The sequence below is a fragment of the Pedobacter sp. ISL-64 genome, from assembly GCF_018613605.1.
Lineage (GTDB): Bacteria > Bacteroidota > Bacteroidia > Sphingobacteriales > Sphingobacteriaceae > Pedobacter.
This window is the reverse complement of sequence record NZ_JAGGPU010000004.1, coordinates 346,028-460,808: the sequence shown is the minus strand read 5'-3', so window position 1 is coordinate 460,808 and position 114,781 is coordinate 346,028. Positions and strand designations below refer to the sequence as shown.

The following is a 114,781-nucleotide window of genomic DNA, read 5'->3' as shown; positions in this document are numbered from 1 at the left end:
GAATACCGGAAACAAGTCTTAAATAATTAATAAGTTTGTCCAACTTTTTGGGGGCAGTCCATTCTTCGTTTACGGGCTTTCCATTTTAATCGGGTTTAGGAACAAAGGTGGGTACACTATACAACCCTAAAAATGAAATACTGTTTAGGCCATCTAGCCCCGGGTGCAGCGTTACCCCAATGTCATTAAGTTAAGCGTTTTTAACCACACATGAGCACAGATAAACACGGATTTTCATATCTGTGTGCATCCTTCCTATCCGTGGTTAAATTATTTATTCTATCGGTTGGTGTCTCACCGACCGAAATAGAAAACTATTTAGTAGGTTTTGGAATTAGGAAATGAGCGGTCTGTGGCTCTTGGAGGTTCTCAGTCCCGCCATTCGCTATAGCTCCGATGAAAAAAATCGGAGGCTGCCGCTACTGTCGGGTTTAGAAACCAGGGGTTGTGCACCCTGCAACCCTAAAAATGAAACACTGTCTTAACTGCTTAGCCCCGGGTGCAGCGTTACCCTGCAGCAAGGAGGTATCCCGAACTTTCGGGAAAGCGTAAAGCGAAACACGGGAACAAAGTAAACTATGATTACTGCAATTGCGCTCCAATAATAAAAAAATCTTTTCATTTAAAATAAAGCTGAGTGTTGCATGGTAACATCCAACACCACGATAAACTACAACAAAACGGCTCCAGTAGTCTTTATTTGCACATTTCTATCCGATTGCACGCCCTAAAATAAAGCTGAGTGTCAGATGGTAACATCTAACACCACGGATATCAGAAAAAAATATTTAAAAAAATTCAAATAAAATTCTTTGGAATATTAAAAATATGTTAGGTTTGTATTAAATACTACTAATACCATAGACTATGTCGAATAAAACAAACATGTTTTATTTTCCTCCAGTACCGAACCACTCGCCAATGCGAATGTGCTGTTGCTGCGCATAACGCTATCTCCAATTTATCCTTTTCCTAAATCTTTTAATTTTTTACACATGGCCACATCGTATCCAACCTTTGCCTTATCTGAACAATTAACACAAGAACAGCTTGATTTTTTTAACACACATGGGTTTATCCATTTCAAGAATTTCATCAAACCAGAAACGGTTTCTTCCATTATCGATGCTTCTAAACAGGTTGAACAAAAATGGATCGAACAAGATATTAAAAAAATAAACGGTGTACCCATTAAATATGGGAAAGATCTTGATGGCTCGGCAATTGTACAGCGTTTTGCCTTTATAAACCAACAGCATCAAACACTAAGCGGTCTCCTATTAGATCCACGCTTTAACGCATTGCTTCAATTGGCGGGCGATGGCGCGCGTTTAGGTACTGAAGAGAAAGATGGCATGGTGTTTAACCACTACATTAACGGACCAGAAAGCAAATTCAGTAAAATGGGCTGGCATACGGATGGTTTAAGGGATATTTTTTATGGCGCTAAACTAAACCCGATGCTGAATGTTGGCATCCACTTGAGTACCTTAAAACCTGAAAATGGCGGATTAAAAATTATCCCTGGCACCCATAAACAAAGTATTTACCAGATGCTCTTTCGCAAAAAATATTTCCTTGATAATAAACCTGATGCTGAAGAAGTATCGATATTACCCGAAGCAGGAGATTTAACCATCCACGATGGAAGACTGTGGCACAGGGTGGCAGAATCGGTCATACGTGGCGAGGAAAGCAGGAGGCGTGTAATTTACGTACCCATCATCGCAGGTAAATACGCGCCAAAAAATGAGAATAGTCCAACAGTATTTTATCAGCGCTTCGCCGGAATTGTAAAATAAATTTATGTTATTTGCCCTATTGTTTACTTACCTGGTCAGATCGGGGAAGCTAAAGCGAATGGCTGATTATTCTAAAGGTATTCCGAGGAAGATCAGTTTAAAATTTTACCGACCAGAAACAGCCATTCTCTTTGGCGTAATTTTGGCTGGCACTTAAATTGGAGGCTATTATTAAACTAAAAGAAGACCATTTAGATGGCAAAAGGGTATTTGCAGACCGTGAAAGGACAAATATTTTAAGAAAAGGCGAACAAGGGCTGATCCTTTTTTTGCTTCAAAGGGTTCCTAAGTGGATTACGCCCAATATGATGACAGGGATTGGCATGTTTGGATCGCTGATTGTGTTTTTAAGCTTTATTTTGGCTGGTTTTTATGCAAAAAGCTATTTGTTGATCGGAATTTTAGGTTTTATGATCAACTGGCTTGGCGATTCGCTCGATGGCCGATTGGCGTACTTTCGCAAAATCCCGCGCAAGTGGTATGGCTTTGCACTCGATATTGTGATGGATTGGCTCAGCATTATCCTGATCGGTTTGGGCTATTATTATTACGCTGATGGTGGCACACAGATTTTCGCATTTCTTTTTGTGGTATTGTACGGTTGGTCTATGATTATTTCTCAACTGCGTTATAAAATTACAGGCTTCTACCAAATTGATTCTGGCTATTTAGGCCCGACGGAATTACGCGTAATTATTTCGCTTATCTTAATTGTCGAAGCCTTATTTACAGGTGCCATTACTTATTTCGCAATTGCTATGGTATCGCTGTTATTGGTTATCAATATTATCGATACGTTTAAACTTTTGAAAGCGGGCGACGCTAAAGATGAGGAGGAGAAGGCATAATGACCTGGGCATCTGTTAAACTTTTTCTCAAAGCACAGGTATCTGCTTTTTCTGGAGGCGTTACTGATTATGGTTTAATGATTTTGCTAACAGAATGGTTGCATATTTATTTTACCATTTCGATCTTGATTTCTGGTACCATAGGTGGGATTGTTAATTTTTGCATTAACCGTTTCTGGGCATTTAAAAGCAACGATGGTTATTGCAGTTCTACAAGCGGACAGCTAATCAGGTTTTTTACTGTGGTTTTGGGGAGTATTTCATTAAAATCAGCTGGTACCTACTTATTGCACCGAAGTTTAAATCTGGATTATAAACTTGGCAGGCTTTTAATTGATAGTATTGTTTCTTACGGCTTTAACTATCCGCTGATGAAGTATTGGGTATTTAAAATCAATAAATTAGGCACTTCTGAAGCAGAAGAAGAAGATTATTTTGAAACACTTGGGGAAGAACAAAGAGCTTAATGGCATGCTTCTACCCTCTCGGTATATGCAGTATAATTTTCTATACCAAAATATATTAACAAACGTTTGCGCTTTATTTGTTAAAAAAGCAATTTCTAACAGTAAGTTTTTAATAAAATGGTGAAAAGATTTCTCTCCCGAAAGTTCGGGACTGCGCTCCAGTCGAAATGACGACCAATCATTACAACCTGCCATTGGTACTTAACTATAGGTAAAAAGGATGTCCAGCCCAAACGATGAAGCATAAAAACTGAACACCTTGCCTTTACCTTATTAGTTTAATATTATTTTAGCGTCATTTATTCTATTTTGATTAATTTTCTTAATAATCTCTTCAAATTTCGATTCTTTGGCGATGTACTTATTCAATAAATCGATCTGATTTAAGCCCCTCACCAAGTTGTGCTTAGCATAACTTGTTTTATAGTAAATATCGCCGTTTAAGAAATCTGCTATAAACCTTACCGCTTGCATGTAAATCATAAATTTACCCGAATAAATAAAGAACTGTTTTTCGGTAAAGGCCAAAACCTGGTCCATTTCTTCCATATAACCTTTATGTATTGCGGCGAAAACGTCTTCTCTAATGGCTATTTTACTAAAATCCTTTTCCTCTTCATTGGCTTCTGAGAGATAAGTACGCATCATATCGCCCACATCGCTGATAAAGTATCCCGGCATTACGGTATCTAAATCGATTACACATAAACCCACGCCAGTTTCGGCCTGTAGCAGTACATTGCTAATTTTGGTATCGTGGTGTACAACACGTAAATTAAGTGCACCGCTATCTACCATGTGTACATACTGCTCTTCTATATTGTAATGTCTGATAATCTCTTCTATAGCAAATTTTGCCTCGTTAATCCTTTCATCGCTAGCTTGTTCTAAAGCTTTTTTAAACTGCTCTACACGTAAAGGCAGGTTATGAAAATCTTCGATAGTGGGCTTTAATTTTTGTACGTTGAAGGCACAAAGCATCCTGGTAAATTTACCAAACTGCTTAGCAGCGTGATAAGCCTGCTCGGGATCATGTACAAAATCAACAGAGCAAGAATTTTCTACAAATGGAAAAATTCTGTAAAAATGATCGTCAATAACCACGAAATCATCTCCATTTGTAGCCGTAATTGGTGCAACAAATAAATATTTAGGGGCTGTTTGATCAAGATATTTTTTTATTGTCTCAATATTTTGAGCAATATTTTGAGGTTGGCGAAAAACCTCCGTATTCACCTCTTGCAAGATATAGGCTAATTTTTCACTGTAAACTTTCCAGGTATGGTTAATTAAGCCCGAGCCGAAAGGTTCAATTTTAAATTTTTCTGCGTTAAGTCCATAAGCACCTAATACTGCTTGAAACATAAGATGGTAATATATATTTGAATAAAAATTGTTCCAGGCAAACCATTTGATCAACCTGAATAAAGTTGCTTATTAAATTATGCGGGTAAGCCATATGGCATTACCCGCAAACGAGACTAAAAACCGCTATCGTCTAAAGCGAAAGTATTTTTCCGATCTTTCCACTTTCCTTTTGTAAAATCAGGGAATTTTTGCGGCATATTTCCTTCTTTTAAAGATTTAGTAGAAAGTGGCATAATTACACTCATTGTAACCGAATCATAAACGTCAATAGGGGTTTGTTTTTTCTGTTTTACCGCCTGGATAAAGCCATTAAATACAAACCAATCCATACCACCGTGACCAGCGCCTACAGCTTCTGTTTCATATTTTTTCCAAAGCGGGTGATCGTATTTAGCAAACCATTCTTGAGCCGGATCCCATACATCATCTTTCTTCGATTTATGATCGATGTATACTGATTTGTTTACATCCATCCAAAGACCTTTTGTTCCCTGTACCCTGAAACCGATAGAATATGGCCTGGGTAAGTGGGTATCGTGGCTTAACAATACAGTTTCGCCGTTTGCACAGTTGATCATTGTAGTGGTAACATCACCATTTTTATAGTTAATTTTAGCGTTAGGGTGGCCAGGAGAAACTTCTTCTACGTAAGCGGCCAAACCTCTTGCTTTAGAACTGAACGATACCAGGCTGGTAAAGCTGTTTCCTCTGTTAATGTTAGCATATTGCATTAAAGGGCCAACACCATGGGTTGGATATAAATCGCCATCCTGATCGATGTTGAACTGCGTACGCCATTGTGCCTCACTTAATGCTTTTGGCCCGTACTCTACCCCACCGCCGTAATAATCTTTACCGTTGTTAAAAAGTACGTTTCTTAAGTTATGCTGGTAACCACCTTCAAGATGCACCAATTCGCCAAAAAGGCCTTGTCTAACCATGTTTAATGCCGCCATTACATCTCTACGGTAACAAACGTTTTCTAAGGTCATGTAAGGCATGCCTGTTTTTTCAGAAGTATTTACAATATCCCAGTGATCTTGTACACTTAAACCTGCAATTACTTCGCAACCAACGTATTTTCCAGCTTTCATGGCATCAACTGCCTGGTCGCGGTGAAACTGCCATGGTGTTGCAATAATTACGGCATCAATATCTTTACGGTCTAAAAGTTTTTTATAAGCATCTAAGCCACCGGTGTACTCTGTTGCTGCAGGTCTACCTTTTTTGGCAATAAAATTACGACAGATTTTAAGTGAGCTTTCCTGGGTATCGCAAATTGCAACAATTTCTACATCGTCTCTTAAGGCACCTTCAGAAATATGGCTCATACCCCGTGCACCCACACCGATATAACCTACTCTTACTTTTCCACTGTCTGATGATGCAAATAAACTTCCGGTTGGCAGGATGGTTAAACCAGCAGCCGTAAATGCACCATTTTTGATAAAATCTCTACGTTCCATTTGTGTTATTTAATATTTATTGTTTAGTTTTTTAATTGATCCGGTTAATACTGAACAAACGTTTTACTTGCTATTCTTTCGCACTTTTACACCCCAAAACCCATTTACTTACAGTAATTTAATGAGCTAAAGGTTTTTAAAAAGTTTTTGGCTCTGGTAAACTGATCGGGTTGCTTTTCGTGCATATTCCAAAATAAGTAAGCGCAAACCGTATTAAACCCATTGCTTTAGCCATTTGCAAACGTTGTTTCCACTCGGCTTTTGGTATATGGGCAAAATGCATTTCACCACAGCCTATTACATACGGCTTGCCATTAAGCTCAAAAGACCCGTTACCTATTGCAAAGGTGTTTTCTTTTTGGGCCCAGCTATTAATAGATAAGCTTATTAATAGCCCTAAAACAAGTGTTTTTGTAAGCAAATGGATACGCATTTGTGCTGGCTTTTTTCGGTTTTGTTGATTTGTATTCTTTAAAAGTAGAACAAGCAAATGAGCATTACAACATAAATAACAGCGCAAACGATTGACTAATTTTTACGTTACCAATTATTTAAGCCCAAAGCAAATGATCTATTTAAATTGTTATGTAAGCTGTGCTGCAATGCCTCTACAATAATTGCCTATTGCCTGGCAAATGGTAATTAAAGCTTTTCGCCTTAGCCCTTTTACCACTATTTTGAAGGCTTTACATTTTAACAAAAGCCATACTGTAGAAATAATAAAAAATATGAGGAAGTATTTCCACAAAGGCCGCGCAAAATGGGGAAATACGGCAAAAACCTCTACAGTTTTATTCGCACACATACAATGCGCAGAAAGTTATTTTTTCACCTACGCATTAAAGCTTAAATCAGGGTTTTCGAATCATTTGAAAGGGTTTCAATCGAAAATTTGATGGTAGGCATACTTGCTTTCCTATTTAAGATTACCAAATGAGAAAATTTGGACAAGGTTTTGTCCACTACATTTTTGGAGGATGATTTTAAATTTAAATATTCTCTACAGTTAAGTAAAAACCTACCTAAATTAGAAAAGCTTATGGCGAATTCAGAAAGCGGCTACGCAAAAAAAGCAGCCAATTTAAAAGATTTAATTATTCGTTTAAAAACCCTTGGGGATGATTATAATCCCCCTAAACCCAAACTCTCAGTAGAAGCCTTAGAAATCTTATCTAAAAATGCAGACGATGCCACTCGTGTCCTAAGTTTGGTTTTGCCAGTTTATAGTAAAGCTGTTGATGAACAAGAGCTCATTTTCAAATCTTTAAATGCATTAATTACCAGAAGTTATAATTATTTAAAGGCAGCTATTGATAATCCTGCCGAGCTACAAACTGCTAAAACTCTTGCTGATCGTTTAAGAGGAATTGGGAAAAATAGCATATCCGCTGATGGCGCCACTGGCCCGTCTAAATCGCGGGTATCATACGACAATAGAGTGGAGAATCTTAAACAATACATTGATGTGCTAACCACGAGTAAAGTTTACGAACCTACTCAAGAGGATATCAGTATTGCCTCTTTCCAAACCCTACTAGCTAGTATAGAGAGCAATATAACAGCTGTTGCGATTGCTAAGACACCTGTTGATGATGCACGTAAGAACCGATTTAATATCTTTCATACAGAACAAATCGGCTTGGTCGATACAGTATTAGGCGTTAAAAGTTATATTAAAGCATCTTTAAATATTGATCACCCTCAGCGTAAACATATTTTAGCGCTAACTTTTACAAGAATGAAATTGTAAATATATTTTTAATACTTCCCTATAATTGTTTAATTAAGGCTATCTTTTTAAGATAGCCTTTTTTCATTTTAATCATTAAGGCATTTCTTCCTATAACTCAAATATGTTTTCGGGTTACAAATTATATAATCTATAATATCAATCTTCACTTTTTCACAGGTATTAAAACAAGTGCTTACAAAGAGTTCATCAACAGAATCTATAAAAAGAGACCTCTCGTCATTGTATTTCAAAATGACTATACCATAAGCATTACACGCTAGAGCTAAACCTATTACTTGTTGTATATAGTTACCCGTTTTCCCAAAATCTTGAAATTTGTACCAAGAAAAAACATGGTGTTCTTCGTTTACAAATAAAACATATCGTTCGTTTTCATGATTGGGCAAAGGCTTACCGCTGATACGTTTTAAAAATTTAAAAGAAAACTTAGCCTTACTTACATCTAAAGGCCGTTTGAGCGCTTGATAACTGAACTTAAGCTCAGCTAAAGCAATTTGATTTTTCGTTGGTTGCATTTTGAAAAAAGTTAAATAAGCGCCCAGGTCACTGCAACCAACGTCGGAAAACCGAAGTGATGCTAGACTTTCACCAGTATGCCTGGGCTTATAATAAATAATTAAAATTGCTGGATTTCTCCAACGTTGGTTGCACTATAAAGATAAGAAAATAGTTAATTAATATCTAATAAAAAACAATATAACAGAGATTAATTTTAAATATATGTCCTAAATAAAATTCATTCGCATGACAATAACCTTCTGGAATTGTTGCAGCTAATTTAGCCTATGCTTGACTATAGTTTATACATAGCATTTGAATTATTCAATTACCAGTTGCACTAGTTGTAATTATATTACATATATTCGTTATGCTAACCTAATTGTCTGTAAACGCTTTCACATTGTTCTACGTATCTTATGGTTGCTATTAAAATTACTTAAGAACTAAACCATTTATTACAGAACTATGGATATAATTTTCAATTACCTCTTCAAAATAGATATTGAAGGTAATCAAATCACTCAGCTACCGATGCCGGATGGACAAACTGATTTAAAAAACTACATTGTTACTTTACTTGACAAAATATTAGTTGATCCAGACAAAAAAGGATTTGAATTTCAAAGTGAAACAGCCGAGATTAGAACACTAATTGGAAATATCCTCGCTGTCCAAGATCAGAATCAGCATGAATATGCAATTCATTCAACTGCTGTGGCAGAGCGATTATTAAGGAAAGAGATAGAATCACAACAAAAAACAAATCTCAAAGTAGCACTGCTTAAAGGAATCGTAGTTGTTTCATTTGTCAAGTTTGATAATGGAAGCCAAAAGATAATTATCTCTAAGGCAGATTATGATGAATTTCTGGATGCCTTAACTTATGTAAACAGAACCGGATTTCCATTAAAAAAGAGAATTTACAAAGCCTTTCTTGCTGAAATTGATGACCAGAACACCGTTAATAAAGTAGCTGTCTTCGATACAAATTCAACATTCACAGTTTATTGGTGGCGGGACTTCTTGGAATTACAAGAAATTTATACTGATGAGTATAACACAGAGAATGTATTTGATACTATTGAAATGAAAGTGCTTGACCCGCTGAAGAAGAAATTCAAAGCTGATCATGTTAGTTTATGGAATGCTACAGTACACTATTTTAGAGTAAAACCTGAGTTTACTATGGAGGGTTATATTTCTGATATACTAACCGGGTATAAGCCATTTAATGATGACCTAGACATGCTAGAATTAGGTATTAAGGCGAAGAAGGCCCTCGAAACTGGGAAGTTCGACAGTAAATTCGCTATAGTTACTAAAATTATTAGTAAACGATTTAAAAAATCAATACCTTTGACTCCACAGATTGATCTTAATCTTAAGAGTGATATACAAAATTTGAAATCTACTATTAAGCGTTTTCAGGAACCAAATGGAGATAAATGGGTTATGATTAAATCTCCAGAAGGATATGAATATTTCAGTGATACAGATGTCATGCCATGATTAATTCTTCTCTACTTCCTTTAGTTTCGTTGTTTAATTATGGGAGCTGTAATATTGAAGAATCTATTGAGGAGGTAACTATTTGCCTTTTATCTGACAGTTACAAAGCCCTTGTAATTGGGCCCTTTATAAGTACAGTTAACTTAATTAATAAAAGGGATCAATTACTTATTTCGTTCTTTATAGGCGATGGAGATCCTAAAGAATTTTCAACTGGATCAGATGCTTCTGAATTTATTAAGGATGTCGATAGATTAAATGCAATTAGACAGGATGAAGAGATTAAAGTAGTTATTAAGATTTTTAAGAATCAGTCGGAGGGCATTATCTCTGTTTATGATTACGCTGCTCTATTAACTTTCTTGGAAAAACTATCTATACAAGCCATATTACTTGAATTTAATCGACTTATTAAAAAAGTTAATCTTCTGATATTCGAACACCAATCAGATGAAAAAGTTTCTAAAAGCAAATCTATTTGGTTTGTAAATAAAGATTTTTCTGGGCAACCTGATCAAATTGAACGTAACATCTTTATCAACAAAGCCAAAACATCATGCCATTATAATTTTTTAGCTGAGTTTGTGCTTGTCCCGCAAGACTTCTTTCTAAATATTGAAGCCTGCGCTAGACTTACACTGTTATTTAATCGGCTGGCTATCATAAATGCTATTGTATTTCTATTTGATATTACTGTCATAAATGATTCCAACCTAAACTATAAAATAAACGGATATAAATCGATTACCGGCGACACGGACTTGAATGACCTGCCAGCTGATCAAGAGAATCAATATTTCAAGATATATGATTGGGTTTATGACTCAGGCAATTTTAATGACAAAATTGGACTAGCGAGAAACATTATCAGCTTACATCTTGACGGTAAGGATAAAATTGAACTAAAGGGAGACCCATTTCAATCGATACAATCAAGCTATAAAGTATATGAAAAGCAAAATATTAAACAATATGTCGAGATAAGAAATAAAATATCCGACCAGTTGTTGAGCTTTCACGACAGAGCCAATAAGATAATTGAAACATTTGCATCCGGCTTTCAAAAAAGTGCACTTGCTTTAATTACCTTTTACACATCAGCGATTGTGCTTAAAATCTTAAACAAAGACAAACTGATTGAGGTTTTTACGATTGATGCAGCATTACTATCAACAGGATTTATTTTATGTTCAGCAGGTTACTTTTTTCTCTCAAAATGGGAAGTAAATGCCCAAAGAAAAAGATTTGAGCAAAATTATGCGGATATCAAAAAGCGATATGCTGACTTACTTGATGAACAAGACATTGAAAGAATTTTAAATAACGATAATGAGTTTAAAAATGATCTTAAGTTTATGATTGATAAGGGTAGAAATTATACTTTATTGTGGTTTTATTTTTTAATAATATTGCTGATTATAACTTGGCTATCATATTTCATTTATAACTCTCAGCTTTTTATAGAAATGGGATCATTCTTTCAGTATTATTAATAGAACAAAATTTATATTTATTAAGCCCTAATATAAAAAAAAGGACATCAGCGATAATGCCGTGCAACTAAATGCTCTATATCAAAGGATAACATTAATCGATTAATAACTATTATATATTAAAGTTATAATTTTTGTATCATTCATTTTTATAATAAAAAACCACTTTCTTCACAAACACCTCCATCCTATCTTTTAGCGACTGCAATTGTTCATAAGCCGCATCTACCCCCTCCATAGGATCTTTAATCTGTAAACGCTCCAATCGCTTAGGTTCTCCACCTGTAATTCTCTTTTCAAGCTCTAAAAATTCTTCGGGTGTTTGCCAGCGTTTAATTTCGGGGCCGTATATTCAATGCTTAGCAGCTTTTGCTTCCTGATAGATGGTAAAGCAAGTTACCAATGGCTTAGCTGGTTCTTCATATTTATAGTTCTCCCGTTTCTGTTCTAACTCGCTTTTTCTTATAAATTCTTTGGGCTTCATTTTGCTAGAATAAATGTAGATTCTTACTTCTTCTTACGGTCCTTTGGTTTGTCTGTAATTTGATTTAAAGTTGCAGCCTCCCTCAATAAATAGCGTTTTATAAGTTCGAATAACTCTTTCATATAATTTTAGTTTATGTTGTACAACCACGTGTTTCTAATTTCACAACATCTGGCCACAACAAAAATACTAAAAATATTAGCAATTTAAATGCTTATTTTCAACACTCCTATTAAGTGTAATTACTAAGAAAAGACTAGATCAATGCCTTAGTTTATTAAATCGACCCAATTATTATATTATCCTACCCGCGATTTATATTATCCTACCCGTGATTTATATTATTGCACCCGCGATTTATATTATTGAACCCGTGATTTATATTATTGAACCCGCGATTTATATTATGGCACCCTGCGATTTATATTATTGCACCTGCGATTTATATTATTGCACCCTAATTATTTCCTGATGAAAAATCTTGTCATGAATATTTAGGCTATCAACGTTGGGGAGATGAAATGCCATGCCCTTATAAAGGTAATAATAACAATTCAATGTATTCCATATGTTAATACGATTTGGAGGTTTTTAAATAGAAAAAGATTACGCAAAAAGAGAAGGGAACTAATTCTAGAACGAATGAAAAACTTGGGGGATTTGATTAAACAGGGAGCACAAAGTCAGCAACATCAGCCTTAGTTTTATTGTAAACATCCTCAATGTGTTCATTAAACTCTTTATTAACTTCTGATGGGTCTTTAGAGTTGATAGCGGCTACTATATCTACTTGGTTTTTTAATATACTGTCCAAGATAGCCTCAGTCCTTATCGTATACTCAATTAAAGCTATAAGCATGTTTGAAACTTTTTCTGGACTACTAATTCCTAGCTGTTCTCTAAATTCCTTTAATTTTTTTAAATCCATAATTCATGTTTTTTAGTGAACTATAAAAATAAACATCAACAATAATTTAATCAATAATGCAAGCTAACTTTTGGGTTACGTGCGTATAATTACCTAATTTAATATCAGCCAAAATTGCATATTTTTAACAAGTTTTGGCTGCAGATATTTATTTATTATCAGCCAAAAATGTATATTTTAAATAAATTTTGGCTGTGGATAATCTTACATTATCAGCCAAAAGTGTACATTTGAAGTACATTTTGGCTGCGGATATCTTATTTTAATCCTTAGCTATTAAAAGGGAACAATATGGAATTACTTATTGGAAGAATAGCGGAGAAAAAGATACTTTCAGAGATGCTTACCTCAACTTCATCGGAACTGTTAGCAGTTTAGGGCAAACGCAGGATTGGAAAAACTTTCCTGATCCGTTCGGTTTTCCATAAACAACTTATCTTTGAACTATCTGGCGTACATGATGCCAATACTGCCGAGCAGTTGCTCAATTTCAGTAGGGCCATGGCGGCGGCATTAGGTTCCCAATTACCTCCCGCAGCTCCTAAAAACTGGACGGAAGCCTTCTGGCAACTCAAGGAATTTGCAAGCCCTATACTTAAAAAAAGAAAAGCCGTAATTTTCTTTGACGAATTCCCTTGGCTAAGTTCGCATAAATCAGGCTTCCTTTCGGCATTTGAATATTTCTGGAACCAATGGGCATCGCAACAGCCGAATCTGATTGTTGCTATCTGTGGATCTGCAGCCACTTGGATGATCAAAAAAGTTGTCAACAGCAAGGGAGGCCTACACAATCGGATAACTCGGAAAATACGCCTTTTACCTTTCACATTGCATGAAACCGAACAGTATTTAAAAAGCAATAACATCTATATCGACCGTTACCAGATACTGACTATTTTTATGGCAATGGGCGGTGTGCCACATTATCTAAAAGAACTTAAAAAAGGAGAGAGCGCTACTCAAGCCATTGACAGACTTTGCTTCACTAAGGACGGTCTGCTTTCAACAGAGTACGCAAACCTTTATCGTTCTTTGTTCGAAAATGCAGACAGGCACGTTGCTGTGGTTAAAGCATTAGCGGGCAAAACATCGGGGTTGACAAGAAACGAGATTATTGCCTCCTGTAATTTACGAAGCGGGGGGACAACCAGTCTATTACTCGAGGAACTTGTAGAATCTGGCTTCATTACTCCTCATTTGCCTTTCAAGAAAAATGCTAATGAGAGCATCTATAAAATTAGCGATGAATATAGCCTTTTCTATCTCAAATTTATCGAACATTCGCGGGCTACCGGTGCAGGCACATGGCTAAAAAAATCATCTACCTCTTCATGGAAAAGCTGGAGTGGCTATGCCTTTGAAGGAATCTGCCTAAAGCATACAGATAATATTAAGCAGGCGCTGGGTATTTCTGGAGTGTTTACTGAAACTTCAGCCTGGCGATATGCGCCAAAAACCGGAATGGGTGCGCAGGTAGATCTGTTACTCGACAGGCAGGATAATGTCATCAGTATATGTGAAATGAAGTTCTCAAATACTGAATTCGTTATAGATAAGACTTATGCGGCCGAATTACAGAACAAACTTGACGTATTCCGCCGAGAGAGTAAGACCAAAAAAACATTGTTTCTAGCAATGGTAACAACTTATGGCATTAAAAACAATATTCATACTGTCGGTTTGGTGCAGAATCAGGTTACTATGGATGATTTGTTCTTACCCTTAAAACTAGTGTAACACATAAGGATAGTTAAAGTCTTTATTTTATCGTTTCAGTTAGCTAACCCACGATTTATATTATTGCACCCGCTATTTATACTACCAAAACCATATTTATCCACAGCCAAAACACGTACCCATATGCATTATTTTGGCTGTTGACATTTATTTATCAGCAGCCAAAATTGTATATTTTAAATATATTTTGGCTACAGATAATTTTATTAACAGAGCGGGTTATATGACCAAGAACCACAGCCCCATTCAGCAATAAACCCGGTAGCAACGGAAATCCTTTTTATTACTTAAGCGTAATCCCCCCTATTCTTGCTGCTGGTGACGTAAAATCTGCAATAAAAAGATTGGAGTGCATAACGGGGCTGCAGCACCCACGGGGGTATGAACGTTCGTTTTCAAATAAAAATGCATAAACTAATTGCAGACCACCCCCAATGTCATTAACTTAAGTTTTTTTACCACAGATGTTCACAGATAAACACAGATTTAAATACAGTATCTGTGTTTATCCTTTTTATCTATGGTTAATTTTCTTTTGCCTTAAACTCTTAAGTTGATGACATTGCCCCCCTAACCCTTCCAAAATTAGGAGCGGAGTTGGAGGTTACAAATAGGGTCTTCGACAGGCTCAGACTGACATTTTCTTTAAAAAAAAATCAACTAAAAGCCAAAACCCTCTGATACAACTTCCTGTACCTTACTTTTACGGAACTCTTTCATTGATGGTGGTTCTTTGGCCTCGAGCGTGGCAAAATCTACCACGCCTGTTCTTTTTGCCCAGTCGAAATAGGCTACCGATAACCTGCTCACCACATCGTGGTTTTGCCTGGCTACATTGGTGGTTTCGCCGCGGTCGGTTTCTAAATTGTACAGTTCCCAATTGTAGCCCGGCCAGGTAGATACCAGTTTCCATTTACCAGCACGCACTGCGCGATTGCCTGCACGTTCCCAAAATAGCGGTTCATCACGTTTCAGTTCGTTATCGTTACCAAACAACACTGGTAACAAGCTTTTACCGGCTAACGCATTCGGGGTAATGCCCTGATAGCTTTTAGGGTAAGTAGCCCCTGCCAGATCGTAAAATGTTGGTGCAATATCGATAATATGTCCGGTGCCTTTTTTAATGCTGCCCGGTTTAATTTTAGCCGGATACCAGGCAATAAACGGTGAGCTGATGCCACCTTCATACATATAATCTTTAAAGGCTTTTAATGGCGAATTTGAAGCATAAGACCAGTTTTTGCTTTGCGACTCATACGAACCAATGGTACCTACCGGGCCCGAATTGCGCACGGCACCTTTATACCATTTAACCAGATCTTCTGCAGGGGCGCCGTTATCAGAAATAAAAAGGATGATGGTATTTTTATCGGCACCAGTTGCCTTTAACTTATTTAAAACCTGGCCAATGCCCTGATCTAAACGATCTACCATGGCTGCAAAAATCTCCATCTTTTTGGCCCACTGACTACGTTGATCGAACGATAGTTTGTTCCAGTTATAGATATCGGCATCTTTTTCTGAGATGGTAGAATTACCATCAATAATACCCAGTTCCTTTTGTTTTTTAATTCTTTCGGTGCGGAGTACATCCCAACCTTTATCATAGCGGCCTTTGTATTTGGCAATATCTTCGGGCAGTGCGTGCAGGGGCCAGTGTGGCGCGGTATAGGCCAAATACAGGAAGAAGGGTTTATCTTTAGCGCTTTGATCTAAAAACTTTACGGCATTCTCGGTAATTACATCGGTTTGGTAAAATTTACCCGCTTCTAATGGGTAAGGTTTCCCATCAATGGTATATGCACGTTTTTTACCCCCTTCGTAATCGCCCTGATCGAAATAACTTCCATTTTCGGACATCATTACATGATCGAAACCACGCTGCCAGGGAAAACTAAGCTCTTTACCGGCTACATGCCATTTGCCTGACATTAAAGTGTTGTAACCCTGGGTTTTTAAAACCTCGGCCAGGGTAAGCGATTCTTTATTGAGGTAACCCTGATAGGCCGGAAGCCCAAGATCGTTGGCGAAATACCCCACCCCTGCTTTATGCTGGTACTGCCCTGTTAATAAGGAAGCACGCGTTGGCGCACAAATAGAATTGTTATAAAATTCTTTTAGCCGAAGGCCCTCATTGGCAAGACGATCTAAATTGGGTGTTTTAATTTCTGAGCCATAGGCACCAAGATCTGAATAACCCAGATCATCGGCCAGGATAAGAATAATATTAGGCTTGGCCGGCCTGGCATTTTGCGCAAAACCCTGGATGGCCAATAATGCGCCTACGCAGGTTAATATAACTTTGTTCATCTTTTTCTTTATTTAATACTAAAAATTCTGATTGCCCCTATTATTTCCTTGTGCAGGCCGGGCGGGCGCAGTTTTAAGCAATTCGTAATCTACTACCCCATTTTCTTCAGCCCACTTTACATAGGCGGCTTTTAACTGTGCTACTATTTCGGGATGCTGAGCAGCCACATCGGCATTTTCGGCCCTATCTTTTTCGATATCGAAAAGCTCATATTTTTCGGTTAAACCTGCCGGAGAAACGAGTTTCCATTTACCCCACCGTACGGCTTTATTACCACCACGTTCCCAAAACAAAGGTGCAGCGCGCTGAACGGTATCGGTTGATCCACTAAGCAATGGCAACAAACTTTTACCAGCGAGGGCATTACTGGTTATGCCGTTTAACTGTTTTGGATAATTGATACCCGTCAATTCGTAAAAAGTTGGGGCAAGATCTATTAAATGACCAGTGCCTTTGGCAATTGTTCCGGCTTTAATTTTATTCGGAAACCAGGCAATAAAGGGTGCACTAATGCCACCTTCGTACGGCGCGCCTTTATAATTACGGAGTGGCGAGTTACCCGTTTGCGACCAATTGCTGTTCTGCGTTTCGTAAGATCCGGCTGTACCAACTGGCCCAGTAGTACGTTGGGTATAAGGCCTGGTACCATTGCCGCCCTGAGCACCATTATCTGAAATAAAAATGATGAGGGTATTTTCGTCCTGCTTAAGCTCTTTTAGTTTAGCAAGCAAACGGCCAACACCCTGATCTACATGATCGATCATGGCGGCGTAAACTTCCTGGCGGGTTTGCCAATATTCCTGTTCATCATAGGTTAACTTGTTCCAGGATTTTACCTGGTCATCGTGCGCCGCAATTTTCTGATCACTACCAATAAGTCCTTTTTTAATGGCATTGCGGTAGCGTTGTACGCGTAGCGAATCCCAGCCCAGTTTATATTTGCCCTTATATTTGGCAATATCGGCAGGGAGTGCCTGAAGTGGCCAATGTGGTGCATTGTAGGCGAGGTATAAAAAGAATGGCTTTTTAGCTTTTTGCTGATCATCTAAGAAACCCAGGGCGTTATTGGTAATTTCTTCAGTTAAATATTTTCCTGGCTCCAGAAAATACGGTTCGTTATCTTTAACCAGGGGCACGGTTTCATTTCCTTTTTCTCCGATTTCGTAATAATTGCTGGCGCCACCAATAAAGCCAAAGAAATGATCGAAACCGCGTTGGTTTGGCCATTGGTTCCGATCGTCGCCCACATGCCATTTACCCGCCATGAGTGTGGTGTAACCACCAGATTTAAGTACCTCTGCCAGGGTTAGCGATTCGCGGTTCAGAAAACCCTGATAGGCTGCCAGTCCAAGGTTATTGTTAAAAAAGCCAACACCTGCCTTATGCTGGTATTGCCCGGTAAGCAACGATGCCCTGGTAGGTGCACAGATCGAGTTGTTGTAAAATTCTTTCAGTTTTAAGCCACCTGCAGCCAGTTTATCTAAATTGGGGGTTTCTATTTCAGTTGCCCCGTAAGGGCCAATGTCTGAAAAGCCAAGATCATCAACCAGTACCAGCACGATATTGGGTTTTTGCTTTTTCTGGGCAGATGCACCCTGTACAACCAATAAGCTTAAAGCCAACAGGCATGCTTTTGCTATGGACAAAGTGGAGAGTTTTTGTTTAAAATTCATGCGATTAAATTTTAGTATAAAACGATTAATAGTTTACCCAATCTGGGTTCTGTTTTAATTTAGGGTTGAGGTTAAGCTCGCGTTGCGGAATAGGGAAATGGATATGGCGCTTGGCCGCCAAAGTTTTTCCGGCTGCTTTAAGTGTGGCCACATAATAATCGGCTCCCCGTCTGGCCAGATCGAACCAGCGCTGGTATTCGAAAACCAACTCCTTTCTGCGCTCCTGAAAAACAGCATCCCTAAACTGGTCTACATTTAATGCCGGAGAAATATCGGCTAGTTTGGCAATACCTGCACGCTGGCGTACTTCATCTATTGCGGCATACGCCGCTGCATTTGGACCATTATTTACTTCATTTAGTGCTTCTGCATAAATTAAAAGCACTTCCGCATAGCGGATAATGGGCAAATTTTTAGAAGACTGCGATTGATTGCCCACCACAGCCGGATCGTAATATTTATTAAACTGTGGCGAAAAGGTGTATAACTGACCATTTGTAGGGCTCACCATCTGCGTAACAAAGGTTATGGCCTTTCGGGTATCGTTATCGGCAAAACTGCTATACAAACCTCCAGCGGTATGCAAGGCATCGGCATAATCGCCATTAATACCTGGTACATCTGCCGGGGCCGAACGACTGGCCAAACTATTGCCCTGAAAGCCAGCGTTACCTACAAACTGTGCCGAGAAGATGTGCTCTTTGCCATTTTTGGTGGCTACATTAAACACATCGGCAAAATTTGCAAACAGCGAATAGTATTTACTATCGATTACCTCTTTACTTTTTTGCACTGCATTTGCCCACTCTTTACGGGTAAGGTATACTTTTGCCAACAGGCTTTTGGCTGCGCCAGAAGTTGCCCTTCCTAAATCTTTGCTGCTATATTCTGCCGGTGCAGGCAGCAATTCTGCATCTTTTAAATCCTGAATGATCTGTGCATACACCGCAGCCTCGGGCGCATTGGGTACATATAAATCTTCGGGTGCTAAAGAAGTATTTTCGTGCAATACAATGGGTACATCGCCAAACCAGCGTACCAGGTTAAAGTAGTGTAAAGCCCTTAAAAACTTCGATTCGTTAATTAAACGTTTTCTAATAACCGAACTGATCTTGTCCTCATCAATCAAAGCAATTTTATCGATGGCAATATTTGAAGCGTTAATGGCATCGTAACTTTGTTTCCACAGCTGCTCCATCCTATCGTTAGATGAATCGTGGGTTAAGCCAGATATGGCCCTAACGTGCGCATTTCTGGCCCTTGGGCCTGCTTCATAATCGTCGGTAGCCATTTCTACCCCAATCTGCATTAAACTATTGTAGAGCGACTGACCACTTTCGTAAAGTTTACGGTAATTCGCTGTAACGGCAGAAACCGCCTGACCTTCATTTTGATAGAACTGTGTCGTAACCAGCACAGCATCCGGATCTTCTTCTAGCTTAGAGCAGGCCGAAAATGCTACTGCTAAAATGGATGCATATATTAAGTTTATCTTTTTCATTGAGATATAGATTAAAATGTTAACCTTAAGCCAGCCCTAACCGATCTGGCGATGGGATAAATCCCGGCATCGGTTCCTGGCGATACATTACTTCCAGAGGTAATTTCGGGATCGAAGCCTAAATAATTTGTCCAGGTAAGCAGGTTCTGCCCGGCTACATAGAAATATACATTTGATAACTTTGCCTTAGCAGAGATCTTTTTTGGCAAGGCATAGCCCAGTGATATATCTTTTAACCTTAAGAAAGAACCACTTTCGATAAAACGATCGGAAAATACAGGTGCAGGATCTAATTTTGCTCTTGGAATGGTTTGGCTTGGATTACTTGGTGTCCAACGGTTTAAAGCGATAGCCGAGGCATTTTGTTGCCCGGTAAACAGCTCCAGGGTTTGCATATTCGAGTTCAAAATACTGTTACCATACGAGCCTTGTACAAATATTAACAGATCGAAACCTTTGTATTCGAAATTATTGGTTAGGCCAAAAATGAAATCGGGTTGTGCATTGCCAATAATGGATTTATCTGCAGCAGTGGTAAACAAACCATCGCCATTAATATCTTTGTACAATCTATCACCAGGTTTGGGTACGGCACTACCGGTATATTTACCTTTAGTGGCTTCTTCCCCGTTTTGTAATATTCCATCGGTTACATTACCATAAAAGCTGCCCAATGGCTCGCCAACTTTTACAATATAGTTTCCGCTGATGTACGACTGTGCGCCATTACCAATGCTCAACACTTCATTCCGGTTAACAGAAAAATTTAAATTGGTATTCCATATAAATGCGCCGGTAAGGTTGCGGGTATTCAGGCCAATTTCAAATCCTTTATTCAATACTGAACCATAATTCTGGAGCGATGTACCGTAACCTGTTGTCCATGGAATCTCTACATTTAACAATAAATCTTTTGTTTTCTTGTAATAACCATCTAACGTTAATTGGATGCGGTTGTTAAAAAAGCCGATATCCAAGCCGGCATCGTATTGATGGGTAGTTTCCCAGCCCAGTTTATCGTTCGCAATGCGATTAGGTGCAAAACCCGTAGCGGTGGTACCACCAAAAACATAGTTGAGACTGTACAAGGTTGCTAAAGACTGGTACTGACCAATCTCCAGGTTTCCTGTCGTGCCAAAACTGGCACGTACCTTTAACTCACTGATTGTTTTTTGTAGGGACTCAAAAAATTTCTCGTTACTGATTTTCCATGAAGCCGCTGCTGAAGGAAAATAGCCCCATTTGTTTCCTTTTCCAAAACGAGAAGACCCATCGGCACGGATACTTGATGTTAAGAAATAACGGTTATTGAAACTATAATTTACCCTGGCCAGGTAAGAATGTAATACCCATCTCGTAGCATCAGAATAAGGCGCTACCAAAGTTGCACCGCTTTGCAGGCTGTTAAAGGTTAAATCATCAGTTACAAACTTCTGGGCATTTGCCCTGGTGGTTTCGCTGGAAAATTCCTGTTGCGTAAAACCGATTACAGCATCTAAAGCATGTTTACCAAAAGCTTTATTGTACGAAAGGGTATTCTCATTTAACCAGGAATAAGAATTATAAGTTCCCTTTCCGGCAGAACCACCAATGGTACTTCCCTCATAAATGGTTGATGGGATATAATTCTTTTCATTTACACTGTTTACATCAGCACCAAGCAACACTTTTAAATTCAGTCCTTCAATAATGGTGTATTCTCCAAATGCTGTCCCTAAAAATTTATTGGTGGTTGATTTATTGATCTGCTCTTTTAATGAAGCAATTGGATTGGCAAATATATTTTCGAATGGATTACGAAGTGTATAAGCGCCAGAAGCATCATAAATAGAAGCGGTAGCGGGCATAATCAACAGGCCATTGATGATCCCGGAAGGAGATACATTGGCATCGGCCTTGCTTCCGGTAATACTTGCACTTACTTTAAATTTTTCGAAAGGTTGAGCATCAACATTGGCCCTGATGCTGATCCTCGAATAATCAGTGTTCTTTAAAATACCATCCTGATCAAAGTAGTTCCCCGAAATAAGGTAACGTGTTTTGGGGTTACCGCCACTTATCGTGAGTTGATGGTTCTGTGTTGGTGCACGTTCGAATGCTTCAGCCTGCCAGTCTGTTCCTGTACCCAACTGGTCAATCTGCACCTGACTTAAATATTGGAAACGGCCTTTGGTTGGATCGGTATCGTATAAAGCATCGTTCCGGAGTAATGCAAAATCGTGCGCATTTAAGAGGTCTAACTTCTTTCTTAACGATTGCGTGCCATAACTTCCTTCATAGGTAACTGCGCTACGATCTGCTTTCCCTTTTTTAGTGGTAATGATTACGACGCCATTAGCGCCCCTCGAACCATAAATAGCCGTTGCAGAAGCATCTTTTAGAATATCAACCGTTTCAATATCGGAAGGATTAATACTGGCCAATGGATTAAGCGGCGTACCACTCAACGTGCCTGCCGAAGCCGAACTGTTGTACAAAGGGAATCCATCAACCACATATAAAGGTTCACTTCCGCCCTGTACAGAACTTCCGCCCCTTACACGGATACTTACACCACCACCCGGCTGACCAGATGTTTGAGTAACCTGCACACCTGCAGCAGCACCCTTTAACAATTGATCTACCGAACTTAATGGTTGTTTCAATGCCGATTTAGAAATGGAAGAAACGGAACCTGTAATGTCGCTTCGCTTCTGCGTGCCATAACCCACTACCACCACATTATCGAGTTGGTTGGCGGCTTCTTCTAGTTTAATTTCAATCGGACTCCCATTTGCAATAATTTCGATGGTTTTATAACCAATGTAACTTACTGTTAAAGTATAAGGAAACTTCTGTCCGGTTACGAACCTAAATTTACCTTCATTATCGGTTGCTGCAGAGTGGGTAGTTCCATTAATGCGGATCACTACACCTGGAATGGGTTCTTTTGTTTTCGAATCGATAACCAAACCAGTAAGGGTGGAGTTAATGAGGGGTACGGTTTGTGCTTTAACCGCAATTGAAAAAATAAATTGAGCGATAATCAACATTCCTAAATGGCGCAACATCCGTAGGGAATGAACTGATAATCTGGATCGAACAGGCTTTTCCTGTCCGAAAACTGGTAATGAGACTTGCGAAGCCGACCCATAGGGCCACCTGACTTCTTCAAATTTTTGCATACTTTTGTTTAGGGTTAAGTGGTAAATTGATCCAGGTGCCAACGCCAATTGAAGACCTGTTTCGATGATTTAATCCAGGGGAGATACAGCTGTGTTTCCCCGTTTTTATATAGTTTGTAAAATTCTTATATGCTATCCTCCTATTGTTTAATGGTTTGTTTATCCTTTATCAATACCATACCTGCTCATTTCCTACCAAATGAAACTTTGATCTGCGTATCTATTATCGGATCTGGATTGAAAAAACCAGACAAAGGAATGATTACAAGAGATGTCCTGTAAAATAAGGCAAAGTTCATATAAGGATATATTTTAGTTTATGACTGGTAAGTCAAAGCATCACTGTTGAGCGCTTGGCCATTTAGAAAGCCATATTTACAATAAGCTTATGCGTAACAACAACACATTCGCATTGATTCGTAGTAATTTGAACAATAGATAGCGTAGGTAGAAAATGAAAGAAAGTAAAATTTATTCATATCGTTATTTGCAGGTGGCAGGCAAATATAATATTTAATTCTATAAATCCTATAGAATTTATAGATTATTAGATTTTATTTATTCCATTTCGTTCTGTATAAGGATTTAATGTGTAATGATTAAAAATATTTCTCTAATTAAGATTAAACAAAAAAAATGTCGAGAAAACACAATATTCATCTCGACAATCCACTAGAAATTAAAATAGTGTTGTTTGCCTATTTACCTACTTCTAGAATTTTAAAGCTTCCGGGAATACGATGTGGACGTTGGTTGGCATCTGTACTTTTTTCGAAAGCTGCTGTTGGCAGAAAAAGATGATGACTAGCCAAATCAATGGCAATGGTTCTTGCTCCTACTTCTGTTTTTACAGTTTCCTGTACAATAAACTTATTGGCTGAAACCTCTTTTACCACTGTTATGTTGCCTTCTCCATTGGCGCTGTAAGCTAATTTAGTGGCCGGATCGAAGACTACACCATCACAATTATTACCAATCGGTAACGAGATAATCTGCTTGCCTGTTTTGGCATCCAGAATAAGCATCACCTTGTTGGCACAAACCGTAAACAGTCTTGATGTTACACGATCGATAGCCAAGCCAGAAGGTTCTTCTCCACCCTTTAGTTTATACCTGGATAAAACTTTATTGGTATTCAAATCAAAACAAACAATTTCTCCGGTATCTTCGATATTTACATATACTTTTCCCTTCCCATCTGAAACGCCAGCTTCGGGTTTGCCACCTAAGGGAATCGTTGCGATAACCCGATCAGTTTGTGGATCGATAATACTGGCATCGTTGCTTTTGCCATTGAATACGATTACTTTTTTGCTATAATCATCAAAGAAAGAGGCATCAGGATTCTGTCCTACTTTAACTTGTGCAGTCACGATAAAATTGTTCAGATCAAAAACCGTACAGGTACCTGCTTTGCCATTGGTGGTGTATCCTTTCCCGAACGGACCTGCAATTGCAATTCCGTGTACACCGAGTGTATTGTGAATCACGCCTACCGAGTCGCCATTGTTCTTATTTAATATATTTACCTGGTTGCCATGCGACACAAAAAGATTGTTGTGCTGCTGATCGATACTTACATAATCCCAACCTCCATCGCTTTGTATTTTATGAACAGCCAATACACGCAGGCCACTTTTTTGTTGGGCATTTGCAACAATTGACATTGCAAAAAAAACCACAATGCTTAATAATTTCCTTTTCATTTTTTTAGTTTTAAATATGCTTAGGGTATGGATTTAATCTGTTACACTTGTGCTTAATCTCCTTCAACTTTAGCCGATTGGTATAATTTCCTGATCAGGCTGGGCAAGGCCACCAGCAATAAAGGCATGGCTACTATAAAACCACCAATAACAGCAATGGCTAATGGTTGATGCAGCTGTGCACCAGCACCAATACCTAAAGCCAGAGGCATTAAGGCGATAATTGCCCCAAGTGCAGTCATTAATTTTGGCCTTAACCGGGTAGAGATGGCAAAGGTTATGGCATCATCAACACTTTGTTTGGCAAGAGATTCTTTAAACTGTAAAAAGGTAAATATGGCATTCTCGCCGATAATACCCACAATCATAATTAAGCCTGTATAACTGCCTACATTGAGTGGTGTATGGGTTAAAAATAAGGCTAAATAACTTCCAGAAATGCCCAGCACTGAGATCAATAATATTAAAAAGGCAATTTTAAAATCTTTAAATAGAAATAAGATTACGCTAGACACCAACAAACTGGATGCAATAAGAATGGTGAGCAGTTCGGAGAACGATTGTTGCTGTTCTTTATATGCACCGCCATATTCGATATGATAACCCGAAGGCAGATTTATGTTGGTATTTACGGCTTTCTGAAGATCTTTCATTACGCTTCCAAGATCACGGTTATCGAGCCTTGCGGTAACTACCCCAATGGTTTGCAGGTTTTCCCTAGCAACTTCGGCAATTCCGGCTTTAAGATCAACCTTGGCCATTTGTTGAATGGGCACCGCTGTTCCATCAGGCAAGAAAATTTTAAGCTTATTAATATCGGCCACGCTAAAAGTTCTGCTTCCGGGGTATACCATGCGGATGGGTGAAAGCTGTTGTTTATCGTATAAATCGCCAATTAAAGTTCCCTGCATTGCGGTTTGGAGCTGCGATTGAAAGGATACCGGACTAACACCATATTGTGCCAGCATAGTAAAATTGGGTTGGATATTTACCGTTGGCCCTGAGCGTACAATACCATCAAACACATCGACTGTACCATCTACATGCGAAACCAGATCGGCTACCTTTTTAGATAAAGCCTGTAGTTTTTCCTGGTCGTTTCCAAAAATTTTCACCTCGATGGGCTGGGTAGAACTCATTAAATCGCCAAGCATATCACCAATTACCTGCCCGAAATCGATTACCAATGCAGGTTGTGTATTTTCGATGTGCGTTCGTATCTCCGAGATCACTTCTTCTGTGCTTTTTGTTCTATTATGCTTCAGCTGGATCAGGTAATCGCCAGTATTTGGTTCGGTAATAAAAAAGCCCATCTGCGTTCCCGTTCTTCGCGAATACGCCTGAACATCTGGAATTTTAACAATCTCCTTTTCTACCTGTTTAAGCATTCTGTCGGTTTCTTCGAGTGAGGTACCTGGAGGCGAAGCATAATCCAACACAATACTGCCTTCGTCCATTTCGGGGAGAAATCCGGTTTCTAAACGTGGGAAAACGAGCACGATCGATACAATCAACCCGAGCATAAATATGATCGAGATATAAGGTCGCTGTATAAAATAACGCACCCAGTTTTGCGATTTAACCTCGTGTACCACTACTTTTTTGCCGGTTGCTGCATGACTGCCCCCTTTACGGGTAAGCAAAAGATAAATCACAGGCAAACCAATCCAGGTAACAAAGAAGGAACAGACCAGGGTAATGATCATGGTATTGGTCATCACCTGAAAGTAAGAACCTGCAACGCCAGTCATCAGTACAAAGGGAACGAATATCACGATAGTACTGATAGAAGAACCTAACATGGCTGGGAAAAGATAACTCACCGCCTTGCTCAACAACCTCATGGTCAATTCTTCGGGATGTTCTTCATGTGTGCGATGGATCTGCTCTACCACCACTATAGCATCGTCTATAATTAAACCTATGGCAGCTGCAATGGCACCAAGGGTCATGATATTGAGCGAATAGCCAATAAAATAAAGCACAATTACGGTTAAACAAAGCGTAACCGGGATGGTGATTAAAATGGTAACACTTGCTTTGAACGACCTTAGAAAAATAATGGCCACCAAAATGGCCAATGCTAAACCAATTAATAAACTATCGCGTACACTTTTTACCGATTCGTTTACAAAATCGGCCTGTACATAATAAGGTTTAATGCTTACTCCCGCTGGTAGGATGTGTTTGAGCTGTTCTACTTTGGTAAACATCTTGTTAGAAAGATCGACCAGATTGGCATTAGGTTGTTTGATTACTGCAATCAGGATTCCATCTTTCCCATTCGCGTTGATGCGGGTATATTCTACACTCTGCTGAATATTTACCTTGGCAATATCCATTACCTTAATAATCCGGTTGCCCTTTCTGCTCAACACCAGATTTTCCAGATCGCTTTTGTTTTTTACAGTGGCATCGGTTACAGATAGGTAAAGATAACTGTGATCGGCGAGGTAGCCGTTAGATTTAATAAAATTGGTTTGGCTGAGGGCATTGCTGATCTGATCGGGAGTAATACCCAGCGCCTGCATTTTCTGTGCATCAAGCTCCAGCCAGTATTCTTTGCTTTTACCACCGATTACACGGATCTCAGAAACACCATCAACCTGCGAAAGAAAGGGTTTTACGGTATAAGTGGCAATTTTTTTCAGTTCAACAGACGAATAATTATGACTTTCTAAGCTGTATCCACTTACCGGAAGGATAGACGGATTCATCTTCTCTACCGAAACATTAACCCCAGCTGGCAACGAAGCACTGATTTTCGCAATCTGCGATTCTATCCGCTGCTGACTCAGATCGATATCGGCACCAGGGTTCATAAATGCAGAAAGCTCGCAACTGCCCCTACTGGTGGTACTCCTAACCAATTGAAGATCGGGCACCTGTTTTACTGCATTTTCTAAAGGCCGGGTTACGGTAACCACCATTTTATCAACCGGCTGTAATTCTGCATCGGCAATAATTTTGATCTTTGGAAAAGTAATTTCTGGAAAAAGTCCTGTTTTTAGCTGACTGAAAGCATATACTCCGCCAACCAGTATAATGAGCAATACTGCCAGAATTGGGTTTTTATGGGAAATGAAAAACTTGTTCATGGCTGCTTCTGGATTTTAACTTTGGCAGTATCGGCTATGCCATAATTTCCAGCGGTAATGATCCGATCGGTTTTCGAAAATTTAGGATCGAGCACTTCAATTGTATTCTGGTTTTCGATGCCTTTTTTCACGTTTATTCTTACTGCTGTTGAATCGTTGATCAGTTTCATTACCCAAAACTCATCTTCAGTTTCGTTGGCCAATACCGCCGATTTTGGCAATACCTGGGCCTGTGCATGGTTTACTTTCGTTAACCTCACTTTCGCAATCAAACCTTCGGGAATATCTTTGCCCGCTCCCACTTTAAGGATATAACGTTGGGTCTGTGCTGATGAATCGACAGCAGGCATTGTTCCTGAAACTGTTCCGGTCATTTTGGTTCCATCCGGCAAAAGGATAACCAAACTTCTATTCTGATTGATTAGCTGATTGTATTCGTAAGGCAGATCGAGCAGAAAAACAAGACTATTGCGGTTGCTGATGGTGGCCAAAGCTTCTCCATCCTGCACATAATCTCCTTTTTGATGATTTACCTGAATAATTGTTCCGGCCTGATCGGCCCTGATATTGGAAATACCAGAAAATTTAAACCCGGCATCGAGCTTATTTACGCTATTGCCAATCGATTTCGCTTCTTTGGTAATTAAACTAAACAACAATTGATGGCTCCCCACCTGCTTGCCCAATACGGCCTGGGTACTTTCTACATAACCGTTGATATTTGCCTTTACAAAACTTTTCTCCAGATAGGCCGAAACTGCAGAAAGCTCCACATATTCTGAAAGAGCACTATCTCGAACAGTAGTTACCTGAACTGGGATAATTGGCGAAGGCTCATCTACGGTTTCCGCAGGTGCAGAACGATTACATCCCGAAAAAAGAAACAGAGCGGCAATACCACTACACATTAATTTTAGATAGCTATTCATGGTTATCGGTTCCAGTAATTAAATTGGTTGATCAGTTTTAAACGGTTAATATTGGTTTGGCGCAATAGATTTTGAGCCGCCATATAGTTGTTGATCGCAATTACAAAATCGGCCACTTTTAAATCGCCGGTATGCATCAATTTGCTGTCTACCTCGATCAAACCCCTACTAAAACGGATCTGCTCATTAATTTTTGGAAAGAGCGCATCAGTCTGGTTAATCTGCTGACGGATCAGGTTTAACTGTTGTTGCTGCTGGCGGATAAAAAAATCGCGGTAACTGGATATCGTTTTAGAAGAAAGGCTGAGTTTATTGTACTGCATTTTTTTCTGATGGCCATCGTAAATCGGAACAGAAAAAGTAAAACCAATACTTGCACCAAAATTTTTATAAGGCTGCAAAACAAATGAAGAATTATAACCCCCATTTGCATACACCCCAAGTTTGGGTTTATAGTTAAAGTCGATCGCGTTTTTTTGATTGCTATTTTTTAAACTATCAATATCAAAACGTTTGTTAAAAAAGCCTCGATCCATTGAGGTGCTGGCAGTCTGTAACTGGGGGTTGGCTAACTTAACCTGTGTGGTATCGGCAATGCCTGCTAAATAGTTTAATGTGGCATAATCGTTTTTAAACTGCAGTTCGGCCTGTTGTACCACCAATTGCTGTTGTTGTAACGTAACCAGAAAAGTTAAATACTCCGATTGTTTGTAAATATTGCTTCTGGTTAATTTTTTAAGCAATGTTTCTTCCTGTTCGAGCAGTGTAACCACTTCCCGATTAAAACCTACCTGTTCCTGGCTGGCATAGGCTAGAATATACTGATCAGCAATAGATCTTTGCAAATCATACAGCGAGAGTTGCCCGGCATATTTTATGGAATCGCTTTGAATTTTAATGCCCTCAAGCTGGTTATTGATACGTTTCTTGTTCAGCAGATCATAATTCACATTAAGTAGTGCTTCTAACGCCTGCCCATTGGTAAGCACTTCATCATAACCATAACCACGCACAATTGGCGCATACATCCCTGCAGAACTGGCCGTAACCTGTGGCCCTCCGGTAGCCCGAACAATCAAACTATCTATCCCAGCAGAACGTTGTTGGTTCTGAAAATCTTTAAGTACCGGACTTGCAAATTCAGCCTGTTTTAAATAATAACCGAGATTTTTTACAGGAACCTGTGCCATTACCCTAATAGATGAAAAGGCAAGCAGGTAAAAAATCAGGTATTTTAACTTTAGGTTCATTTTATATTTATTGCGTTACAAACTTTTGGTTTGCCCTCACTATTAAGGAGTTAAGAAAAGTTAAGGTCTATGTCTTTATCTTCTTAATGTCCTTAATTTCTTAATAGTCAATATTCCACATGAGCCAATTTTGTTTTTATTAACTAATTACGGATCAATTATGAAGAAAACCTGTCGTTGATTTTTTCAAATAATCGAGCAATCAAAACCTCCCCGAAAGCATTAAACCCGTGCTACCTTGCTGGTGGAAGGGCATAAATGTAAAATTCCCATCTTTTTTTGTGGTAAAAAGGCTCTTGATATATGGATAAACAAGATAAGATATCTTTGTAGAAGCAATCCCGAATCCGGCACCTGCCACCACATCACTAAACCAGTGTTTGTTGTTATACATCCGCAGTGTTCCGGTAGCCGTGGCAACAAAATAACCAGCATAACCAATCCATGGATTAACATCTTTATACTCTTGATGTAGAAATTCTGCTGCCATAAATGCAGATGCCGTATGCCCGGAGGGAAAAGAATTTTCTCCATTTCCATTTGGTCGCTCTCTACCAATGCCCTGTTTCACAAAATGGGTAGAAACACCCATAATTGCAGCCGAGGTTACATATAACATCGAGGCATCAAACAGGTTATGCTTACCTTTTATACCTGATAAATTAAGTGCATATACGGCAGCCGCTGGGGCAAATTGGAGATAGTCATCAACATGAGCGGCAAATAAAGGATGGTCTTCCTGTAATTCTGCTTTGGTACTTACATCAAGTTGTTTTAAAGCACCGCGATCGTAAACTGCCGCAAAGCCATAGCCCATTAATACCACAGGTGCAATAAATGCCGTTGCCTGAAACTTTCTTTTTGGAATCGGATGGCCAGTGTACCATCGTCCTAGAGAATCCGCAGGAACATTTTTAACCGAATCTATATTTTGAGTGTACCCAATAACGACAGCAGCATAAGTACGACTTCTATAACTTACCATAATCAACAGCACCCCTAAAAACCTTTTCATAGTTTAAATTTTAATCAAAACTATAATCGAATTATGGAGAAATTCTGAAGTTATGAGTGAATGAAACTATTTTCTAAACTGGATGTTCGCAATGGGTAATTCGATAGTGACAGGTGGTAACACGCAATCACACCTAATTTGCGGAAATCTACTCAAATCTGCGGGCAATAAAAAATATGACAAAATGCTTCATCTTAAGCCTCCCGCAGATGTCGCTGATCTACGCAGAATGTGTTTATTATTTATAATGACGGTGGCAACACCCACCACTCTTGCAATTCAACCACATAAATAACTAAAAAGATCCCGACCAAGAAGTAACTATTAGACCTTCAGAGCCATAAACACAACTAATAAAACAAGTTCGGCATGAAGAAGCGTAAAAAATGGGCAGATTAATCGCCAAAATAAACAGTAAAAACATGCTCACCGTTTTCTTCCTGGTAACTAATCCGGAAGCCATAAAGGTTACAGATCTGTTTAGTGATGGCCAAACCTAAACCCATTCCTTCTGAATCGGCAGATTTTGAAAAGCGGTCGAAAATTTTGCTTTGGATATTGCCAGGTTTTCCGGAGTTTGCCATAATCAACGCAACTGAACTGAGTTCAACACGAATATATCCGTCGATAATATTGTGCCTTACCGCATTACTAAACAGATTGTTCAGTAAAATATCGGCCAAATAGCGACTCATTTTTATTTCAACAACCTGTAAATTTGTAGTAAGGCTTAGCCCATCTTTTTCAAACAGTTCCTGAAACTGACGGCCTTTTACTTCCACCATTTCTTTAAGATCAATCTCCTGAAAATCGGGAATCAGGTTATTTTCAATTTTGGCCAGCAACAATAAAGATTGATGCAGTCTTGATAATCTGCCTGTAGCATGATAAATATCTTCCAATAATGCGCCCTGCTGCTCGGTAAACGACTCTGTTTGCAGCAAAGAATCTAATTTAGAATTAATTACGGCTAATGGAGTCATCATTTCGTGCGAGGCATTATCGGTAAAACTTTTAAGTTCCTTATAGTCTTGCCGTACCCTTTCGGCCATGGCATTTACAGACTTATTAAGCTCGTTAAACTCATCAATTTTAGTTGGCTCTTGTTCAATAGTATCCATTCGGGTTACTTCGAAAGTTTTCATCCGGTTCAAAGTAGAATAAAAGGGACGCCAAAGCCTGTTCAGTACAAATCGGTTAATCAGCAATAAGGATAAAAGCAAAACAACCGTAATTCCGAGTGTTATTAAAAGAATGATTCTAATAAGGTCTTCTGATTCTACCCTCGATTTGGTTATGGTTACCTCAATGGTTTTACCATCTAAGTGTACAACCGTAATCAGACTTCTCCCAGGTTCGTTTTCACGTTCTTTCGGGTTAAAATAAATCGTATTTAGAAATTCTCTTTCAGAAATAATTCCACTTAGTGTTTTATAAGATATCTGTTGATCGAGATAACTTGCAGGCAGCGGGAGTTTATGAAAAGTGTTTACATACTGGTTAATTTCATTTTCTTCAACGGCTAAATCGCGATCTAATTTTTCGGTTAAAATAAAATGGATTACAACATAGTAAATAATCCCTGTAATGATTAATACAACGATAGAGGTTAAAATATTTGCTTTGTTATAACGGTTGGAGAGTTTCATATATCGCCAAATTTATAACCTATCCCATAAACAGAACGAAGATAATCAGCTGATCCGGCTTCGAGCAGTTTTTTACGGAGATTTTTAACATGGGTATAAATAAAGTCGAAATCATCCGACAGGTCCATTTCATCGCCCCAAAGATGCTCGGCCATTGCATTTTTGGTGACCACTTTATTACGGTTAGAAAGAAAATACACCAGCAGATCGAACTCTTTTTTGGTGAGTATTACATGATTGCCTTTAACATTAATTTTCATTGCTGAAACATCAACAGCCATTTCATTAAAATGAATTACATTATCGCCATCAAAGTTTTTTCTGCGGACAATGGCGCTCACTCTTGCTTTAAGTTCTGACAAATGAAAAGGTTTAACCAGGTAATCATCGGCACCCAGATCAAGCCCTGCAAGTTTATCATCTAAAGAATGGCGCGCAGAAATAATCAGCACCCCATCTCTTTTTTTTAGTTGTTTAAGCTTGGTTAACAACTCCAGCCCCTCTCCACCGGGCAATCCCAAATCCAAAAGAATACAATCGTAATTGTAAACTGCTATCTTTTCGCTGGCCAATGCAAAATCTGAAGCATGCTCACATATATTTCCTTCACCTGTAAAATAGGCCAAAATACTTTCCAGTAAAGCGGGTTCATCTTCAATGACCAGAATTTTCATTTTGTATCTTTTTTTATGCTTTTAAAGTAATCATTAAAACCAGAAAATTAAAACTGTTATGTAAAACCTTTAGGTAAATCGCTGTATCAATTTTTCGATGTTCAGATTCTTTTTTTTCTGCAATATTTGTTTACCAAAGGTGGTAAAATATTCGTGCCCCGTAAGCATTTTGATGTTGATGGCATCCCATTCCCGATCTGTGTATACCAAACTAAGGTTTTCTTCCCATTCTCTTTTCAGCCTCGTGGCAAAATCAGTATAACTTTGAAGTGAGAAATGATAAAAATCGGCATCACATATTATTTTTTCTAAATCGGTATCTGGCAATTGAGGGTATTTTGTAGCAAGAATGCAGTTGCTCACCACTTCTATCTGATCGCGTTCAAGACCATTTTCCAGTAAAAATTCATATGCAATTTTGACACTGGCCAGCTCATGACCGATATATTGTTTAGTATAGCCCACATCATGTAAAAAAGCAGCCAAAGTAAGCATCAGCAATTCATTTTCACTCACACTATTTTGCTTGCAAATAATTTTAACGCCCTCTACCACTAACAAGGTATGCTCAAAACTATGAAAGTACATGTTTTTTGGCAGCTCCTTTTCAAAAAGTTCTTTAACGAATGTTTTAACCTTTTTCAGCAATATTTCCTGCTCTTTTTCCATTTATCTACTAATAAACAACACAATAGTATCTGCCAATTCTGAAGAAAAACTGTAGCATAAATCATGTTACAAAGACCTGGAAAGCCTGTTTCTTTCCATTATATTAATAAATTGTTAGTGCAATACTTTAATGATACCTTTAAGCACTAACCAAACCTTCAGGATTCCTTCAGAATTGAAAACTAACTTCGCCAATTATTAAACAATTGGCAAGTAAAATTCAAGCTTTGGATTCATCATTAACTATGAGCATTAAAGAAAAAACAAATAAATTACTCAATAATAGATTTGGACCAGTTTTTTTAGTTACAGCACTATTATGTTGCATATCTCTGATTACGAGGCTTTCTTTATTAATTTATAGTGCGTCTTCTGTTGATTGGTCGATACTTAACCTCCTTAAAATTTTTGTTATTGGCCTATTCTACGATCTTGCTGCTGCATCATTCGCAGTAATCCCGATTGTAATTTACCTATGGCTGCTCCCTTCTAAATGGTATGCCAGTAAATTCAACAAGGTATTATTGTTTATTTATTTTTTCTTTGTTGTTTTCACGCTTATTTTCAATGCTATTTCAGAATGGTTCTTTTGGGAAGAATTTTCAGTCCGCTATAACTTTATAGCTGTCGATTATCTGGTTTATACCACAGAGGTTATCGGAAATATCCGCCAATCGTACCCAATCAACAGCATTATAATTGGTTTGGTGATCATTACGGCGCTAATCGTTTATTTCTTAAGAAAGTTCATCACCACATCTACCACCAATAAAACCAGTTTCGGCAAACGAACCATTATTGCCTTGATTCTTTTGTGTCTGCCTGTGCTTACTTATTTTGGGGTAAGCCATAGATGGAAATACCACAGTAAAAATCAATATGTAAATGAGCTTTCGGGCAATGGCATGTATGATTTTGGATTTGCCTTTTGGAACAATCAATTGGATTATAATACTTTCTATAAAACGCTGCCAATTAAAAATGCCGAATCTATTCTGAGCAATTTGCTTCAACAAGATTCTACGGCCAAAAACGGAGCATTTAAAAATACATCCAGAGCCATCAATAACGCAGGCATCGAAAACAAAATGAATGTTGTACTGATTAGCGTAGAGAGCTTAAGCGCTGAGTTTTTATCTGCATTTGGCAATACACAGCATATTACGCCCCAGCTCGATTCGCTTGCAAAAGAAGGTTTGCTCTTTAACAATTTATACGCTTCAGGAACGCGTACAGTGCGCGGTTTAGAAGCACTTTCACTTTGTATCCCACCTACCCCCGGGCAATCGATCGTAAAACGCCCAGATAATAAAAACCTGTTTACCTTAGGTAGCATATTCCGTTCGAAAGGTTACAACAGCAGGTTTATTTATGGTGGTTATGGGTATTTCGATAATATGAATGAGTTCTTTTCCAACAACGGTTACCAGGTAACGGATAGGAGTTCCCTTCAGGATTCAGAAATCCATTATTCTAATATCTGGGGTGTTGCCGATGAAGATTTATTTACACTTTCGTTACGCGAACTGGATAAAGATTATAAAGACAAAAAACCCTTCTTCGCACAGATTATGACGGTTTCGAACCACCGTCCATATACTTATCCAGAGGGGAGGATTGATATTCCATCACACACCGGCAGAGAAGGCGCCGTTAAATACACCGACTATGCTATTGGTAAGTTTATACGAGAAGCAAAACTGAAACCCTGGTTTTCGAATACCTTATTCGTTATTGTTGCTGATCATTGTGCGTCGAGTGCGGGTAAAGTACAGTTACCGGTAGATAAATATCATATTCCCATGATTTTTTATAGTCCGGGGCATATTGCACCAGGCAAATTCGAGAAACTCACCGCACAGATTGATATCGGTCCCACCATTTTAGGTTACCTGAATTTCAGTTACGACAGTAAGTTTTTCGGTCAGGATGTATTTAAAATGAAAGATAGCGAAGAAAGGGCATTTATAAGCACCTACCAGAGTTTAGGCTACATTAAAAACAATAAACTGGTTATTCTCGATCCGAATAAAAAAGCAACTACTTACAAACCCGATTTTACTAACGGAAATGCTGTAGCCATACCAGCAGATCAGAAATTGATTAACGAGGCTATATCCAATTACCAGATGGCATCGTACCTTTACCAAAATGGTTTGTACGGTTTTGAGTCTAAAAAGAAACCCTAATAAATTTAACCATGAGCATAAATATTGGGTTACTGATCTGGAAAGAGATGAAGGCAAAATCGATGAGTAGGAATCAACTCGCCGAGAAAATAAGTGTTAGCAAACACCGGGTAGATACTTTACTTAAATCTGCCTCAGTAGATACCAATTTACTAACAAAGATCTCTATTGTGCTTGGTATTAATTTTTTCGAATACTACCGTAAAGATGAAGATTTGGCTCAATTTGAAATCGATATCCTTGCCCAAAGTGATGAGGAGCTTAATGAGCTTAAAAATTTAATCAAAGAAAAAAATAAATTGCTCGAACTTTACGAAGAAACCATTAAAAGCCAAAAGAAGATTATTGGCACACTAGAAAATCTTCGGAAACACTAACAATAAATTTAATTTATCTGCAGCGAGTTCAGTTTTAATGAACAAGCTGCAGTTATTATTAGACTTCCAATTTCCACTTTTTTGCCAATTCGGTATTAAATCCATCGTTTTCTTTAGGATTTGGCTCCCCTTTTCCTGTGGTAATCAACTTATACAAACTTTCTTTTATATAGTTAGTCCAGGCTTCCCTGCAAATTTCATAACATTCGTACTGCGGTATCAAGCCCTCGTGCGTAAAAGTTACAGCGGTTTGTTCGCCTTTTTTAGTAGTATCGAAAACCAGCTTTGTACCAATCCATTCGCTTTTATCGGTTGTAAACTTAAAGTAGTTATCCAATATCAGCCAAACTACTTTTTGATTTGGAATCATTTCTACCAGTTTCATTTTACAGTAATGAATATCGCTATAATGATAAACGGATTCGGCGTTAATAATATCGGTAGCTCCTTCAATAGCTTCCGACCACCATCCGCTAACATTGGTGATTGCATTAAATGCTTCATTCGGACTTTGATCTACCAAAATGGTGGCTGTAAAATCTTGCTTTTCCATGGTTCTGCTTGTTTTAAAAAATTTGAGAATAATATTATATATCAAAGTTAACATACTGACAACTAATTGATAGGTGTGTAGCGGACATTATAACGGGTAGAACTGGACAAATTGCTACGATTCTGCTACATTTGTTAATATGCAATTACCTCCTCAGCATTTACTTCAGGGATTGGTGAAACACTATTTAATTATAGATCAAAAAACCAGTGCACAGCAGTATTACCGGATGTTTTCTGATGGTAATCCAGGCATAGTTTTTCATTTAAAAGATCCATTTTTGCAGTGGGATGAAGAAAACCTGACCGCACAACGTCAGCCCCAAAGTTTTGTTTATGGGCAACTCACTCATCACAATACCATAGTTGCTAATGGCAATTTGAATATGATCGTTGTGGTTTTAGAACCTTATGCCTTATTTACCCATTTTCGTACTGCAGCTTATGAACTAAATGATCATACCATACCGCTTGAAGATTTGTTTGGACAGGAAGTCCGCAACTTAGAAGAACAACTTCTTACAGCTTTAAAAACAGATACCGCCATTGACATTATTGAAAATTTCTTATTAAAGCACATGCCTTCGCAAAGGCACTTGAGCGCCGATTTTACGATGGCCATGAAGCTGATCTATCAGCATCAAGGTATTATTAGTATAGGAGATTTACTCAAAACACTTCCTACAACCGAAAGACAGCTAGAACGTAAATTCCGTGAACATATTGGTACCTCCCCTAAAAGGTTTGCAGATACCATTAAGTTTCAGCACTTCCTTAAGTTGCTTCAAAAACAGCCCCATAAAAAAAAATAGCAGAGTTGATTTATGAATCTGGCTATTATGATCATGCCCACCTTAACCGCAATTTCAGAAAAATGACCGGATTTACGCCCGCCCATTATAAAGATACTACTCAGATGCTGGCGATAAACCTTATGCCCCTTCACTAATATCTTTGTCGGTTTTATACAAATTTTTCGGAATCGCACTTGTTAGCTTTGAACAGTTTAGCAAAAACACATTAAAAATGAAAAACTTTAAAATAGCCACAGCACAGTTCGAAAATAAAAGCGGAGATAAAGCGTATAACCTTTCTGTAATTAAGCAACTAACCAGGCAAGCTGCAAACCAAGGTGCACAAGCAATTGCTTTCCACGAATGCTCAATAACAGGCTACACCTTTGCCAGGCACCTTTCTAAACCACAGATGCTTGAGCTAGCAGAATTTGTTCCACAAGGCCCAAGCGTTACGCAGTTAATTGAATTCGCCAAAGAATTTAACATCGCTATTCTTGCGGGACTATTCGAAAAAGATGAAAACGACAACCTATTCAAAGTTTATGTTTGTGTTGATGGAACAGGCCTGATTGCCAAACACCGAAAGCTGCATCCGTTTATAAACCCTCATCTTTTACCTGGCAATGCTTTTACAGTATTTGATTTATATGGATGGAAATGCGGCATTTTAATTTGCTATGATAATAATATTATAGAAAATGTACGGGCAACCACACTTTTAGGTGCACAAATCATCTTTATGCCACATGTAACCATGTGTACACCCTCTACCCGACCTGGAGCAGGCTTTGTAGACGCTAAACTTTGGGAAAACAAGGAGGACAATAGCGATTTATTACGTACTGAATTTGATGGATTAAAAGGCCGGGAATGGCTAATGAAATGGTTACCTGCCCGAGCCTACGACAATGGAATATATGCCGTTTTTGCCAATCCAATTGGAATGGATGACGATCAGCTTAAAAATGGATGTTCTATGATTATCGACCCTTTTGGTGATGTAATGGCCGAATGCAGATTTTTAGGCAATGAATTTGTTATAGCAGAATTAAACCCCGACCGACTTACCAATGCTGGAGGATACCGATATATTCAGGCGAGGAAACCTGATCTGTACAAAGATATACTAGGTCAGCCGCATGAAAGCAATCAACAAGTTGCCTGGCTTAAAAAGAAAGATTAAGGTTATCTGTTCATCCCTTCCGGCAATTTCAATAAAATCAGACAACATGAAGATGTTATCTGATTTTATATACTTCACTTTATTAATGCAGAGGGTGCATATCCAAATTCTTTTTTGAAGGCAAAAGAAAAATGCGATAAATCTTCAAAACCTGTTTCCATATATACCTCAATAGGTTTTTTATGCTTTTCTACAAGTTGATAATGTGCCAGTTCTAACCTTTTTTTGGTGAGCCATCTTTGTGGTGAAAGATTAAATGCTTTTCTAAAATCACGGTTAAAAGTTGATAAACTACGGCCAATAAGGTATCCATATTTATCTAGTGGCATATTGAACATAAAATTCTTCTCCATAAAATCTACGAGATCAATTTTACCAGGCTCTTGAAAATTAGCCAGTACATGATCGATATCTGCATCAATAAACCGGAGAATATTAATGGCTTCATTTATTTTCATTGCCGCAATATGCTCCGGAAAAGATTCCTGAAGATCAAAATAAGGGATTAATGATGCCAGACAGCTTTTAAGCAGAGGGTGATGACTAAAACTCAAAATTTTCTGCGATACCTGTACTTTATGCCCAACATCAATATTGGTATAAAAATCTCTCAATCGCTTTGCCGACAAATGCATAACCACTGTTTTATGCGGTTGCCCATCTTTTGGATAATTGATGATGGTGGCAAGCTGGTTCCTTGGAATCAAAAAAATATCTCCAGCATTAAATACATGTTCCTTATCGGCCTCAATAATTTTGGTCTCTCCAGAAATAAACCATACCAGCATATGGTTGTCGAAAACCACCTCTGTTTTAAACAACTTATCTTCATAACAGGAGAGTTTGATCTCTGGGGTGATATATTTTGTTTGAAACTCCATTATTGCGTAGGTACCTGATTTAAATTACTGCCTTGCTAAAATACAAATAATTGATTTTAATTAATCTGTATTGAATGTTATGCCAACCATCTGCTCACTTAAAACCCACAGTTTTTTTGCATTTATTTCATCAACAGAATAAGGTCTTACTCCGCGTAAACTTGATGGTTCAGACATGAGGTGTTCGATATTACCTAAATCCAGTTCGGCAATGTCTGCATCTTCGCAATATACACCGCCCAAATCATTTAATAATGGACTAGTGGCACACCAAACCGTTGTAGCTGCACCTTGTGTAAGCTGTTTTAGGTTCTTTTCTACTTCTGGAAAAATATTGCCCTCAGCATCATGAGTACCCATTTGCTGAAAGAGTTCCATAGGCGCCTCTCTTCCCAAATCGGTGTGATTTACAGAGCCTGGGTGCAAAGAATAAGCCCTGATACCAAATTTTGATCCACGTGCATCCAACTCAACAGCAAACAGGTTATTGGCTGATTTTGATTGTCCGTATCCTACCAGGGTTTGATACTCTTGCTGTTCAAAATTAGGATCTTCAAAATTAAACGGTGCAATCTGATGTCCGTAAGAAGATACATTTATCACCCTTGCGCCATTGGCTTTTTTTAATGCTGGCCATAATTTCGCTGTCAGTTGGAAATGCCCTAAATGGTTGGTAGATAGCTGCGATTCGTAACCGCGTGCATCTCTACGTAAGGGTACCCACATAATGCCCGCGTTGTTAATCAGCAAATCGAGCGGTCGGCTATTGACTAAAAACGCTTCGGCAAAAGTATTAATGGAGTTAAAATCGGTTAAATCCATTGCTTCCACCGTTACATTGGCAATTCCTGCCAAATTTTTCCTAGCTTTTTCAATATCACGCGCAGGCACAATCACGGTTGCTCCTGCTTGTACAAATGTTTTGGTGGTCTCCAAACCAATCCCGGCATAACCGCCGGTAATGATCGCCGTTTTTCCCGTAAGGTTAACCCCTGCTATTACATCATTTGTGGTAGATGTTGCATTAAATCCTGAACCTATTGGTTTTTGTAATGCACCGTTGTAATTATTAGTTCTCATTTTTTTATTGTTTTATTTCACAACAAAAATAACGGACTTATAAACGGCTAGCTTTGTTCAACATGTCAATCTTACTTTGTTTAACATGTCATGATTGTTACTGTTTTTCAGAATCTTCCCTTCTATAAATACGCTGAATATCTTAAAGGTACATTTTGATTTTTCATCACCTTCCGGCGTCAACTTACTTTCAAATTAATATATTAGTGGAGACATCACAAAAGCAGATCTAATAGTTATACAATACATAAAAGAACATCAGAACCAGAGAAAATCGGATCAAGCGTAAAAGTTGGGGAAGTTAATATTAATTTGCAGCGCAATGGTAGTGCTACGAACAATGGCAGTCCCTCCATACGCTCCAATCTTTTGGAAACTCGGTCTATACCGCTCATGAACCTCAAGCCAAAAGGATTTCGCTGCTGTAGGGGCTATTGACCTGGGCTTGTAAAGAGAGGTCCGAAAGCCCGGAGGCTGGATGTCAAGAAGAAAATGGACTAAACCTTGAACCAATTTTCAGGCGGAAATCCCACCAAAAACCACTGTCCTTGTTGTTTAAACCTGACTAGAACGAACACGAAGCGAAGTAAAGTGGAAGGCGGGACTACAGTAGCCAAGCACTACTAACGCTGTTTTCCTATTCCCAATCCAAAAATACCTCCATCCCCCAACTTTTTTGCTTGATCCGGATTTACGCTTGATCCTATAGAATAAGCATTGAAAATGCAAAAAGCCCCACATTTCTGTGAGGCTTTTCGTGATCCCGCTGGGATTTACACCTAGTGTAAAAATCAACGTTTGCAATATTTTAGAGTGGTTTTGAAATTCAAACTCCCCGAATGACGCACCTATTTTTTAAAACTTTTTGTATGCAAATACTATGATTTAAATATAACTGTTTGTATCAAAAAATCCAAATTTAATTGCATAAGGTTATCGTTAGGACAAAGAATCCTTATTGCTTCGATAAGCGTTGGAGTGGTCGAAAAGATTATTTAGTCACCGATTTTCAAATAAAGTACAAGACTTAGAATCTGTTACTTCCAAAATTCCAGTTATTAGGGGCTATCGATCAGTCTATTAGTCCCTTCCTGCCATCTGATCCAGCCCTCATAATTTTTTGGAAGTGCCAGAACTGGAAGGAATGTCGGTCTTTATCCTGACCCATTCTCCTTTAACCGATGTTACCACAAGTGGAAGGAAAATACCCTTATCTTTTTAAATAAAACCTTGCCATTAGGGGCATCATAAAGGATGAGGTTCTCTTTGGTGATAAAGGTTGCGCATGCAGTCTGTTGTAAATGAAATCAATTTTGATTTTGTTCGGGCAGATGGCTCTACTTTTCCCGCGCTAATCAATTCCGGTGTCTTCCACAATCAGGCAGGTAAGCTTGCGACTATAAATGCAACCGTATATAAAATAAGTGATCGCAAATACGAAACCGAGCTTTGGGAGGCTAAAAAACAGGCCGATTCGGAGCGAAGCAAGTTCGATCTGCTTTCTGACTTTATACCAGAAATGATTTTCACGGCAGAACCTAATGGAGAGATTAGCTACGTCAACCGCCGTTTTACGCTGTTCTTTGGACTAGAGGATAGTAAGTTTAAAACAAAGGAGATCCTTTCTAAAGTCCATTTCCAGGACCGTTTTAAGCTGATCAAGAACAGGACTGCTGCAGTACTTTCGAAAGCAGACTTTCAGATGGAAATTCTTCTACGACGGTAAAGGCATAGGGTACGAGCCCTGCCCCTGATTTCTGCTGGTGGAAATGTAGAAAAATGGATGGGTTCCTGTACGGACATCGATCAGCATGTAAAAACGATCCAGCATCTGGATGAATTTATCTCCGTGGCCAGCCACGAGCTGAAAACGCCCATTACCAGTTTAAATGCATCACTCCAGTTAATGGAAAGGATGGTGGATCTGGAGGGAAACGAAAGACTTTTTAAACTTATGTCCCAGACAAACCGAAGTGTGGAGAAGGTCCGCACCTTGTCGAGGACCTACTGCATACCGGAAGTATCAAGGAGGGACAGATTTCTTTGCAGAAAAAAGTGTTCAGTGTGGGCGACTGGTTATCTGCAAGCTGCTGTCACGTTAAGGTCGAAGGAAAGTTCCGGTTACACATTTCTGAATCAGAACCGCTTTTTGTGGAGACCGATGAGCATAGGATCGATCAGGTCCTGGTAAATTTTGTGAACAATGCAATGAAATATGCACCGAATTCTACAGATATCTATATCTCAGCGGAAAAGTTAGGTGACAAAGTAAAGATTTCCGTCCGAGACCAGGGACAGGGGATTCCGCCTGAAAAGCTTCCCTATCTGCTCGACCGCTATTACCGCGTCGATTACACAGGAGGAGGCGCCTCAGCACTTGGGCAGGGATTGTATATTTGTTCGGAAATTATCAGGCGGCATGGCGGGGAGATCGGTGTTGACAGCCATCTCGGGGATGGTAGTACTTTTTGGTTTAGCTTGCCATTGGACAGACAATTTGATAATGAGCTAATTGAGTAGTACCAATTTACCTAATAAAGTAAAAACATATTATAAGGTTGTTACATATCCTGCTGGATGGAAACGACGCCAGCATATTCAATATCATTCTATTGATAATCCTTTCTAATTAAAGTAGAGGAATCAGAAGATTTTGTTCATGTGCATCTATATTTAGCCTCTAATGCCAATAGAGTTTAACTTGTGTTGACTTAAATACCTACCTTAGCGCGCTATATCTATTTTTTTTGTCCAAAATCTGTCCTATGACTAATAAAACTGATCAGATCCATACGCTAATTGAGCTTAACGATGAGCTGGAAAACTATTTCCGAAATACCATTATTCCGCAACTTTTTGTTGACGCCCAGTTGATCCTGCGGAAGTTTACCCCTCCGGCGATGAAGCAGTTTAGCCTCGCTTTGACTGATGTGGGAAGACCAATTGCCGATATCAAGGAGAATTTTCGTTTTCCGGCAATCATTGACAATATCCAGCATGTCATTGATACTGGGGAAATCCTGGAAAAGGAAATACAAACAACCGACATGCGCTGGTACCAGATGAATATTTTGCCTTATCGTGTGCAGAAGGAAAATAAAACCAATGGGGTCATTATTACTTTTGTGGAGGTGACCAGGAGAATTCAGGATTTAAAAGAGCAGGAAAAGCTGATTGCAGAGCATGAGATTTTGTTGGATACGATTTCTCATGATATCAAGACACCGTTGACCAGCCTGAGCCTGACCATCGAGATGCTCAAAAAGGTTCCTGAAAAAGGGATGGAGCGATTCCCTGTGTTATTGGAGAAGGTCGAAAACAGTTTGCTCAATATGCAGCAGATCATTAATGATCTGACAAGTGCACGGCGGATAAATCATAAATACCAGGCTGAGGAAGAGCTTATAAACTTTGAACATATTCTGGAGGATGTCCGTCTCACGCTTGCACCTCTGGTAGAAGAGTCCAGGGCGGTAATTAAAAGTGAAATTAACTTTTCGGAAATCGTTTTTGTCCGGCGCAAGCTTAGGAGTTTGGTTTATAACTTGGTCAACAATGCGATTAAGTACGCTTCGCCTGAACGGAGACCTGAAATTCTGATAGCTACGGAGAAGGAGGATGAATACATGGTTATCAGTATCACAGACAATGGGACAGGCATTGCTGAAAAGGATCTCAAAAGCATTTTTACAAAATATCACCGTCTGAATGATTCGGTAGAGGGTTCGGGCGTTGGATTATATTTAGTTAATGAAATTGTAAACAACTCTGGCGGGAAAATCACTGTGGAGAGTGAGCTTGGAAAAGGTACTGTGTTTAAGGTTTTTTTAAAAGCTGCAGCCCAAAGCTAGAATAGCTGATGGCCCGGGGAGTACGGATTTCAATTTTTTTAAACTAAATATGCCACATGGTGGTTGATTTATAGACACATGGATACCAATATGCACAAGGAGATTTATATTTTAGAAGACGATAAAGACATAGGATTTATATTAAACCACCTACTGTTAGATGAAGGATACCAGGTTTATGTTTTTGAGACGGTAACAGAATTTCGAAAGGCTTTAGTGACAGGCAGGCCAGACTTATTATTGATGGATGTTCGATTGCCGGACGGCAATGGATTGGAATTGTGTGCAGAAATAAAGTCTGCTCAGAAGCATGATATTCCGGTTCTGATGATGTCGGCTGACTGGCCGATGCATGACCATAAAGCCTGCCAGGCGGATGCGTATATCGCGAAGCCATTTGATATTGGGCAGGTGGTCAGCAAGATAGGTGAATACTTTTAGCAGGAATATAAACTGAATTCCGCTGTCCGGGGCTTTTTTTGAGCCGCGTATTTGGGGGTGACTTCAACTTTTTTCAAACATCGTAAAAAATGCTGGCCGTTTCGGCTTTTTGCAAGCTGATGCAGTACCAGAATAATTTTCCAGTCAAACCTAAATCTACCTGAGCAATTTTGATGACCTCTCCAAAACCCACCGCAGCGCATGGAGGACCTTACCGATGCGACCGAAGCATCCCGTGCATTCTTTTGGGACTCAACCGGGACTGGATCAAAAAACAGAGCGAGTTCTTTGTGGAAATTTCAAGCCGCTGGATAACGCATATTAAATTACTGAACTCGAACCCAATCTTTAAAACAACAAAATGGACATTATCAGATCACTAGCTATTTTTATACTTGCAGGAATTTGTGAAATCGGTGGAGGTTACCTAATCTGGTTGTGGCTTAAAGAAGGTAAACCATTATGGTATGGTATCATTGGTGCTATTATACTTGCTGCTTACGGAGTGATTGCAACGTGGCAGACTGCCAATTTTGGTCGTGTATATGCAACCTACGGAGGTATTTTTATTGTCCTTGCATTAGTTTGGGCATGGAAAGTTGATGGATTTAAACCGGATAAGTGGGATATAATTGGCGCAGGTATCGCACTTATTGGAGCATGTATTATTATCTACATGCCCCGAACAACTGCTTAAGTTATGCTAACCCGTTGCCAATACTAATTGGCATTTCTTAGGTGATCGGCAAATTCATTAGGCAATTGGCTATCCTCTATTGCTTTAGCTGATAATTCTACATCATATTCAACCCTTCTAAACTCAACCTTTATACTTTCCTTTACAAGTGTTGAACTATCGTTATTGATAGTTAGGATGACATAACAACCTCTTGTATCTCCATCCTTTGGCTTACCAACAGACCCAAGATTAATTACGTGCTTAAATTCGCCATTGGCGTCCTGCAAAATCCTATCGTAAGGCTTATGGGAGTGACCAACAAAGAGCAGATCGGCATCAGCTTCTTTTAGCAAATCTAAAACGTAGTTCTCTTCAGTATCGATAAGTATATATTCGTCAATACTTCTGGTGCTCCCATGAGCAAGCACTAAATTGAGCTTTTTATTATTGAGTTTATATTCCAGCCGAATGTGCGCAGGAAGTGCTTTTAGGTAGTCTCTATTTCCCTGGTTAATCAAGTGATAAGCATATTTCTTCCCTGCTTCCTGTAAACTTTCAGAGGAGGTAATTATACTTTCTACTTTTTCATCATGGTTACCTTTTAATGTCCCAATTGCCCGCCTTCGGATTTCATCAATGATTTCATTGGGGTATATATGATATCCTACCAAATCACCTAGGCAATAAACGGCATCGGGTTTTTGGTTATCCATATCCTTTAGCATTGCTTCAAAAGCAGGAAGATTGGCGTGTATGTCGGAGAATAGTGCAATTTTCATATTACCCATTTCTTAACATATCTGCATACGCATTAGGCAGCGGGCTTTGCTCTACAGCCTTTGCGGCTTTTTCTATATCATATTCAAAGCGCACAAACTCAACATGAATACTGTCTTTATCATTTATTGTACTGTCAGGATTAATGTTAACTATAACATAGCCACCCCGTGGGTCTTTGTCCTTTGGTTTGCCAACCGACCCTATATTGATGGCATGTCTGAAATGACTATTGCCATCGGTACCAGAGTTTAAAATGCGATGATATGGCTGGTGTGTATGTCCAAAGCACATGATTTCCGCATTCGCCTGTTCCATGATGCGTAACATACTCTTTTCGTCCCTGTCTTCAAAAAGATATTCGTTCACTTTACGTGGGCTGCCATGCACCAGCAGGATGTTAAATTTTTCGTCGTTCAATTGATATTCCAGTCTGATGTGTGCGGGTAAGGTTCGCAGGTAGTTACGTTGTTCGTCTTTAACAACCTCATTGGTGTAAGATATAGATACTTTACCCATAGCCTTTTCTTCATCAGTTTTATAAGCACAGCCACAGTCATCACTTGAACGGCCAATGCCCCAATCATAATTCCCCGCAATGGTGGGTATTCCCCGTTTTCGTATTTCGTCGATTACCTCATTAGGCCAGATGTTGTAGCCTACCAAGTCTCCAAGGCAGTAAATGGCATCTGTATTTTTTGTTTCAACGTCTTTAAAGAATGCTTCCAATGCTGGAAGATTGGCATGAATATCAGAGAATAAAGCAATTTTCATAAATAATATAAAAGGTTAAAAGAATCAGTTTGTGATTTGTGCATTTGTATAGTATTTTTTCCTGAACCAGAAAGCAAGGTTCACTAATGCGATCAGTGCAGGAACCTCAACCAGAGGACCGATTACACCTGCAAATGCCTGCCCTGAATTGATTCCGAATACGCCAATTGCTACAGCAATTGCCAGCTCGAAGTTATTTCCTGTAGCTGTAAAAGCAATTGATGTACTTCTGGAATAGTCAGCCCCACAATATTTCCCTGCAAAAAAGCTAATTACAAACATGATGGAAAAATAAATGACCAGCGGGATGGCAATACGTACAACGTCCATTGGTATTTTAACAATCAGGCTTCCTTTAAGACTGAACATGATGACAATGGTAAAAAGTAATGCAACTAAGGTAATCGGAGAGATCAGTGGAACAAACTTATTTTGAAACCACTCTTCACCCTTTAGTTTAATTAATGAATATCGGCTGATGATGCCCATTGCAAAAGGAAGACCTAAATAGATACCTACAGATTTGGCAATCTCGCCGATGGTCACATCAATTTCAAGGCTTTTTAATCCGAAGTAAGGCGGTAAAACCGTAATGAAAACATAGGCAAAAACACTGTATAATAACACCTGAAAAATACTGTTTAAGGCAATCAGACCAGCCGCATATTCCCTGTTTCCCTCTGCAAGTTCATTCCAAACTACGACCATTGCAATACATCTGGCAAGTCCAATCAGTATCAGTCCAACCATATATTCGGGATAATCCCTTAGAAAGGTTATCGCCAGAAAGAACATCAATAATGGGCCAATGACCCAATTGAGTACCAACGAAACACTAAGCACTTTTGTATCTTTAAATACTTCCCCCATTTTTTCATATTTCACTTTGGCCAGTGGCGGGTACATCATTAAGATCAAGCCAATCGCAAGAGGGATATTCGTTGTTCCACTTGAAAATGAATTTATAAAGCCAGCCGAAGAAGGTATAAAGTAGCCTATGCTAACACCGATTGCCATAGCAATGAATATCCACAGGGTCAGGTATCTGTCTAAAAATCCTAGTTTTTTACGCTCTGCCACAGGGGCACAATTGTTTGCACTCATTATTGTTTATTTACATATTGGTTTACAAAGTCTGCTGAATAAGCTTTAATTTGATCACGCACCTTCCGAAACTCTGCCATCACTTCTTCTGGGGTGCCGGTTGCTTTTGCCGGATCGGGAAAGTTCTGGTGAAAACGGTCAACCTTGCCGGGAAAGAAAGGACAAGCCTCGTTAGCATTATCACAGACAGTAATTACAGCGTCAAAGACAATCTTAGCGTATTCATCTACATGGTTTGAAGTATGCGCAGAAATGTCAATGTGATCTTCTGCCATTACCTGAATAGCTTTAGGATTAACCCCATGTGTTTCAATTCCAGCACTATATATTTCTGCCTTATTTGCTGCAAAATATCTTAAATAACCTTCTGCAAGTTGGCTTCTACAACTGTTCCCTGTGCACAGCACGAGTATTTTTTTCATTTTATTTAGTCTTGTCCTGTTATTTTATTTAGTCTTGTCCTGTTATTTTACTTCTTCTTTCCATTAGTACCGTATCCCGCCAAATTCCGTCCATCTTGCCAATCTTTTCCCTGTAACCAATAGTGCGGAAGCCCAGTGTTTCATGAAGGGTAATGCTGGCTATGTTTTCAGGGAAAATGCCTGATTGTAGTGTCCAGATGTTATTTGCCTCGCTTTCAGCGATGAGTTTCTGTAATAAAGCTGTACCAACACCTTTGCTTCGATACCCTTCGTGTATATAAACACTCACTTCTGTTACTCCCGCATAGACGCATCGGCCAGAAACAGCGGTTAAGGCTGCCCATCCAGCAACTTCACCACCAATAACAGCTACATATCTTAATTTGGATAAATGACTTTTATCCCATTCTTCCCAACTTGGCGCTTCGGTTTGAAAAGTCGCATGCTTAGTTGCAATGCCTTGCAGGTAAATGGCTCTGACATCTTCCCAGTGGATTGGGAGCATTTCTATTATTTTCATATCTAATCAACAGCAACCGGAACCTGGTTCACAAGCTTGTCCGGCACTTGCAAGGTTTACCATTTCAAGTTTTGTTTTTTCTGACTTTACGGCAGGTGCACAACACTCTTCTCCCGAATCAGTTGTACCACAACTTCCGCCTCTTGAAATCGCCTTACATTGTGTGAAATCTGGAATCAGGTTCACAATCAGGTTATCACCTTCTATGATAAATTGTCCTGGATACATCTGTCTTGTATCAAATTGAGAATTACCAAATTCTATTTTTACTGTTCCCAGCGGGTTTAAAGGCAATGACTTTTCTACGAGCTTTACTATAGATAAAGCCTTGCTAACTTGCATTGCTCTTTCGCTGTCTTGTACCGAAGGTTCCCAAAGCTGTACAATAATCTCTGTCCATGTGTTCATCTTCCCGCCACAGTCAACAGATACGATCGGTGCTTGTTTAATTTCGGTGATGTGGTAAGATGCGTCTACCCATTTACCTTCCGCATATTGGAATTGCAGTGTTAAGTCTGGATTTTGTTCTAAAGTTGATTTGAAGGTTTGCCAGTTGGTCAGTTCTAAATTGTCCATGATTTAAAGATTTATTTATTTTATATTTTAATTAACACTCATTACAATACTGATTTGCAGTATAGGCCGTTTGGGTACTATCTAATATGTTTTGCAGCAGCAAGGTCATATCTGGACTGATGCAGTAACAGATTTTAGTCCCCTCAATATTTCCCTTAATGATGCCTGAACTCAACATCTTTTTAAGTTGATCGGTTAGTTCGTGATTACTCATATCAAGTACGCCAATAAAATCCCCACAAATACAGGTATTGGCTAAAAGGATACGTTTTAAAATTGTAACAGCATTTCTGTCAGAAAGCAAGTGCAAAACCTCTTGGGCTTTAACCTGATGATTTGTTATGTCGTTGCTTTCTTTCATAGTATTATTGCAATATTGCGATGTTTTTGTTTAAATTTTTTTTAACAGCAGTTAGCTTCCAGTTTATAAGAACCTAAAAATGCTCCCAATTCTTTTTCAAGTAGATTCCATGTTTTAGGGTTTATACAGTAGCACACTTTAACGCCTTCAATAGTGCCCTGTATAATCTCTGCATTTTTTAATTCTTTCAAATGCTGGGAAATGGTAGCTTGAGCCAACCCTAATTCCTCAACAAGATCACCGCAAATACATGCTTTAGCGGCAATAATCTGTTGGAGGATCGCAATGCGAGCAGGATGTGCCATGGCTTTCAAAAGCAGCGAAAGCTGGTTTTGTTCTTCGGTAAATATTTCTGTCTTTGTAAGTCCCATAATTTTGTATCGCAATATTACGATTACATTTTAACAAATCAAAATTTAATGTGAAACTACTAATATTCAAAGCATCCGTGCATTCTTATTAACAGACTTTATTGAAGAGATGGTTTATCTTCTTTGTATGGCTCAATAATCATTAAATTTGGGTAAGTAATTTATTCCGTCCATGTAAGATAAGTAACCCGTAGCCATGCCCAACAAATATTTTAAAGCACACGAAGCTTATGACCTTAATCCGCACCGCTATGATATAGGTACGATCATCGGGCTAAAAAATGGCTACGAGGATAATCTTTTCATTAGAAAACTATTTACACTGCCAGAACAGGAATATCCTGCTTATTACAGGTATCACCTAACCTATTATTTAGGAAAGGAACCGGAGGGCGAAGAAGAGTTTTTCACTTTTGTGTGGCAGATCGTCCTTAGACGCATCAATTTTATTGAGCATAAAAACCCCTTTAATTCAAGCCATGCGCTGGATATGGAACTATTGGATAAGCTCACAAACTTTCAAAAGTATCTTCGCTCCATTGACCAGTGGCATACCCAAAAGACCTTACCTGAAATTATCGCTGATCAGCACGAAGTAATCAGAAAACAACAATCAGAAATTGTTAAACTGAAAGAAGATTTAAGTATCGCAAAAAAGCTGGAAACTAAACAATATATCGATATTCCTAAAGAGCACCTGCTGACTATTTATGACATTTTTAACCAATTGATTGATCTCACAATCAAGGAAGAAATGCTGATGGTTACAAAGTTTCCTATTGTATGGGTCAAGATGATATGTAAGTATTTTCGGGTGGATAAAAAGGAGCTGGACATGGAACGTGTACGCAGTTATTTTCCAAAAGACAGGGAAAATCCTGGCGGGCGAACCCGTCTTGTTCCAATGGATCAGAAGGTTTTTGAGATCAAACCTAAAAAAAGATAGGAAAACGCACTCATAATTGATCGGTAAATCTTTTACACTTTAAAATCGTATCAATTTGATATCAAGTGCTTTGCGTTTGAACACCAACTTAATTTAAACATCCCCAAGTTACCATAAAAATCTTTATGGTACAGGCAAGCCATTTCCATAGCATTCTTTTGTCCCAAAACAAAGGCTATGGAGATTATCAATGAACAAGCCCTTAGCCAGTGCATCCGGGATGCATTGCGGGCAGAACTACAAGAGCATTTCAAAACAGGCGGCAGTTCCAGACAGGAGCAGGAAGAACGCCTGTTGTCCAAACAGGAACTATCCGCCGAGCTTGGTGTATCACTGGTCACCCTGACAGACTGGATGAAAAAGGGGCTGCCCTTTTTACGCCTCCACAGGCGTGTGTATTTCAAAAAAAGCGAAGTGCTGGAAATCATGCGACAGAAGACAGCTGACGGTACATAAGCATGTACAAAAGCCAGGCAATTGCCAGCTATAAAGCTATACGACTAAATGGCTATATAACTAAACGGCTATCCAGCTATATAGCTAATCCGCTATGTAACTATTCAATTATCAAAAAAGGAGAACAAGATGAACGTAGAACTGATCACGAAGGACGATTTAAGGCAATTTAAAGCCGAACTACTTAATGACATTAAAGCCATTATAAAACCGCAGGAGAAGGCCAAAGAATGGCTCAAAAGCGCAGAGGTACGCAAGCTGCTGAATATTTCACCGGGAACGCTTCAAAACCTGCGGATCAACGGAACATTACGCTATACAAAGATTGGCGGAATGATGTACTATAAGCTGGAGGATATCACAAGCCTATTAGAAGGAGGCCAGCCATGACCGAAACAGGCATCCATAACAAGGCGGCGGACTACAGCAAACTGGTCAGGCGCATGGGTGCAGACAGCCGGATGCTGGCTACCCATGTCAGCTTGTTTGCCGCACTTTTTGTCTGTTGGCAGCATGGCGGTTTTGCCAGTCCCTTTGCCGTTACACGTAAAAAACTCATGGCATACAGCCGGATTGCATCGGTTGCCACATACCATAAATGTATCAAAGAATTAGATGAGTTTGGGTACATCCGCTACCAGCCATCCTACCATCCGATCAGGGGTAGCCTGGTCTACTGGCCGCCTAAATGAGCGGCCAGTAGACCAGTAAAAAGGAGCCGGGAAATCCCGGCGAAGTTTTGAGCCCTGATACTCCTTACAGGAGCCATCAAGGCATGGAAACCGCTAAGGTTTGCCGAAGCTTTTAGCACGTCAAACTTATGCGCTTTGTAGGGAGCGAGTTAATGTTTTTGCTATACAAAAACCCGGATTCACCCTAAAGGGATGCCCCGGACTCGCTCCCGTTGGTCGGTTAAAAAAAGGAATTAAGAAAGTATCTATAGAAGATTTGGAAAGGAAAGCAGCGCATGAAAACAGCGACAACTGGTAGTGAAATAAAGAAAAAAAGGGTGCCCGGCAGACCAAAAAAAACGATCAGCCGTAGTGATCTGCTGATGATCCGATTAACCCCGACGGAAAAACAATTGATAGCCCAGCGTGCAAAAAATGCGGGGCTGAAACCGAGCGAGTGGTTCCGCAGGGCGGCGAAGATTGCAAGGGTTTTTCCCCGCTTTACCCCGGAGGAAAGCGGCTGGTTCAGGATGCTATCGGGGATGGCCAATAACCTGAACCAGTTGACCCATCTCGCCCACGTGGAAGGCTTGCCTACACTGGCTTTAAAATGCCAGGCGTTGATCAGGCAGATCGAAGAATTATTAACCAAAATCAATAGCCATGATCGGTAAACCGATTACAGGAAAAAGCTTCGGGGGCTGTGTCCGCTACATCGTGGATAAGCCCGAAGCGAAGATCCTTTTTGCCGAGGGTGTAAGGATGCAGAACGCCACCACGTTAACAAATGATTTTAACCTGCAACGAAAAATGAGGCCGGAACTGGGCAAGGCGGTCGGGCATCTGGTCTTAAGTTGGAGCAAGGAAGACCTGTCCAAACTGACCGATTCGGTTATGCTAAAACATGCCAAAGAGTATATGCATAAGATGGGTATCCGGGATACGCAATACGTGGTGGTACGTCACCATGATAGATTGCACCCACATTTGCATGTGGTTTATAACAGGGTCGATAACAAGGGGGCTACGATCACCGATAAGAATAATTACGCACGCAACATCAAAGCCTGCAGAGAGCTTACCTTAAAATACGGTTACCATTGGGGCAAGGGCAAGGAACAGGTCAACAGGCAGGCTTTAAATGGCAGGGAAAAGATCAGGTATGAACTTTATGATGCCATCGAAGCGGCTATGAAAACTTCCAAGAACTGGAAAGAGTTGGAAGCGAAGCTGACCGTACGGGGCATCGGTATCGCCTATAAGTTCAAAAGCGGTACCAAAGAAGTGCAGGGCATCTCTTTTGAAAAGGGCGGGCTGAAAATGAAGGGCTCCGCTATTGATAGGAGTTTAAGCTTTTCCCGCATGGATGCACAGTTGAACCGCAACCAGCAGGTACAGGCTTACCATGCAGCAAGGGAGGCGCATCAACCCTCATTGGCGCAGCAGTTACGGGAGACCATCCGGCAGGGCATTCATGCCGAGCATGGACATAGTCCGAATGCGTCTGGTGTAGTTGAAAACCTGCTGAATATCCTGCTTCGCCCGGAGTTTGTCCCATCGGCACCAGACCCAGTCGGAGATGCAGAAATAGCCCGCAGGAAACGAAAGAAACATCAAGCAGAGCAATCCCAGGGAGTAACCAGATAAATAAACAAAGTACTCACCACCAAAATTCAATGTTATGGAACAGGACGAATTAGAAGAAAAAGTAACAATGGCCGAAGAACTCATTCTGGGCTTAGTTAAGCGGATGGAAGTCATCGAAAACGAACTACCAGAATTTCTAAAGGCGTTTTTAGAACAGTATAAAGAGACTTTAGCTAACATCTCTGGCCAGATAGAAAAGTCCAACAAGCGTTATGACGATCAGAAGATCAGCCAGCAGATCGATCAGGTTAAAGACCTCGTGGGCACTATGCCCAAGGTCATCACCGTGAAAAACGAACATCACCACCATTTCGGAGCATGGTCAAAAAACCTCATCATTGGTGTAGCAGCCTGTTTCCTAATCACAGCCTCATCTTTCGGAACAGCTCTGTACCTGAACCACGAAAACAACCGCATGAGTGCCAATGACATCAAGTTTCGTGCGATCAGGCAGACGGCTCCCACTTGGGGGCATTGGGCAGATACGACCTATATCCGTAATCCTAAGACAATGGAAGAGAATACCATCAAGCTGGAAGCCGAGGCGTTGGAAAAAGCCTATGCGGAAGAAGTTGCCAGAGAAACGGCTGAAGAGGCGAAGCAAGCCAGAAAGCGGCTGCATTCGCTGAAAAAGAAAGATTGAGTTTATCAATGTGAAATGATAAATGTAAGAGGTGCGACTAAAGGGGACGATATGAAATAATTTGCCATTCAATAAATAAATAATGAATGGCAAATCAGAGGGGGCGATCATTTCAAACCCTTCGCTTTTTTTTGTAGGACTTTTTAACTATCCAAATAATTTGAGCAGGTCATCTTTTCCCAGGGATTTTAATATCCCTTCATCGGTCGGGATCAGTTCACCAGCAAGTTTTCTTTTCCTGTCCTGTATCTCTAAAATCTTTTCTTCTAAAGTGTCTTTACAGATCATCCGGTAGGCCATGACATGTTTATCCTGTCCAATCCGGTAACAGCGGTCGATTGCCTGGTTTTCTACAGCAGGATTCCACCACGGGTCTACCAGATAGACATAATCGGCAGCAGTCAGGTTTAGTCCTGTTCCACCTGCTTTTAGGCTGATCAGAAATACCCTGCAAGCCTCATTTTCCTGAAAGTTGGTTACCGCATCTTTTCTTTTATTCAATTTGGTTTTTCCATCCAGATAGGCATAAGCTATATTCTGCTGTTCAAGCCCCGATCTGATTAACCCCAGCATTCCGGTAAAAGCTGAAAAAATCAGCAGTTTATGGCCTGTTGTTTTCTCCATAATGTGCTCCATCAGTTCGATAATTTTGCAGGAATGGCCATCAAAATCAGGTGCATCTTTGATTAACACAGGAGAGTTGCAAATTTGCCTAAGTGTCATTAAGCCTTTTAATACGTACAGTTTGGAGTTTTCCAGTCCGATGGTATCAATCTTATCGGTCAGGTAAGTTTTAAACTCCTTTCGGTACCTGTCATAAATTTTTCGCTGGGCAGGTTCCATTTCGCACCATATGGTCATTTCTGTTTTAGGAGGCAGATCGGTTGCGACCTGTTTTTTGGTACGCCTTAAAATAAAAGGCTTCGTCATTTTTAGTAAAGTTCCAGCCCGCTCTTTATCCTCATTATCTCCCTTGGCTGCAAGGTTATCCTTAAACATTCTTAGGCTTCCGAAAAAACCGGGGTTCACAAAATTCATCAGCGCATACAGATCGGAAGAACTATTTTCAACTGGTGTTCCGGTAAGCGCAAGCCTGTTCTGCGCCTCAAAGAGCATCACCATCTTAAACTTTTGTGAAAATGGGTTCTTAATCGCCTGCGCTTCATCCAGGATCAGGTAATCAAAGCTGGTCGTGAGCAAAAAGGCAATATCGACAGCAGCGGTACCATAGGAAGTGATGATGAGGTCATACTTCTTTAATTCAGATACATCCTTTTCCCGTACGGTTCCATGAAATACCAGCACATTTAATTCTGGACAAAATTTTGCCGCTTCTTCCTGCCAGTTATATAATAAAGATGTTGGGGCTAACAGCAGATGCGGAGCAGCAGCAAGCCCTTTATTCTTTAGATGTTGAAGCAGGGAAAGCACCTGTAATGTTTTTCCCAGCCCCATATCGTCGGCCAGCAGACCGCCCCATTTTAAGGAATGCAGATGGCACAACCAGCTATAACCTATTAACTGATATGGCCGCAGTACAGCACTTAGATTATCGGGAACGGGTACTAATGGTATTTTTTCCTGCTCACTGAACAGCTTTTCCCTTGCAGCAACCATTTTCGCAAGATCAGGCCTTTCGGCTTTGGTATAAAGCTGGTCTATCAACGTATAGTGTTGCCCGGCAAGTTTTACACCTTTATCGGTTAGTGTGCCACTTCGAAAAACAGTAGTCAACTTTGTAAAAAAATCATCTGGTAAATGCGCAGTCTTTCCATTGGAAAGCGTTAAGGTAGTGGATCGCTTTTTAAGGGCTTTCTGGATTTCTTCCGGGCTAAGTTCGACCTCACCAAAAGTTACTGATACGCCAATATCAAACCAGCCTTTTTCCTGCTGTATGTTGACATCGATCTCAGGGAGCTGGATATGGAAATCAATGCCCGTTAGGTTTTCCAGACCTGTAAAAATAATATTCGGGTCTTTCAGGTTATAGATCGTTCGGGCAAACCAGAGTTCCGTTCTAAGGGTTTCTTTGGACAGGTAAAAATAGGGCAATGCTTCCTGTCCCCTGAATGCAGGGTGCAACTCTATAAAAAAGGCTTTAAAAGCGGATTCCGCCGCATTGTTACGTTGCAAGACTTTCACCTGGCCATTTTTAACTTCTAGCAATTCAGTGCCATCTGACTGGACAGGAATGTCCAATCCTCCCTCGTATACTATCTCTGGGATAAAAGCAACATATTCACCTTGATCCAGCGTCCTGATGCGTTTTGATTTTGCAGCAAGCACCTGCGACGCTGCTGCTTTTGTCAGCTCGAACGTTACTGGATAATTCAATGCCAGTTTGAATAAAATGAGTTGGTTAAACTCTTCGAGGTCATTTTCAAGAACGGTAAAAGTTCCTCCGGCTTTAACCATTTCGCCGATGGCCTGACCTTCTTCTAGGCTAAAAAACTGGTAAAACAAACCGGGTACCTGTTCCAGTGAAAAGAAAAATGGGTCTCCGGCAGGCAATACCTCGCCAATGTCAAAATCGGTTCCGTTTAACTGCGCCTTAACCCTAAGCTTGTAATGGCCGTTATGCTGGGAAAAAACAAACCTGAATGATACCCGTTCATCCGATAGCGCAATCGGTCTCATCGTGTTTTTTGGGAGGCTCCCTTTGTAGGCCAGCTTATTATAAAAGGTGTGGTAAAACAGTTGACCTTGCGCTTTCAACACTGGCACTATTCTTTTCCAATAGTTAAAAGCGGTATGCCGCAAGGCTGTTCTTTCTTCACCGGGAGCGTATTTGTATTGCTTATGTACCGTTTCAAAATTTAAGAGCTGATCAAAATCCCGGCTGTAGGAATGCAGTAATTTACCTGCCGAATCCAAGCGTTCTGGTGAGTTGCAGGATCATAAAAGTTGACAAAGGATTTGATAGCCGTACCGTTAGCATTAACTATTGCCTGGCAAGGGACCAGAAAAGGGACACTAAAACCAGAGTGCGCCGCAATGACATAAGCCACCAGGCCAGAATCTTCTTCATTTGTTTTTATTGGCAATGGGCAAAATGAAGGGTACAATATAAAGCGTCCAGGCTCTATAGCACTTTCATAGTTATAAATATGGCCGTATTCCGGTTTAGGAACAGCCGTAACACCATAGTGGTAATGCGGTTTCAGCGTCAGGTACTTTTCAAAGAAAGCGGTATCGGTAAAAGGATATTTTTTAAAACGCTCAAAAAAACCAAAATCCCTTCTTTCAATCATCTTGGTGAATAGTTTGGTAACGTGCCAGCAAAGCCGTGTGACTTCAGTTCCACAGTTACAGGACACCAGGATATAATCTTTGATCATGATGATTTCCTGCTGATGATAATCCCGCCATCCTGAACGAATGGTCAATGTACGGCCTTTAAACCGGGTAATTTCATAGCTACAGTACGGGTAGTTCTCCGCTTCCGGTTCTTCTACGGTGATCAGATCAGCCGGGTGTGGTAAATGTGTTACCTCTTCCAGCAGTAATTTGTAAGGAGTTGATGCTTTCCTTTTTGGTGTGTTTTCTGGGTTTTTATTGTTCATCTTGAGCAGTATTTATCAGGCGTTCATAATTGTCCATCCAGTTTGCAAAAGTTTCTTCCGCAATGGCGTGCAGTTCTTTGACCCGGTCAAAAAGAATATCCAGGTCGGCACGTTCGATAGTGTATTTCTCATGATACCTATAGCCCAGGTAAGCACCTTCAAATATGGTCAGCAGGCGTTCGTCTTCAGCACTGCCGTTATCCATTAGTAAGGATAATTTGGTAGTGAGGCGTAAACTGAATTTGAGCAGTGCTTTTATGCTATGGGTGGTTTTGTCCTGCGTGGTTAGCGACCTGTTCAACGCCCTTAGAGATAGTTCGGCGGCTTGGTGCAGCATGAAGGCCGATAATATCACGTTGTCATTCCGGTAGGTCTGGGCAGCAGTATAAAAGGTTTTGGCTTTGGCAAGCCCGGTAGAAAAGTCCTGCCTAGTCTTTTCTATTTTTTCAGGCCTGCTATCTAGTCTCAACTTTGGAAGGGGCTTATTGCCATCATCATAAACCAGGCTTTCGGCATTACAGGTCATGGAAAAATAAATATGCCCTTCACTGACCATCTTATGAAAAAATGAGCTTTTAAATAACGTACAGCTCAAATGAAGGTGCTTGAGGAATGCAAATTTTACGATAGTCTCTATTTCCTCGAATGTCTGCGGATATTTTTCAGGGATGACCAAAATCAGATCAGCATGATCTTTACCATCCTGGTCACTTCGGTGGTTTAAGCAGTAAATCTTTTCCGGCTCGATAACATTTGCGATAAAGTTGATCACCTCCGGGAAGTTCTTTTCGTTAAACCTCATCAGCGGGATAGGGTTGACTAGGAGAGCGGCCTCTTCTTCCTCAACCTCGATCCTGAAATCCTCTGCATGATGGATTTTGATATAAGGCAGGGATTTAGTTTCACAGACTAAGCCCATAACCTCTACCATTTTTTCTATGTATTCCCGGATCAGTACGGTTTCATATACCTTGGAATTGTAGATTTGATCCAGGGTTATTTTCCCACCCGTGCAGTACAACAGCGAATCTAAAATACCCCTCCAGTCTTCTAAACTTTTATAGCTGAAGAATTCTTCAAAAAATATCCTTACATCGTTGACCTCCGTTCCATAGAGCGTCCGAAAATGGAGAGCTGGAAAAGGTTTGTGTTTACTTTCGGTATATATTTCAAAGGGATGGTCAGAAAACCTGTACAGCGGGTGATCGGTACTTAGTTTGAAATCTTCCCTGCTTTCATTTAGTACATAAGCCAGTTCCAATAGTTTTACAAACTGCTGCTGATGGTAGTAATAACTGTCCTTATTGCCATAATACCCGTTGGAACAGGCTGTCTTAATCAGGTCGATCATTCCAAAGCGGAATGATTCAATATTGTTTTCGTCGCAGAAAAAGCAGACGATTTGAAAATGCGGATTATTTATATCCTTTTCTTTTAAATAGCGCAACGAGGTTTTTTCGCTAACGGTTGGTTCTTTTTTCATGTTAGGCTTTAATTGGTTCAAGTCAAAGAACCCTAACAAAAAAGATCTAAATTAATTTTTTAGGTTATTAATTAGTCGATTTATGGGATAATTTACAGACTGATTTATACATGTGATTAAGCTAGTAAATCCGAGCGTACCAGTTTCATATAAGAATGCAATCACCTATTAATCAAAGCATATCATTGCAATTGATTGAAAATTTAAATAGACGTTTTTGGTCTAAGTAAGCTTCTTCGGCACCATTGTTGTTCCAATTAATCTATGTCGGAAAACTTATGTTTACTTTCAGAATATTTGCTAAAAAGGTCCGAAGATCAGATCCAAAAAATGGATGTACTTCTTGAGAGATTGCATCAGTGTATAAAAGATTGCGATAAAACAATAACTTTGCAAAGTACACAAAGCAGACAAAGACCAACACAGGATTTAATGCAGATAGGTCGCAATAAATACTAGTCCATTCAAAAAAAGATCAAACAGCATTGCAAGTCCCACCGTTTTTATGTTTAAATAGATATATTTACATTTGATTCAAATTAACAATATATGAGTACTACAACTGATTGTCCAAATAAAGTGCATGAAGGCAGAAATGTGAAACGTTTTCGTGAAATGATGGGGATTAAACAGGAGGGGCTTGCCGCTTCTTTGGGTGAGGATTGGAGCCAGAAAAAGATTTCAGTTCTGGAATCCAAAGAAAAAATTGAAGATGCGCTTTTAGCGGAAATTGCTCAGATATTGAAGGTTCCAGAGGAGGCAATCAGGAATTTTGACGAGGAAAGAGCTGTAAATATAATTGCAAACACTTTTCAGGATGATTCAGTTGCATACGCAGAAAATTACAAATGCACATTCAACCCATTAGATAAACTAATGGAGACGGTAGAAGAAATTAAAAAACTCCATGCAGAAAAAGAAGCTCTCTATGAGCGTTTACTGAAAGCACAGGAGAATAAATAAGAATTAAATAAGGATATTTTATTCCAGAAAACCCATTGCAAAAACCGCAATGGGTTTTGTTTTATATAGAATTGCTAAAAAAATCTATCATAATTTATAATCCCCACGCACGGTGCGGCCTGCGAAACCCCTTCGCACATAAGCCATCCCACTGTTCTCGCTCTGGGCATTTACGGAAAGTAGTACTTGGGTTCTCCTCCTTATAGCTATGAATGCAGAAACCTAAGATGTAGGCCAATTTGTCAACTACCGGATTTGCCAATGCGTTTGAGTACAACAGTGCCAATTAGCCCGGCAAGAACTGAAGCGATTAAAATTCCATACTTGGCCTGATCGATGAAAACCGGGTTTTTGAAAGCCAGTCCGCTAACAAATAATGACATCGTAAAGCCTATACCCGCAAGCAGTGCAACCCCGGCGACGTGCTTCCAATTGGCTTGCTCCGGCAAACTGGCTAATTTAAGTTTGACCATAATCCAGCAAAAAAGAAGAATCCCGGTAAATTTTCCTATTATCAATCCTGCTGCCACGCCAATTGATACCGGATTTATGATAGAAGAAAAGAAGTCTGATCCGATGACGATGCCAGCATTAGCTAAGGCAAATAATGGCATGATACCAAAAGCAACCCATGGATGCAGGGCATGTTCAATTGTTTGTAATGGGGTCTCGGCAGCCATGCTCAAACGCTTTACGTTTTGTATAGTTTTATTTTGCTTAGATGTGATAAGACTTCCTTTTTCCGGTATGTCCGTCTCAAAATCGTAGGACAGCTTCCTAAGATTATCCGAGTAAATTTGTTCATTTATTTTAGTCACCGCAGGAATAGTAAAAGCTACTAACACTCCAGCTATTGTTGCATGTACACCGGAAAGCAAAAATCCTATCCAAACACCGATGCCTATGATTAGATAAAATAGACTACTTCTTATACCCAATAAATTACCTGCGATTAAAACTATAAGGAAGCCGCCACCGATTGCAAGCGAGATAAAATTTATTTCAGCTGTATAAAAGAACGCTATTACAAGTACTGCCCCGAGGTCATCTGCTACGGCCAATGCAGACAAAAATACTTTTACAGAAACTGGAATGTTCTTACTTGCCATGGACAAAAGCGCAAGGGCAAAAGCTATATCGGTTGCCATTGGAATTCCCCAGCCATGATCAGCATCTGTACCTTTATTTATTGCAAAATATATCAACGCAGGTAATAACATGCCCCCAAGCGCCGCAGTCATAGGTAAGGATGCTTTTTTTAGTGAAGAGAGTTCTCCTTCCATAAATTCCCGCTTTAATTCCAAGCCAATTACGAAGAAAAAAATTGCCATTAGCCCATCATTAATCCAGATATGGAGTGGGTGGGTTAGCATAAAGTTATCAAACCCCACTGAAAAATTAATGTGCCACAAATGCTCATAAAATTCATGGTAGCCAGAATTTGCCCAAACAATCGCCACAATGACACTAGCAAGCAATACTATACCGCTAGTGTATTCTAAATGAATAAACCGGCTTACCGGAGCCATGATTTTATCTATTGCTGATTTCTCCATATAGCCAAAGATAGAATATATAATATAAATCATTTTCCCAGAAATACAGTTTTTTTATATCTTTGCAGCAATCGAAATGAGAAAAAAGGATAAAGTTTCATATAACCGAGTGACAAAGCACTGATCAACATCAGTTCGTCTTTTTATGCACTAGCTGTTCTTAGCAAGGCAAATTTTCTATATCCAAATTTTTAAAACAGTTTTTTATTTGAAATTCCTTTTGGCATTTCTAAAAGTTTAAATGTCGTTCAGCAACAATGCTGTTCGAAATTTTGATTGAATCTTTTATTATTCACCTATACACTTTAATTCATGACTAAAACTTATTTAGGTCTCTTTGACTTTTCGCAAAAGATTAATTACAAAAATGAAATTCTTGCAGGTTTAACCGTGGCGATGACAATGATGCCGGAATCCTTATCCTTTGCCATACTTGCCGGATTTCCCCCGCTGGTGGGCTTATATGCTGCATTTATTATGGGGCTAATTACCTCGATATTTGGTGGCAGACCAGGATTGGTTTCAGGTGGTGCGGGTGCAACAGTTGTGGTACTCATCGCACTAATGAAATCCAACGGCATCGAATATGTATTTGCCGCTGTTGCGCTAGCAGGTATTATCCAAATACTTGTAGGTGTCCTTAAATTGGGAAAATTTATCAGACTTGTACCGCAACCTGTAATGTACGGGTTTGTCAATGGTCTTGCGGTGATTATTTTCATGGCGCAGTTAGAACAGTTCAAAACTGTTGTAAATGGTCAGGTCAGCTGGCTAAGTGGTACACCTTTGATGATTATGGCAGGGCTTGTTCTTTTAACCATTGCAATCGTGGTCTTTTTGCCTAAAATCACAAAAGCCGTCCCGCCATCACTCGTGGCTATTGTCGTTGTTTTCCTGTTAGTATTCGGATTAAATATTGATACAAAAACGGTAAAAGATATCGCATCTGTTAGCGGAGGGTTCCCGCCTTTTCATATTCCCATGATACCGTTTAATTTAGAGACACTTCAACTTATATTTCCATATGCGTTGATTATGGCCGGAGTAGGTTTAACAGAAGGCTTGCTTACTGTTAATCTGGTTGATGAGATGACAGGTACAAAGGGCAATGGCAACAAAGAGTGCATTGCGCAGGGAGCAGCCAATATAGCTAATGGTTTTTTCTTTGGCATGGGAGGATGTCCGATGATCGCCCAAACCTTAGTCAACCTGTCCGCTGGTGCCAGAGCGAGATTGTCGGGTATAATTGCCTCTCTTACTATCTTAGCCATTATTTTATTTGGTGCGCCAATTATTGAGCGTGTGCCAATGGCTGCCTTAACCGGAGTTATGATTATGGTAGCAATAGGAACGTTTGAATGGGTTAGTTTCCGTATCATCAACAGAATGCCCAAACAAGATATTTTTGTTGGAATGCTGGTTGCGGTGATCACTATTTGGCTTCACAATCTTGCTTTAGCGGTCTTGATAGGAGTAATCATATCCGCATTGGTATTCGCCTGGGAAAGTGCTAAACGAATTCGTGCAAAAAAATATATTGATGAAAATGGTGTGAAGCACTATGAAATCTATGGACCGCTATTTTTCGGTTCCGTTGCAGCTTTTAATGAGAAATTCGACGTACAGGAGGATTCCAATGAAGTAATTATTGATTTCAAAGAAAGCAGGGTTGCAGATATGAGCGGTATAGAAGCATTGAATAAACTTACCGAGAGATACCATCAACTGGGTAAAAAACTTCATTTGAAGCACCTAAGTAAAGATTGCATACTCCTTTTGAAAAATGCGGGAGATATTATTGATGTGAACATCATAGAAGACCCTACTTATCAGGTTGCTACTGATAGACACGCTTAATCTGAATGTAAATGCCTGTTCATGACTAACGAGACATAGTTTGGTTAACACATGAACAGGCAATTTAATAAATTTAATAAAATCGTTTCATTTTAAAAGCTTCGGCTATCACAAACTTCATTATACTTTTCCCTGAGCAAAGCAATGTCTGCGCTTATTTTGGATTCTGTAACTTCACAAGCTTTGATATTTTGGGCGACAAATTTCCCCATTAACGGAGCCATATCTTCACTTACTTTGGTATCCAATACCTTTGCATATAATTGAGTGGTACGTATATTGGTGTGTCCAAGCATTTTAGATACGCTTTCGATAGGTACGCCATTCAATAAAGTTACAGTAGTGCCAAAAGTACGTTTGGCGATCCTGTTGCCCAATGTTTTATTAACTCCTGAAAGTGCTGCAATTTCAACCAAATATTCATTCATTTTCTGATTGCTGGAAATCGGTAAAGCTCTGTTGTTGTTGAGGCAATAAGGGTGATCCTTGTACTTATCCAGAATGCTTGCCGCTATCGGCAGTAGTGGAATTGCTGCCCTTGTATCTGTTTTTTTTCTGTAGGTAAATATCCAACGTTCTCCATCAACCCCAATACTAATGTCTGCAAGTTTAAGTTTTTGAACATCCGCATAGGAAAGCCCAGTATAACAACTAAACAGAAAAAAGTCACGTACCTGCGATAACCTGTCAGTTGTAAACTGTTTTAGGGTAATTTTCTGCAATTCATCAGCGGTTAAAAACTCCCTGTGGACAGGCTTGGATTTTAGTATATGGCCAAAGAAGGGGTCAGTACTGATCCATTTATATTTCCTGCAGATGCTTACGATCTTTTTGAGGTTTTTAATATGCTTATTTGCGGTATTGGTATCGTTTTCCTTAACCGTATGCAGGTAGAAGTCAAAACCGTCGATAAACTCGTGGTCTATGCGTTTTACGTTAAAATCCGCTCTGCCATATTTTGCGGCAATGAAATCTTCCACATGCCTTTCCAATACTTCAAATCTTCTAAGCGTTCCTGGTGCATATTCTTCTTTATCCACTAATGCTTTCATTTTTTCATTGTGGGTTTTAATGGCCTCTAGTATGGTATGTGCCTTTTCCTCTTTGCCTAAGAATTTGCATTTTACACTATCGGCGGTTACTTCCGCTCCGTCCACACTTAGCAGGGTATGTGCCGCATAAACTTCTGCTTTCATATTTTCCAGATAGGCATTCAAAGTTTTAACATCTTCCTTTGTGCCAATGACTTTTCCGGCTTTTGCATTCCATCGCTCTGGTTCGCAATTTCTGCTTGTTGAGATTTCCGCACGAACCCCGTTTACTGTAATTCTTAAAAAAATAAAGTAAACAGCCCCTTTTGTGTAGTTTTTTGGCCTTTTCAAAAAGAAAAGCACGCTAAAATTAGTTTTCATAACGATAACATTAAGGTTAAACAAAAATAGCTTTGCAGTTTCATTCATACAAGATGTTCATCTATTAAACTAGCTGACTATCAATGTATTAATACGAATTAGGGGAGTTTGATATTATAAAGAACGACGCACCGAATGACGCACATTTTATATGCGATTTCGTGCATATTTTGGTATAACCCGTAAAAGCAAAAACCCTGCAAACATTTGATTTGCAGGGTTTTAGTTCTCTTTGATATTGTTTCTTGTGATCCCGCTGGGATTCGAACCCAGGACCACTACATTAAAAGTGTAATGCTCTACCAGCTGAGCTACGGAATCATTTTGTCCCTTTCGAGGCTGCGAAGTTAGAAATTAAATTCATTACCGCAAAGAACAGAGTCAATCTATTTAATAAAAACTTAACATTAACTAAATAAAAAACAGTTAAATCTTTAGAGATCATGTTGTTAAATACAATCAGAAATTTTAATTATTTATTTACTTTTCCTACCTCATTGTAATTAAAACAGACATATAACATAAAAATGATGTTTTAACACCCCTAAACCTATTTACATCTACCTTGTTTTTCATGATCACAATATCCTAATTACATCTTGTTAATATTCCAAATACTATAAAACATAGATTCACAATAATCAAACAATTGCGCGAAATTAGCCATGCTTTTAGGCAAAACCTTAAAAGAACGCGGGGCGCAAATGCCTGTAGAAAAGGCGACCCGAAAAACAGTGCCATTTCCCGATGAGATTTTCGGCAATTAACTATGTTTATCGTGATAAAGCAAAAGAGATTGTATCATAAAGGCGATTTCACCTCAGATTCTGTCATGTTGTCCAAAGGACTCCTACGGAGAGCTTGTCGAAACAACTTAAAGGGTATTTAAGCAAATCCTTCGACAAGCTCAGGATGACAAATCTATATTTATGATACAATCTCTTTTCCTTAAATCTTATTATAAACCCCAGCCATATCTAATACGGGTTAATCCCGATTGATTGGTAGTTGTTAATGTAATATTTGTTCCGCTTCCGCCGCGGTTCTGAATACTGTAACTGTCGTTATCTCTAAGCCCTGGCCAGTACACACTGGCAACCTTATCGTTTCTGAATACATTGGTAGAACCAACTATATAGGCAATTTCATTATCGCTACCAACAGAACCGGTATAATTTTTACCCGTAGTCATGGCTGCACCGTATTCGGTAACCACGGTACGGCTTGCATAATTACCAAAACGGTTTCGCCAGTCAGCTTCCCAGGCCGATTGTGTTCTGGTAGCCCAAAATGCATAATTATGTAGGGATAAGAGGCAGCTCGAAAATCGGCTATCAGCGCCAACGGCTGTTACATTTTCCGAGTAGCCAGTACCACCTAGAAGAATCCGGCCTTTGCTTACATTGGGGTAACGGGAAAGCCATTCGGCATAAATAGTGGTTAATTGGGCCAATGTATAACCATAGGGCTCATTCATGGGTTCGAAATACACGTTTGCATTACTTCCATATTTATTAACTACGGTTTGCCACATGGCCCAAAACTGAGTAGTGTCATCGATAGTACCATTATGGGAAGATGCACTCTCCCAACAAGCAAGTATAACCTTCATGTTTTTACTTAAAGCGCGATCTATTGCCCCGGTATATGCGCCCCACCACGAATCGGATACACTTGGCGGATTAATTGGTAACCTTACCGTATTTACACCCGGCATGTTATTTTGAAAACCCGTTAATATTGCATTTGCTTTTGCCGATACGGTGGTGTAATCATCCCCAGCGGTTAACCCTGAGGGGATTACCCAGCCATCAACAAAATTGTCGCGGCCATCTGCCCAATTTACACCTGCAATTCCCGCAGCACCAACCGATTCTGCATCTGCTTTTTGAGCATCCGTGACCTCCGTTTTTTCAATTTCGAGCGGAGTTTCTGTTAATTCTTTTTTTTCACAGCCCATTAAGCACGCGCTTAACATAACGGCCATTGTTGCAATTGACGTTTTAATTTTCATAGGTAATGATTTAATATTTGGTTAGTGAGGCGTTAACCAGAAGAAAATCGAAATGTTATTTATTTTTTAACTCATTTAAAATAGCTTTATCTAAACTGGTTAATGTATTCTGTGTAGGTTTAAGCAGTTCGAAAACTACAATTTCATTCTTTCCTTTTTTTAACCATTCTGCTGGCAAATAAATGGTTTGTTGCGGTCCAATGCCCCAATATTTCCCCAAATTATGTCCATTAACCCAAACCACGCCTTTGCCCCATTTGCGCATATCTAAATAAGTATCTGCTACTTTTGTTAAATTAAAAGAAGCAGTTTTAAGTACAGCGGCCGATTGGCTAATTACCTTAGGCAATAATTTTTGAGTGTTTACAGTATCAAATGGCAGTGGGTACATTTTCCACGATTTAATCTCAGTACCGTTGAAGGTTACGCTTTTGGTTATCCCCTTATTATTTTTAAGCAGGTAAGGCCCAAAATTAATCCTACCCATGTTTTCTACTAAAATATCCAGTTGTACATTGCCAGCAGGAAGATTAACTGTTAAACTATCCTGGTAAAGCCTTCTATCTAAAACACCAACAAGTTTTTTATTGATATATACCAGGCCATAATCGCGCAGCTCGTTGATTTTAATTACGCCTTTGCGCCCCCCTTTTATTGTGCTGCTGTACAATACAAAACCATAAGGTTGGTTAAGGGCTTCGAAGGTTAATGGTTTTTCACTTAATTGTGGTTTCCCAACCAAGTTAAAGATGTCTGTTGATTTGGTAAAGGTAATTACAGGCAATGCAGCTGCCGGCTTGGCGGCAGGTACAACAGGAAGTATTTGGTTTGCGGGCAAATTCTTTTTAATCGCTTCGCGGAAAAGCATAAATTTTGGTGTCGCATTACCTGCCTCATCTAAAGGTGCATCATAATCATAACTACTAATCTGTGGTTCGTAAGCTGTAGAATCGTTATAATTTGCCCCATTCATAAAAGCTCTGGTTGTACCGCCATGAAACATATACATGTTAATAGAAATCCCTCCTTTAAGTACAGTATCTAATTTATTGGCATACGTTTTTGGATCTACCTGATGATGTTTTGTACCCCACCAATCGAACCAGGCCGGATACCATTCTGGCACAAAGTAAGGTCCGGCACCATTGTTATATTTATTGATCAGCGTTCTGATCTGCGCAGGATTATCGATGCCATTTACGCCTGGAAGCAAACCCGCTAAATGACCACCTTCTAATGCAGAAACAGGATCGCAGGTAGAAAGCACGCCGTCAAAACCAGCATCTTTAAAGAGCTGAGCATTGATCTTCAGATATTCCTTGTCATTTCCGTAAGAGCCATACTCGTTTTCTACCTGTACCATTAAGATGTTGCCACCATGGTTAATTTGCAATGGCGCTAACCGTTTACCAATCTCTGTAAGGTATTCTTTATATTCTTTTAAATATTGTGCTTCTTTACTCCTTACCTGTAAACCTTTAATGTTCTGCAACCAAAATGGATAACCACCAAATTCCCATTCGGCACATACATACGGACTAGGGCGAAGCAATACCCATAATCCTTCTTCTTTTGCAATACGCACAAATTCGGCAATATCATTATTGCCCGAGAAATCGAATTTATCTTTCTGTGGTTCATGTACATTCCAAAATACATAGGTACCAATGGTGTTTAAGCCCATCGCCTTAGCCATTTTCATTCTATCGCGCCAGGCTTCTCTTGGTATGCGGGGGTAATGCATTTCGCCAGATATTATTTGAAAAGGCTTATTATCAAGCAGAAAAACAGAGTCTGCAAGTTTAAAAGTGTGCTGAGCCTGTGCAAAAGCACCTAAGCTGGCAAAACAAGTAATTAAAATTACCTTAAAAATGAGGTATTTGAAGGTATGTTTCATGAAGATGTGTATTTATGTTTTATAAAATTATATGCATAGTTTTCCTTTCCCTACATAGATAAGGTGCTTTGTTCCAGAGAACAAAATTGGAAAAGGATTAAATTTTTGGATATTCAAGCATCCCCAAACTGGGTTTACTTACTTACTATTGTGGTAATAGATTTAGCCGGAACCCTAATACCCTGGTTACTTTTATATTGCTTATATGGTGATAAATTATATGCTGCAGATGTAACATAGGTTTGCACCACATTTGGTTTACTTCCTTTTATTTCCAGATCCAGGTCGATATCTTGCTCACTTGTATTAACGGCTACAGTAACCAGATTGCTATTATCCAGATATGCTGATATGTAAATCCGTTTTTCTTTTCCGTTTGTTATACTAACCCCAACACGTTTGCTACCTGCTTTGATAAAACGGCTATAATTGCCTAAAGCCCATAACATTTTACTATCATAAACCTGCCCGTCTGTTTTATTTTTATCAATATATACCAGCCCATCTTTATAATCGCCAGCCGATACGGCCAGCCACCACTGCCATGATGTGGCATTCGATAAAACCAGATCGTGGTGGATTAGTCTGGCAATAAACAGTGCTGTTACCATACCCAAATCACGCTTTTCACCCTTTAGCACATCATCACCCAGCACACAATATTCAGACATCCAATACCTTAAACCTTTTATCCGGGCTACTGCTTCAGCTGTTTTTTTACGGGTATTAATAAATTTTTGTTCAGGACTTGTTGTAAAATAGCTATGACCAGAAATAGATTGATCAATATTGGATAAGTTGCCAACATAATTCGGAGATGAAGCATTAAAGAACTGATAGACCTGATTTCCCTTTGCGGTGTTTCCATTATCGTATAAATAATCGAGCTGGCCGGCCTCTCCTATCTGTATTTTGGTTTTGATCTGATTTTTCGCAAATGCATCATTTACGCCTTTATAAAGTTGAGCAAGTTCAGTATTGTTATAAGGACAACCTTCCTGATTGTGCTCATTCCATTTCCACTGTGGCTCATTTGCTGGACTAAGGTAATCCAATTCGATCCCTGTAGTTTTTTTCAACCCTTTAATTGTGGCTACCATATCGGCTGAAAAATCGGGAAGTTTATCAAAATTCAGGTTGCAGTTACCATCGGTAGAATAAGCTTTTCCATTTTTGGTAAAAAGCACATGCGGACTGTTTACAAAGCCGATAAACTGTTTTACGCCACGGGTTTTAGCGGCTTTTAAAAACCAGGTTTGCCCTGGCATCGCGTTCCAATCATAACTGCCATCTGGTTGCAGAAAAGCGTATTGACGACGCCATTCGTCGCCAATATCGCTTGCCTTACCTTGGGCGGCACTGCCACCACCAATACTGAAACGCCACATGTTAAGGCCAATACCAAGGGGCTGACCCGTTTTTGTAGTTTGGGTACTAAAAAGCAAATCGGCCATCTTATCCTTTTTTTCTGCAGGCCATAATCCGGCAAATTGACAAGTCCAGGCATCAGATGCCCCGAAACCTTCTATTGTTTGAAATTGAACCAATGGGTCAATTTCAATCTTTACAATTTGCTGGGCCGCAGCATTACCACAGCAAAACAAAGAAATGCAAGTAAGAAAGTAGCCGATTTGTTTATAATACTTTATCATTGATGGTTAAATTGTTTTTTAATAACCAGTGTTTTGCTGCAATTTACCACCTGAAGCTAAAATTTCGGCCCTAGGTATTGGTAACCAATAATGTTTAGTTTCAAACTTACGCCCGTCTAAAGCAACTTTAGGTGTATAAGTAAATCCAGCACCCGATTTGGTAATAATTATCCCGCCGGCGGGTTTATTTTCTGTTACATCGGCAATTTTCCATCTCCTCACATCATAATAACGATGTTCTTCAAAGGCGAGCTCTACCCTACGCTCATAACGAACCGCATCGCGCATTTGTGTTTGGGTAAGCCCAACGGCCAATTCAGGCATATTTACACCTGGCCTTGCTCTTACCATATTAATAGCTTGCCTTGCCGACATTGTTGATCCGGAAGGAACAGCATCAGGGCCATAGGCTTCGTTTGCAGCTTCTGCATAATTAAGCAAAATTTCTGCATATCTAAAATAAATCCAAGGCTGAAACCCTGCATTACCCCAAGGGTTTTGCAATGGATAAGCATCATTCATAAATTTTTTAAGGTAATAACCTGTTTTGGTTGTGTTCCAGTTATCATTTCCATCTTTACTATCTTTCCCCCCCGGAATAAAGGTTTCTACATTACGCTCGCGATAAGCTGCACCATTGTATAAAATAGTGGCTGCAAAACGAGGATCACGACCTTTATATGGTTCGTTGTTATCGTAACCAGATGTAGGATCGGTAATGGCTTTACCGTTGGCCATTTCATAATCATCTACCAGGTTTTGCAAAGGTGTATTACCAGCCCAGCCGCCATAACCGTTTGGTCCATTGGCAATTTCTAAATGGGTATGGTTCGCATTTTTTGTAAACAACCTCGCGAAAATAATTTCATTGCTTTGGTCGGTTAAGAATAAATTTCCATAACCGCCCGTGTAAATTCCATATTTATTTAGAGAAATAACTGCCTGGGCTGCCGTAACAGCTGCCTGCCAGGTACCAGCATTATACAACGGACTAGCAGCATATAAAAGCAAGCGGGATTTTAGCGCAAGTGCAGCGCCCTTTGTTGCCCTCCCTACCATCCAGCTACTGCTATTATCCAAAGGTAAATCTGCTGCAGCCTGGTCAAGCTGTGCCGCTACATAATCTATAGATTCTTTAATCGAGGCGCGTTGAAACAATGCCGGATCCTGCAAATTATCGGTCAGGTTGGTTACCTTATCGCCCATCAAAACTACGCCACCATAATTCCTAATTAAATCCTGATAACGGAAGGCCTTAATAAACTTAAGCTCCGCAACTAATTGTTTTTTATGTGCTGCACTCATTCCAATTTTACCAAGCACTTCGAGTGCATAATTACATTCTCTGATGCTTTTGTAGCTCCTTCCCCAATATACACCAGCACTGCCTAAATTTTCAGGTGCCAGCTGTCCTCTTTGGATCAACCAGGTGGCATCATCATTATTATAAATAGATTCATCGGTAAATGAGCTCCACATGCTATATTCGAAACCTCTGCCAAAACCCGGTGAAGAACCGTCGCCCTCTTTATCCTGCAATCTACTGGCGATATAACGGTTGGTTACATAGGCTTCAAAAACAGCTGTATCTGTTTCTATAGCAGATGTAGAGATCCGATCTGTTGGTTCTACATTTAAAAAATCTTTTTTACAGCCTACAATACTCGTTGAGATAAGAGACAGGCCTAAAAGTGATATATATATTGATTTGTTCTTCATGATGTTTAAAATTTAATATTGGCGCCCAAATTAATAATGCGTTGCTGTGGATAAAACTGCCCACTGCCACTGGTTCCTTCAGGATCGTAATCTTTTACTTTAGAAATGGTGAACAAGTTAAATGCACTCGCATAAAGCCTTAATCCCGAAACATTGATCCGATTTAAGAAACTGGCCTTAATGTTATAGGCAATTTCTACATTTTTAAGCCTTAAAAATGAGGCATCATTAAGCCAAAAAGTATTGTTAAACTGCCCACCGCTAATCGCATTCGATGCACGGTCAGTTACCCTTGGGTAAGTTCCGGTCGGATTAGATGCACTAAATCTGTTATCGGCCCAACTGCTGTAAAAGTTACCGATACTACCAGATTCTGGCAAAACGTATTGGCTTACCTGGGTTTGTCCAGCCAATACCATCGATACATCAAAGTTTTTATAAGAAGCGCCAAGCGTAAAACCATAAGTAATCTGAGGGATATTACTATATGGCGTTCTGGTTTGGTCATCGGCGGTTATTTTGCCATCATTATTATAATCGAGGTATTTAAGATCGCCAATTTTAGCGCCGCTTACATGTGGGTAAGCATCTAACTCTTGTTGCGTTCTAAATATGCCAATGCTATTGTAAAGCAGGTTAGCATTTAATGGTCTGCCGGTTTGGCGTTGATAATCTAGTGTACCACTGGCTTCATCTATAAAAATTACTTTGCTTTTTGCGTAAGTGATATTGCCTGATGCATTCCATTTAAAGTTTTCGCCATTATGGTTATAACCTAAAGTAGCTTCAAAACCAGTATTATTAACTTTACCAATATTTTCTGAAGGTACCAGCGGATCAGACCCGAAAGGGTTTACAATTCCTGAAGAACCTGGCAATGATGCATTACGGGTGGCCAAGATATCAGATCTTTTTTGTTGAAAATAGATAGCTTCGATACTAAAGTTTTTAAATATAACGGCATTGAAACCGATATCGAGTTTTTTGGCTACTTCCCAGGTAATATTCGGGTTTGCAAGTTTAACTAAATTTACGCCCGGCTGTATGGTTGATGATGTTGCACCTGGGCTTTGGGCTACAAATCCATTTCCAACAAGAACATAATTATCAAAGTACTGGAAACCATTTACGTTATCGTTACCAAGTGCTCCGTATGAAGCACGGATTTTTAAATTATCAACAAATTTGACGTTTTCATTAAACCACTTTTCTCTTGAGATTATCCACCCTGCAGAAACTGAAGGAAAATAACCATACTGTTTACCCTGAGGAAAAATTGATGATCCATCTACGCGCAACTGCCCTTCAAAAAGGTATTTATCATCGTAACTGTAAGCCAAACGACTAATTATACTTCGGCGGTTATAATTTGTGCTATAGCCTGAGTTTAAGAAATCCGTAGCAGCAGTACCTCCCTGAGAAAGTTCTGGCAAAGAAGTAGAAAGGAAATTAAAACGTTGTGCATCGAAATATTCTAAATGATTTTCGCTTTGTTCGTAACCCACAAAAGCATTAATATCATGCAGGTTAAACTTACGTGCGTAATTTAGTTTGATATTTGCGGTAAGCAACGATTCATTTTTATGGCTTTCGGTCAAGGTAGCTTTTTGGTTATTGCCACCAACAATTACGCTATTATAGTTTTTAGATGTAGGATCGTATTGATAGAGTAGGTATGGTTTGCTGAAACTTTTGGTAAATACGTTGGATTTATCAGCAGAGAAGAAACCATCAACAGAAAGCCCCTGTACTCCAGGAATAATAAAACTAGCCCTTAAAATACCATTTAAAACCTGCGTTGGCGATTTATTTGTTCCGCCTATATCTGTAACCTGTACGGCTGGATTTGCATTTTCTATACCGGTTGTTGGTAAACCATTTGGGTAATAAGCCGATACAATAGGTTTCGCCCTATAAATGGATCTGAAAACATCGCCAGCCCCTACCTGAGGAAACAGACGGTTTTCTTGCCTTCCTGATACCGATAAGCCAACTTTAAGGTATTTAGAAACGTTGGCATCTATATTTGTGCGGAAATTATACTGATTGTATTTGGTTACCCCATTTTTATACAAACCATCTTGAGAAACAGTACCTAACGACATGTAGTATTTTACATCCTCGCTGCCCCCGTTAATAGAAAGACTGTGTTGGCTTTGCAGCGCAGTTTTTTCTAAGGTTTGGTCAATCCAATCAGTATTGGGATATAACAATGGGTCGGAACCATTACGAAATTTTTCGATCTGATCTGCCGTGTACGACTGATTAAGGCCGCCTGCCGGATTTGAATCGAAATTAATTTCATTCATAATCTGTGCATAGGTTGCCGCATCAGCCATTTTAGGTAATCTTGTTGGTGAGCTAAAACCCTGGTTAAAACTATAGTTGATGGTTGGCTTACCAGTTTTTCCCTTTTTTGTAGTCACTAAAATTACACCGTTGGCTGCCCTGTTGCCATAAATGGCAGCAGAGGCATCTTTTAATACCGAAACGCTTTCAATATCATTTGGATCTAGGCGTTCTAGACCACCAATTTGTCCGGGTATTCCATCTACAACAACTAATACGCTGTTGCTCCCGGTTGTAGCCAAACCCCTGATGGTGATGTTTGAGCCATCAAAACCCGGCTCACCGCTCCTATTGTTAATTACCACCCCAGAAAACCGGCCAGCTAATGAATTGGATAAATTCGGTTGCGGACTCTTAACCAGGTCGGCTCCTTTTACCTGCGAGATTGATCCGGTTAATGTTGCTTTTTTCTGTGTTCCATAGCCAACCACTACCAATTCGTTTAGTGTTTTGGTATCAGAACTAAGCTGAACATTAATGGTTGTTCTATCACCAACCGTTTGCTCCTGAATGGTATAGCCCACATAGGAAAAAACAAGTACATCTGTTGTGGCTGCAACACTGATACTAAATTTACCTTTTGCATCAGTTTGCACTGCTTTTTCGGTTCCCTTAATCTTAACCGCCACACCTGGAAATGTAGCGCCAGTTTCGTTTGTTACCGTACCTGTTATCACAATTTCTTTAAGCTGACTCTTTATCCCTGTTTTAACAGAAACTAAAGATGCCATTGCCGGTAAACTGATGGATACGATAAATAGAAATGCCAGTGTTTTAATTGTAAAGAATTTTGGCAAAAATCCTTTCAGAACTTTTCTTCTCATATTGGTTTGCAAGTTTAATATTTGGTTAGCAGATCAATTTTACAACCTACCCAACAGAACCCTCTATCGGAATCGCGATTATAACACTGCTTTATGGAAGGCTAAATTAGCGCCAACAAACAACTCCTAAGGGGTACAAACAGTCCAAATTAGAGGGGTAAACAAACCGAAAAAACCCCAAAACAATGCTTTGAGGCCGATTATTAAAAATAACAGATGAATGGCTACTTGCTATTTACCTTTTTTAACTGTGGTATTAATGTTATTGGAAAACGGCTTGCGGAATTTTTTAATGTACTGCGATGGGTTCATGTTAAAGAGTTTATAAAACTGCTCTCTAAAATATTTCGGGTCGTTAATGCCCACCATGTAAGAAGTTTCCTGAATGGTTTTATCGGTATTGATAAAAATTTCGGCAGCTTTCCTTAACCTGATAAAACGAATAAAGCCATTCGCTGACTGACCAGAAATGGATTTTATTTTGCGGTAAAGATTAGATCTCGACATACCGATAGCTGCAGTCAGTATATCGATATTAAAATCGGGATCGATCAGGTGTTCTTCTACAATACGGATACAGTTATCCAAAAACTCTTTGTATTCTGCAGAGATTTTCGTGTTGTTCGAATTGAGGGTAATCTCGTTATAAAAGTATTTTTGCAGCGCATTTTTACTCTTTAGTATACTGGCTACCCTCGCTTTTAAAAAATCTTTATCAAAAGGTTTGCTAATGTAATCATCGGCCCCGCCTTCTATTCCTTTAAGTTTAACTTCTGGCGCAGAAATAGCGGTTAACAGGATAATAGGAATATGAGAAACGGCTACATCTTCTTTTATTTTACTACAAAGTTCTATCCCGGTTATACCATCCATCATTACGTCACATATCACAATATCCGGCAATAGTTCTTTTACCATATCGTACCCGTCTTCTCCGTTGCTCGCTTCATAAAGGTGATAATCCATTCTGAAAACCTGTTTCAGGTATTCTCTGATCTCAACGTTATCATCAATAATCAAAAGTGTTTTTAAATCCACAGCGAGCTGACTATCAATCAACGGTTCTTCTGCTGCTTTTACAATATTATTTGCCGTTATTTCATCCTCTATTAACTCTTTAAATAACGATGAATCAGTATCTACCAGTTCCTCCTGCAAAATTACCGCATCTTTAAAATGGCTTATTCCTTTTAATAAGGCAATATTAAATGCCGTGCCTCTATTTTCAACACTGGTGTAACTTATCGCTCCACCATGCATTTCTATAAAATTCTTAGCCAGGTACAAACCAATACCAAAACCTCCTTTTGCTGATTTATTTCCTGGATCCTGATAAAATTTTTCATAGAGTTTTTCTCCTGCGAAGCTGGTAATACCACAGCCTGTATCTTCTATAAGCACATTTATATTTTCCTGATTACTTTTTACAATCATTTTAACCGTACCGCCTTCGGGCGTAAATTTTATGGCATTTGCTAGGAGATTAAAAAACACAATCTCTATTTTTTCCCTATCAGCATAAAATGGGATCAATTCATCGGGGCATATAAACTCAAATACAATATTTTTAGACCTGGCCTGGTGCACAAAGCAAAGAAATACTTCTTTACACAAACTCACCAGATTTACGGGAGCTACTTTTAATTTTCCGCCATAGGTATCTGCTTTTCTGAACAATAACAATTGATCTACCAAACTTAAAAGCCGTTTTGCATTTCTGTAAACAATATTTAAATCAGTGGTATCAACATTTTTATCGTTCTTGTATAAAAGCTCTTTAACCGGATTGATAATTAGTGTAAGTGGCGTACGAAACTCGTGCGATACATTGGTAAAAAAAGAAAGCTTCTTCTCGCTGAGTTCTTTCTCTTTTTCACTTTCTACATGGGCCAGCTTCACCTGAAATTCGAGGTTTGCTCGATGCTCACGGTACTTAAGGTAGGCATAAATTATCCCAAAGAAAGCCAGTCCATAAATACAAAAAGCCCACCAGGTACGGTACCATGGCGGTGTAATGGTAATTACGATAGAATTGCCCTCCATATTCCAGATGCCATCGTTATTTGATGCCCTTACCTTTAACACATACTTACCGGGATTTAAATTGGTATAGGTGACTTTATGCTCACTGCCACTGTAATTCCATTTCTTATCAAAACCTTCGAGAAAATAAGCATACTTGTTTTTTTCGGAAAGTGTATAATTGAGTGCTATAAAACCAAAAGAAAGCACACTTTGGCTGTAGGGCAAAGTAATCTCCTTGGTCATATACACCGGTAGTTTTAATGGAGAATCATCACCAGGCAGAATTAATTTATTGAAAATAGAAAAATCGGAAAAATAAACCGCCGGAGCCGTTTTATTATATTTTAGCTGTTGTGGATTAAAGTAAACGATACCTTTACTTCCCGCCAGGTAAATTTCTCCTTTGGCATTTTTACAGATAGCGGCATTGGCATAAACACCGTCTTTCTCATCGTAATTTTTTACCATTTTGTTTACCGGATCAAAGAGTGAGATCCCCTGTTCGGTTGTTACCCATAACCTGCCATTGTTATCTTCTACCAGATCGGTAAAAACATTGCTTGCAAAACCGTTTTGCTTTGAATATATTTCGAAAGTATCTGTTTTAACTACATATTTATTCAATCCATCGCGGGTGCAGATCCAAACATTTTGGTGCGAATCCAGATAAAGGCTATTTACAATGTTATTGCTAATGCCACCTTTTCTGGAATTATCGATCATGTAATTGCTAAACTTTCTGGTTTTAGGGTTAAAGCGGCTGAGCCCACTTCCGTATGTCCCGATCCAAACATTGCCCTGCGCATCTTTTAAAAGGCAGTACAAATGGTTATTACTCAATGAAGCCTGGTTTTTAGGGTCGTTAAAGTAATGTGTATAACTGCCGGTTTTTTCGTTATACACTTTCAAACCAGCATCGGTAGCCAAATAATATTCGTTATTGTTTACCTCAATTAAATCTCTAAAAACATCTTCGTTAAAAAAACTACCAAGTGCCGAACGGTGATGATGGTGAACAAATTTATTCTCTTTCTCCTCGTAACAGTCGAAACCATTTTCGCCCATTACCCATAGCCTGCCATTTAAATCGGTAGATAGGTTAATAATATCAGAGCTTGATAAACTATTTGCATTACTGGTATGCAGCAGTTTAATTACTGAACGATTATCGGGATTATATTTAAACAAACCTTTGTTTGTGCCTACCCAAAAATCCTTACCATAACTGATGATGGATTTGATGTCGGCCTGCCCAAAAGGAAGGGAAATAAAATTAAATTTATATTGGTTAAAGTCTATTTTACTGAGACCATTTTTACCACAAACCCATATCATTCCTGTTTTATCGCGGTATAGACCTCCGTTGGCAAAAAATTCGAGTTCTTCTATTTTCTCCCATTTATTTAATTCGGTGTTTACCCAAAATAATCCGGAGTTTCCGCCAACCAGCATTTTTTTCGCGCCTAAATTTAATACACTAAATACTGAAGCGTTACCAGTGCCTTTACTACTGTAGGTGTTGAATTTCCCTGTTTTCGGATCGAATCTGAACAGATCACCTTTCCAATAGCAACCAACCCATATCATGCCATCGCCATCTATGCTAAGTGTCCAGATATCGTTTGGATTTTTTTCGCCCGCTATTTCCTTTTGTGTGTAATTGGTAAAGCGATGTGTCTTTTGATCAAATTTATTTAGTCCTTTGCTCCAATTGCCTAACCATAAATTTCCTTCTTTATCTTCTGCAATGGCATTAACCGATTTCCCTTTAATGGCATTTGGATTTTTAATGTCGGGCTGATAAACTGTAAAGGATGCTGAGTTTTTGTTAAAAAGGTTAAAACCATCGTCGGTACCTACCCAGAGCTTATTTGTTTTATCAATGAGTAGCGACCATATTTTATTATTGCTCAACGATGTTCTTTTGTTTTCTTTATGATAAAAACGCTCAAACTTCTCTGTTACAGGGTCGAATTTATTTAAACCGTTCATGGTAGCCACCCAGAAAACACCATTCTGATCTTCTACAACAGCATTGATATAGTTATTGGTTAGTGATGTTGTATCGCCGGGGATATTTACATAAATTTTAAAAGAATAACCATCAAACTTACACAAACCGTTTTCGGTACCTACCCATATAAATCCCCTTTTATCTTTTAAAGCAGCTGTTGTATTTTTTGAAGGCAGTCCTTCATTTATACCGTATGTTTTAATTACATAATGGCCTGCTATTACAGGCTGGTTATCGACATGGGATACCTGCGCTTTAACAGGAGTAAAGAGGGAAAAAAATTGTAGAAGAAAACAAGTTAGACTAATTAATCTCATAGTTGAACAACAAAATTTGATGGGAGAATGCCTTAGCTAAACCCTGCCTCTTTTGAAATAGACGAGTTGTAAAGATACACTTTGCAAACTTATTACCGAATCTATTCTTGTGTTCAAGTTAGTGCCAATAAAAAAGAGGCCGATTAAAAACCGACCTCTTCGCACTAATCACTACTAACTAAAATTTAACTGAATTGAGATTCTTATCTACTAAAGTGCCTTCACTAATTTTAAGCATGAACTGTAGTTTGCGTTTTGCCTTTAATTTCAGGATAAACAGATCGGAAGTTTCGTTTAAAGCATCTTTGTTGCCAATGTTTACAAAGGTTGGATACAAAACCTTAGCGCCATTGGTGTGCAGGCGATCGTTGGTCAGGTTATCCATCTGTTTGATATTTAAAGGCTGAACACTTACAAAATCGTAATCCTGTGCATTGTATGGCAGTGCAAAACTTAAAGCATTTACTGACTTCAGGTTTATTCCTTTTACTTTGATTTCGATGATTTCGTCTTTATTATAAGCTTGTTTAGCAGTACTGATTTCCATTCTACCTGCAATTTTATCGATTTTAGCATTTTTCACACCTCCTTCAAGCTGTGTAGCCACAACTGAAATATCGTAAGCATCTATCAAATTGTTTTTATTGATATCGCCATTGCTGATATAACCTTCAAAATCAGCATCACCTTTTTTTAAACCAGTATAATTGATGTAAGAAGTTAAATCGTTCTTATCAATTAAACGGTCGCTATTGATATCGCCGGGGAGATAACTTTCGGTACCAGGAACTTTAAATACGTATAGCTCTCTACCTGAACCAAAACCACCTACACCATCAGCAACAGCAATTTTGAGGTAACGTGCAGCAGGATGAGCGGTAAAATTGAATATTTTAATTTCGTCGTTATTGGCCCATTCAAATGCACCAGCTTCTGTCCAGCTTTCTTTATTATTGCTATAAAAAACTTTACCTTTTAATAAAATCCCGTTCCCTCTTCCTGTGCGTGGCAGGTAGTGGAATTTATCCAGTTGATTGATCGATTTCAGATCAATGATCATATCAAAAGGAACTGCTTTAACACCCCATTTGGTATGCCAGGTATTACCTTCATCATAATCGAATAATTTATTGATACCAGAACCACCTTGATTTTCTACCGTAGTTTCGGCAACAATACCCTGAATAGCAAACTCTAGCGGATTGGTTTTGGTTGTTGCTTTAATTTCCGTCCAATCCGAGTAGCCATCTTTATTTACTGCACGCAGTTTAAAACTGTAAGCTGTTTCGGCTAATAAACCATCAAACAACAAAGCAGTATCTCGGATAGTAGTATAATGCATATCGTTAAAATCGATTTCATAAAAATCTGCATTGCTCACTTTACTCCAGCTAGGGCTAAGCGTATAGGCTTCTCTGTTTTTATCACTTACCCTTGCATTAGCAGGAGCAGTTAATTTACCTGTTGATGCACGTTGTTTATTTACGGGCTCGAATTTAAAACCGTCTATACTAAGTATTACCGGATTGATGGCAATATCGGTAGATTGAAGTTTAACCAACAATTGCGGGTTTTTAACCATTGCCACTTTTTCAAACTCGCTTCCTTTTGTAGCAAAACGGTTTAAGTTCGGGGCTGCATCGTAGAAATAAACGTTAGACTGTTTTAAAAACTCGTCTTTTGAGTTTACTTCTGATAATTTTATTTTACTGTTCCCAACTTTTGCCGTTAACCTTTTTGGTTTTTCGGTAACGTTAATTACGAATTCAGTTGTTTTCTCTTTCACAAAGCCATCAAAATCGCCCTTTGCAGGATGAATAGTTACCAAGGCATTGTTCTTCTGATCTAGTGCTGATTCAATTAAAGTAGAAGCACCTTTCCCTAATTTATAGGCTTCTGTTGCACCGTCATCATCATATTCGGTAAATGAAGTTTTTCCAAAAGGATATAATTCATAAATACGGTTTGCTTTATTGATTTCAGAAACGTTGTTATTCGGATTCGTCATCGGGATAATGGCACCATTTTTCACAAAAACAGGCAATTTCCATAACGGCGAGTCAAAACTGTTGAGAATGCTGTTTCCAGTATATTTTTCTCCGGTGAAATAATCAATCCACGTTCCCTCTGGTAAATAAATACCATTGCGGATATCGTTACCTTGTTCATCTGATTTGGTAGCCTGATAAATTGGCGCCACTAGGAAAGAAGGTCCGTACAAGTATTGATATTGTGTTGAAGTCCCTTTGGTATAGGCATTTGGATATTCCAGAAACATTGCCCTGATCATCGGCAATCCGGTAACCGCTTCTCTAGCTACGCTATAAGTATAGGGTATCAACTCCGATTTTAGTTTTAAATAGTTGCGGTTAATCGAAGCTACAGGTTCACCCAATGCATGTGGATATTTTTCATTAGCGCCCCAACCGTCCATATTTAATTCCATTGGCGTAAAGGTTTTCCATTGGAAATCGCGGGTATTGATGGTTAGATTTTTACCGCCGAAAATACCATCCATATCGGAAGTAATATTCGGTTGACCAGATAAACCAGAACCCAAATAGGTAGGGATGTGGAAACGGATATACTCCCAAACGCCACCAGTTTGATCACCCGACCAAATACCGGCATAACGTTGTGTACCTGCCCAGCCATCTAACGAAATGATAAACGGGCGGCTACTATTGCCATAATAAGGCATAATCTGGGCTACATCGGCAACGCCATTCAACCCGAATGAATAACCGGCTCCAACCCATGCTACATCGGTTTTTAATACACGAACGCCTGCATCTCTGGCTTCCTTAATAATATCGCGCTGCAATAACGGACTTACTTCTGGTTTAGGGTGGAGATCGGATTGTGTCCAAAGTCCAATTTCCACGCCGTTTTTACGGGCATAATCGCCAAAACTCTTTAAGTTCTGAATGTTGCCATCCAATGTTTCGGTTTGGCCATAACCTGCGCCATAACCATCATTTGGAAGTAACCAGCCCAAAGGCATATCGTATTTTTTATAACGGTCGATCACCGCACGGGCTGAAAACTGATAATTGTTTTTTTCGCCGTTAAGCGATTCTTTTATACCGCCATTATCTTTCTGACTTTCTTTGTAACGTTTACCATCTTCAAATAAAGTTCCCTTTTCGTCTTCTTTCCAAAAATCTCGGTTGTAAGCGTTTAAATGTCCCTGGTAGAAACCAAATTTTGGCAACAAAATCGGATTTCCGGTAAGTTGATAAAAATCGTTCAATAAGGGTACTGCACCATCGTTAATCATAAAAAAAGCATCCAGGTAATCGGTTTCATGTGCCAATTTCACCAATCCTTTTTCTTTAGCACCAAAATTGTAATTTCCCTTACTGAAGGTATACCACATTACAGCATAACCGTTGGTAGACCAATAATAAGGTGTTGGTGAAGCTACTCCCCCATCCGTCCAGCTGTTTTGGTTTTCGATAGAAATGGCTCTTCCCTTATGAGAGAAACGACCGTTCTGGACGCCACCACCATAAAAATACTCCTGTGGATTTTCTTTCAAACTAAGGGTTACTTTCCCTTTTTCGAACTGAATCGGTGCTAATTCTTCAACAGCCACAGTTTGTGTAGCAAGGTTGATAATTTTGATCAGTGAGGTATTTTTATCGAAAAGAACAGTAATCTTACCGGTAGAAATGAACAGTTGATTATTCTCATCTTTAATATCCAGTTTTGAAACCGGTCTGCGTGGGTTTTCGACTAAAATTTTGGCTTCTGGTTTTGCTTCCGGATCGCGTATAAAACCTCCTGTAGGGTCTTCGAAAAGACGGAAAATATGATCACCGTAAAAATCTAACGTTAAACGTTGATTATCAGAAAGCAACAATTCTACTGTGGTGGTATTGATCTTTTTTGCACTAAGCACTTTAGTAACTTTTTCGGTTACATGATTGGTTTGCTGAGCAGCTGGTTGAGCAGAAGCAAAAAATGGAGAGGCAATTAAAAAAAACGCACATGCCAAAACAACACGCTTAGGCTGGTTTTTGGGGTTGGTTATTTTAAAATGTTTAAGAAAATAATGCGGGGTCATTAAATTTTGATTTGGTTATGTGTTTAAGTTAAGCAAGCTGATAATTTAGTTGCTATGGGATAAAGTTAACAAACACATTAAAGGAAATGGTGCGTTTTTAGGTACAAAAACCGCGCAATCGTTTGCCTATCTAATTTTTTACCAGAGATGGGGTGATGTTTTCTATCATTAAGAAATTAAGGGCATTAGGTAATAGAATAAATAAAGATCAACGACTAATTCAATTACCAGCGGATCATGATGAGAAAATTAATTTGGTTAGCGAAATAATGATGGGTACTACAGTTATCTCTTTATAAAAACAGCTGGCTTATCAGATTAGCTGTTTTACAGTATAGGGTACAATATTTAAAGAACTTCGGCAAACTATTTACACAAAACAATCAATATTATCAAAAAAAACACAAAGCACACAAATAGTTTATTTCTAACCTTATTTGACTATAAAACATTGATTAGTTATATTTTAAACAAAGCGTTTTTGTATTACAAATTTAAAAAACAATCGAATGGCAGGCATTTTGTAAGTATTTGTAAAATTGCTTATTACAAATGAATTTCCCCCTATCACAATCCTATAGCTGTGTAATTATAGATGACAGCCAAATGAGTATAAAAACACTTGAAAACTTTGTTTCCAAAATAGACAAACTCCAGCTAAAGGGAAGTTTTACGAATGCAATAGATGCCATGGCCGCCTTTTGGAAATACGGAAAAATTGATTTCCTATTTCTGGATGTCCAAATGGAAATATCAGGAATTGATATGGCCAGAATGCTTCGAAACAGTGTGAAATTTGTTGTATTTATAAGTGCCGATGACAATAAGGCCATTGATGCCTTTGATAAGGGCAACTGTTTTTTATTTAAACCACTCGATTTTGTAAAATTTGAAGAAACGGTGAATCAGTTGATTCTGACTGAACGTGAGAACAAAGAAATACTTTTTTGAGTAGCTCGCTGACGATATCCGCTTTTATCTTTACCATTAAGTAATTAAGAAAATTAAGATTTCATAGCTCGGTCCCAGCGATCGTCCTCCTGAACTTGTTTCAGGATCTATCTGGATTGGATTATTTTTTTGCCACGGAAGCAGAGATTTACACGGAATTTAATTTTGCTTTGAGCTTAGTCTTTCAGCTTTTACCTTTCTTACCATTAAGTAATTAAGAAAATTAAGATTTCATAGCTCGATCCCAGCGATCGTCCTCCTGAACTTGTTTCAGGATCTATCTGGATTGGATTATTTTTTTGCCACGGAAGCACAGATTTACACGAAATTTAATTGCTTTGAGCTTTAGCCTTTCAGCTTTTACCTTTCTTACCATTAAGCAGTTAAGAACATTAAGATTTCATGGCTCAGATCCTGCAGTCGTCCTCCTGAACTTGTTTCAGGATCTAAAATTACGCCATTCTGAACTTCTGAATCTTTCTGGTTAGTTTGTTTGCCACGGAAAGTACAGATTTACACGAAATTTAATTGCTTTCAGCTTTTACCTTTCTTAAAAATCTGAATAGTCTGTCGGGTAAACAAATTTAGTATCGTTTTTAGAAACATTGTGCTGATACTCTGGCATTGCAGAAAGCTTTTTCCAATATTCATCTGCCGAGAAAGCCTTCCAGTGTGCATCTCTATCTGCCCTATTTTCGAAAGTGGTTAAATACATTAGATTAGGCATTCGACTACCAGCGATCACTTCTCCATAAAATACTGCATTAAAATTAAGTCTTTTAAACAACCCGATTTCATCGCCCTTATTAAACATTTCAACTTTATTCTTAAAATATTTCTCCGTAGGTGCCTCGTAACTCCTTAATTCGTACACCCTTTCTTTCATCGGCGATTTTAGATTAGGAAGCATAAAATGAGGAGCATCCTCAAAAGCCTTTAAAACAATAGATTCTAATCGCTCGTAAGGAGCCTCGCTATAAGCTGCATCAAGGTAGGTTTTACCGTCAATAGCATATTGTTTATCTTTGGCTAACTTTTCATCCAGCTCCAAAACGCCATTGAATGATTTCAAAGGAATAAATACATAAATAAGCTTTTCTATAACTGCAGCCTGATCGCCTGCAATGGGTTTAAACACGCCTACTTTTGTAATTCCAATACGGTGCAACGCGGGTAAATATGCATTCTGAAGATAATTATCCACTGTTTTTTCTTGCGCATCGGTTTTCAAGTGGTAAATTTTGATCTGATAGAAATCTATCTTCGATGCATTGCCCGCAAACGCACTGAACAGTAGAACAAGTAAAAACAGACTGGATATTTTAATTCTTTGCAACATGTTTAAAGGATGATTAGATATAATGTGCCAAAGTAACAATTATTTTTAATGATCGAATGAGAGAAAGATTGTGTTATAAATTTTGAATGAACAAATGGCCAACAAAAAAGTAGCTAATCACCTATCAACCAACGACTATTGAACTAACAAATTCGGGTTTGGTGGTTCGGCATGCAATAAATGTTTTACAAAGAAATCGCGTTTACGCCTCCGTCCGTAAATACCGCCATCGCTATGACCCATACCCGGAATGCTTAATATATCAAAGTCTTTATTTGCTTTGATTAATGCATCGGCAAGTCGATAGGTCGATTCTGGTGGTACATTTTCATCCGCTTCACCAACAATTAAAAATAAATTACCCTGTAATTTTTGTGCATTGTTAATGTTAGATTGCTCTCCATAGTGCGGCCCTACAGGATAGCCCATCCATTGTTCGTTCCACCATTGTTTATCGATGCGGTTATCGTGACAACCACAGGCAGAAACCGCGGCTTTATAAAACTCGGGATGAAATAACAGTGCACCAGTTGAGCTTTGCCCACCCGCCGAAGTGCCATAAATCCCCACTCTTGAAATATCGGCATTTGGATATTTAACGGCCATGGCTTTCATCCACAATATCCGGTCAGGGAAACCTGCATCTGCTATATTTTTCCAGCATACATCGTGAAAAGCCTTAGACCGGTTGGCGGTACCCATTCCATCAATCTGTACTACAATAAAACCTAATTCGGCAATGCTCTGCATTTCACTGGCAGGTAAGAAACTTTTGGGCACAAAACTATCATGAGGACCTGCGTAAATATTTTCGATAACAGGATAAGTTTTGTTCGGATCCATTTTTGAAGGGAAGCAAACAATGCCCCAAATATCGGTTATGCCATCTCTTCCTTTAGTCACAAACACTTCAGGCAGTTTAACTCCTGTAGCTAAATAAATAGCTGTTTGGCCATGTTCAATTTCGCTTATTTTTTTGGTGTTAGCAGTTAACCTTAACTCGCTAACAGGCGGTACATTTACCTGAGAGTAAGTATCGATATAATATTTGCGGTCAGGAGAAAAACTGAGGATATGATTACCTTTTTCAGGCGTAAGATTCACCAGTCCCTTTCCATCGAACCCGATCCTATAATAATGGATAAAATAAGGATCTTCACCAGCATTCATTCCATTTGCTCGGAACCAAATCTGGCGTTTAACCACATCTACACTATCGATATCCCTAACTACCCAATTGCCTTTGGTAACCAGCGTCTGTTTTCCTGTTATGCCATTAACCAGATAAAGGTGTTGCCATCCATCCTGCTCACTGGTCCACAATATTTCATTTGTTTTAGGTAAGTAATGGGTATAAATTCGCCGCTCATAAATGAAGGTTTTTGTTTTTTCGTCGATAATGTTTTTGGTTTTTCCAGTTAAAACATCTACTTCAATTACCCTAAAACGTTGATGACCGCGATCTACTTTCTCATAGGTATAATACCTGCTGTTATTATTGCGCCAATGCAATTCTGGTGCACCAAAGAAATCTATCGGATCTGCATCTACTTTAATGGCAGTTTTAGCCGCTACATTAAAAACATAGGGTTGATAAGCAGTAAAATCGTCACCAGGCTGTGCATATTCTCTTGATTTTAATTCACCACGGGTAGTGCCAGGAACCGAACTTAATACATAATGTACTTTTTTAGTCTCTTTCGGATTGATTTTATAGGCAACAATATTTTTGCCATCAGGCGACCATGCAAATTCGCCATATGGTTTATCGGCACTGCCATCGGTACTCAATTGGGTTTCTGCTTTGGTAGCCAGATCAACCACAAATATATTTCCGCCCTTTATGAGAATTTCATTTTTACCATCAGGCGATTTTCTGGCTTCACGGTTCCGTTGCCAGCGCGATCTGCTTTGCTGCAAAGGTCTTTTGGCATTGTAACGATAAATTGTAGTGTCTTTGGTATCCACTAAACTGTAATCGCTCAAGTTTAATTCGTACCATTTATCCTGTAATTTTAGTTTTGCTGTATTACCCTGATCGGCGAAATACAATTCAGCAAACTGAAGTTTTAATGGATTCTGCTTTTTACCCGTTATCTTTTCTATATTTTCAGCCAGTTTATTGTTATCAAATGCCGGTTTACGTTTACCTGTTGCAGCATCTACATAATAATATTCCCACGTTCTGTTAGGAAGGTTTTTTTTATACCAAAATGCACTCCCATCTTTTTTCCAAAAGGGAAAAAGATCGTTATTGGTTGGGATATTGCGTAATGCGGTATCCAGCTTAGTAGATAATTGATAAGCATTTACCATTTCAGCAGCACTTGGTGCATAAGGATGTAAACCCACTTGCTGAGCCAGCAGCTGAAAGGAAACAAAACTTAATAAGATGATCGCTATTGCTTTTCTAGCGCTTGGATAAGTGGTCATTACAGATTTTTTGTGGTAAATATAATGCTACGGCTTTTCTGATTTCCTTTAGATTTTGATGAATAACATCAATATTTTAACCGTTCACATCAACCGCTTTTTTTGCTTTCGAATCCTGGCGGGCAATACTTCCTTTAATCAGGTAATAAACCGGTATACCAATTAAAGTGATGATTAATCCAGGCCAGGTAAATTTAGGTTTAAAAATAATCAGCAATACACAAAAAGCCAGCCCCATTATCATATAGATGATCGGCAGCACAGGGTAGCCAAAAGCTTTGTAAGGCCGCTCGGCATCAGGTCGCTTTTTACGGAGGATAAAAATTCCGAAAATGGTGAGCATATAAAACATCACCACCACAAAGGAGATCATATCCAACAGATCGCCATATTTTCCGCTGATACACCATAAACAAGCAAAAATACACTGAATCCATAGCCCAAAACCAGGAACTGCATTTTTGTTGAGTGTACCTACTTTTTTAAAGAAAAGCCCGTCTTTGGCCATTGAGTAATACACCCTGGCACCAGCCATAATTAAACCGTTGTTGCAACCGAAAGTTGAAACCATAATCATTAATGCGATAATGATGGTACCAGCGGTACCGAAAATATGGTTGGCAGCAGAAACCGCCACCCGATCTTTATCAGCATAGGCGATATCATGTAATGAAAGTACCCCGGTATACATTACATTGGTAAGGATATAGAGCACTGTTACGATAATGGTTCCTAAAGCTAAACTCAAGCCAATATTGCGTGCAGGGTTTTTAATTTCGCCCGCAATAAAGGTAACGTTGTGCCAGGAATCGCTACTAAATATCGAACCCACCATTGCTGCTGCAATGGCACCAAAAGCCGCCAAAGTGGTATAAGATCCAATATTTCCATCTGCAGATAGCGGTCCTAAAACCCACATATTTTCCCAGTTGGTTTTCCAGATTCCTTTATCTAAAAAGAAAAGCCCAAATGCGATAAGACCAAACAGACTTAGCAATTTGGCCACCGTAAAGGTGGTTTGGATCACTTTACCGCCGTTTACCCCCCTATTGTTAATATAGGTGAGTAATATAATCACCCCAATGGCCAATAGTTGAGCGGGTGAGATAGTAAAGAAACCTAAATCGATGGCTACTAAATCTTCACTTAGTGCAGGCACGAGATATGCGGTAAACTTGGCAAATGCCACGCCTACTGCGGCAATAGTTGCCGTTTGGATTACCGTAAAAAAACTCCAGCCGTATAAAAAACTGATCAGCGGATTATATGCTTCCTTTAAATAAATATATTGTCCGCCCGCTTTTGGGAACATGGCACTTAATTCGCCATAACTCAAAGCAGCGGTAAGTGTCATAAAGCCTGTAATTAACCAAACCACTAACAGCCAGCCAGAACTGCCTACATTCCGGGTAATATCGGCACTTACAATAAAAATACCTGAGCCGATCATACTTCCGGCTACAAGCATTGTTGCATCCATCAATTTAAGTGAGGGTTTAAATTGTGTGGTTTCTTTTTCAATCATGTTTTTTGTTGCTTGGTGGTTCAAATGGTTGGTGAGTTTATTTATTTAAGTTGGCCGTAAAAATACCAAGAGGTAGTGAAATCGCGGGCTAAAGGTTGGTTGGTTAAAGTAGCCCTGATCATTTCTACAGGAATTAAGTTTTCTTTAATCACCGCATCGTGAAAAGCTTTAAAACTCATCTTACCACTATCAACCAGTTCTTTTTTCAGGGCAAAAAGCTGAAGACCGCCGGTAAGGTAAGCCACCTGGTACAAAGGACTATAATCGCCTTTGAAAGATCTTCGCACTTCGCCTTCTGCATTGGCGCGTTCGTGCCCTACACGATCGACCAGAAAATCGACACACTGTTGAGGAGTCCATTTACCCAGATGAAAGTTTAGCGAAAAAAGAATCCTGGCACAACGGTGCATGCGCCAGAAAAGCATGCCCATTTTTTCTTCGGGAGTTTTGGCAAAACCTTTATCGTAGAGTAAAAGCTCCCAGTATAATGGCCAGCCTTCTACACTAAAAGGGGTTTTAAAAGGATCGCGGTAGCTTTTATAACGGTTATTGATAAAATACTGATAATGATGACCGGGCAAAAGTTCGTGCTGTACCGTTCCCCTTGAAAAATAAGGATTGTTACCACGCATACTCATTAACTTATCATCTTCTTCCATCGAATTTGTTGGATAAGAGATACTGATTTCGCGCCCACCAGTAAAAAATGGATTTACCAATTGACGTTCTGCCGACATCATGACCATACCCCAGGTTTCTTCAGCAAGAGCCGGAATATTGATCAGATCGTTGGCTTTTATAAAGCTTAAGGCATCATCCTGTAGTTTTACAATCAACTCTGGCTGTTTACCTAAGGGTACGTAGCTATTCTTGATTTTTTCCTGAGCTTTTTTCCAGTCTTTACCGAAGCCCATTGCTGCTGATGCTTTTAAAAGTTCTTCGTCGCAAAACTTAAATTCTTTTTCGGCAAGCTGAATCAGTTCTTCTGGTGTATAAGGAATAAGCTCTGCATTTAATTGCCTGATCAGTTCTTCCCTTCCGATGGGATTTCCCTTAATTTCTGGTTTGTTTGATTTTGCCGCAGCTACAGGATCTCCTTTATCGTTAAAGGACTTGGCGTAATTGGTCAAAGCAAGATCTAACCTTTCGTAAGGTTTAGGTGCCCACCAGGTAAAACCAGGTTCATAATCCATATAAAACTGATAAAAACCTTTTAAACGGTGTTTTAAACTCAAGGTTATGGCCGTTGCCATTTTAAGCTGATCGGGTTTGAGGCTTGCTTGCTTAGTGAAATTTTGGCTCAGGGTATCAATCTGCTTCGCGATTTCGGTCATCTGGACAGCCAGTAAAGATCCTTCTTTATAAGTGCCCCTTCTTCTTAGTTTTTCGAGTGCATAAATTGCATCGGCGAAGGTGAAATATTTAGACAGGGCATTATATTCTGTTTCCTCTTTACCTAAGAGCCAAACAGAAGATTCTATCTGTTTTTTAAGGAGGATATAATCTACTTTGCCATAAATACTAAAGCCTTCAAATTTGGCTGATTTTAACTTACTTAAATAATCTTTATTGATGTCTTGCAGGCGTTTTCTTTGTTCCGGGCTTTTAAAAGTAGTCATCGGAAAAGAATAAGTACCTCCTGCAGAATAAGGATAGTAGAAATCGTTAATGGCATCCACATCCCTTTGGTAGCCTACTATCAGCGTACCCATTTCGCTGGTTTGTTCGTACAAACTTTCGTTTGAAGTTTGGGCTAATACAAAAGTACCTGATAACAGGCTTACCATTAACAAAAGGGCAAAAAACTTCAATTTGTTTTGCATTTAGAGTTGGTTAAATTTAACGAATAGCATTTGCCTCCATTTGAAAAAATGGCTAGCTTTTTTTTAAAAAATAAAAGTGTTTTTTGTTTAAGCGCCTACGTAGCTCACCCTGCTCACATTATTATAAGTATCGATGTATGCTCTTGGCGACTGGCCAATAATACTTTTAAATACCCGGTTAAAATTGGTAATACTATTGAAACCAGCTTTATAGGCTACACCTGAAATACAATCGGCTTTCTCACCCGAAATAAGGCTTTTACAGGCATCGTTAATTCTAACTTCGTTTAAAAAGGACACGAAAGTATGTCCGGTATGTTTCTTAAAATACCTACAGAAGGCCTGAGGAGTCATAAACGCGGCATTGGCTACATCTTCTAAAGAAATTTGATTGTTGTAGTTTTCGGTGATGAAGTTAATGATCTTGCTTAATCGCATCCCTTCATTTTCGGTTACGTTAGAAGAATACATATCCGAACATAACGATTCTACATTCTCATTTAAATCCTGAAGACTGTTAACCAATTTCAAGAAGTTAAACAGCACATCAACTCCTGACGCCTGGTGAACATTGAACATTTTGGTTACCATGTTTTTAGTAAAAGCAGCAGGAATTTTGAAACCATGTTTGTGTTTAGCTAAAAAGCCACTTGCCATCTTCATTTCGGGGAGATTGAACAAAGCAGCTAAAATACCGTTAGGATTAAAGTAAATAGAACATGCTTTGATTGTTTTATTGTTATCAGCAGAGAAATATTCGGGGTTGCTTTTAAAAAGATGTGGAAGTTTTGCCCCAATTACAAAAATATCACCTGATCGGAAAGCATGCATGTCATTCCCCGCAATTAACGTCCCCTCTCCCTTTTCTATGTAAGTAATCTGCCACTCATCATGTCGGTGCAGATATTGGTAAAAATATGGAAGTTCAATATGTTCCGATATCACACTCTTATCATCGGGAACAAGCATGGTAAATGGTAATACTTTCATAATTTTGGTTTAGTTGGTTGAGTTTGATTACGAATTGAATGTATAAATATTAACTCAAATAAACCAATAAAACTTAAATAAGGTTAAAATCCTGCTACATTTTGATAATATATGACGGATTTGATGATGAATTCTAAAGCTCGTAAATCACTATATATTTAGTTAACCTGCTGTAAAGCAAGATCTAAAACGATTAATCTGAACCAACGTTCAGCCATTTTGGAAACGAGATACACCACCAACAGAGATTTTTTAGTTTATACAGTTCGATATGCTGATCTGGATTTGTAATCCGGACCTATGTATTGTGGATTTTTAATCCACTGGCAAAGAGAACGGAAAGTCCTAATTTTGGAGACGGGATTACAAATTCCGACTAACAGCGTTGAAGAATTGTAAAGAAACTGAGTGAATTGAAGGAAGAGACTGTCTCAAAATAACAAATTCAGAAACATTAAAAAATTAAATTTGGCGGTGTCGTCATGCTCAGCTTGACTGGGCATCTTAATGCTTTGCTAGAGACTTATTTTTTGCCGTTCTATCGCATTAAGATTCCCGTTTTCACGGGAATGACGACCTTTCAAAATATTCTGCCAAAAACCTCCAAAATTAATTTTGAGATAGGCTCTTTCTATGGGTATACTATCGCGCTACTGCAAATGGCTCCATTTTTAGATCAGTAGCCATGCCTGAAGCAATCTGGCTAACCAACAAACCCGTTGCGGGGCCTAAACTTAACCCCATCATACCATGGCCGGTAGCGATAATTAGATTTTCTCTTTTTTCGCTTCTGCCAATGTAAGGCAAACCATCAGGTGATGACGGACGGAAACCATACCAGATATCTTTTTCTGCCGGAAGTGCGGGGTTTAAACCTGGAAAATATGCTGGAACCGATTCTACAATCCCTTTAACCCTTTGCATATTAATGCGGGCATTAATTTTATCTAACTCCATTGTGCCGCCGTACCTAATCTGTCCGTTCATTGGTGTTATGGCCACTCTGGCTTCACATAACAATGCCGGAATAGTTAGCCGTTGCTGAGGTTCCGGTTCCATAAAAGAATAACCTTTGCCTGGCATTAAAGATATTTTAACATCGGCCATTTTAGCCACAGCAGGCGACCATGAACCAGTTGCCAAAACGTACTGATCAGCTTCCCAGGCGGTATTGCCTGTAAAAACCTTCATAATGCGATTGCCAACCGTTTCAATTTTATCAACCTCTCTGCCACGTTCTATCTTAACACCATTATTTAGTAAATATTGAAGCAAAGCATTCATCAACTTTGTTGGATAAAGATGTGCATCGCAACGATAATGTACTGCGCCTAAAACATCTAATTTTAAATCGGGTTGTAATGCGCGGCATTCTTCGGCTGTTAACACAGCCATATCCAAACCTAGTTCAATTGCCCTTGCGGCTAAATGCGCTTCTTCTTCTCCTGCTTTTTCTGTTTTATAAAATGCCAGAATGCCGTTGTTGGTTAATTCGAAATCGAAATCAGGCTCTTTTGCCAAGCCTTCATATAGTTTTTTGCTCAGTAACGATAAATCGCGTAAAGGTGCTGCCGATTGGCTTACGTGTTTTGCCGTGGCATGCTTCATAAATTTCAAACCCCAGTTAATGAGGTTCCCATTTAAAGATGGGCGAACATAAAAAGGGCTTTTGCTGTCAAACATCCAACGAATACCCTGTTTTATCATGCCCGGTGCAGCCAAGGGTACAAAATGGCTTGGTACAATCATCCCGGCATTACCAAAAGAGCAGTTGTCGGTAATATCTCCTTTATCTAAAACTGTAACTTCGTAGCCTTTTTTCTGCAGATAATACGCTGAAGTTAAACCTACTATTCCACCACCTATAATTAATACTTTCGACATTCTTTTAATTTATACTGCTGATATTCTTTTAAAAACTCACTAAATCACCTGAAATCCATGTGCATATGGATCATCTTCGGCATCTATTTTAATGGTGTTGTAACCATAAACTTTTGCCCAGCCCTCTACACTTGGTATAATAGCTTTAATTCCGTTTAAGTCTACAACTTCTTCTACTCTTCCGATAAATTTGCTACCTATAAAACTTTCGTGGATAAAATCTTCTCCTTGTTTTAATTTTCCTTTAGCAAACCATTGTGCTAAACGGGCTGAGGTGCCTGTTCCACATGGCGACCGATCGATGGCTTTATCGCCATAAAAAACTGCATTCCTGGCGGTTGATGTAGGATCGATTGTTTTACCTGTCCACAACACATGGCTACAGCCATTTATCGTTGGATCTAAAGGATGTACAAAAGTATATTGTTCGTTGATGCGTTTTCTGATGGTCTGGCTCCAGGTAATCAGTTGTGAAGCGGTGTAGTTTTCCAGTCCCGGAAAATTTTCCTGTGGGTCGACAATGGCATAAAAGTTACCGCCATAAGCTACATCAAAAGTAAGTGTACCTAAATCCGGGCATTCTACTTCTAAATTTTCTGCAGCCAGGTAAGAAGCTACGTTTTTCAGCTTAACCGATTTAACCTTTTTACCTTCTTGCTTATATTCAATTAAGACTAATCCGGCCGGGGCCTCCATTCTGATCACACCTGGTATTTTGGGCTGAATCAATCCTTCCTCTATGGCAATAGTAATGGTACCAATAGTACCATGGCCGCACATTGGAAGGCAGCCACTGGTTTCGATAAAAAGCACAGCTACATCATTGGCTGGATCGTGAGGCGGATAAAGAATACTGCCCGACATCATATCATGGCCGCGTGGTTCGAACATTAAACCTGTTCTGATCCAATCGAATTCTTTCAAAAAATGCTGACGCTTTTCGCTCATATTTGAGCCAATAAGCTGAGGGCCGCCGCCTGCAACTAACCTAACCGGATTTCCGCAAGTATGTGCATCTACACAAAAAAAAGTTTTACTCATGAGATTTCGTTAATATCTGGTTAACCGTTCTGAAAATACCTAAAGGATTTCCGTCTTTCAATTCATCTGGCAACAATTCCTGTTCCCAATCCTGATAGGCCAATGGCCTTCCAAAACGGTTGATTGCTGTTGAACCAACTGAAGTAAAACGACTATCGTTGGTAGCAGGAAACGGTCCACCATGTTGCATAGCTGCACAAACTTCTACGCCTGTAGGCACACCATTTAAAATAATTCTTCCGGTTTTATCAGTCAGCTTATTTACCAAAGTTTGATAATGCTGAAGCTCCTGTTTTTCGGCCATTAGGGTTACGGTAAGTTGTCCTTCCAGAACATCAATGACTTTTTCAAGTTCAGCAATATCCTGAGCAACAACCAACAACGAATATGGGCCGAAAATTTCTTCACGAAGTTTTGGATTTTTGATAAAATCAGCAGCACTTACCTGAGCAACTTTCGCCTCCGATTGATTTTGAAGTTCACTATTTTTTACTGTTGATGCCGATAAAAGCGCAACGCCACCTTCATTTACTACCTCAGCTGAAAGTTTACCATAATTATTGGCAATACCCTCGGTAAGCATAGTTGCAGATGGAATAGTTGAAATTGCCTCTTTTAAAACGGCTTTAAAATTTTCGAGTGCCGGCGATTGAACCGCTAACAACAGACCCGGGTTGGTACAAAACTGACCAGCGCCCAAAGTAATTGATGCCGCATATTTTTTAGCCAATTCTTCTGCCTGGTTTTCTATTGCCTTGGGAAGAAAAATTACCGGATTAATGCTTCCCATTTCGGCAAAAACCGGAATAGGTTGTTCGCGCTGTTGAGCAAGATTAATCAAGGCCATTCCTCCTTTAAACGAACCTGTAAACGTTACTGCTTTTGTTAATGGATGCTGAACCAAGCTTGCTCCAATGTTATAACCATCATCATACAACAAAGAGAAAACACCTTTAGGCATTCCCGTTTTTTCGGCAGCTTTGATAATGGCACCGCCTACCATCGCACTGGTTCCGTAATGTGCGGGATGTACTTTTACAACTACCGGGCAACCAGAAGCTAGTGCTGATGCTGTATCGCCACCTGCAACTGAAAAAGCAAGTGGAAAATTACTTGCACCAAAAACTACTACCGGCCCGATTGGGATCAGCATTCGTCTAATATCAGGCCGTGGCAAAGGTTGCCTTTCAGGCAGGGCAGTATCAATAATTGCATCAACCCAAGAGCCTTCGGCAACCAGATTGGCAAATAACCTTAACTGGCCTGTTGTTCTGCCCAGTTCGCCCTGTAAACGACCTAAAGGCAAACCGCTTTCTGCCGAAGCCCTGTCTACCAACTCTCCGCCAAGATTAGCGATTTCATCGGCAATAGCATTTAAAAAAGCGGCTTTAAGATCTTTATTTAGGCTTCTATAGCTTTGGAAAGCCGATGTTGCCGATGTTAAGGCATCATTAACAAGGCTATCGTTCGCTTTAAAAAATTCACCGTCAAGCGTTAATCCCGTTGCGGGATTAACAGCTTTAAGGCTTCTTTCATTAACTTCTACATAAGTGCTGGCTACAATATTTTTTCCGTTCATATTTGGTTTTTAAACTATTTTCCCCAGCTACCTGCAGGTAGTTCTGGACGAACAGCTAATGCATCGTTAATAATTTTCAATACTTTTTCTCTCTCTGCGCCACTTATTGGTAAACGGGGTGCACGAACAGCTTCTGTACCTAATCCGGTTGCTACCTCAGCTAATTTAATGTACTGTACCAATTTTGCATGAATATCCAGCTCAAGTACAGGCAAGAACCAACGGTAAATGGTTAGCGCCTCAGCAATGCGGTTTTCTTTAATCAGTCTGAAAATGGCAACTGTTTCTCTCGGGAAAGCATCTACTAAACCTGCAACCCATCCGTGAGCCCCCATCACAATACTTTCCATCGCCAATGGATCTACTCCAGTAAAGATTTTGAAGCGGTCGCCAAAGCGATTGATTAACCGGGTTATGTTCGATACATCTCTTGTTGATTCTTTGATCGCCTGAATGTTATCATATTTTGTCAAAACCTCAAACATATCTAAGGTTACTTCGATTTTATAATCGACAGGATTGTTATAAATCATGATCGGCAGACTTGTGCTTTCAGCAATGGCACCAAAAAATGCCAAAGTTTCGTCTGGAGCAGCATTATAGCGCATTGGCGGTAACAACATTAAACCTTGTGCGCCAAGCGATTCTGCTTTTTTAGCTACTTCGATTGCTTTTTTTGTAGTCGACTCTGCAATGTTCAATAAAACCGGCACTCGGCCATTTACCACAGTTAAGGTATGTGATAACAGACCGAACTTTTCTTCATCGGTTAATACACTAGCTTCGCCAAGCGATCCACCTAAGATAATCCCTTCAGCACCTGCTTCTAACTGCGCTTCGATATTTAAATCGAAAGCCGGAAAATCTAACTCATCGTTTGCTGTAAATTTTGTAGTTACAGCAGGGAAAACCCCAGTCCATTTGATACTCATTGTAATGTTATGTTTTTAATAATTATGATTCAAAAAATTAATCTAGCCCGTTTAACCCAAAAGCCGGGTAATTGGCAAATCATCATTTAATTAAATATCGGTAATAAATCCGTTAAACGACATTCAAAGTTAGGTGATTGCTAAACAGTAGTATTATTGGATTTTAACCGATATTGGCTATAAATGCGCCATTTAAAGTAGACACAATTGATTTAGAAAAGCTGAGGCTCTTGTAGGAGAAATGAGATATAACAAAAAAAGGTATCCTTACGAAAAAGAAGAGTCTGCATCATAAAAGCAATTTCTCCTTAGATTATGTCATGTTGAGCCTCCCGATGAAAATCGGGACAAGTAGTCGAAACACCTTAAGAGGTATTTAAACAAGTCCTTCGACAAGCTCAGGATGAAAAATCTATAATTATTATGATACAGCCTCTTTAATACCCTACTACACAACCTATTTTATGATCAATTATTTTGTGTTTTTCACCTCTAGGTAGTACATAAATTCGATACCCGATTTTGTAAAAAGCGCATCCTGACCTTTAACCAATGTAACCTGTTGCCAGTTTTGCGAAGGAATAATTTTAAGCGTTTTAATACCTTCTTTTTTCAGGCTTAAAGGCAGATTGAAACCTTTAACGCAATTGCTGTAACGGTAAAAAGCTTTACCACCTTTAAGGTAATATTCGAATGTAGGAACTTGTATCGTACGCAGGTACTGATCAAAAACTTTTGAAAAATCGCACCCTGCTTTTTTAGAAACATAATTTTCGATCTGAGTGGTGGTTACCGTTTTATGATAAAAGGTTTGGTTGAGCCCACGCAATATGGATCTAAAAAGTTCGTCGTTATTTAAACTATGCCTGATGGCGTGTAACATGTTCCCTCCCTTTGGATACATATCGCCACTGCCCTGTGCATTTACGCCATAAGGGGGAATAATAGGGCTATCATTCCGGATGCCTTTTCTGATCCCAAAATTGTATTCATTCCCAGCTTTATTGCCAAAAATGTAATCTACAAAAAGGGTTTCACTATAGTTGGTAAAACCTTCGTGCACCCACATATCGGCCAGATCATTAGTGGTAATGTTATTGCCGAACCATTCGTGCCCGCTTTCGTGGATAATGATGAAATCCCACTTTAAGCCCCAACCATCGCCCGACATGTCTCTTCCTCTATAGCCAAACTTATAACCATTGCCATAAGATACTGCCGATTGATGCTCCATTCCAGTGTGCGAAGCATCGATAAGTTGATAACCATCTTCATAAAAAGGATATGGCCCAAACCAATGCTCCAGACTTTTCATCATTTTATGCACCTGGTCGGGCATATAAGTTTTCGCTTTTGGATAATTGTAATCGAGTACCCAATAATTCACATCTAATGCACCTTTTTCACCAGCATATTTCTCCTTAAAATTTACATATTTGCCTATGTAAGGAATGATGCAATAATTACTGATCGGATTTTTAACATTGTACTGATAAGTCACGGTACCATCGTGATTATCCTTCTTGAATACCAGGCGCCCATTCCCTACCGCTACCAATGTATCGGGAACAGTCATCGTTAAAGAAGCGCCCAGATTAGGCTCGTCGCTTTGATGATCTTTATTCGGATACCATACTGAAGCGCCTAAGCCCTGGCAGGCCACCGTCATCCACGGACGCGAAAGCGAATCGGTGGTGAAGATAAAACCACCATCCCAGGGCGCTCTTTTAGCCTGATGAACCTTTCCATGGTAAAAAATATGAACATTATTCAGTGCAGATAACTTTTGCGCTGGGACATGCACATACCAAACACTACCAACATGTTCGAATTTCACCTTCGAACTTCCGTTGTACAGCACACTATCAATAATTAATGGCTCCTGCAAATCGATCTGCATGCGGGTACTGCCATTATTATTACCAACCACTTTGTACACAATTTTATTCGAGCCCGTTATACTTTTATCATTATAATCGGGTTTAACAGAAAGTTCATAACGCTGTACATCCCACCAGTTACGTTCGGCATTTAAGCTTCCCCTTAAGGTATCGGCTAAAGTGTAAACCTTTTTTGGCGACTGTGCAAAAAGTATTGAGCTGGATAGTGCGAAGAGTACTATTAGGGATATACGTGTTAATTTTTTCATATCTTTTTGCTGGTTATCATATTGTAATAGTGTACTAATAATTTGAAAAGCAATTGCAGTTTTTCATAGGTTACGGCAGTCCTGCTATCTCTCCTGCTCCGATGAAGGATCGGGAGCATCCGTTCTATCAGGTTTATTTAACCCTGGTTCCTGCTAAACACCCATTTCCTATTCTGTGCACCAGCCTAAGTTTTTAGCCCTGACAGGAGCGGGCATCCCGATTTTTTCATCGGGATAAAGCGGATGGCAGGAACAAACTTTAAAAAAAGCGAAAAGCGCTGCGCTCCAAAATAAAAAATAGCAGTTACCCCTAAAAACTCACTAATTAATAAGCTCGTGCTCTAACCTCTTCTATTTCATTCGTGGTTAAGGCCAAATGTTTTCCCAACATCCGGCTTCCATTTTCGGTTACCAAAAAATCATCTTCTACCCTGATGCCGCTAAAGTTTCTGAACTGTTCCAACTTATCGTAGTTAATGAATTCGGTAAATTGGTTAGCGGCTTTCCAACGGTCTATTAATTCGGGAATAATATAAATACCTGGCTCTACCGTTAACACATATCCAGCTTCGAGTGCTTTGCCTAACCTCAACGATTTTAATCCAAACTGGGTGGTATTTTTAGTCAGTTCATCGGTATAACCCACATATTGCTCACCTAAATCTTCCATATCGTGCACATCTAAGCCCATCATATGCCCTGTTCCACATTGAAAGAACATGGCATGCGCACCGGCTTGCACCGCATCGTCTATATTACCCTTCATCAGGCCAATATCTTTTAAACCCTGTGCCAACATTTTACACGAGGCCAAATGCACATCTAAATATCTTACGCCCGGCGCCAACATGTTTTTGCCATGCGTGTAAGCATTCAATACAATATTATACACATCTTTTTGCTCGGCACTAAACTTTTTGCCTACCGGAAAAGTACGCGTAAGATCGCCCGCATAACCTAAAGCTGTTTCTACACCAGAGTCGTTCAAAACCAGTTGACCTTCCTGTAGCTGATTGCCATGATAGTGGTTGTGCAAAATTTCGCCACGAACAGTCAAAATAACCGGATAAGCCAGATTACCGCCCGAAGCCAATGCAGCACCCTGAATTTTTGCCGCAAGTTCGCGTTCGTACATGCCGGGTTTTGCCTGTTGCATTACCATTAAATGGATATCGGCCGATATTGTTGCTGCACGGTCTAATTCTTCAATTTCTTCAACAGATTTAATCGATCGTTGTGCCACAACGGCTTTAATAAAACTAAGTGATGCTTTTTCTTTAAGCTGATCGACAGGCAAATTAAGCCAGCTGGCCAATTTAATCTTATTCTCTGAGCGGTAGGGAGGTAAGAAATGAACCTGACGCTTTTTGTCTTGGTATTGCTTAAGATAAATGTCCAGTTGCGCTAAAGGCAGAACTTTGGTCAAGCCGGCATCCAAACTTTTTTCTTCAAGTGTTTTCTGTCTGCCCATCCACACGATATCGTCAATTCCCATTTCATCACCGAAAAGGATTACCTGATCTTCATCAAGATCGACGATAGCGCCCAATGCTGGCTCACTTATACCAAAATAGTATAAAAAGGTACTATCCTGCCTAAAATGGTAGGTATTGTCCTTATAATTCATCGGACTTTCTTCATTACCCAAAAAGAGTAATATTCCCGAATTTATCTTTGATTTTAATGCTGCTCTTCTTTGGAGGTAAACTTTCTTTTCAAACATATTATTTTGTGTTAGGCAAATATCCCAAAAGCTATTTTTATTCAATAACAATTAAATATAATGGCTAAAATATGGGAGGTATCTGCAAATTATAAGCTATGGTTATGGCACAAAAATCACAATAAATTTCAGGTTACCGAAAAATAAGGGTAAAATCTGCACACTGTAAGGGGTGATTAAAAAAGTTTATAGATAGCGTTAACAATTTTTAGCCACGGATACACAGAACATTTGTGAAGTTTCTTTGTCATCCTGAAGGATAATCTATTGTATAAAAATCAATATAGATGACAGCGTATTTTTATTGCAGCGATAGGCTGTGAGGAATCGTCATTGCGAGAAGGCTTTTTCAGCCGACGAAGCAATCTTAATGCGCACGCAGTTAGCGATCGTTGTAAGATTGCTTCGTGCCTCAGCAATGACGACCTTCTATAGGGATCTGTCAATGACAGGCTTAATTTATTTCATAAAAAATCGCCTTTCTCATGCCATCCTCGTTATTCAAGAGGAATCACTTTGTGACAAACGGGGACCATCTAAACAATTTAAATGGATTATATTATTATTAAATTATATACTTTTTTGAAATACAAAATTTTGAACTGATTAACATGAAGTAATTATGTAACTATAAATAGAATAAAATCAATGGTTTTCGATCTATAAAACATTCTATTAAGTTAAACATTTAAGTTTAATAATTTGAGATACAATTAATATGAATATCTTATATCAATTTATAATACTTATAAGACATACATCCAATTGATTATCAATGCCAATCAATAAAAAAAAGCCCCGTAAATTTTAGTTTACGGGGCGGAGACGATAGAAAAATTGATATTATCTTTGAAGAATGATTTCAGTTGTATGCGCTTTTGCAAGCGGAAACTCGTATCCTCCTCTTTTCTTAACGCCATTGCCCTTTACAGCATAAGAACCGACGCCATTAATTTTTGCAGGCTGTAACAACCTCAACATGGCATTAGGTGTATATTCATTTGCTTTGCTCAGTTTTAAGCGAATTTCGCCATTTACAGTATTATAATTTACCTCATCAATGGTTCCGGCATCAAGGCTAATCCAAAGCCCCACAGCAGCAATGTAAACTGATGATTTTGCTGCTGTAGTTAATTTAACATTGATGTTATTGCCTGTTTTGTTCAAATTGCCGCCGAAAGCCAACCAACCAAATTCAGGATGCTGTAAGATATACGATGATGTATTAACCGCATAGCCAAAAAAACCGGATCCGTAATCGCCGGTAATGCCGTCATTTTTTAAGGTTGATGGATAAGCATGAAATGCTGCAGGCGCAAAACCTTCTTGGGTGATATTGGAAATCGAACCCAAAAGTCCACCGTAACCAGCACGCAAAAGATAGAAATCGCCGGGATTTTTACGATAATCCATTAATACAGGAATGGCATTGAGTGCTGAACCATAATGATGGATCATCCGTTCGATACGCGAAAGTTTGCCTCCATAAAGAAAATCCCAGTACCGACGGGCATTACCATTATAGGCCCAATGCGGCACCACAGGCATATAGGCCAATATCGCATCAAGCGTTACATTTGCTTTGTCTTGATAGCCAAAATAGCTCGACCATACATAAACTTCTTCTTGACCTGTAGAGTCCCAAGGCATTTCACTACCAAAGGGATATTGTAGCGAACGCCAGTGGTTGGCTCGCTTCTTCATTTCATTTTCTAACCTGGCTGCTTCTTCCGTTAGTCCTTCGTTTTTAAGGTCATTTAGGATGAGATAGAAAACTGTGCCTTCCATTTGGCCAAACTGTGCGTAATAAGGAGCAATATTAACCATGGCCATGCCTGTTTCAGCGGCATCGATAAGGTGTTGTTTCCAGCTCTGCTCCTCCACAAGGCCGCTATAATTACGCGCCAACCGATACATCACCCAATGGGCTGCTGCAACATGCGGGTAGTTATAAGACCGGCCCAGGTTATCAGCTTCTTTTTTGGGCCATGCAGACCATGTTTTAAAATTTATATTTGCGGCATAAGTATCTTTAGGGAGCGAATCTGGTGCATAGTAGAACAAGCTCTTTTTTACCCCATATTTCTGAGGACCGTTTTTAAGCTGTATCCGCCCAAACATTACACTATCTACAAATTGTTTCAGTTTATCAACTTCTTCTTTCTTGGGCTGTACCAATTGCTTCATTATTGCCCCTAACCACGAACCTGCACCACCTTCATCGCTTAAACCCGCAATCCATGCCCTATTGTCTTGTGTTACCTGCTGTTGCTTTTCATTATCGTAGGTAATAGCAGAAGGACTTCTTTTAAAGATAGGGTCGGCCTGGTTAAACCATTGCTTGGTTGTTAAAAAATTGCCATAACTAGCAATCACATCACTTTCGGCTTCAATTACCTTATAATTTATACTTTGCTCCAAGCCATCTTCATAGGTGATGGACAACCTTGCTCTCCCCCAGGTATTTCCCTTTACAGTATAACTTTTCCAGCCATTTTTGGTCGACCCTAATGCACTTACCTTTAAGGCATTTTCGGGTTGAACCTGAACAGCTTTAATCTTTTTAGGGTAGTTAATAAATAATTTCCCCTCTACATCTTTGGGCAGTACATAACCCGGAACTGAGATCGCTACTGGTCGTTTATTTTCGAGCAGTTTTCTTTCGATATCTTTTGCTACTCCAGAAAGGATAAACTGAAGGGCATAACTTCTGGTTTCACCAGGTTTTAAAGTGGTTGAAGTTGGTGTATTCCATTGCTCGGCATTTTTCCATTCGTTTTCTGCATAGGCTTTACTGTATACCATCCATTCGTAAAAACCTTCAAACGCGATTCCTCTTGGTGTCCGGTCATCATTAAGCGGATTGTAAGCCTCAAACGGCGTATGTCCCAGCGGCGCAACGAGCAAAGACGGTGCATGACCACTTAGCCTGGTAACCTGAAGGTAACCGGCATCCTTACCGATATAAGGATCATAAAAAACATTTTTTGCATGGGTTTGCTCCAATGTCCTGCCTTCGAGAATATTATCGAAAATCATCGGGATACCCAGTGCCCCGATTTCTACGTTTTTATTGGTCTTGTTTTTCAGTTCGAAGCGGAGCACAAGCTTTCCGTTAAACATTTCCCACATCCGTTTAACCTGCAGCGGGATATCAGCCGAAAGTGTTGCAGCAAGATCGGCAGCAGCGAGTACGTTTTTACCCTTATAAATATTCTTCACCGGGCTTCTTTTTGCGGCTGTGCTGTAGCTTTTCCAGGCTTCTTCGCCAATGTAGCGTAACTTCAAGTTGATATCGCCCAAGTGATATAAACCATCTGAACTACGCACTTTTAAACTGTCGCTGGGTACAAAATCGAAATCTTTAACCATTTTAGGCTGTAGGCCTGCTACCGTTTGTGATGACTTAACAAGCTTTAGATTAAATGCTCCGGCGTTGTAAGTCGAAAATCCATTTTCCAGGCCCAAAGTAGATGGTTTTTTGCTTAACGCAATCCAAGGCGATTGAGCCAGAACTACCTCAATATTTAGAAAAGATAAAATACAGCAAAATATTGCTTTAAAAGTTATTATGGATAAAATTCTCTTCTTTTTTAGTTTGATCATCATGATAACAAAGGAAATTTAGGGATATGGTTAAATCAAAAATAAAATTTAAAAGATAAAGGAAGCATCGAACTTAAAAATAGCGCAAAATCGGTAAAGAATTGGTGTATTTACTGGAAGTTGGGCGTGAGGCAGTAAATGGATGGCGGATCGATGGTGAATAGCAGGAAGCATGATGAACAAAAATCGGTTCCCGCAGATTACGCAAAGCACGCAGATTAATATCGCATGAGGGGAAACCTAACGTATTAGTACTATATCGGGTACCTAAACGAGATTGCAGCGGCAGCTCCCGACGTAAAGTCGGGACTACAGCGGAAAGCGCGACTGACATGGATTGAAATGCAGGAATTGCTTTCCAATATCAATTATTAATCATATAAGAGATATAAGATCATTTAAATGATTATTTTATTAATACAACATAGGGTCTTCGACAAGCTCAGACTGACAACTATTATATTAAAGAGCCACCTATTTATTTTCCTTCAGATTACGCAAAGCGCTCAGATTGTTCGCATTAAGATTCCCGCCTGCGCTGGAATGACGACCGTTCTTTAGAATCATTGGTAGACAATGATTAAACAGGCTGACATTTCACTTTCAACCATTCAGCTTCTTCATCAGATAAAAGGGGCTGAAGCTTCCCAAACACCATTTGATTATATTGATTTAACCACTCAATCTGATCTGGAGCCAAAAGTGTTTTATTGATAATCGCGGTATCGATAAAACATAAGGTTAAGGTTTCGAAAGTGAGAAAATCGCCAAATTCACTCTTTCCCTTAGGGATACATAAAACAAGGTTTTCGATGCGTACACCATGTTTTCCCGGACGATAAATACCAGGTTCGATGGAGGTTACCATTCCTGGCTTAAAGGCAATATCTACGTTGGCTGGACTAATATTCTGAGGCCCTTCGTGTACATTTAGAAAAAAGCCAATACCGTGGCCCGTTCCATGACCAAAATTTATGGCATGTTCCCAGAGTGGTTTCCTACAGATGGAATCGATTTGATAACCTTTGGTACCTTCTGGAAAAATCAGTTTAGAACCTTCAATCAGGCCTTTTAGCACCAAGGTATAATCATCGGCCTGGGTTGATGAGCAATTACCGATAGGCATTACCCTGGTAATATCAGTTGTACCATACAAATACTGGCCTCCCGAATCGACAAGAAACAAACCATCGGCTAGAATCTCTTGATTGCTTTCTGCTGTTACACTATAATGCGGCAAAGCTCCGTTGGCATTGTAACCAGCTATGGTATTAAAACTTAAACCTACGAAAGATGTTTGTTCAGCCCTAAATGCACCCAGTTTCTCTGCTGCAGACCATTCTGTAATTTTTTCTTTCCCTAAATGATCTTCCATCCATTTAAAGAACCTTGTTAAAGCCACCCCATCATTTAGCATTGCCTTGCGGATGTGGTTAATCTCAGTATTATTCTTTAAACTTTTTAGATGTGTGCTTGGATTAATGCCTGAAACGATTTTGGCACTAGAAGGCAAGCACTGATACAAGCCAAAACAAGTACGTTTAGGGTCGATAAAAACCTGCGCGTCTTTTGATAGATTTTTTAATGCCTCAGCCACCTCAGCATAAGGATGCAAAGTTACGCCCTGCTCATTTAAAGTATCAATATCTGTTTGCGACAATTTTTGTTCGTCAATAAAAAGTTTTACCGCTGCAGGAGTAATTAAAGCAAAACTTAAGGTTACAGGATTATAATCTACATCTTTTCCCCTTAGGTTAAAAAGCCAGGCAATGTCATCAAGCGATGAAATAAAATGATAATCTGCTCCATTTATTTTTAAAGCAGCTCTTACCTCGTTTATTTTAGCCGAAATGGCAAGACCCACAGCTTCTTCGCCTATTAAAAAAGCATTTTCTTCTGGCAACCCTACCCTATCGAGCCAAATCGTGCTGATAAAATCAACGTCAGTTATTTCTATTCCACGCTGGGTCAAACTGTTCTGCATCTCGAGGGCTAAACCTACCGTAATAAGCTGATGGTTAAAACCTACTTTTGCACCCTTTGGCAAAACCTGGCGCAACCAATCGATGTATTCGGGCGTATGTGGCACTTTCAACTTTACCAATTCGTAACCAGTATTGTTTAATTGTGTTTCTGCCTGCGTAAAATATCGCGAATCAGTCCACAGACCAGCAAAATTCTGAGTGATGACCAGCGTGCCAGCCGACCCTGTAAATCCACAAGCAAAAGGAATAGCCTTATAATATGCTGGTAAATATTCACTGATGTGAGGATCTGCCGCGGTAATAATATAAGCATCTACTTTTTGAGCAGCCATTAATTGGCGTAAGGCCTGCAGTTTTTCTACAAAGGTCATGTCGAGGAAGAGTTTTGTAGGGCCAAATTTAAATATTACATTGACATCGGCGCTTAAAACAAACAAGAATTAATATAAATTTTGAAAACGCAGCAGATTCCGGTTGCGTTGGAACCTGTGTTTACCTTTAAAAATATTCAGGACAAATATTAAACGTACCGATCAATTGCAGGCGCTTTAAGCACCTCATAACAATCTGATTTCTGAAAGCATCGCACTTTAAAAACAAGCGCAGATTCTCTCTGTGCAAGCGCATGAATACCCAGTGTAAAACGTTGTTTAAAACGTTTGGGACAAGCCTCTTTATGGCAGATTATTTCGTAACGGTCTACATTTTCTACGACCACATCAAGCACATACTTTGGCCACTGTTTTTTAATCAGATTCGGCAACCAGCTAAACTGTTGCATGTTAATCAAATCCCCCATCCCTTCAATTGCTTTTGGTGGAATATCTCCACCTATAATCTGGCTCCAGTTCCCTTCAACTTCATCAATAATCCCCAGCACTTTACATCCAGAAAGCACCAACCATGGGTCTTCCATGCTTGACTGTATTAACTGATAGGATACATCTTCTAAAAATTCCTGTTCAGAAAGGTAATTAAGTTCGATCATAAGCTATTTTCATTTTTTACCGGCAGATTATTAAGTCGTATCAGTTTATCAATGGTGCCAGTAAAACGTTTCATTGAGATCGGTTTGCCAAGATAACATTCAAAGCTAGAATCTATTTTTCTTACCTCATTTTCGAGGTGGGCAGATGCGTAGATCACAAACCTGGCTTTCGAGCGGAGATGCTGGGATAGTTCAGTTCCTTTCATTCCATCCATATCTATATCTAAAAAAAGAAAATCGATTTTATCGCCAGCACTAATTGTTTTTAAGGCATCAAATGGATTATTAAAGGCGCTAAACAGTTTTAAAAAACGGATATCTTCAATATAATCGTGGAGTACATCAATCGCGTGCTGTTCATCATCAACAATTGCACAACTGTAATACATAGGCAAATTAAGATAGGCTGTACAAAGCTTAACAATGTAAACCTCAATTCCTATAGCCATGCAAAAAAAGGGTAAAAGCACGGTAGTAATGGGCATACTAATGAGACAGTATATCAACTTGCATCTTATTTCATGGTATAAATTAGCCATGAGTCAATTGACACATGGCTAAATGTTTTAAAGTTTAATTTTAACAAAGTATAAACGGTTTCTATCAACCGAATTTGTTAAAGGCAATATTTTTTGTGCAAAGCCACTTGCCCCGTTATCCACCACACCAAAATCATCATCATTAGAAATCACGAGGATGTTGCCAGGCAGTAAGGCCAAACCTTCTGCTTTATCGTGCGGATAAATGGAAGGTAGATCTTTCAACAGGTCTAAAACAATGGTTTTGCTTACCGGGGTAATTCCCGCTGTGTTTAAACCTGCTGCATTGTTCAGTTCTTCCACGGTTTTGCCGCCATAAAGTTTACCTGTTGCACCATTGCCGGAATCAGAAATATCGGTAGCACCACTCAGGTCTATTTTAAAAACTTTTTTAAATGTTGCCGGGTTGCTTGTTGCGCCGCCATACAATCCGTCACGCTCGATGGTTAGGAAAGTGTAGTGCTGTTAACGGCAACAATATCGCTCACCCCTGTTAAAGTAGTGTTATCCATCAGGTAAGCGTATTGCTTGGTTGCTCCGCTTGCGATATCAAAAGTCAAAATTCTTAATACCACCGAATTGGCAACTGCAGCTTTAGACGGATTGTACATTGGCGACTGCATCATGCCTACCAGCGTTTTTCCATCTGGAGTAATGGCCAAGCCTTCCATGCCACGGTTTGCTCTTCTATTGGCAAATACAGTCGGAATAGTGCGTCCACCGGTTCCAGTTCCGAATGGATTAATGCGTTCTATTGTTTTACCAGTTGCATCGAAGTGTGCAATGTGTGGACCATATTCATCGCTGATCCAAAATGATCCGTCAGCTGCCCTTACCAAGCCTTCTGAGTCGATTCCATCGGCATTTGGCGCAATCACCTGTCCGTTTAGGTCGTAAGCAGTTTCACCAGAAGCCCCCATTCCTGCAGGGTTTGGAAGTCCGTTTAATCTATTACCAGATGCATTTTTAAGTTCGATGGTTTGTTCGAGTACCAATTTCCCATCTTTCAGCCTGAATTTCCCAATCTGTGGATCAAAATCAGGTTTTCCGATGATGATTGAGTTTGCGAGCTGTCCGGCCACATTCGACCCCCTATCGGTTAGCATATAAAAAACATCTGGTGAATTGGGATCGGCGGCAACGGCTGATCCAAAACCTCCGTTATACACCTTTACGCCAGCAGCAGTTGTGAAAAGCACCGAAGGATCGGAAACTTCTGCAACGGCAGGATAGCTAAATTCTAAAGGGGTTTCTTCGTGACTTTTCTTGCATGACACCATACCGATAGATATGGATACTATTAGAGTGAGTAATTCTTTCTTCATTTAATTAGGAATATTTTTAGAACAAAGCAAGCATACAGATATGAAGCCTGTGTTAAGGCAATAACAAGAATAGTTCGCCCACAAGGTTATGCAATCTTAAAAAGCAATTTTTATTTTAATTGCTTTCGACCATTAAGAAACTAAGGACATTAAGCTTGTTAGTAAATTCAAATGCGGGCGTCATTCCCAACTTGATTGGGAACCACGGCGTGCTCATGAATGCCTCTGAATAAAAGGAAAACTGATGAATAATCGTAATGCCATGACCAAGTACTATTGCATTAAGATCCCCGTCTGCACGGGGATGACGAATCTTGAAAATTTATATCATCAATAATTCACATACTGCTCTTCAAAACTGCCATCAGCATGTAAATCGACCAGTCCATAGCCTGGGGCGGTTTCTCTCCTGTTGCCTTCCCACCAAGCGCCCGATACAGCACCGTTACAGAGGTAGGTAACACCGTTGTATACCACTTTATCGCGCATATGCAGGTGGCCACTTAAGCAAAGTTTTACATTAGGGTGTTGGTAAAAAAGGTTGATGATTTTAGCCGTATCGGTATGCATATCACCACCCAGCATGGTCCATTTATTCACAATATCATCTTCTATCATTAAAAGCGCGGTAAGGATTGGAATGTGCGACATTACCATTACGGGCATTTCAGCACTTGTTGTTTCGAGTTCGTTTTTTAACCATGTTAACTGCTCATCGCCCAGTTTTCCAATATACCAGGTATTGTCAATATCCAGGTGGGTACTATCCAGCACAATAATCTTCCATCCGTTCTGCATTAAACTATAATAAGGCTTAACCAGCTGCAATTTATCCATGGCATATTTCTTCCCGTAAAAGACATCGCCCTTGGTTTTTTCATTCCACCAGATATCGTGATTGCCCAAACAGTAATGCACAGGAAGGTTACATTCGTTCTTCATCGTCTCGTTTACCAGTTTCCATTGATCGTTAATGGTATTGATGTTTTCTTTGTTCATATCAAAAACGATATCTCCCCCGTTTAGAACCAGGTCTATCTTGGGCGATTGCGACTGTAAATGGTGCAGACATTTAACAAACCTGGCGGGCGCATTGAATTGATTTTTAAGATGCACATCAGTGATGTGTGCCACTCTTAGCACCGTTTTTTTATCGGTTGACGAAGAAAATGCAGGCAGGGTTGGCAGTAAAAACAGGCCACCTATATTCTTAAGTGCGGATCTTCTTTCCATAACATTCTTTTTATTGTTTCAAAATTAGCGCTGCCACGTTGCTTTAACGTTAAGAAAAAAGCGGTGCTGTGGTATACAGACACCGCCTTGCAGATTTTTGGTATTTTAAAGATTTATCGAGTTTTCTTTAAACGATAAGCTTCGATGATTTTATAAAAAATCTGATGATTAGGATATACCCCGATAAAGGCATCCGAACCAGGACCGTAAGCAAATACAGGCACCATGATATTCGTATGGTCATCTGTACTGAAATTGCCACGAACGGTTCCTTTTCTATAAGCGGCATCCAGAAGCGACAGTCCTCCGGTTTCGTGATCGGCAGTTACGATTACCAACGTTTCGCCATCCTGGTCGGCAAACCTTAAGGCTTCACCCACCAAACGGTCGAAATCTTGTTGTTCGGTTACCGCGAAAGGCAAATCATTTGCGTGTCCGCCATGATCAATCTGTGCCCCTTCTGCCATGATGAAAAATCCTTTTTTATTTTTCGAGAGCAATTCAACCGTTTTTAAGAACGAAATCTTCAGCATTTCTCCCCGGCCATCCAATACTTTCCGCGTAGCAGAATCGTCTAAAAGTACCACTTGCTTATCTGCATTTGAGGCAGCAAAACTTTTTAGGTCTTTCTGTAGTGTATAACCCTTGGCCGAGATTTTATCCATCAATTTTTGATCTGGATTCTCGGTAAAACTTTTGCGTTTCGAACCAACCAGAATATCAACATGACCGTTCTGAAAATCGGCGGCAATTTCCTTCGTCATAGATCGTTCAAGCTGGTGAGCATAAAATGCTGCAGGCGTAGCATCGGTAATATCACCACTGCTGATGATCCCGCTTGTAAGACCGTAAGGGGCCAAAATATCAGGAATAGAACGAAGCGCTTTACCTGTAGAATCGACGCTGATGTAGCGGTTATTGGTTTTATATCCTGTAGCCATAGCCGTTGCACCTGCTGCAGAATCAGTAAAATCCGAATTGGAAGCTTCGGTGCGCGAAAGGCCAAGATGTTTAATCGTGATGATGTTGGATTGACCAAAATTAGCACTCAAGCCTGCCTGAATCTGTGCCAGTCCCATTCCATCCCCTATTAAAAGAATTACATTTTTGGCTTTGTTTTTTAATCCGTCGCTTTTGTAAGTTGGCTGATAAGGTGTATAAGCCTTCGGATTGCTGTACTCGAGCTTAGCCCTGTTCTGGTAAAAATCTTTTAGCAATGCGGGATGATCGGTTCCGATCCAATCAACCCCCATATGTTCCAGTTCTTTCCAGCTGTTCGGGCTATCTTTAGTTGCCCAAAAACGGAAAGGTTTACCCAGTGCATGTACTTTGACAATTACCGCTTTCATTTTTTCTAAATCGGTTGGTGTTGGGGTACCTTTTCCATTCCATACCGAATAATGAGAAATATCATCACTAATCATCCCAATGTGCTTTAACTGATCACTTGTGTATTGATTTGCGGGACGGCCATCGAAACTGATGAGTGACGGATAATTCTTAAACTTTTCGGCAGGCGGAACAGCCCCGCTCATTACAATTTTAATGGCTGAAGGATTGATCTGTTGATCGAAAACAGATTCATTACCTTTTAAATTGGCCAATAATTTCGGGATCACGTGTTCATAATCCTCCTTTATATCGATAACCAGCTGAAGTTTTTGTTTCGGATCAGCATAAGGATGATTGGCATGATCTTTAAAAAACGCCACCAATGGATCGATATATA

The 114,781-nt window shown here is 39.4% G+C and carries 86 protein-coding genes, 1 tRNA gene and 1 pseudogene (1 of these 88 only partly in view); 28 read left to right on the top strand and 60 right to left on the bottom strand.

Features of this window, described 5'->3' with window-relative positions:
- The first annotated feature begins 995 nt into the window (after nt 1-995).
- The 4 genes from J7E57_RS06535 to J7E57_RS06520 are packed head-to-tail and all read left to right on the top strand — an operon-like array spanning nt 996 to nt 3,117.
- Nucleotides 996-1,802, top strand: a complete 807-nt coding sequence (locus J7E57_RS06535) for a phytanoyl-CoA dioxygenase family protein (protein ID WP_215126224.1) — start codon at nt 996-998, stop codon at nt 1,800-1,802.
- 4 nt (nt 1,803-1,806) lie between these two features.
- Entirely contained in the window at nt 1,807-1,959 is a 153-nt protein-coding gene (locus J7E57_RS06530; protein ID WP_215126222.1) for a hypothetical protein, read from the top strand.
- Between the two features lies 1 nt (nt 1,960).
- Nucleotides 1,961-2,650 carry a CDP-alcohol phosphatidyltransferase family protein gene (locus J7E57_RS06525; protein WP_251029819.1) on the top strand — a complete coding sequence of 230 codons (690 nt, stop codon included), beginning with the start codon at nt 1,961-1,963 and terminating at the stop codon, nt 2,648-2,650.
- Nucleotides 2,650-3,117 carry a GtrA family protein gene (locus J7E57_RS06520; RefSeq protein ID WP_215126220.1) on the top strand — a complete coding sequence of 156 codons (468 nt, stop codon included), beginning with the start codon at nt 2,650-2,652 and terminating at the stop codon, nt 3,115-3,117. Before J7E57_RS06525 ends, J7E57_RS06520 begins: the two co-directional genes overlap by 1 nt.
- A 273-nt stretch (nt 3,118-3,390) precedes the next feature.
- On the opposite strand, the gene J7E57_RS06515 is transcribed toward J7E57_RS06520, so the two are convergent.
- The 3 genes from J7E57_RS06515 to J7E57_RS06505 form a co-directional block, all read right to left on the bottom strand.
- The gene (locus J7E57_RS06515; protein WP_215126219.1) at nt 3,391-4,482 is read right to left on the bottom strand and encodes a phosphotransferase enzyme family protein; all 1,092 of its coding nucleotides are present in this window, start codon (nt 4,480-4,482) and stop codon (nt 3,391-3,393) included.
- 116 nt (nt 4,483-4,598) lie between these two features.
- Nucleotides 4,599-5,951, bottom strand: coding sequence for a Gfo/Idh/MocA family protein (locus J7E57_RS06510; protein WP_215126216.1), 1,353 nt, complete (start codon nt 5,949-5,951; stop codon nt 4,599-4,601).
- A gap of 136 nt (nt 5,952-6,087) precedes the next feature.
- Nucleotides 6,088-6,384 (bottom strand): beta-galactosidase, encoded by a 297-nt coding sequence (locus tag J7E57_RS06505; RefSeq protein ID WP_215126213.1) that lies wholly within the window; start codon nt 6,382-6,384, stop codon nt 6,088-6,090.
- A gap of 510 nt (nt 6,385-6,894) precedes the next feature.
- On the opposite strand from J7E57_RS06505, the gene J7E57_RS06500 reads away from it, so the two are divergent.
- A complete protein-coding gene (locus J7E57_RS06500; protein WP_215126211.1) occupies nt 6,895-7,701 on the top strand; it encodes a hypothetical protein in 807 nt (268 codons plus the stop codon).
- A gap of 68 nt (nt 7,702-7,769) precedes the next feature.
- Here J7E57_RS06500 and J7E57_RS06495 read toward each other — a convergent pair whose 3' ends face one another.
- The gene (locus tag J7E57_RS06495; RefSeq protein WP_215126209.1) at nt 7,770-8,219 is read right to left on the bottom strand and encodes a JAB domain-containing protein; all 450 of its coding nucleotides are present in this window, start codon (nt 8,217-8,219) and stop codon (nt 7,770-7,772) included.
- 451 nt (nt 8,220-8,670) lie between these two features.
- Between J7E57_RS06495 and J7E57_RS06490 the strand changes: the two genes are divergently transcribed.
- Both J7E57_RS06490 and J7E57_RS06485 read left to right on the top strand, forming a co-directional pair.
- Complete coding sequence (locus tag J7E57_RS06490; protein WP_215126207.1) at nt 8,671-9,714, top strand: nucleoid-associated protein; 1,044 nt, start codon at nt 8,671-8,673, stop codon at nt 9,712-9,714.
- Entirely contained in the window at nt 9,711-11,207 is a 1,497-nt protein-coding gene (locus tag J7E57_RS06485; RefSeq protein ID WP_215126205.1) for a hypothetical protein, read from the top strand. The genes J7E57_RS06490 and J7E57_RS06485 overlap by 4 nt, the downstream gene beginning before the upstream one ends.
- A gap of 1,148 nt (nt 11,208-12,355) precedes the next feature.
- Here the strand turns inward: J7E57_RS06485 and J7E57_RS06480 are convergent.
- Nucleotides 12,356-12,619 (bottom strand): sporulation initiation factor Spo0A C-terminal domain-containing protein, encoded by a 264-nt coding sequence (locus tag J7E57_RS06480; RefSeq protein WP_215126202.1) that lies wholly within the window; start codon nt 12,617-12,619, stop codon nt 12,356-12,358.
- A 501-nt stretch (nt 12,620-13,120) separates the two neighbouring features.
- Between J7E57_RS06480 and J7E57_RS27100 the strand changes: the two genes are divergently transcribed.
- Nucleotides 13,121-14,356, top strand: coding sequence for an AAA family ATPase (locus J7E57_RS27100; RefSeq protein ID WP_251029818.1), 1,236 nt, complete (start codon nt 13,121-13,123; stop codon nt 14,354-14,356).
- Between the two features lie 660 nt (nt 14,357-15,016).
- On the opposite strand, the gene J7E57_RS06470 is transcribed toward J7E57_RS27100, so the two are convergent.
- The 12 genes from J7E57_RS06470 to J7E57_RS06415 form a co-directional block, all read right to left on the bottom strand.
- Nucleotides 15,017-16,666: an arylsulfatase gene (locus J7E57_RS06470; protein ID WP_215126200.1), complete on the bottom strand. Its 1,650-nt coding sequence runs from the start codon at nt 16,664-16,666 to the stop codon at nt 15,017-15,019.
- Nucleotides 16,667-16,684: 18 nt separating this feature from the next.
- A complete protein-coding gene (locus J7E57_RS06465; RefSeq protein ID WP_215126198.1) occupies nt 16,685-18,340 on the bottom strand; it encodes an arylsulfatase in 1,656 nt (551 codons plus the stop codon).
- 25 nt (nt 18,341-18,365) lie between these two features.
- Entirely contained in the window at nt 18,366-19,841 is a 1,476-nt protein-coding gene (locus J7E57_RS06460) for a RagB/SusD family nutrient uptake outer membrane protein (RefSeq protein WP_215126196.1), read from the bottom strand.
- 11 nt (nt 19,842-19,852) lie between these two features.
- Complete coding sequence (locus tag J7E57_RS06455) at nt 19,853-23,005, bottom strand: SusC/RagA family TonB-linked outer membrane protein (protein WP_215126194.1); 3,153 nt, start codon at nt 23,003-23,005, stop codon at nt 19,853-19,855.
- A gap of 698 nt (nt 23,006-23,703) precedes the next feature.
- Nucleotides 23,704-24,711 (bottom strand): YncE family protein, encoded by a 1,008-nt coding sequence (locus tag J7E57_RS06450; protein ID WP_215126192.1) that lies wholly within the window; start codon nt 24,709-24,711, stop codon nt 23,704-23,706.
- Between the two features lie 53 nt (nt 24,712-24,764).
- Entirely contained in the window at nt 24,765-27,809 is a 3,045-nt protein-coding gene (locus J7E57_RS06445; RefSeq protein WP_215126190.1) for an efflux RND transporter permease subunit, read from the bottom strand.
- Nucleotides 27,806-28,738: an efflux RND transporter periplasmic adaptor subunit gene (locus J7E57_RS06440; RefSeq protein ID WP_215126188.1), complete on the bottom strand. Its 933-nt coding sequence runs from the start codon at nt 28,736-28,738 to the stop codon at nt 27,806-27,808. The genes J7E57_RS06445 and J7E57_RS06440 overlap by 4 nt, the downstream gene beginning before the upstream one ends.
- 2 nt (nt 28,739-28,740) lie before the next feature.
- Entirely contained in the window at nt 28,741-29,988 is a 1,248-nt protein-coding gene (locus J7E57_RS06435; RefSeq protein ID WP_215126186.1) for a hypothetical protein, read from the bottom strand.
- Nucleotides 29,989-30,190: 202 nt separating this feature from the next.
- Entirely contained in the window at nt 30,191-31,003 is an 813-nt protein-coding gene (locus J7E57_RS06430; protein ID WP_215126184.1) for a phosphatase PAP2 family protein, read from the bottom strand.
- Nucleotides 31,004-31,398: 395 nt separating this feature from the next.
- Nucleotides 31,399-32,652, bottom strand: coding sequence for a sensor histidine kinase (locus J7E57_RS06425; protein ID WP_215126182.1), 1,254 nt, complete (start codon nt 32,650-32,652; stop codon nt 31,399-31,401).
- Nucleotides 32,649-33,326, bottom strand: coding sequence for a response regulator transcription factor (locus tag J7E57_RS06420; protein WP_215126180.1), 678 nt, complete (start codon nt 33,324-33,326; stop codon nt 32,649-32,651). Before J7E57_RS06420 ends, J7E57_RS06425 begins: the two co-directional genes overlap by 4 nt.
- Before the next feature lie 69 nt (nt 33,327-33,395).
- A complete protein-coding gene (locus J7E57_RS06415) occupies nt 33,396-33,995 on the bottom strand; it encodes an HD domain-containing protein (protein WP_215126178.1) in 600 nt (199 codons plus the stop codon).
- A gap of 245 nt (nt 33,996-34,240) precedes the next feature.
- On the opposite strand from J7E57_RS06415, the gene J7E57_RS06410 reads away from it, so the two are divergent.
- Both J7E57_RS06410 and J7E57_RS06405 read left to right on the top strand, forming a co-directional pair.
- The gene (locus J7E57_RS06410; protein ID WP_215126176.1) at nt 34,241-36,184 is read left to right on the top strand and encodes an LTA synthase family protein; all 1,944 of its coding nucleotides are present in this window, start codon (nt 34,241-34,243) and stop codon (nt 36,182-36,184) included.
- A gap of 11 nt (nt 36,185-36,195) precedes the next feature.
- A complete protein-coding gene (locus J7E57_RS06405; protein ID WP_215126174.1) occupies nt 36,196-36,561 on the top strand; it encodes a helix-turn-helix domain-containing protein in 366 nt (121 codons plus the stop codon).
- Nucleotides 36,562-36,619: 58 nt separating this feature from the next.
- Here J7E57_RS06405 and J7E57_RS06400 read toward each other — a convergent pair whose 3' ends face one another.
- Entirely contained in the window at nt 36,620-37,114 is a 495-nt protein-coding gene (locus tag J7E57_RS06400; RefSeq protein ID WP_215126172.1) for an SRPBCC family protein, read from the bottom strand.
- Between the two features lie 139 nt (nt 37,115-37,253).
- Between J7E57_RS06400 and J7E57_RS06395 the strand changes: the two genes are divergently transcribed.
- Both J7E57_RS06395 and J7E57_RS06390 read left to right on the top strand, forming a co-directional pair.
- The gene (locus tag J7E57_RS06395; protein ID WP_215126170.1) at nt 37,254-37,925 is read left to right on the top strand and encodes a DUF6597 domain-containing transcriptional factor; all 672 of its coding nucleotides are present in this window, start codon (nt 37,254-37,256) and stop codon (nt 37,923-37,925) included.
- A gap of 214 nt (nt 37,926-38,139) precedes the next feature.
- Entirely contained in the window at nt 38,140-39,093 is a 954-nt protein-coding gene (locus J7E57_RS06390; protein WP_215126168.1) for a nitrilase family protein, read from the top strand.
- 74 nt (nt 39,094-39,167) lie between these two features.
- Here J7E57_RS06390 and J7E57_RS06385 read toward each other — a convergent pair whose 3' ends face one another.
- Nucleotides 39,168-39,974 (bottom strand): AraC family transcriptional regulator, encoded by an 807-nt coding sequence (locus J7E57_RS06385; RefSeq protein WP_215126166.1) that lies wholly within the window; start codon nt 39,972-39,974, stop codon nt 39,168-39,170.
- A 60-nt stretch (nt 39,975-40,034) separates the two neighbouring features.
- A complete protein-coding gene (locus J7E57_RS06380; RefSeq protein ID WP_215126164.1) occupies nt 40,035-41,054 on the bottom strand; it encodes an SDR family NAD(P)-dependent oxidoreductase in 1,020 nt (339 codons plus the stop codon).
- A 1,285-nt stretch (nt 41,055-42,339) separates the two neighbouring features.
- Between J7E57_RS06380 and J7E57_RS06375 the strand changes: the two genes are divergently transcribed.
- The 6 genes and pseudogenes from J7E57_RS06375 (at nt 42,340) to J7E57_RS06350 (ending at nt 46,043) form a co-directional block, all read left to right on the top strand.
- Complete coding sequence (locus tag J7E57_RS06375; RefSeq protein ID WP_215126162.1) at nt 42,340-42,780, top strand: PAS domain-containing protein; 441 nt, start codon at nt 42,340-42,342, stop codon at nt 42,778-42,780.
- Between the two features lie 57 nt (nt 42,781-42,837).
- A pseudogene (locus J7E57_RS27445) lies at nt 42,838-43,020 on the top strand (histidine kinase dimerization/phospho-acceptor domain-containing protein); the annotation flags it as partial.
- Between the two features lie 98 nt (nt 43,021-43,118).
- Nucleotides 43,119-43,574, top strand: coding sequence for an ATP-binding protein (locus tag J7E57_RS06365; RefSeq protein WP_317196520.1), 456 nt, complete (start codon nt 43,119-43,121; stop codon nt 43,572-43,574).
- Between the two features lie 245 nt (nt 43,575-43,819).
- Nucleotides 43,820-44,905, top strand: coding sequence for an ATP-binding protein (locus J7E57_RS06360; RefSeq protein ID WP_215126156.1), 1,086 nt, complete (start codon nt 43,820-43,822; stop codon nt 44,903-44,905).
- 78 nt (nt 44,906-44,983) lie between these two features.
- Nucleotides 44,984-45,346, top strand: coding sequence for a response regulator transcription factor (locus J7E57_RS06355; protein WP_215126154.1), 363 nt, complete (start codon nt 44,984-44,986; stop codon nt 45,344-45,346).
- A gap of 361 nt (nt 45,347-45,707) precedes the next feature.
- The gene (locus J7E57_RS06350) at nt 45,708-46,043 is read left to right on the top strand and encodes a YnfA family protein (protein ID WP_215126152.1); all 336 of its coding nucleotides are present in this window, start codon (nt 45,708-45,710) and stop codon (nt 46,041-46,043) included.
- Nucleotides 46,044-46,066: 23 nt separating this feature from the next.
- Here J7E57_RS06350 and J7E57_RS06345 read toward each other — a convergent pair whose 3' ends face one another.
- From J7E57_RS06345 to J7E57_RS06310, 8 genes are read right to left on the bottom strand one after another with little or no spacing between them, the layout of a single operon-like run.
- Nucleotides 46,067-46,804 carry a metallophosphoesterase family protein gene (locus J7E57_RS06345; RefSeq protein ID WP_215126150.1) on the bottom strand — a complete coding sequence of 246 codons (738 nt, stop codon included), beginning with the start codon at nt 46,802-46,804 and terminating at the stop codon, nt 46,067-46,069.
- A 1-nt stretch (nt 46,805) separates the two neighbouring features.
- Nucleotides 46,806-47,576: a metallophosphoesterase family protein gene (locus tag J7E57_RS06340; RefSeq protein ID WP_215126148.1), complete on the bottom strand. Its 771-nt coding sequence runs from the start codon at nt 47,574-47,576 to the stop codon at nt 46,806-46,808.
- Nucleotides 47,577-47,600: 24 nt separating this feature from the next.
- Complete coding sequence (arsB, locus tag J7E57_RS06335; RefSeq protein ID WP_215126146.1) at nt 47,601-48,680, bottom strand: ACR3 family arsenite efflux transporter; 1,080 nt, start codon at nt 48,678-48,680, stop codon at nt 47,601-47,603.
- Nucleotides 48,680-49,102 carry an arsenate reductase ArsC gene (locus J7E57_RS06330; RefSeq protein ID WP_215126144.1) on the bottom strand — a complete coding sequence of 141 codons (423 nt, stop codon included), beginning with the start codon at nt 49,100-49,102 and terminating at the stop codon, nt 48,680-48,682. Before J7E57_RS06330 ends, arsB begins: the two co-directional genes overlap by 1 nt.
- A gap of 28 nt (nt 49,103-49,130) precedes the next feature.
- A complete protein-coding gene (locus J7E57_RS06325; protein ID WP_215126142.1) occupies nt 49,131-49,622 on the bottom strand; it encodes a GNAT family N-acetyltransferase in 492 nt (163 codons plus the stop codon).
- Between the two features lie 6 nt (nt 49,623-49,628).
- Nucleotides 49,629-50,198, bottom strand: a complete 570-nt coding sequence (locus J7E57_RS06320; protein WP_215126140.1) for a DUF6428 family protein — start codon at nt 50,196-50,198, stop codon at nt 49,629-49,631.
- Between the two features lie 31 nt (nt 50,199-50,229).
- Complete coding sequence (locus J7E57_RS06315) at nt 50,230-50,559, bottom strand: ArsR/SmtB family transcription factor (RefSeq protein ID WP_215126138.1); 330 nt, start codon at nt 50,557-50,559, stop codon at nt 50,230-50,232.
- A gap of 41 nt (nt 50,560-50,600) precedes the next feature.
- Nucleotides 50,601-50,930, bottom strand: coding sequence for an ArsR/SmtB family transcription factor (locus J7E57_RS06310; protein WP_215126136.1), 330 nt, complete (start codon nt 50,928-50,930; stop codon nt 50,601-50,603).
- A gap of 196 nt (nt 50,931-51,126) precedes the next feature.
- Here J7E57_RS06310 and J7E57_RS06305 point away from each other — a divergent pair, with 196 nt between their 5' ends.
- The 7 genes from J7E57_RS06305 (at nt 51,127) to J7E57_RS06275 (ending at nt 55,293) form a co-directional block, all read left to right on the top strand.
- Nucleotides 51,127-51,876 carry a hypothetical protein gene (locus J7E57_RS06305; RefSeq protein WP_215126134.1) on the top strand — a complete coding sequence of 250 codons (750 nt, stop codon included), beginning with the start codon at nt 51,127-51,129 and terminating at the stop codon, nt 51,874-51,876.
- Between the two features lie 177 nt (nt 51,877-52,053).
- A complete protein-coding gene (locus J7E57_RS06300; protein WP_215126131.1) occupies nt 52,054-52,332 on the top strand; it encodes a helix-turn-helix transcriptional regulator in 279 nt (92 codons plus the stop codon).
- Between the two features lie 129 nt (nt 52,333-52,461).
- Nucleotides 52,462-52,722, top strand: a complete 261-nt coding sequence (locus J7E57_RS06295) for a helix-turn-helix domain-containing protein (protein ID WP_215126129.1) — start codon at nt 52,462-52,464, stop codon at nt 52,720-52,722.
- Nucleotides 52,719-53,024 carry a hypothetical protein gene (locus J7E57_RS06290; protein WP_215126127.1) on the top strand — a complete coding sequence of 102 codons (306 nt, stop codon included), beginning with the start codon at nt 52,719-52,721 and terminating at the stop codon, nt 53,022-53,024. Before J7E57_RS06295 ends, J7E57_RS06290 begins: the two co-directional genes overlap by 4 nt.
- 275 nt (nt 53,025-53,299) lie before the next feature.
- Nucleotides 53,300-53,677 carry a plasmid mobilization protein gene (locus tag J7E57_RS06285; RefSeq protein ID WP_215126124.1) on the top strand — a complete coding sequence of 126 codons (378 nt, stop codon included), beginning with the start codon at nt 53,300-53,302 and terminating at the stop codon, nt 53,675-53,677.
- Nucleotides 53,667-54,650 carry a relaxase/mobilization nuclease domain-containing protein gene (locus J7E57_RS06280; protein ID WP_215126122.1) on the top strand — a complete coding sequence of 328 codons (984 nt, stop codon included), beginning with the start codon at nt 53,667-53,669 and terminating at the stop codon, nt 54,648-54,650. Before J7E57_RS06285 ends, J7E57_RS06280 begins: the two co-directional genes overlap by 11 nt.
- Before the next feature lie 34 nt (nt 54,651-54,684).
- Nucleotides 54,685-55,293: a hypothetical protein gene (locus tag J7E57_RS06275; protein WP_215126121.1), complete on the top strand. Its 609-nt coding sequence runs from the start codon at nt 54,685-54,687 to the stop codon at nt 55,291-55,293.
- A gap of 147 nt (nt 55,294-55,440) precedes the next feature.
- Here the strand turns inward: J7E57_RS06275 and J7E57_RS06270 are convergent, their stop codons facing one another.
- The 3 genes from J7E57_RS06270 to J7E57_RS06260 form a co-directional block, all read right to left on the bottom strand.
- The gene (locus tag J7E57_RS06270) at nt 55,441-57,930 is read right to left on the bottom strand and encodes a DEAD/DEAH box helicase (protein WP_215126119.1); all 2,490 of its coding nucleotides are present in this window, start codon (nt 57,928-57,930) and stop codon (nt 55,441-55,443) included.
- Between the two features lie 179 nt (nt 57,931-58,109).
- The gene (locus tag J7E57_RS06265) at nt 58,110-58,856 is read right to left on the bottom strand and encodes a hypothetical protein (RefSeq protein ID WP_215126116.1); all 747 of its coding nucleotides are present in this window, start codon (nt 58,854-58,856) and stop codon (nt 58,110-58,112) included.
- Nucleotides 58,846-60,339, bottom strand: coding sequence for a HEPN domain-containing protein (locus J7E57_RS06260; RefSeq protein WP_215126114.1), 1,494 nt, complete (start codon nt 60,337-60,339; stop codon nt 58,846-58,848). Before J7E57_RS06260 ends, J7E57_RS06265 begins: the two co-directional genes overlap by 11 nt.
- A gap of 549 nt (nt 60,340-60,888) precedes the next feature.
- Between J7E57_RS06260 and J7E57_RS06255 the strand changes: the two genes are divergently transcribed.
- Nucleotides 60,889-61,302 (top strand): helix-turn-helix domain-containing protein, encoded by a 414-nt coding sequence (locus J7E57_RS06255; RefSeq protein WP_215126112.1) that lies wholly within the window; start codon nt 60,889-60,891, stop codon nt 61,300-61,302.
- A 242-nt stretch (nt 61,303-61,544) separates the two neighbouring features.
- Here the strand turns inward: J7E57_RS06255 and nhaA are convergent, their stop codons facing one another.
- Nucleotides 61,545-62,858: a Na+/H+ antiporter NhaA gene (nhaA, locus tag J7E57_RS06250; RefSeq protein WP_251029817.1), complete on the bottom strand. Its 1,314-nt coding sequence runs from the start codon at nt 62,856-62,858 to the stop codon at nt 61,545-61,547.
- Between the two features lie 312 nt (nt 62,859-63,170).
- Between nhaA and J7E57_RS06245 the strand changes: the two genes are divergently transcribed.
- Nucleotides 63,171-64,715 carry a SulP family inorganic anion transporter gene (locus J7E57_RS06245; protein WP_215126109.1) on the top strand — a complete coding sequence of 515 codons (1,545 nt, stop codon included), beginning with the start codon at nt 63,171-63,173 and terminating at the stop codon, nt 64,713-64,715.
- Between the two features lie 92 nt (nt 64,716-64,807).
- On the opposite strand, the gene J7E57_RS06240 is transcribed toward J7E57_RS06245, so the two are convergent.
- The 9 genes from J7E57_RS06240 to J7E57_RS06200 all read right to left on the bottom strand — a co-directional run bounded on the left by J7E57_RS06240 (nt 64,808) and on the right by J7E57_RS06200 (nt 85,007).
- Nucleotides 64,808-66,127 (bottom strand): site-specific integrase, encoded by a 1,320-nt coding sequence (locus J7E57_RS06240; protein ID WP_215126107.1) that lies wholly within the window; start codon nt 66,125-66,127, stop codon nt 64,808-64,810.
- Between the two features lie 248 nt (nt 66,128-66,375).
- Nucleotides 66,376-66,448, bottom strand: a tRNA-Lys gene (locus tag J7E57_RS06235).
- Between the two features lie 637 nt (nt 66,449-67,085).
- Nucleotides 67,086-68,141, bottom strand: coding sequence for a cellulase family glycosylhydrolase (locus J7E57_RS06230; protein ID WP_215126105.1), 1,056 nt, complete (start codon nt 68,139-68,141; stop codon nt 67,086-67,088).
- A 55-nt stretch (nt 68,142-68,196) separates the two neighbouring features.
- Complete coding sequence (locus J7E57_RS06225) at nt 68,197-70,038, bottom strand: glycoside hydrolase family 35 protein (protein ID WP_215126102.1); 1,842 nt, start codon at nt 70,036-70,038, stop codon at nt 68,197-68,199.
- 134 nt (nt 70,039-70,172) lie between these two features.
- Nucleotides 70,173-71,690, bottom strand: a complete 1,518-nt coding sequence (locus tag J7E57_RS06220) for a glycoside hydrolase (protein WP_215126099.1) — start codon at nt 71,688-71,690, stop codon at nt 70,173-70,175.
- 18 nt (nt 71,691-71,708) lie between these two features.
- On the bottom strand, nt 71,709-73,409 hold the full coding sequence (locus tag J7E57_RS06215; RefSeq protein ID WP_215126097.1) for a RagB/SusD family nutrient uptake outer membrane protein: 1,701 nt from the start codon (nt 73,407-73,409) through the stop codon (nt 71,709-71,711).
- A gap of 5 nt (nt 73,410-73,414) precedes the next feature.
- On the bottom strand, nt 73,415-76,582 hold the full coding sequence (locus J7E57_RS06210) for a SusC/RagA family TonB-linked outer membrane protein (protein ID WP_215126094.1): 3,168 nt from the start codon (nt 76,580-76,582) through the stop codon (nt 73,415-73,417).
- 231 nt (nt 76,583-76,813) lie between these two features.
- Nucleotides 76,814-80,938, bottom strand: a complete 4,125-nt coding sequence (locus J7E57_RS06205; RefSeq protein WP_215126092.1) for a two-component regulator propeller domain-containing protein — start codon at nt 80,936-80,938, stop codon at nt 76,814-76,816.
- A 178-nt stretch (nt 80,939-81,116) separates the two neighbouring features.
- Nucleotides 81,117-85,007 carry a TIM-barrel domain-containing protein gene (locus J7E57_RS06200; protein ID WP_215126090.1) on the bottom strand — a complete coding sequence of 1,297 codons (3,891 nt, stop codon included), beginning with the start codon at nt 85,005-85,007 and terminating at the stop codon, nt 81,117-81,119.
- Between the two features lie 552 nt (nt 85,008-85,559).
- On the opposite strand from J7E57_RS06200, the gene J7E57_RS06195 reads away from it, so the two are divergent.
- Nucleotides 85,560-85,958 (top strand): LytR/AlgR family response regulator transcription factor, encoded by a 399-nt coding sequence (locus tag J7E57_RS06195; protein WP_215126087.1) that lies wholly within the window; start codon nt 85,560-85,562, stop codon nt 85,956-85,958.
- 550 nt (nt 85,959-86,508) lie between these two features.
- Here J7E57_RS06195 and J7E57_RS06190 read toward each other — a convergent pair.
- The 19 genes from J7E57_RS06190 to J7E57_RS06100 all read right to left on the bottom strand — a co-directional run.
- On the bottom strand, nt 86,509-87,297 hold the full coding sequence (locus tag J7E57_RS06190) for an NIPSNAP family protein (RefSeq protein WP_215126085.1): 789 nt from the start codon (nt 87,295-87,297) through the stop codon (nt 86,509-86,511).
- Between the two features lie 135 nt (nt 87,298-87,432).
- Nucleotides 87,433-89,730 carry a S9 family peptidase gene (locus J7E57_RS06185; protein WP_215126083.1) on the bottom strand — a complete coding sequence of 766 codons (2,298 nt, stop codon included), beginning with the start codon at nt 89,728-89,730 and terminating at the stop codon, nt 87,433-87,435.
- Nucleotides 89,731-89,806: 76 nt separating this feature from the next.
- Complete coding sequence (locus tag J7E57_RS06180; RefSeq protein ID WP_215126081.1) at nt 89,807-91,255, bottom strand: APC family permease; 1,449 nt, start codon at nt 91,253-91,255, stop codon at nt 89,807-89,809.
- A gap of 41 nt (nt 91,256-91,296) precedes the next feature.
- Nucleotides 91,297-93,078 carry a DUF885 family protein gene (locus J7E57_RS06175; RefSeq protein WP_215126079.1) on the bottom strand — a complete coding sequence of 594 codons (1,782 nt, stop codon included), beginning with the start codon at nt 93,076-93,078 and terminating at the stop codon, nt 91,297-91,299.
- Between the two features lie 87 nt (nt 93,079-93,165).
- Nucleotides 93,166-94,068, bottom strand: a complete 903-nt coding sequence (locus tag J7E57_RS06170) for an AraC family transcriptional regulator (protein WP_215126077.1) — start codon at nt 94,066-94,068, stop codon at nt 93,166-93,168.
- A 642-nt stretch (nt 94,069-94,710) separates the two neighbouring features.
- Nucleotides 94,711-95,952 carry an NAD(P)/FAD-dependent oxidoreductase gene (locus J7E57_RS06165; RefSeq protein ID WP_215126074.1) on the bottom strand — a complete coding sequence of 414 codons (1,242 nt, stop codon included), beginning with the start codon at nt 95,950-95,952 and terminating at the stop codon, nt 94,711-94,713.
- 39 nt (nt 95,953-95,991) lie between these two features.
- Nucleotides 95,992-96,993: a 4-hydroxyproline epimerase gene (locus J7E57_RS06160; protein ID WP_108196890.1), complete on the bottom strand. Its 1,002-nt coding sequence runs from the start codon at nt 96,991-96,993 to the stop codon at nt 95,992-95,994.
- Nucleotides 96,986-98,572: an aldehyde dehydrogenase (NADP(+)) gene (locus J7E57_RS06155; RefSeq protein ID WP_215126072.1), complete on the bottom strand. Its 1,587-nt coding sequence runs from the start codon at nt 98,570-98,572 to the stop codon at nt 96,986-96,988. The genes J7E57_RS06160 and J7E57_RS06155 overlap by 8 nt, the downstream gene beginning before the upstream one ends.
- A gap of 14 nt (nt 98,573-98,586) precedes the next feature.
- On the bottom strand, nt 98,587-99,504 hold the full coding sequence (locus tag J7E57_RS06150; protein ID WP_215126071.1) for a dihydrodipicolinate synthase family protein: 918 nt from the start codon (nt 99,502-99,504) through the stop codon (nt 98,587-98,589).
- A 472-nt stretch (nt 99,505-99,976) separates the two neighbouring features.
- Nucleotides 99,977-101,653: a M1 family metallopeptidase gene (locus tag J7E57_RS06145; protein ID WP_215126070.1), complete on the bottom strand. Its 1,677-nt coding sequence runs from the start codon at nt 101,651-101,653 to the stop codon at nt 99,977-99,979.
- Nucleotides 101,654-101,978: 325 nt separating this feature from the next.
- A complete protein-coding gene (locus J7E57_RS06140; protein WP_215126069.1) occupies nt 101,979-103,376 on the bottom strand; it encodes an aminopeptidase P family protein in 1,398 nt (465 codons plus the stop codon).
- A gap of 843 nt (nt 103,377-104,219) precedes the next feature.
- Nucleotides 104,220-106,985 (bottom strand): DUF5695 domain-containing protein, encoded by a 2,766-nt coding sequence (locus J7E57_RS06135; RefSeq protein WP_215126068.1) that lies wholly within the window; start codon nt 106,983-106,985, stop codon nt 104,220-104,222.
- Between the two features lie 577 nt (nt 106,986-107,562).
- Entirely contained in the window at nt 107,563-109,338 is a 1,776-nt protein-coding gene (locus tag J7E57_RS06130) for an aminopeptidase P family protein (RefSeq protein WP_215126067.1), read from the bottom strand.
- Nucleotides 109,339-109,487: 149 nt separating this feature from the next.
- Nucleotides 109,488-109,955 carry a hypothetical protein gene (locus tag J7E57_RS06125; protein WP_215126066.1) on the bottom strand — a complete coding sequence of 156 codons (468 nt, stop codon included), beginning with the start codon at nt 109,953-109,955 and terminating at the stop codon, nt 109,488-109,490.
- On the bottom strand, nt 109,952-110,404 hold the full coding sequence (locus J7E57_RS06120) for a LytR/AlgR family response regulator transcription factor (RefSeq protein WP_215126065.1): 453 nt from the start codon (nt 110,402-110,404) through the stop codon (nt 109,952-109,954). Before J7E57_RS06120 ends, J7E57_RS06125 begins: the two co-directional genes overlap by 4 nt.
- Before the next feature lie 117 nt (nt 110,405-110,521).
- Complete coding sequence (locus tag J7E57_RS06115) at nt 110,522-110,923, bottom strand: esterase-like activity of phytase family protein (RefSeq protein WP_215126064.1); 402 nt, start codon at nt 110,921-110,923, stop codon at nt 110,522-110,524.
- A gap of 17 nt (nt 110,924-110,940) precedes the next feature.
- Nucleotides 110,941-111,819, bottom strand: coding sequence for an esterase-like activity of phytase family protein (locus tag J7E57_RS06110; protein ID WP_215126063.1), 879 nt, complete (start codon nt 111,817-111,819; stop codon nt 110,941-110,943).
- Nucleotides 111,820-112,149: 330 nt separating this feature from the next.
- A complete protein-coding gene (locus tag J7E57_RS06105) occupies nt 112,150-113,052 on the bottom strand; it encodes a metallophosphoesterase family protein (RefSeq protein WP_215126062.1) in 903 nt (300 codons plus the stop codon).
- A 113-nt stretch (nt 113,053-113,165) separates the two neighbouring features.
- Nucleotides 113,166-114,781: the 3' portion of an alkaline phosphatase gene (locus tag J7E57_RS06100; RefSeq protein WP_215126061.1), read on the bottom strand. 247 nt of this gene lie beyond the right edge of the window; 1,616 of the gene's 1,863 nt are visible here — the last part of the coding sequence; its start codon lies beyond the right edge, outside the window; it ends in the stop codon at nt 113,166-113,168.

Coding starts and splice junctions, on each gene's coding strand:
- J7E57_RS06375 (WP_215126162.1), top strand. CDS start 42,340: ATGCAGTCTGTTGTAAATGAAATCAATTTTGATTTTGTTCGGGCAGAT.
- J7E57_RS06425 (WP_215126182.1), bottom strand. CDS start 32,652: ATGAAACTCTCCAACCGTTATAACAAAGCAAATATTTTAACCTCTATC.
- J7E57_RS06510 (WP_215126216.1), bottom strand. CDS start 5,951: ATGGAACGTAGAGATTTTATCAAAAATGGTGCATTTACGGCTGCTGGT.
- J7E57_RS06170 (WP_215126077.1), bottom strand. CDS start 94,068: ATGAAAGTATTACCATTTACCATGCTTGTTCCCGATGATAAGAGTGTG.
- J7E57_RS06120 (WP_215126065.1), bottom strand. CDS start 110,404: ATGGCTATAGGAATTGAGGTTTACATTGTTAAGCTTTGTACAGCCTAT.
- J7E57_RS27100 (WP_251029818.1), top strand. CDS start 13,121: ATGGCGGCGGCATTAGGTTCCCAATTACCTCCCGCAGCTCCTAAAAAC.
- J7E57_RS06350 (WP_215126152.1), top strand. CDS start 45,708: ATGGACATTATCAGATCACTAGCTATTTTTATACTTGCAGGAATTTGT.
- J7E57_RS06395 (WP_215126170.1), top strand. CDS start 37,254: ATGCAATTACCTCCTCAGCATTTACTTCAGGGATTGGTGAAACACTAT.
- J7E57_RS06415 (WP_215126178.1), bottom strand. CDS start 33,995: ATGGAAAAAGAGCAGGAAATATTGCTGAAAAAGGTTAAAACATTCGTT.
- J7E57_RS06275 (WP_215126121.1), top strand. CDS start 54,685: ATGGAACAGGACGAATTAGAAGAAAAAGTAACAATGGCCGAAGAACTC.
- J7E57_RS06230 (WP_215126105.1), bottom strand. CDS start 68,141: ATGAAAATTAAAACGTCAATTGCAACAATGGCCGTTATGTTAAGCGCG.
- J7E57_RS06145 (WP_215126070.1), bottom strand. CDS start 101,653: ATGAAAAAATTAACACGTATATCCCTAATAGTACTCTTCGCACTATCC.
- J7E57_RS06515 (WP_215126219.1), bottom strand. CDS start 4,482: ATGTTTCAAGCAGTATTAGGTGCTTATGGACTTAACGCAGAAAAATTT.
- J7E57_RS06315 (WP_215126138.1), bottom strand. CDS start 50,559: ATGAAAGAAAGCAACGACATAACAAATCATCAGGTTAAAGCCCAAGAG.
- J7E57_RS06150 (WP_215126071.1), bottom strand. CDS start 99,504: ATGAGTATCAAATGGACTGGGGTTTTCCCTGCTGTAACTACAAAATTT.
- J7E57_RS06435 (WP_215126186.1), bottom strand. CDS start 29,988: ATGAACCTAAAGTTAAAATACCTGATTTTTTACCTGCTTGCCTTTTCA.
- J7E57_RS06455 (WP_215126194.1), bottom strand. CDS start 23,005: ATGCAAAAATTTGAAGAAGTCAGGTGGCCCTATGGGTCGGCTTCGCAA.
- J7E57_RS06505 (WP_215126213.1), bottom strand. CDS start 6,384: ATGCGTATCCATTTGCTTACAAAAACACTTGTTTTAGGGCTATTAATA.
- J7E57_RS06165 (WP_215126074.1), bottom strand. CDS start 95,952: ATGTCGAAAGTATTAATTATAGGTGGTGGAATAGTAGGTTTAACTTCA.
- J7E57_RS06380 (WP_215126164.1), bottom strand. CDS start 41,054: ATGAGAACTAATAATTACAACGGTGCATTACAAAAACCAATAGGTTCA.
- J7E57_RS06385 (WP_215126166.1), bottom strand. CDS start 39,974: ATGGAGTTTCAAACAAAATATATCACCCCAGAGATCAAACTCTCCTGT.
- J7E57_RS06420 (WP_215126180.1), bottom strand. CDS start 33,326: ATGAAAATTCTGGTCATTGAAGATGAACCCGCTTTACTGGAAAGTATT.
- J7E57_RS06400 (WP_215126172.1), bottom strand. CDS start 37,114: ATGGAAAAGCAAGATTTTACAGCCACCATTTTGGTAGATCAAAGTCCG.
- J7E57_RS06245 (WP_215126109.1), top strand. CDS start 63,171: ATGACTAAAACTTATTTAGGTCTCTTTGACTTTTCGCAAAAGATTAAT.
- J7E57_RS06210 (WP_215126094.1), bottom strand. CDS start 76,582: ATGAGAAGAAAAGTTCTGAAAGGATTTTTGCCAAAATTCTTTACAATT.
- J7E57_RS06300 (WP_215126131.1), top strand. CDS start 52,054: ATGGAGATTATCAATGAACAAGCCCTTAGCCAGTGCATCCGGGATGCA.
- J7E57_RS06360 (WP_215126156.1), top strand. CDS start 43,820: ATGACTAATAAAACTGATCAGATCCATACGCTAATTGAGCTTAACGAT.
- J7E57_RS06410 (WP_215126176.1), top strand. CDS start 34,241: ATGAGCATTAAAGAAAAAACAAATAAATTACTCAATAATAGATTTGGA.
- J7E57_RS06255 (WP_215126112.1), top strand. CDS start 60,889: ATGAGTACTACAACTGATTGTCCAAATAAAGTGCATGAAGGCAGAAAT.
- J7E57_RS06345 (WP_215126150.1), bottom strand. CDS start 46,804: ATGAAAATTGCACTATTCTCCGACATACACGCCAATCTTCCTGCTTTT.
- J7E57_RS06295 (WP_215126129.1), top strand. CDS start 52,462: ATGAACGTAGAACTGATCACGAAGGACGATTTAAGGCAATTTAAAGCC.
- J7E57_RS06110 (WP_215126063.1), bottom strand. CDS start 111,819: ATGAAGAAAGAATTACTCACTCTAATAGTATCCATATCTATCGGTATG.
- J7E57_RS06200 (WP_215126090.1), bottom strand. CDS start 85,007: ATGACCCCGCATTATTTTCTTAAACATTTTAAAATAACCAACCCCAAA.
- J7E57_RS06195 (WP_215126087.1), top strand. CDS start 85,560: ATGAATTTCCCCCTATCACAATCCTATAGCTGTGTAATTATAGATGAC.
- J7E57_RS06530 (WP_215126222.1), top strand. CDS start 1,807: ATGTTATTTGCCCTATTGTTTACTTACCTGGTCAGATCGGGGAAGCTA.
- J7E57_RS06450 (WP_215126192.1), bottom strand. CDS start 24,711: ATGAAAAGGAAATTATTAAGCATTGTGGTTTTTTTTGCAATGTCAATT.
- J7E57_RS06535 (WP_215126224.1), top strand. CDS start 996: ATGGCCACATCGTATCCAACCTTTGCCTTATCTGAACAATTAACACAA.
- J7E57_RS06440 (WP_215126188.1), bottom strand. CDS start 28,738: ATGAATAGCTATCTAAAATTAATGTGTAGTGGTATTGCCGCTCTGTTT.
- J7E57_RS06265 (WP_215126116.1), bottom strand. CDS start 58,856: ATGAACAATAAAAACCCAGAAAACACACCAAAAAGGAAAGCATCAACT.
- J7E57_RS06240 (WP_215126107.1), bottom strand. CDS start 66,127: ATGAAAACTAATTTTAGCGTGCTTTTCTTTTTGAAAAGGCCAAAAAAC.
- J7E57_RS06480 (WP_215126202.1), bottom strand. CDS start 12,619: ATGGATTTAAAAAAATTAAAGGAATTTAGAGAACAGCTAGGAATTAGT.
- J7E57_RS06470 (WP_215126200.1), bottom strand. CDS start 16,666: ATGAACAAAGTTATATTAACCTGCGTAGGCGCATTATTGGCCATCCAG.
- J7E57_RS06220 (WP_215126099.1), bottom strand. CDS start 71,690: ATGATAAAGTATTATAAACAAATCGGCTACTTTCTTACTTGCATTTCT.
- J7E57_RS06285 (WP_215126124.1), top strand. CDS start 53,300: ATGAAAACAGCGACAACTGGTAGTGAAATAAAGAAAAAAAGGGTGCCC.
- J7E57_RS06270 (WP_215126119.1), bottom strand. CDS start 57,930: ATGAGACCGATTGCGCTATCGGATGAACGGGTATCATTCAGGTTTGTT.
- J7E57_RS06320 (WP_215126140.1), bottom strand. CDS start 50,198: ATGGACAATTTAGAACTGACCAACTGGCAAACCTTCAAATCAACTTTA.
- J7E57_RS06175 (WP_215126079.1), bottom strand. CDS start 93,078: ATGCAAAACAAATTGAAGTTTTTTGCCCTTTTGTTAATGGTAAGCCTG.
- J7E57_RS06205 (WP_215126092.1), bottom strand. CDS start 80,938: ATGAGATTAATTAGTCTAACTTGTTTTCTTCTACAATTTTTTTCCCTC.
- J7E57_RS06430 (WP_215126184.1), bottom strand. CDS start 31,003: ATGAAAAGGTTTTTAGGGGTGCTGTTGATTATGGTAAGTTATAGAAGT.
- J7E57_RS06495 (WP_215126209.1), bottom strand. CDS start 8,219: ATGCAACCAACGAAAAATCAAATTGCTTTAGCTGAGCTTAAGTTCAGT.
- arsB (WP_215126146.1), bottom strand. CDS start 48,680: ATGAGTGCAAACAATTGTGCCCCTGTGGCAGAGCGTAAAAAACTAGGA.
- J7E57_RS06340 (WP_215126148.1), bottom strand. CDS start 47,576: ATGAAAATTGCTTTATTCTCTGATATTCATGCCAATCTTCCAGCATTG.
- J7E57_RS06520 (WP_215126220.1), top strand. CDS start 2,650: ATGACCTGGGCATCTGTTAAACTTTTTCTCAAAGCACAGGTATCTGCT.
- J7E57_RS06465 (WP_215126198.1), bottom strand. CDS start 18,340: ATGAATTTTAAACAAAAACTCTCCACTTTGTCCATAGCAAAAGCATGC.
- J7E57_RS06290 (WP_215126127.1), top strand. CDS start 52,719: ATGACCGAAACAGGCATCCATAACAAGGCGGCGGACTACAGCAAACTG.
- J7E57_RS06105 (WP_215126062.1), bottom strand. CDS start 113,052: ATGGAAAGAAGATCCGCACTTAAGAATATAGGTGGCCTGTTTTTACTG.
- J7E57_RS06180 (WP_215126081.1), bottom strand. CDS start 91,255: ATGATTGAAAAAGAAACCACACAATTTAAACCCTCACTTAAATTGATG.
- J7E57_RS06310 (WP_215126136.1), bottom strand. CDS start 50,930: ATGGGACTTACAAAGACAGAAATATTTACCGAAGAACAAAACCAGCTT.
- J7E57_RS06160 (WP_108196890.1), bottom strand. CDS start 96,993: ATGAGTAAAACTTTTTTTTGTGTAGATGCACATACTTGCGGAAATCCG.
- J7E57_RS06485 (WP_215126205.1), top strand. CDS start 9,711: ATGATTAATTCTTCTCTACTTCCTTTAGTTTCGTTGTTTAATTATGGG.
- J7E57_RS06155 (WP_215126072.1), bottom strand. CDS start 98,572: ATGAACGGAAAAAATATTGTAGCCAGCACTTATGTAGAAGTTAATGAA.
- J7E57_RS06445 (WP_215126190.1), bottom strand. CDS start 27,809: ATGAACAAGTTTTTCATTTCCCATAAAAACCCAATTCTGGCAGTATTG.
- J7E57_RS06225 (WP_215126102.1), bottom strand. CDS start 70,038: ATGAAACATACCTTCAAATACCTCATTTTTAAGGTAATTTTAATTACT.
- J7E57_RS06405 (WP_215126174.1), top strand. CDS start 36,196: ATGAGCATAAATATTGGGTTACTGATCTGGAAAGAGATGAAGGCAAAA.
- J7E57_RS06140 (WP_215126069.1), bottom strand. CDS start 103,376: ATGTTTGAAAAGAAAGTTTACCTCCAAAGAAGAGCAGCATTAAAATCA.
- J7E57_RS06190 (WP_215126085.1), bottom strand. CDS start 87,297: ATGTTGCAAAGAATTAAAATATCCAGTCTGTTTTTACTTGTTCTACTG.
- J7E57_RS06185 (WP_215126083.1), bottom strand. CDS start 89,730: ATGACCACTTATCCAAGCGCTAGAAAAGCAATAGCGATCATCTTATTA.
- J7E57_RS06215 (WP_215126097.1), bottom strand. CDS start 73,409: ATGAAGAACAAATCAATATATATATCACTTTTAGGCCTGTCTCTTATC.
- J7E57_RS06305 (WP_215126134.1), top strand. CDS start 51,127: ATGCCCAACAAATATTTTAAAGCACACGAAGCTTATGACCTTAATCCG.
- J7E57_RS06280 (WP_215126122.1), top strand. CDS start 53,667: ATGATCGGTAAACCGATTACAGGAAAAAGCTTCGGGGGCTGTGTCCGC.
- J7E57_RS06390 (WP_215126168.1), top strand. CDS start 38,140: ATGAAAAACTTTAAAATAGCCACAGCACAGTTCGAAAATAAAAGCGGA.
- J7E57_RS06125 (WP_215126066.1), bottom strand. CDS start 109,955: ATGATCGAACTTAATTACCTTTCTGAACAGGAATTTTTAGAAGATGTA.
- J7E57_RS06490 (WP_215126207.1), top strand. CDS start 8,671: ATGGATATAATTTTCAATTACCTCTTCAAAATAGATATTGAAGGTAAT.
- J7E57_RS06460 (WP_215126196.1), bottom strand. CDS start 19,841: ATGAAAAAGATAAACTTAATATATGCATCCATTTTAGCAGTAGCATTT.
- J7E57_RS06325 (WP_215126142.1), bottom strand. CDS start 49,622: ATGAAAATAATAGAAATGCTCCCAATCCACTGGGAAGATGTCAGAGCC.
- J7E57_RS06260 (WP_215126114.1), bottom strand. CDS start 60,339: ATGAAAAAAGAACCAACCGTTAGCGAAAAAACCTCGTTGCGCTATTTA.
- J7E57_RS06130 (WP_215126067.1), bottom strand. CDS start 109,338: ATGACCTTTGTAGAAAAACTGCAGGCCTTACGCCAATTAATGGCTGCT.
- J7E57_RS06330 (WP_215126144.1), bottom strand. CDS start 49,102: ATGAAAAAAATACTCGTGCTGTGCACAGGGAACAGTTGTAGAAGCCAA.
- J7E57_RS06135 (WP_215126068.1), bottom strand. CDS start 106,985: ATGATGATCAAACTAAAAAAGAAGAGAATTTTATCCATAATAACTTTT.
- J7E57_RS06355 (WP_215126154.1), top strand. CDS start 44,984: ATGGATACCAATATGCACAAGGAGATTTATATTTTAGAAGACGATAAA.
- nhaA (WP_251029817.1), bottom strand. CDS start 62,858: ATGGAGAAATCAGCAATAGATAAAATCATGGCTCCGGTAAGCCGGTTT.